This window comes from Thalassospira lucentensis (genome assembly GCF_050516545.1).
Taxonomy (GTDB): domain Bacteria; phylum Pseudomonadota; class Alphaproteobacteria; order Rhodospirillales; family Thalassospiraceae; genus Thalassospira; species Thalassospira lucentensis_C.
In genome coordinates this window covers 1309900-1425242 of record NZ_CP191544.1, presented here as the reverse complement: position 1 = coordinate 1425242, position 115343 = coordinate 1309900, and the positions used below count along the sequence as shown (strand labels likewise).

Here is a 115343-nt window from a genome sequence, read left to right as displayed (position 1 = left end):
TAAAAATCGACAATCGCCGCATCCAGCTGATATTGGCCCTTGTGGTCTTCGATCTCTAAAACCCAAACATCACGATCAAAACCGATCTGTTTGCGCCAATATTCGTCGCAGTCAAGTTCAGTCTCTCGCCCACCCTCGGGACCACCTGCGACCAACATCCATCCAAGTTCGCCATCAAGGGTCGTGACACGTGAATAGACGAAACATCCCGCATTAAAACGGTTTAGTTTAAGCAGTACAGCACCGGCGTCTTCGTTGCCCTTATGGGCGACCATCGCGGTAATCAGTGACGACTGGCAAATTGCAATCTGACCACGCACCCAAAGACCGGCTTTTAATCGCGGCTGCATCTATACACCTTCTCGTGTGGCCGTAACGTTTTCGGGCATCTGCAAAATCATATTCGGGTTTGGACAAATGCTTGCCCACAAATCCCATTCTGATGGTTTGGCCGCCCCGAAATAGTCCCCTTCGCGTCCCAGCATATCGAAGATAATCTGAAAATGCAGATGCGGTATCCAATCACCGTTAATCGGGAAATCGCCAAACCGGCAAAGCATGTCGCCTGCGGCAACTTCCTTGCCCTTATAAAGTCCATCAAGCGATTCGCGGCTTAGATGACCATAAAGGGTATAGAACCGCACACCCGGCGCCGGATCATGCTGCAAAATGATCGTCGGACCGTAATCAAGGTGAATATTGTTATCGGCAAAACTATGAACCACGCCATCTAGCGGTGCAAAAACCGGCGTATAGGCAGGGGCGAACAAATCTATGCCAAGATGCTGGCTGCGGGCTTCACCGTCATTCTTGAACTGTTCGGACTGATAACAAATGCGATCTTCGCGGTATCGCCCGACACCAACGGGTGCACTCACGGCAGCAAGTTGTTGCCACATAATATCGGTTTGACGTGCCGGGTCACTTGCCCCGCCGATTACGACATCACCATTTGCCGAAAAGTTATAAACGATCTTCGGGCAGGATTTCAGATCATATTCCATGACCGAGTGGAATGTATCAGCATGATCAGCGATCCACTGGCAGAGCTTTTCTGCTTCAGGCATAGGCTCTTGGCCATCCGCCAATCGTTTTAAATAGGATTGCAGACGCTTGATCGCATTAAGAGGCATCATGGCGGTCACGGTGGTGGCTCCGAAACAGAAAAAAGGCAGGGACTGAATGCCCTGCCTTTTGCCTACATGATAATCTGCCTCAACGGCAAGCTTTGGCTTACCAGTTGGTTACTTCATATTCACACGATACGTCATCATCATCCGTATCAGTCAGTGCAACCGTCAGGCGGCGCATCTGTGGATTGAAGCGTTTGATGAAGTTCAAAAGCAGCAGCGATTCTTCGGAAAGTTCGCCCGCATCATCGTCGTCTTCATCAAGTTCGCACAACTCAACCAGTTCAAGGAACAAAGCACCAAGGGCACGTTTAACGTCTTCGCCGCCCTTCAGGCCACCGGTCAGCTCACCCAATGGTGAAAGATCGATTTCCAACTTGCGCAGGTTCTTGCTCATCTGATCGATAGCATCTTCATCAAGCACCATTTCAGCGGCAATCATATGCGTGCCAACTTCGTTGATGTTCATGAAGCCGATGAATTCAAACAGGTCGTCCTTGGTTCGACCTTCTTCAAGCAGCTTTTCAGTGTGGGCTTCGAATTCAGCGAAATCGATGTCTTCGCCAAGATCGTTCTCAAGTTCGCTCATGTCGCTCTCCAATGAAAATTTGCGCTGCTGATACTCTGGATTGCGCGAAAACTCAACCCGAACTGGCAATATGACGATCAGCTATGCACGTTCCACATTCCGCCGATATGGGGCTTTGCAAAGAAGATTGCGAAGAATAGCGCAATGTCAGTAGGATATAAACAATTCACAAGCTTTCAAAAGCATCCCCTATTACGCATGGACCAAGCAATGCCCGCATTTACCATCCTTGATATTGTTGCCATCTGTTGGGCATTCAGCTGGTGGGTTGGCTATACGATCTTTGCCGATGCAGGGCCACGACGGCGCAATTCGATTTCAGCCCATATGGCGCGCAATCGCCATCGCTGGATGGAACAGATGCTTAAACGCGATATTCGGATGGTTGATACATCAATTGCCGGCAACCTGATCACCGGCATCAGTTTTTTCTCATCAACCACCATTCTGGTTCTGATCGGTCTGGTCGCTTTGCTTGGTTATACGCAAAAGGCAATTGAAACCGTATCTGCCCTGCCCTTTGCTGCGGTGACCACGCCTGCTGTCTGGGAATGCAAAGTGGTGTTACTTGTCATCATCTTTATCTATGCATTCTTTAAATTCACATGGGCATTTCGGCTGTCGAACTATTGTTCGATTCTGATCGGTGCAGCACCCGACCAACATGAACCCGATGCCCCGCGCGCAGCAGCCCGCGCGTCACGCATGAGCATGATGTCCGCCCATAACTTCAATCGCGGCATTCGGGCCTACTTTTTTGCCCTGTCGGCACTGGCATGGTTCTATCATCCGGTGGCCTTCATCATCTGTGCAGCATGGGTAACGTTGGTTCTTTATAACCGGGAGTTCCGATCACACGCGCTTGATATCCTAAGCGGTCATCATTGATTGGAACACATGCAGCACGCCAAAACAAACAAAGGGTCGCAAAAGTGACCCTTTGTTTTATCCATATCAGTGCTGCATATCAGACAGGCTGCACTTTCCGACGGATGGCATAGCCCGCAACGATCACGAGAACCAAGCCAACTGGCAACGCTGCACTATAAAGCAACGTTCCCCAGCCTGAACCGGCATAGATCGTGCCCGCCGACAAAGAAGCAACTGCAACCGTCCCGAAGACCGTGAATTCATTGATGGCCTGGACGCGTGCTTGTTCGGATGAACGATAATTCTCCGTCAGGAAGGTCGTTGCCCCGACAAACATAAAGTTCCAGGCAATACCCAACAGCACCAATGATACCCAGAAATTGGCCATAAGATCCTGCCCTGAAAGAGCAACGGCCAAACAGACAAAGTTAATCAAGGCACCTAGCTGAATGATCTTAAGCGCCCCGAACCGCTTGATCAGATTTCCTGTGAAGAAACCCGGCGCATACATCCCGACGACATGCCATTGAATGATAAAGGCAGCATCGCCAAACGCGTAGTCACAATCCAAAATCGCCAAAGGCGTTGCTGTCATAACAAAACTCATGACCGCATATCCCAATGCCCCGGCAACAATCGCGACAATAACAGCGGGTTGTCCAAGAACCGTTTTTAAGGGTCGCGCCGGTTCCGCATGTTTGTGGCCGCGCATATCGGGAAGTCTCAACTGCCCGATGGCGATTACAAGCAGGAACTGCAATCCGATCAAAGCCACAAACGTTCCAAGGAATGGCACCGTGTCAAACCAGTCACGGGCAAAGCTTGCCAGATTTGGCCCGATAAAGGCCGAGGCCAGCCCACCGAGCATGGTATAGGAAATGGCGCGCGCCCGAAATTCCGGCGGTGCGGCTTCTGCCGCGGCAAACCGGTATTGCATGGCAATCGCGTTGCCCGCCCCGATACAGGCACAGGCAATACAGAGAAACCAGAAATTGCTGTAGTAAACCGCGCCCATCCCCGACACGGCACCAAACATCGCAATAACAGCCCCCATCCAGAAACCGAACTTGCGACCAAACTTGGCCATGACGACGGCTGAAGGTGCGGTCATTGCCATCATGGCAATCATCATGAAGGCAACAGGAAGCGTAGAAAGCGACTTATCCGTTGCCAATGAATAGCCGATGACGGCCGCTACGGTAAAAATCAAAGACATAGCACTGGCTGACAGTGCAACACATAAGCTCAAGAACATTATGTTCCGGCGAACTTCCGGACTGGACATTTGGGGCTCCCGGTTTTGGCGATGGTGGCGCCTGTTATGAGATACTTTCACACGGGGCAAAGTGCTTCATGCGCGACCATTCATTCAAATGGCTTGTGGCTTGCCCTGTGCGTTTCACCTGTTATATTGGCTCATCAGTAAACGGGATAGTATCAATGCACGGCTTTGCCGATAAAATATTGACCTGCACTTCAATCTCTGTGCGCCAAAATGGCTGTGCGGGGTTTTCTGCAGTCCCGATAATCGCTTTTTTCGAAGAGCGAACTTGACCTCATCCTGAAATTCCTTTTCTTGTGCATTTCCTCCGCGTAAACATGCGGGTCCAAGATGTGCGCTACTGAATTATGTCCGCAGATAAAACAGAGTTGAGCCAAACATGATTGCCCTGACCCTTCCCGATGGCGCCGTACGCGAATTCGACGGCCCTGTTTCGGGTTTTGATGTCGCCAAAAGCATCAGTTCTTCACTGGCGAAGAAATCCTTTGCCATCATCGTCAACGGTGAAGTGCGCGATCTCGCGCGTGAAATAGATACTGACGCGGCCATCGAAATCGTGACCAAAGGGCATGCAGAGGTTCTGCCGCTGATCCGTCACGACTGTGCGCACGTTATGGCCGAAGCCGTGCAGGAACTTTATCCTGACACACAGGTCACCATTGGCCCGTCGATTGAAAACGGCTTCTATTACGATTTCGCACGTAAAACCCCGTTCACGCCCGACGATCTGGTCAAGATCGAAAAGCAGATGCACAAGATCGTCGAACGGAACGAGCCAATTGTCCGTGAAGTTTGGGATCGTAACGAAGCGATCAAATTCTTCCTCGACAAAGGCGAAGGTTACAAAGCCGAAATTATTCGCGACCTGCCGGAAACTGAAACCATTACCTGCTATCGGCAGGGTGATTTCATCGACCTCTGCCGTGGACCGCACGCACCGTCAACCGGCAAGATCGGTAAGGCTTTCAAACTCATGAAGGTCGCGGGTGCCTATTGGCGCGGCAACTCGGATAACGAGATGCTGCAGCGTATCTATGGCACCTGCTGGGAAAGCAAAGAAGAGCTTGATGCATATCTGCACATGCTCGAAGAAGCCGAAAAACGTGACCATCGCCGCCTTGGTCGCGAGATGGACCTGTTCCACATGCAGGAAGAAGCCCAAGGGTCGGTCTTTTGGCATGACAAGGGTCTGAAGCTGTATCGCAAGGTCGAAACCTATATCCGCGATCGTCTTGACGCTGCCGGATATCAGGAAGTGCGTACCCCGCAGCTTGTTGATCGTGTGCTGTGGGAAAAATCCGGTCACTGGGAAAAGTTCCGCGAGAACATGTTCACCACCACCCCGGATGAAGATGATCCTGAGAAGGTTCTTGCGCTTAAGCCGATGAACTGCCCGTGCCACGTGCAGATTTTCCGTCTAGGCAGCAAATCCTACCGCGATTTGCCGTTGCGTATGGCTGAATTTGGTTGCTGTCACCGTAATGAACCGTCCGGCGGCCTGCATGGTATCATGCGTGTTCGTCAGTTCATTCAGGATGATGCCCATATCTTCTGTACCGAAGATCAGATTGTCTCGGAAACCAAGATTTTCTGTGACCTTCTGAAATCGGTTTACAAAGATTTCGGCTTTACCGACATCCTCGTCAAATTCTCTGACCGCCCGGAAGTCCGTGCCGGTGCCGATGAGATTTGGGACAAGGCAGAAACAGCGCTTCGCGAAGCAGCAGAAGAAGCTGGCCTTAAACTTGAAATCAATCCGGGTGAAGGCGCGTTTTACGGTCCAAAGCTTGAATTCGTTCTGCGTGACGCGATTGGTCGCGATTGGCAGTGCGGAACACTTCAGGCTGACTTCGTTCTGCCAGAACGTCTTGATGCAACCTATATGGGCGAAGATGGTGAAAAACATCGTCCAGTCATGTTGCACCGTGCGATCCTTGGATCCCTCGAACGCTTCATCGGCATCTTGATCGAAAACTATGCTGGTCGCCTGCCGCTATGGCTGTCGCCGGTTCATGCGGTGATCTGCACAATTACCAATGAAGCAGATGAGTATGCACATGAAGTCAAGACAGCACTTGCTGCCAGAGGGCTAAATGTCGAAGTCGACACCCGCAATGAAAAGATCAACTACAAGGTCCGTGAACACAGCCACGCAAAGATCCCTATGATCCTTGCCCTTGGCAAACGTGAAGCCGAAGAAAAAACCGCATCGGTTCGCCGGATTGGGTTCAAACACCAGAAAACCTTTGGCATCGAAGAACTCGCTGAAGCAATGGCTGCTGAAATCCGTGATCGCGTGATCGAAGCTGATTTCTGATGTGACCTGACAAGGTTCGCTCAACCGTTAAAAAGCCCGCAAGCCAAATGCTTGCGGGCTTTTACTTTTCTGTTTCAATCATTTTCCCGATTTAGTGCGGTGGCAGTTTCGAGCCACTTTCCGAACTGTTGGGCGGCAACGTTGTCGTGTCGCTTGCCCCCGAAAGGTCGAGCTCCCCAAAACCACCCATATTAGGGCCAGTTTGTTGGGCCTTGGCATACCCATAAGCCGCGGTCGGATGGCGGGCATTGCCAAACACCTGCCCAATGAACCGCCAAATCTTTGGCACCAGCCAGATCAATAACAGCACAAACACGGCGAAAAGAACAAAGAACACGACCGGGTGAAACGCGACCGTGTAAAGCGCACCAAAAACAGCAACGTCTTCCGTAACCGACGCGATTGTATTCCTTACAGGTTCGGGGGATGTATTGATTGCAGCCCGGCTACCGGCCTTGGTGAAGTGGCTGCCCGCGGCGATTGTGCCACCGACCAAGAGACTAATCGCAGTTTGAAGCCCTTCACCCATACCGGCGTCCAAACCGCTCATGGCACCTGCTGCCAAAAGCGCACCTGCGGGAATGCGAATGAATGTGTGGATTGCATCCCACACGCTGTCGACGATCGGGATTTTGTCCGCAACGAATTCAATCAGGTATAAAAATATTGCAAGTGCCAGAACCCACCAACTGGCAAGAATTTGCAAATCGGGCGGCAAATCAATCAGGCCGAAATTATCCATCATGCCCAGAACGACCACCGTCCCGTACAGGTTGACACCACTGGCCCATGCGCCACCCATACTCAGTGCAAGTGTCTCAACTACGCCCAACGAAAATGCCCTTTCAATGACATATTTTTCACCAACAAGTGACTGGGAAAAATGTATAATTGTGATAAATCACAAGTCTGCAGCGTCCCAACGCACGTATTGATCCTATGTGATGATCAACGAAAGGTACGACGATGAACCGTAGTGGCGAAACCCCAAAAATGATCGCGGCGTGTGCGATGCTGATGCTTCTGGCAAGCCCCCTTACCACAACCAACGCATTCGCAATGGGAAGTTCCAACACCTGGAGCGAAGGCGGAACTGATCTTTCTGCTGTTTCCGAACTGGTCGATACCGGCATGTATGACATGGCGATTGATAAGATCGAAACCATGTTGAAAGACGATCCAGACAATGCAGATCTGTTTAACTACCTTGCTTATAGCCAGCGCAAACTAGGTGACTTTGACAGTGCAGCCCAGAATTATGAGCGCGCACTGATGATTAATCCTGAACATGTCGGCGCTCTTGAATATCAGGGTGAGCTGTTCTTGCAGACCGGAAAACCGGAAATGGCACAGGAAAATCTGGCACGCCTTGAACAGGTTTGTGGCATGGACTGCGCTGAATACAAAGAACTTTCGGGGAAAATCACCAACTGATTGCCCGTTTATGATCGCAAAAATATTGCAGCCCATTCGTAAGAATAGGTTTGTATTTCATCTCTGAAATGCCATATGTCGCTACGTGGTGAGAATTGAAGAAAGATCTGGAAGAGCAATGTCAGACGCGATCATGCGAAAAAGCTACACAGTCATCTGTGTCCGCGCGACAGGTCAGAAAATGGAACTTGAAACTGTTTCTGATTACACTGCGGCAATCAACTCTGCCAAAGAAGCCCTGACCAACAAAAAAAATACCGAAGTGCATGTGGTCGAAAACAAATATGATCAGGCCACGCGCAAGGATAAGAAACAAGTCGTCAAAATCCTGACCGCTGAGAACACTGGCGGCAAAAGCGGCGCGACAACAGGATCGCGTGCAAACAAAAACGGCCCCACCGTTACGCGCGAAGTTGCCAAGCAAGCCAGTAAAAGCATCATCAATATCGTAATTGCGGTTACCGTATTGATCCTTCTCGCAGGCTTGATCATCCCCCTGATGTCGCGTTAATCAGGCACATCTGTGCCCTTCCCCATTGACCGACACAGCATGCCCTACATTCTGGGAAATCTGTATATCCACCTGATTTTATTGCCCACTTGATAACGACGGTAACATTTGTAACTGTTGTTTTTACCCGTTGGTATAGATATAACTTTCACTGATATAGTGATCGTCAGGTGAAGCGTGAAAATCAGGTCAGCGACAAGTTCTGAAAAATCCCCTTTCAAATGGGGTTGGCTAACTGCCGTGGCGTTCATGCCGCTCTTGTCTGCTTGTAGTACTGACAGTTTTTCAGGGCTTTGGTTCAGTTCCGATCAAGAACAAACATCTGTTTCTGCGAACACTTCTGCATCTTCCAGCTCCATGGAAGGCACCAAACTCAACAGCGCAGCCTGTGGTTTATTCCTTGGTGCCGCAGATCAAAGTCCCGCAAAGAACAACACCGCCTCACCTACTGAAATCTCACTGAACAGCAGCCCTCAGGAAAACCTCCTTCAGGCCATTGCGTTTGATATCGACGGTGATTACGGGAACGCGCGGAAGCTTTATGTCTGGCTAACGGCATCGCCACCTGACATCAAGGTGGACTTGGACTGCGGTAATGGCATCAGGCTTTCTGGAAGCGTGAATAGTCTAGCCCAGCGCCGACTGGTTGCTTTGGATACCGACGCTCCTGAATATGCACGCTCCACAGAAATTGAATCCGTAGTGGCCTCCGCCACCGTTGCACCCGGACCTGAACTTCCTAATCCGCCACATGTTGAACGCAACACCAATTTTTATGAAACCGGTGGTGTTGTTCTTGCTGCCCCGGAAGACAGCACTACACCTGCTACGCGCATGAATATGGATTTTAGCGAGAACACCTCACAGCTTACCAGAGTTGAACGGCGGGCGCCTCAATCAGCGGCCGTTGCCGTACCGGTCATGAGTGCTGCAGAAACCAGTACCCCTGCCTCAATGACAGCCCCCAAAGCAAAAGCCGTACCGGTAATTGTTGCGAAACCATCCGAAGCGTCGTCTCCAGTGCCTAAGACGTCGACCAATTCCATGACGGCAACTCAGCCGACTACAACAATAACGCCTCCAGCCCTCGAACCCGCCACCATTTCTGGTGCATCGGAAACGACTGAAAACACTGGTGCTGTTGTTGCTTCAAACTCTCGACCGGTTGAGCAAGGCCAACTTGATATTGTTGACCGCGAACCCGCAAGTGCGATGATCGAGTTGCCAATGATGTCAAATCCTCAGCAACCTAAACCGACGACACAGGCAGCAAACAATACGCCGATGGCCGCGCCAAAAGTTGTGCCAGTGGCTAAAACGACCAGCTCTATGTATTACGCGGTCCAGTTGGCAGCATACCGTTCACGTGAACGCGCCGAAGGTGCATGGCCGAAATTCCAATCCACCTCACGCGGGGTTCTTGTATCCGCATCACATGAAGTCATTAGCATTTCAATCGAAGGACAGGGTCTGTTCTTCCGCTTGTTGACCGGACAGTACAAGACCAAAGCGGACGCATCACAGGCCTGTGGCGAATTGAAATCCGTCGGGCTCGATTGCCTTATTCGACAGATCACCCCCTAATCAACGCATGCGATTACAATGCTTTGGTGCTATTAATCTGGCGTTTTCGCTGTGCGCCATTTTTACGAATCCGGACAAGAACATCCGGACGGGTTTTGTGCCCATGTTTTCGTAAAGCCCTTGGTAATCTTGCGAGCAGGAATTCAACCTTTGCGTTGTGACGATAGTACCGCCAGCGTAAATACTGAATAAAACGCCGCGTGCGCTTTGATCCGGCAGCAAGTAGCGGCACACCCATTGCGATAAAAACCATCCCGAAAAAAGGCGGCGGCAAGGGCAAGAAAGCCAGCCCGATCAGCAAACAAATTGCGCCCGCCAACATCAAGGCCATTGATTTTAAATGCTTTGTTTTATGCACCCTGATGCCTTCTGATCATCGACCGACGTCTTGCAATCGCATTATCTTCTGCAAGATTTCTGGCGCCAAAAGAATGTTCAAAGACATTTGATCAACAGGGGAATTGCTATTGTGGTCGTCTGAGTTACATTGCAGTTAGAAGATCAAATATCATCAGGTAAAAAACATGCTTTCCGCCCTAAAAACCGACAAAGCAACCATGCCCACTGCCGAGACCGCCTTGCCCGGTCGCGACGATGCCGTTCCAGTAGCAGATATCAACATTGTTACCGGAAACCCGATGGTTGGGCCGTTCCCCAACAATTTGGAAATTGCTGTATTTGGCATGGGGTGCTTCTGGGGTGCAGAACGCCTGTTCTGGAATGAAAAAGGTGTCTACAGCACTGCTGTTGGATATGCCGGTGGTTATACGCATAACCCGACCTACCGTGAGGTTTGCAGCGGCATGACCGGGCACGCCGAGGTCGTACAAATCGTCTTTGATCCAGCCGTGATTTCCTATCAGGCGCTCTTGAAACTGTTTTGGGAGAATCACAATCCCACCCAAGGCATGCGCCAAGGCAATGATCTCGGCACGCAATACCGGTCTGTCATCTATACAACAGGTGATGATCAGACGACGGCGGCATCTTTGTCCTATGATCAGTATAACACTGCACTGAAACAGGCGGGCCAACCTGACATCACAACCACGATTTCTGATGCGCCAACCTTCTATTATGCCGAAGATTTTCATCAGCAATATCTGCACAAAAATCCGGATGGCTATTGCGGATTAGGTGGCACGGGGGTTTCCTGTCCGGGAATGTGATAAAAAAGGCTCCGCTGCCTTTCGTACATTAAGCGAAACCTTGGCTTGCCATATTCCACCACAGGTATATTCTTAATTTCTCATAGTGAGAAAAGAGTATACTTTGAGCTATGCCTAGTTCGTTTCTGAAGAACCGCTATTTTATTGCCTTGCAGATGCTTTGGTGTCTGCTGGGCCTTTGGTTTTGCGGTGGAGTTGATGTTGTTTTTGGCCTGCCCGGCGCGGCGACAGAAAATGCATCCGCATCAATCGTCTTTTTCGTCCTAACCGCCTTGGCACTTGCCGGTGTGCATTTCTTTGCCCGGCGTTATGTGGGTTCAAGCGAAAAGTTCTTTGCCAACCTACCAGGTCTGGTGTTTCGACTTGACCAGCATGGCAAGATCGAATTTGCATCAGACCATGGGCTTCACTGGATTGGAGCGTCACTTTCAGACAATGTACGTGATCACATTATTGATCATGACACGCTGACCTCCCTACGACTACAAGCTGTAGATGCCAAAGGCAGCATTCAGGTTGTCGAACTTCCGGTTACGACAAATTTGGGAGAAAGCCTTTGGGTACGTATTCAAATGCGCGCACTTCCGCCCTTTAGTAATGATTGTCAGATTGATTGCATTGTGTGGGACATCACCGAACTGGTTATCGAGCGCAACCTGCGTCGCGAAAGCGAAGAGCGGTTACAAGTGCTTGAAAAACTGACCAACGAAGCCTTGTTCCTTCATGATGGCGGCCAGTGCGTCGATACAAACAACGCTGCGGAACGGATGTTTGGGTATAACCGCGAAGAACTTCTGACCCTTAATGCTGCTGATATTATTGCACCAGAGGCCATCTCACTTGTGATGGCCAATATCAGATCAGGCTATGACAAACCCTATGAAGCGATAGCCCGATGCAAGGACGGTCGGGAATTCCCGTGTGAAATCAATGGGCGCAACGTTGTCGTTCAGGATAAGACCCTGCGTCTAACCAGTTTCACCGACATCTCTGACCGCAAGTTTTCCGAAGAACAGATCCGCTTTCAGGCCAATCACGATGCCTTAACATCCTTGCCCAACCGCTATCTGTTCATGGATCGTCTGACACTATGCGATTAAACTGTCAAAACGCCGACGGGAATGTTTCGTTCTGATGTTTATTGATCTCGACGCCTTCAAAACCCTGAACGACACTTTTGGTCATTCCACAGGTGACAAGGTCCTTAGTGAGATTGCCACGCGGTTAACCACAACCCTTCGAAATGTCGACACCGTTGCGCGTATTGGCGGTGATGAATTCACTGTTATCTTGCCGGGTACTGAAACACCCGAAGATGCCGAACTGGTCGCGCGAAAAATTCAAACCGCCCTCTCGAACACCCCTATTTCATTTGGCACGGCTCAGCCGCCATATACTGTGTCAGCATCAATTGGCATTGCGCTGTATCCCGATCACGGTGAGACAACCGACGAACTGATTGCCGCTGCCGATGATGCCATGTATGCCGCAAAAAAAAGCGGAAGGAATACCTTCCGATTTGCGACCAACAACTGCTCTAAAACGCCATAAGGCGAAATGGCTTCACGTATCGACGAGATCAGACAGGCACACCGCCATATTCGCGACTAAGATCAGCACATACGCGTCTGATTTTAAGACCAAGCAGTTCAATCTGTTCGTTTGGAATACGTGCAACCGGTCCTGAGAGCGACAACGCAGCAATCGGGTTCCCGGTTTCATCACGCACAACACCCGCAACACAGCGCAATCCAACAGCATGCTCTTCATCATCAAGAGCATAACCACGTTGACGGGAACGCTCCAGATCCTTCTCCAGAGCCCCTTGGGATACCAATGTACGTTCTGTGATTTTGGGCAACCCGTGTTGCGCTACAACCGACTTCAATTCTTCTTCCGGCAAAAAGGCCAGCAAGGCCTTTCCAACGCCAGAGCAATGCATCAAAGCCCGGCGTCCCGGCGTTACCAGCGCACGCATCATTTTGCGACATTCGACTTGCGATAAGAAAATCACCTCTCCACCGTCAGCAACCGCAAGATTTACCGTTTCACCGCTATCTTCCATAAGTGCACGCATATAAGGCCGCGCGATCTGGCTAAGATTGCGATTTTTTGTGAACGCATTACCGACACTAAAAGCCTGAACACCAACAAACCAAAGTGTGCGTTCCCCATCAAACGCAACATATCGCTCGTGCTGCATGGTTGTTAGCAACCTGTGAGCGGTCGAAGGCGGTAATTTCACCTGTTGGGCTATTTCGGTCAGCGTCATGCCATCGTCGCTTTTCGCAAGCGCATTCAGGATGCTTAACGCCCTGACCAATGATTGAACCTGCTGCATGCAGATGTATCCCCCTGAGAATGATCTTCGTTTCAGACCATTATTGTACCATTAGGTACGGATGTTATGAGATCAGTCAGTCCCTTGCACGGACTTTTGGCGCATCCAGACGAAAGTGGAATAAATGACCAGGTAAACAGTTGCGATAGAAAAGGCTGCCAACGTCCCAAGTTCCAGCCCAAGAACCGGATAGCCAAGCGACACGGTCAGGATATAAACCCACAGCGCCCCCATGCCGCGCGGAAAGTTTCTTATCAGGGTATGAACCGGTCCGGCCCCATACGTGAAATGTAATATTAACATGATCGGATACAGCGTCACAGGGAAGCCTGACAATAACCCGGACCAACGCGGCCCAATCCACGCCGCCAACCCGCTGATAATAAGAACGATCAACGAAGCAAGCCCGGCGCGCAACAGGACGACACCCTTTGTCAGGCGCACACGATTAAGGATGCTTTGATTTTCGATTTTTCGAAACAGCACGAGGGCAACACACATCGCAACCAACAGAATGAATGCTGCTTGCGTAAGTGACATTGCGGTCAATTGGAACAACCATGACACACACAGAAACGCGCCAAAAGCGCACACTGAGCAAAGGAAAATTTGCGGCAACACCGGAAGCGACATGCATCGGCGCGACATCAGAAAATAAGCATACAGAAACGATAAGGTCGCGATGAGACCTGGAAACGCGTAAATCGCACTTTTGCTGGCGAAATCAATGCCCTGTTCAATCCCGATGAAGTAAAGCAGGATCGCTGTTCCCAACGGATATCCTGCCAAAACACCCGCCACACGCGGCCCAGCACGTTCAGCAAGCATCGACAGGCCAAGCACCACACCAATCGAAACTGCAAGCTTTGCCAAAATCAGCGCCAATCGAAGCTCTCCGCTACTCACATCAAAAACAATTTATCGACAATCTGCTTATATCGCTATCGCCTTTGTCTGGATTAAACAAGCATGAACCATTTCCGATGGTTCCGGTTTCGTTATCAAGACAAGAAAAACAGGCATCCGAGGGTGCCTGTTTTAAAACGCCATACATAAAGTATCTTCAATGCTCACTCGGCGGTTTAGGTGCCTTATCAACATCACCCACGCCAGTCATGCTCTTGAAATGATGATACCCGCGAAATGGGTCGTTTTATATGGAACCACTTCCAATGAAATGAGCCACAGCATCCCAAAACAGCTTAACTCCTGTCAGGAAAAGCAGCCCGTAGCAAATTCGATAGAATAAAGTGACATTAACCTTGTCATGCGCCCATAGCCCAAGCCAGGTGCCAAACAGCGCCACTGGAATCAATAAAGCCGCCGTCCCAAGATTTGATGGATTGAACTGCCCGAGAAACCAATACGGGATCAGTTTGACGTAATTGACGACAATGAAGAACATCACCGTCGTGCCGACAAAGACCGATTTATCCATTCTCTGGGGCAGTAAGAACATCGACACAGGTGGCCCGCCTGCGTGGGCAACAAAGCTTGTAAACCCAGCCAAACCACCCAACACGGTTCCTTTTCCCCATGTCGACTGTTTGGGCGTATCACCGGCATTCTTACCGCGCAGCCAATGATCAAGAGTGAAGATGATTGCAATCAATGCAATGATCAGTTTCACCGCAGCAACGCTAAGATAGCTGAACGTCAATGTGCCGATTAAAATACCCGCAAGTGCAGCCGGAACAAGGATCAGCATATTGCGACGATCCCAGCGCTTCCGATACGCCCAGACATTTGCAAGGTCCATAAGACACAGGATCGGCAACATGATTGCAGCGGCAACTTGCGGAGACACCGCCAGCGCCATCAAAGGAACCGCCATAACCCCCAGCCCGCCGCCAAAGCCACTTTTGGAAACGCCTGCAATCAGAACAGCCGGAATGGCAAGAGCGTAAAAGAACGGATCCGTAATAAAATCCATGGGGCTTCCTTATGGTGGTGGCTTCTGGTGGGCAGTGGTGAACGGCCTATCGGATGGCCCTGATGTAGATAAAAGAACCCTCTATCACCGTTCCATAAGGCGCGGCATCAGTTCGACAAAATTGCAAGGTTTGTGGCGGATATCAAGCTGATAGGTCAGAATTTCATCCCATGCATCCTTACAGGCACCTGTCGACCCCGGCAGCGCAAACATATAAGTACCCTGACAGACCCCCGCGGTTGCCCGCGACTGCACAGTAGATGTCCCGATCTTTTGATAGGAAATCCAACGGAACAATTCGCCAAAACCCGGGATTTCTTTTTCATAAAGGGTGCGATGTACTTCCACCGTAACATCCCGCCCCGTAACACCGGTTCCGCCAGTTGATATGATCACGTCGATTTCAGGAGTTGCGCACCACACCGCAAGCTGTTTGCGCAATCCCTTTTGATCATCGGGCAAGATTTTTCGGGCATAGACCTTGTGGCCTTTGGCCTCGATACGCCCGATCAGGGTATCACCAGACGTATCATTCGCAGCTGTACGGGTATCACTTACCGTAAGCACCGCAATATTGATTGAAACAAACGGCTTACTTTCGTCAATCCCGGCCAAGGTCGCCTCCATTGTTTTATATTTCCCAGTCAAACTAGTATGCCCGTCATCAGGCGCAAGAGTTTTCACGAACTGGGAAATTTTTCATGCCAAATCGAATCATCATCGAACAAAATCCCGACGATTTTTGTCACTTTATTAGCTTATCAAGCTGAACAAGCCTTAGCGCACAAACTATTTATCACCTCAAAGTTTCACAATATTTTTAATTATTTTTAATTAGTTAGAAGTCATATCCTTACAAATCACATCATCGAAAAATCTGATATTGGTATTACCAATAACGGACATCCGCGTTACTCTGCTTGCCGCCAAAGATTTTTACCCGTAAAAAAGCGGTACAGAGGTACCAAATTAGCGCAGACAACGAATTGCGCTCGTTTGAAAACACCAAAACGGCACGAGACAGAGGACCCATCATGAGCGACTTGCTTTGGCAGCCGACGAAAGAACGCGTTGAAAATGCAAACGTCACCCGCTTTCAACGCTGGGTGAATGACAAGTATTCCCTCGACCTCCAGAGCTTCACCGCTCTGTATGACTGGTCAGTCTCTGATACTGAACGTTTTTGGCCTGCCATTATTGAGTTTTGCGACCTGAAAGCAAAAACGTGGGGTGACCGCATCTTGGTGGACGGCGACAAGATGCCTGGTGCGCAATTCTTTCCCGATGCACGCCTGAATTTCGCAGAGAACCTTTTGGTGCGCGACGATAACACAGATGCACTCGTCTTCTGGGGCGAAGACAAGGTAAAATCGCGCCTGTCATGGGCGGAACTCAACATTGCCGTTTCCAAATTCTCTCAGGCATTGCGCGCAGAAGGTGTTGGCAAAGGCGACCGTGTTTGCGGCTATATGCCCAATATGGCAGAAACCGTCATCGCCCTACTGGCAACCGCTGCGATCGGCGCCACATGGTCATCTGCTTCCCCTGACTTTGGGGTCCAAGGGGTCGTTGATCGCTTTGGCCAGATTGAACCAACCGTCATGATCACGGTGGATGGCTACCATTATAATGGCAAGCAACATGATATCCGCGAAAAAGTCCGCGATGTTGTTGACCGGATCGGCAGCCTGAAAAAGGTGGTTCTCGTTGCCTATGCTTTTGATGGTACAGACACCACAGGCATCCGCAACGCAGTTTCCTATGACGATTTCCTTGCCCCGTTCGAAGGCACGACGATCATTTTCGAACAGGTCGAATTCAACCATCCCTTGTATGTCATGTTTTCTTCGGGAACGACTGGGAAGCCAAAATGCATTGTTCATGGCACAGGCGGCACGCTGCTTAAGCAGGTGTCTGAACATGTTCTGCATTGTGATGTCTCGCCGGGAGACCGTGTTTTCTACTTCACCACCTGCGGCTGGATGATGTGGAACTGGTTGATGGCCGGCCTCGTTGCGGGTGCAACTTTGCTTCTTTATGATGGTTCTCCGTTCTATCCAAACGGCAATATTCTGTTTGATTACGCCGATGCAGAAGGCATGACCCTGTTGGGCACATCCGCCAAATATATTGATGCGCTTGCAAAAGCCGACCTCAAACCACGCGAAACGCATACCCTGTCAACGGTCAGGGCAATGACATCGACCGGATCACCTTTGGCCCCGGAAAGCTTTGATTACGTCTATCGCGACATCAAGCAAGACATCCATCTTGCATCCATTTCGGGTGGCACAGACATCCTTGGCTGCTTTGTTCTTGCATCCCCGGTCTTACCAGTAAAACGCGGCGTCATCCAAACCCGCGCTCTTGGCGTGGCCGTTGATGTCTTTGATGATGACGGAAAGCCGGTTCGTAATGAAAAAGGCGAACTGGTTTGCACCAAACCATTCCCATCAATGCCCGTCGGTTTCTGGAATGATCCGGATGGTTCTCGCTATCACAGCGCCTATTTCGACCGGTTCGATAACATCTGGTGCCACGGTGATTATGTCGAACTAGATGATGAAGGTGGCATGGTGATCTATGGCAGATCCGATGCAACCCTTAATCCCGGTGGTGTGCGGATCGGCACCGCAGAGATCTATCGTCAGGTCGAAAAACTGCCCGAAATTCAGGAATCGATTGTTATTGGACAAGACTGGGATAATGACGTTCGGGTCATCCTGTTTGTTGTGCTGCGCGAAAATCACGTGTTGGATACCGCACTGATCGACAAAATCAAGAAACAGATCAGAAGCAATTGCACACCACGCCATGTGCCCGCCAAGGTGATTGCAGTCGCCGATATCCCGCGCACGAAATCAGGCAAAATCACCGAACTGGCCGTGCGAGACGTCGTACATGGCAGGCCGGTTAAAAATCAGGAAGCGCTTGCAAATCCAACCGCGCTTGAACTTTTTTCCAACCTTGGCGAACTTAAGTCCTAATTCAGAGCCCCCTGCATTATTGTGCAAGGGGTTTTAGAATCTACGCTGGAAAAAGCGATGAGCATTTGACCATGCGGAGTCAAATCATTCTCCGATTCCGCACCGCAACAGTGTTTGTTTTTTATACACACTTTAAAAATGTTACTTTTTTAATCACAGGCCTGTGTCATATGAAAAAAAGTTCGTGCATTTTTCGGATTGGCGGAGAGCCAAACAGCCTTGTCCGTTAAAACACTGATATATCGAACATTTTCTGCAAAAACATGAACTTAGCAACAGGTACGTAAAGAAGCATAAACCCGTGAAAACCGCTGGTTTTGCAGCAAAATTCTCTGATTAAAGGCCAATTGGAAATTTTTCACACTTGACACAAGGTGGCCTAAAATTTCTTAATTTGACGATCCAATATCTTTTGGATTGATGGATATGCTGTATGGCATGTCCAGGGTGGCACAAAAGCTAAAAAACAATGCTTTGCTAATAAGGGAGCTATCTATGAAAATCAAAACGATCCTAGCCGCGGGCGCAATGACCGTTGCAGCCGTTGCCGCAAACAATGCACAGGCTGGTGCCGTGCTTGACGGCATCAAGGCTAAAGGTTTCGTTCAGTGTGGCGTAAACACCGGTCTTCCGGGTTTCTCGTCTGCCAACGCCGAAGGTAAATGGGAAGGCATTGACGTTGATATTTGCCGTGGTATTGCAGCAGCAGTACTCGGTGACGCGAACAGCGTTCAGTACACCCCCCTGACTGCCGCACAGCGTTTCACGGCACTGCAGTCTGGTGAAATCGACATTCTGTCGCGTAACACCACTGCAACCACCACACGTGACGCGAAGCTTGGTCTGACCTTCGTTGGTATCAACTACTATGACGGTCAGGGCTTCCTGATCCCGAAAGCTCTTGGCGTAACCAGCGCAACCGAGCTTGACGGCGCAACCGTCTGCGTAGAACCGGGTACCACCACCGAACTTAACCTTGCTGATTACTTCCGCGCTAAAGGCATGAGCTTTGAGCCGGTCGTTATCGAAAACATCAACGAAGCAACCGCTGCCTTCTTCTCAGGCCGTTGCGACGTTTACACCACGGATGCTTCGGGTCTTGCTTCGATCCGTACCACCATGGCTGAAAACCCGGATGACTATGTCATTCTTCCGGAAATCATTTCTAAAGAGCCGCTCGGCCCGGTTGTCGCCCAGGGTGACGAACAGTGGTCAGACGTTGCACGCTGGTCGTTCCTTGCTATGGTTGAAGCTGAAGAATTCGGCGTCACCATGGAAAATGTTGACGACATGAAAGCAAACAGCACCAACCCAGGTATCCAGCGTTTGCTGGGCGTATCCCCGGGTATGGGCGAAGCTCTTGGTCTTGACGAAGAGTGGGCATACCGCATCATCAAAACCGTTGGTAACTATGGCGAAAGCTATGAGAAAAACGTTACCGCGAAATTGGGCCTTGAGCGCGGTCTCAACGCTCTGTGGACCGATGGTGGCCTGCAGTACGCATGGCCGGTTCGCTAATTCGTTAGCAGCCGTTCACTAAACCTACGAAGCTCCGCCCCACTGCCTGAACGCATGGGCGGAGCTTTTCGTTAGGTGCCTACTGATTTTGGATACAATCTACACCTGAGGGTCATATGAGTAAGCCTCAACATGCCCAAGGAGATGTTCATTCCAAGCGCTTCGTCGATTACTTGAATGACGAGAACGTTCGTGCAGTCCTGTATCAGGTTGTCGCGATCGGTCTTATTATTCTGGCGGGCTGGTACTTGGTATCTAATACCTTGAACAACCTTGAAAAACAGAACATCTCTACCGGTTACGGTTTCCTTGATCTTGAAGCTTCCTTCGAGATTGGGGAATCAATGATCGACTACAGTGCCAAAAGCGATTATGCGACGGCATTGACAGTCGGACTTCTTAATACCGTGAAAGTGTCGGTGCTTGGCATCATTCTGTGTACGCTGATCGGAACCATTTTTGGTATCGCCCGTCTCTCGTCGAACTGGATCGTTCGCAAACTGGCGACTGCATATGTTGAAACCTTCCGGAACATCCCGGTTTTGCTTCAACTTTTCTTCTGGTATGCCTTGATTCCAAGTGCATTCCCGCACCCGCGCGATGCTCTTGAACCGCTACCAGGAGTTTTGCTGACCTCACGCGGCATGTATTTGCCGGTCCCCGTGGCCGACAACGCTTATACATTGATGGGTATTGCCGCGATAATTGCGTTTGTAATTATCTTTTTCGTCAAGAAATGGGCGAAAAAGCGCCAAGATGCGACGGGTCAACCTTTCCCTATGTTCTTGGCTGGTCTTGGTATCTTTGTCGGGTTGGTTTTCCTCGCCTATCTCATTGGCGGCGCTCCTACTGACATGAGCATCCCGGCGCTTAAAGGCTTTAACATTCGTGGCGGTTATAATATCTCGCCAGAATTCATGGCGGTCCTGATTGGTCTTACGGTTTACACCTCAACCTATGTTGCCGAGGTCGTTCGATCGGGTATTCAGGCTGTTCCAAACGGTCAGTGGGAGGCTGCTGACAGTCTTGGCGTCAAACGCTCTGTCGCACTTCGTAAAGTGATCCTGCCGCAATCTATGCGCGTTGCGATCCCGCCTCTGACCAACCAGTATCTTAATCTGACCAAAAACAGCTCCTTGGCTGTTGCGGTTGGCTATCCTGATCTGGTTTCCGTTTCCAACACGACCATGAACCAGACCGGCCAGGCGATCGAGGCAATCTCGATCTTCATGTCGATCTATCTTGGTTTGTCTTTGTTGACCTCGCTCTTTATGAACTGGTTCAACAAGAAAATGGCTCTGGTGGAGAGGTAACATGTCAGAAAATGCAAAACTACCTCCCCTTCCCGCCGGCACCTTTGCCGAGCGTGCCGTCACATGGTCAAGAAAGAACCTGTTTGACGGGTGGTTCAACACCCTTCTCACTCTTGGTTCGATTGCATTCCTGGTATGGCTCATTCCGCCGCTTATCCAGTGGGGAATTGTCAATGCAACCCTGACACCGACCATTGAAGGCTGTGCTGAAGTCACGGGTGCTTGCTGGGGGTTTGTTAATGCCAATCTCCGCCTGATCCTGTTTGGCACCTATCCGTTCGAAGAACAGTGGCGTCCGCTTCTGGCCATGATCGTTCTGATGGGAATCATTTGCGGCAGTCTTGCTGCGGTCAAGTATCCTAGAATGACCAAGGCCATCATCCCTATGTGGGTGATCGGCGTTCCGGTGATCGCCATATTGATGTGGGGCGGTGTTCTGGGCCTTACCTATGTTCAGAACAGTTATTGGGGCGGCCTTCCTCTAACCCTGATCCTCTCGGCAATCGGCATCATCTTTGCCTTTCCGTTTGGTCTGTTGTTGGCTCTTGGTCGTCAGTCGAACATGCCCGCAATAAGAACGGTCTCGGTGGTTTATATCGAGATCATTCGTGGCGTTCCGTTGATTACGGTTCTGTTCATGGCGTCGGTCATGTTCCCGCTGTTCTTGCCCGATGGGGTCACCATCGACAAGTTGCTGCGCGCACAGATCGGCATCATCCTGTTCACTGCGGCCTACCTTGCCGAGGTATTCCGTGGCGGTTTGCAGGCCGTGCCGCGTGGTCAGTTTGAAGCAGGCGAAAGCCTTGCTCTTTCTTACTGGCAATCGATGCGACTGATCATTCTGCCACAAGCCCTGCGTCTGGTTATTCCGCCAACGGTGAACAGCTTTATCTCCATGCTCAAGGATACCACGCTGGTTGTGATTATCGGCCTGTTTGACTTCCTTGGCACGGTAAAGCTGGCACTCCGTAGTGACCCGGCATGGACCAAGTATTACGTCGAAGGTTATGCCTTCGCCGCAGCAATATTCTTCCTGCTCTGTTTCTCGATGGCGAAATATTCCGCCTATCTTGAAAAAGAGCTTCGCAAAGGCGAACAAAGGTAAGGAGTGAGGAAATACAATGACTGTAGCAACTGAAACTACTACCGGCGCTGTGCCTCCTCCGTCTGAGGAAGAAGTCATCGTCGTAAACAAGATGAACAAATGGTATGGCAATTTCCATGTTCTCAAGGATATTGACCTATCTGTTCGTAAAGGTGAGCGTATCGTTATCTGTGGCCCGTCGGGCTCAGGTAAATCAACGCTGATCCGTACATTGAACCGGCTTGAAACCTATCAAGGTGGCGATATCACCGTAAATGACATCCTGCTGGGTGACGATGTAAAGAACATCGAAGCCGTACGCCGTGATGTCTGCATGGTGTTTCAGCACTTCAACCTGTTCCCGCACATGACAGTTCTTGAAAACCTGACATTGGCACCGATCTGGGTTCGTAAAATGCCCAAGAAAGAAGCCAATGATCTGGCCATGCACTATCTTGAACGCGTTCGGATTGCAGAACAGGCTCATAAGTTCCCGGGCCAGCTTTCCGGTGGTCAGCAGCAGCGTGTGGCAATTGCCCGTTCGCTCTGCATGCAGCCGAAAATAATGTTGTTCGATGAGCCGACTTCAGCCCTTGACCCGGAAATGGTCAAGGAAGTTCTCGACGTTATGGTCGAGCTGGCCAAAGAAGGCATGACCATGCTTTGCGTAACCCACGAAATGGGCTTCGCCAAAGAGGTCGCTGACCGTGTCATCTTTATGGATGCTGGCCAGATTGTCGAAATGGCAGGCCCGAAGGAATTCTTCGACAACCCGAAAAGCGACCGTACCAAGCTGTTCCTCAGCCAGATACTTTCGCACTAATCGGATTTTCGAATTCAAACGCTTTGCAAAACGGCCCCTGTTTGGGGCCGTTTTCATTTTTGTGAAATTGGCACTTGCCCCCTGCCCGTCAATTGCCGAAACTCAGCCGAAATTGAAACCGGACCGGAAGTTATATGACCCAGCCTGTATCAGCCTCCTCTGCGCAACCGGCCTTTATTGCTGTTGATCAACTTACCAAACGCTTTGGCCCGATGGTCGCCGTTGATGGTGTTGACCTCCACCTTGCCAAAGGTGAGACCATGGCGATCATTGGACCATCTGCTGCGGGTAAAAGTGTGCTGATGAAATGTCTGGTCGGCATCTATGGTGCAGACAGTGGGTCAATTTCCCTTAATGGCGATGATGTCAGTCGAACCGCTGCACCGACCCGTCCTGAATGGGCATCGCGCATAGGTATGCTTTTTCAACATAACGCGTTGTTTGACAGCTTGAAGGTTTGGGAAAACATCTGTTTTCGTCAGGTCGAACTTGGCATCATGAACCGCGCGGATGCCAAAGAACATGCCATCCATTTATTGGGGTTGGTTGGGTTAACGACAGAAAGTGCAGACCTAACCCCGAACGATCTTTCCGGTGGCATGCAAAAGCGCGTTGGCATTGCCCGCGCGATATCATCAAATCCTGATATCTTGCTGCTCGACAATCCGACCGCAGGGCTTGATCCGGTCCTGTCGACCCATATCGAACTGATGATTGCCAAAATCGCCCAACAACAGGGTACAACCGTCATTTCAATCACCAATGACATGCAGATTGCCCGTACGCGGTATCAAAACCTGATAATGATGCACGAAGGCAAAGTCTATTGGTCTGGAAAAACTGGCGATATTGATGATGCCCATAACGAACACCTGACCCAGATGCTCAAAGGGTCGTCGCAGGGCCCAATCACCATGCGTACTGGCAAACGCGAAGATGGTGTCTTCGCCTAAAAGTCTCGCGGAAAGACCAGTGTGTTAGTTCGCGGTATAGACCGACACATCTGCTTCACGGATAACATCCGACCAGTTCGGGCCGGGATGACGGTCTGTGAACAAGGCATCAATTTCAGAAAGATGGCCCAAGCGCACCATCGCACGGCGGCCAAACTTTGACGCATCCGTACACAGGAATGTCTGACGGGCATTGGAAATGATCGCGCGCGCTACTCGGACTTCGCGATAATCGAAATCCATCAGGCTTCCATCTTCATCAACACCCGAAATGCCGATAATCGCGTAATCGACCTTGAACTGGTTGATGAAATCTATTGTCGCTTCGCCGATAACGCCAAAGTCACGCTGGCGCACGACGCCACCTGCGATGATGACCTCAAACCCTTGGTTAGCGGCACAAATTTCAGCAACATGAAGATTATTCGTGATAATTTTCAGGCTTTTATGGCCTAAAAGGGCATGTGCGACTTCTTCATTGGTCGTGCCGATATTGATAAATAATGACGCCCCTTCGGGGATGTGATCTGCCACCAATTTGGCAATTTCGCGTTTGCTACCAAGATTAAGGATTTGACGATCGGTGTAGGCCGTGTTTTCCGTGGTCGAAACACTTGCCGCACCACCGTGATACCGCGCAATCAGGCCTTCTTCGGCCATCTCATTGATGTCACGGCGGATGGTTTGCGGTGTCACAGAGAAATGATCAGCTAGGGAATCAATGGTCATAAAGCTGTTTGACGCCACAAGTTCCAATATCTCCCGGCGGCGCCGATCCAGTTTCCCCATGCTTCTCTCTCCTGATTCTTAAGATTTTCGTCTTGGCAGACAAATTTTCATTACTGATCAAAATGCGGCCTGCTCGCATATTTTGCAAGCCCTGTCATACCCACATTTTTAGATCATTGCAAAATCAGATCATGCAACAGAGATGAGTTTCCCAAATAATGGACGTCATTGAAATTATTGAAGTTCAAGACAAGCCATCTTTTTCGGTGTCGTGGAAACTTTCCATCCTTTGATTATGTTTCCGCGACCTCACATCAAAGATAGGAGTGAACCAAGGAATATCCGGAAATGTTAAAAATAACATTCCGGGAGACAACAGCCATGATGAAGGTTGCAGCGGCAGGGTCTGTGCCGTCCTAAAATACGTTGACGGTTTTACTTGAGCCAGCGGATGATCATCCGCTGGCTTTTTGATGCACATTTTCTGGAGTTTGCATTTCCAGAGAGATGTGCGGTCGGATGGTATTGTAAGTATCAACGGCCTCTTTGACCAGTTTACGGAGATCCTCGAAAGTTTTGCACCGGTGTAAGAGGAACTCCTGTTTGAGAATACCGTTCATGCGCTCGGCCAAGGCATTCTGATAACAATCATAGCCATCGGTCATTGACGGTGTAATTTGATGTTTTCTCAACACCTCCTGATAACAGCCTGAACAATATTGGAGCCCCCGATCAGAATGGTGGATCAGCGGCTCTTTGGTGATCCGGTTTTTGATTGCTTGCTTCAAGGCTCCGACAACCTCAGAAGCGGCCATGCTGTGGCTCAGCACATGCCCCATGATCTTGCGCGAGAAGGCGTCTGTCACCAGTGACAGATAATGCACACCTTCATCACTCTCGATATAGGTGATGTCGCTGACAAACACTTGCTCAGGGCGGCTTGGCTTGTGCCCTGCCAACAGGTTCGGATGCTTTCTCATCCAGTGTTTGCTGTGGGTGGTTTTGGTGTAATTCTTTCGTGGCTGTACCAGAAGACGATGCTCTCTGAGCCAGTCAAACAAACGGTCACGCCCCATCTTGATGCCAAGACGACGCAAGTCATCCTGCAGCAAATGATAGAGTTTACGTGCGCCAATCCGGGGCATATGCTGGCGCAAGCGCATGACGCAATCATAAAGTGGTGCGAGCTGTTCCTGTCGTCGGCAACGGCGTTGCAACAACTGGTAAACCGACTGCCTTGAAAGACCAAAACATCGACAGGTCCGGCTCAGACTGACTTGCCCTTGCGCCTGTAATGTTCTCGCAGTTCGGATAAGTACTTTTTTCGCAGACCCGCTCCATATTCCTCATCCATGATGGTGATCATGCCATCCATCACCATGACGCGGATCCGTTCGTCTTCAAGCTCCCTTTCAAGGCGCTTGATCTTCTGTTCAGGCGTTTCTTTCAATGGGGACATGGCTTTGTGCCTCGTTGTCGACCAGTCAAGCTTACCATGTTTGCGCAACCACTTCAGGACAGTACTACGGCCCTGTATGCCATACCGCATCTGTGCCTGCTTGTAGGTCATTTCGCCCTTTTCGACCTGATCTACAACAGCCAGCTTAAAGCCCATATTGTAATCACGTTGTGTGCGCTTACGGCGCTCTATGCCTGACATCGACATTGTCACCTCCTATAGGTGACAACGTATTTCAGGACGAGACAAAGCATTACAAAAGGCCGGAGCGATAAATTTCCAGACCTTTGTTTTGATCATGATCGTCCGCAATCAGCCTTTTAACTTCGCGACAATCCGTTCACGCACAGCAGGTTCACTGCCCGTTGCATGAACATCGCCTTCACCAATCACGACTGCTTCGCGTAGCAACGCAGTTGCTTCATCAAGCTGCGCTTGGTCACGAACATGCGCGATGCAAAGTGGCGTTTCTGCGGAAACCGGCTGTCCGACCTTAATGAAATCGGTGAAGCCAACAGCAAAATCAATCTTCTGATCCGCACGGCTACGACCGCCTTTAAGTGCGACAAGTGCAAGACCAACTTTGCGCGCATCCATCGAAACAACCCGACCGGTCTGGGCCGCACTCACCGGTTTGATCATCGGAGCCGCCTCAAGATAATTGCCATGCTTCTCGATAAAGTCGGTCGGACCACCAAGGCTTGCAACCATCTTGCCAAACACTTCTGCGGCCTTGCCACTTTCAAGCGCGTGCGTCGCCAGTTGCAAACCATCCGATACATCCGTTGCAACACCGCTGACCGTCAACATTTCAGCCGCAAGGGCCAATGTGACGTCATAAACCCGCTGTTCCTGATGCTTGCCGGTCAGGAAATCAATCGCCTCAACCATTTCAAGGGCGTTGCCAATAGTATCGCCGAGAACCTGTTCCATATCGGTCAAAAGGGCGACTGTCGGCACACCATTACGGGTGGCAACTTCGGTGATGCTTTGGGCCAGTTCGCGGGCGCGGTCATATTCATTCATGAATGCGCCAGAACCGAATTTCACATCCATCACCAGTGAATCAAGCCCCGCCGCCAGCTTCTTTGACAGAATGGATGCGGTGATCAGCGGAATGCTTTCCACGGTCGCAGTAACATCGCGAATGCCGTAAAATCGCTTGTCTGCAGGCGCAAGGTCGGCTGTCTGGCCAATAATCGCACACCCAACGTCACGGGTGACTTTGGCAAACTCTTCAAGGGTCGGTGTCGTACGATAACCGGGAATGGAATCAAATTTATCCAATGTCCCGCCGGTATGGCCAAGCCCACGCCCGGAAATCATCGGCACAAATGCACCACATGCCCCAACGATCGGGCCAAGCATCAAGCTGACCTTATCCCCGACACCACCCGTGGAATGCTTATCAACCACCGGGCCATCAAGCCCAAGGGCCTTCCAATCAAGGACTGTACCGCTATCGCGCATATTACGCGTTAAGGCAGCCCGTTCATCCATGGTCATGCCATTGAAAAACACAGCCATCGCAAGAGCTGCAACCTGCCCTTCGCTGATAGTATCGTCGGTGATGCCTTTAACAAAAAAGGCAATTTCGGCATCGGTCAGAACTTCGCCTTCGCGTTTGCGGCGAATGATTTCCTGCGGCAGCATTAGCTGTCTCCTGCACGCTTTTCGTTAATTTTTAAACTCAAGACTGATCAAATTCAGACTCATTCAGAACTTGAGAAATACTGAAGCAATATCTTGATAAGGTTAGAAGAACCTTCTTTCGACATCTCAAGCGTTTGCTCATGGCTAAGCGGTGTTGCGCTCATGCCTGCGGCAAGATTGGTGATGTTTGAAACGGCAGCGATCCGGAAACCAAGACGGCGACCAAGGATGTTTTCGGGCACGGTCGACATACCAACTGCGTCGGCACCAAGAGTTTTAAGCGCACGAATTTCCGCAGGCGTTTCAAAGCTCGGCCCCGTGCACCAGCAATAGGTTCCTTCGAACAACTTGATACCCAACTTTGCCGCCGTATCGTGCAGACCTGATCCAATGTCAGGATCATAGGGTACATCCATGCCAACAAAGCGGTCTTTACCATGATAGCCAATAAGCGGATTAGGCCCAAACAGGCTGATATGATCGGTAATCAACATCAAACTACCCGGTACGGCATCGGGAAGAAGCGATCCTGCTGCATTGGTCAAGATCAAGCGATCTGCCCCCAATGCACGCAAGGTTTCAAGTGGCTCTGCCATGAGATCGGAACGGCCGTGTTCGTAAAAATGTGCCCGTCCCTGCATGACAGCAACGGAAACACCTCCAATACGACCAAGGACAAGCGTCCCGCCATGTCCGACTACGGTTGGTCGCGGGAACCCCGGAAGGTCTTCATAGGAAATGCTGATGGCGTCACTGACAGCATCAACCACACCGCCAAGCCCACTGCCAAGAACCAACGCAACCTGTGCCTTAAACCCGGGGGCCTTTGACGCGATGACGTCCAATGCTGCTTTTACATTGCTCATTTCAGGTTCTCCGGTCCAAAGGAATGCGGAATAAGTTCTTCGCGCGACAAGGTCAAAAGCGTTTCACGCGCTTCGTTGATGATAAAAATTGTTGCATCTGCCCCGGTGAATTCGCGAATTTTCTGACGGCATCCACCACAAGGTGTACAGGCAACATCACCAAGTCCGACCACGACAATTTCATCGAACTTTGTCTCACCCGACAGAACCATCGCCGAAATTGCGCCCGCCTCGGCACAAACCCCTTCGGGATAGGCCGCATTTTCAACGTTACAGCCCGTAATCACCTTACCATCTGCCGTGCGCAAAGCTGCACCAACATGGAACTTTGAATACGGCGCATAGGCTTTGTCGCGCGCAGCAAGGGCTGCATCAACCAAATCGCGCGGAGCCTGCTTTGTATCGCCCATTTTCATAATCCTGTTTCGTAAACCGACACTGCCAAATTCAAGCAAATGCTATCTGACATATCGTCATTGATTGTGATTTTACCGCTGTCATTTTCTGCCTTGTCTCACCGACAGACATTCAACACGGACTTATGGCATTTCTTAGTCAGAACCGCGTGGCAAACTCCGCTTAGAACGGCAATGCCTCAATCTGGGCTCTAACCATGAACAGTCATTACATCCATGACTGAAGGAAATAGTCCGGGCTCACGTCATCACATGAACTCGGACGATTTCACCCTTAACGTTCTTTTACATACGGACGTCCAAGTGCCTTTGGCGGTATGGCCCGGCCAATAAAGCCCGCCAGTAAAATAACCGTCAGAACATATGGTAATGCCTGCACCAGCTGTACGGGAACCTCGCCAATACCGGGCAAAATCACACCCTGCAAACGTGTTGCTGCGGCATCAAGGAAACCAAACAAAAGACACGCTGCCAAGGTCGGGAACGGGCGCCATTTGCCAAACACCATGGCTGCAAGCGCGATATACCCCTTACCGGCCGTCATATCCTGTAGAAATGACGCACCCTGCGCTGTTGAAAGATACGCGCCAGACATCCCGACAAGAATGCCAGAACAAATCACAGCACGATAGCGCATGGCAACGACACCAATACCGGCAGTATCAACCGCACCGGGGTTTTCACCAACGGCCCGCAGGCGTAGGCCAAACCGGGTGCGATACATCACCCACCATGCGGCTGGAACCGCAAGGAATGCGATATAGACCAGAATGTTATGACCACTGAGCAGTTCGGAATAAATCGGGCCAAGAATCGGCACATCCTTGACAGCTTCGGCCCCCGGGAAAGTAATAGGCTGAAAACGCGATGCTTTATCTAGTGCCGGCGTTTTGCCCCCTTGCGCAAATAACGCAATCCCGACAAGTGCGGTCAAACCGGACATCAGGATGTTGATCGCCATGCCTGAAACAACCTGATTGCCTTTGTGGGTGATGCAAGCAAACCCATGTAATAGCGACAACCCGATTGTGGTTGCGATCGCTGCCAAAAGACCGACCCACGGATTTCCAGCATAAAACGCTACAGCAGCTGCAGAAAACGCACCACCCAGCATCATACCCTCAAGGGCCAGGTTAATCGTACCTGACCGTTCGGAAAACATCCCGGCAAGGGCTGCAAGGATCAGCGGTGTGGACGTGCGCAAGGTCGCATCAAGCAACAAAATGATCAGTTCAAAGTTTTCCATCACGCGGCCTCCTGCGCATCACGGCGCAAACGCCACGCGGTATAGATTTTGGTGACACGCGGCCGGAACATATGTTCCATCGCACCGGTAAACAAAATGACCAAACCTTGAATAACCACGACCATATCGTTCGAGATCGTCGGAATTTCAAAGGAAAGCTCTGCCCCGCCCTGATACAGCATGCCAAACAGCAATGCGGCGAGGAAAATACCAAATGGATGGTTCCGCCCCATCAGAGCCACAGCGATCCCGACAAAGCCATATCCTGCCGTGAAATCGATCAGAAGACGGTGCTGGACCCCCATGACTTCGTTAAGCGCCATGAAAGATGACAATGCACCGGAAATCATCATCGCAATGATGATGTAACGACCGGGTTCAAGTCCGGCATAGGTCGCCGCAACCGCATTGGCACCAACAGTTCGGATCGCATAGCCCCACCGTGTGTGCCAAATAAACATCCAGATCAGAATACTTGCGGCAATCGCATAGACAAATGACAGGTTAAGCGGGCTTGATGCCATCTCAATACCAAAGCTTACTGCCATGTCATGAATGAACGGCAAACGCAGATGTTCAGCAATCTGTTCACTTTCCGGGCTCATTGATCCTTGTGGACGAAATACATTCACCAGCAAATACACCATCAAGGATGATGCGATGAAGTTGAACATAATCGTCGTGATCACTACGTGTGACCCGCGACGTGCCTGAAGGTATGCCGGGATATAGGCCCATGCGGCGCCAAAGATCATTGCTGCCATCATACTGACAATCAACATGATCGGAAATGGCAGGAAATCGAGATAAAGGGCCGCTATCGTCACGCCAAGGCCACCGACATATGCCTGCCCTTCGGCACCGATGTTAAACAGGCCGCAATGGAATGCGACGGCAAAGGCAAGGCCGGTAAAAATGAAGTTGGTGGTGTAATAAAGCGTATAACCCCATGCTTCTTCGTATCCAAAAGCCCCATAAAGCAGAATCTCAACAACTTCTGCCGGGTTTTCGCCAATAGCTAGAACCAAAAGTGCCGATACCAACAGAGCGAGAAAAAGATTCAAAAGCGGCAATACGCCAACGTCAATCCAGCGTGGTAATTGGATGGTAGAGCTCATGCCTGTCCCTCCACTGCCTTGGCTTCATTTGGATCGACCCCTGCCATCATGAGACCAAGCACGCGCTCTGTTGCTTCATCAGCAGAAACTTCGCCGATAATAGCGCCATCACACATCACCAAAATTCGGTCGGCAAGCGACATGATCTCGTCGAGCTCCACAGATACCAACAAAACGGCTTTGCCCGCATCACGCATGGCAACTATTCGTCTGTGAATGAATTCAATGGCCCCGATATCGACACCACGGGTCGGCTGACCAACCAAAAGAAGGGCTGGGTCACGCATAATTTCGCGTGCCAGAACAAGCTTTTGCTGATTCCCGCCTGAAAAATTGGCGGCTTTCAGGTCAGGATTATCTGGTCGAACATCAAATTCGGACATCATTTTTGCTGTGGCATCCGAAATCGCATGCCAATCAAGCAACCCGTTTTTTTGATAGGCAGGGTCGTTTTCATATCCAAGAATTGCTGCTTCTTTGGCTGAAAATGCTGTCACCATCGCCATGCGATGCCGGTCTTCAGGAACATGAGCAACACCGCGGCGGCGAAGTTCTGCCGCATCAACACCTTTGCCCGGTGTGACGTCCTGCCCGTTCAGTTCGACCAAACCTTCGCTGGCGGAACGAATACCGCCAAGCGCTTCAAGAAGCTCGCTCTGGCCATTGCCAGAGACACCAGCAATACCGACAATCTCGCCTGCACGCACACTAAAGGTCGCATTTTTGACCTTACGTACACCCTGCTCATTATCAACACACAGATTGTCTACTTGAAGAACGGTCGCATCCGGGTTGGCTTTACCCTTTTCAAGTCGTAGCAATACTTTACGTCCAACCATTAATTCAGAAAGTTCTTCCGGGCTGGTTTCCGCGGTCTTGCGGTGTGCCACCATTGCGCCTTGGCGCATGACGGAAACATTATCCGTTGCAGCCATGATTTCGCGCAATTTATGGGTAATCAGAACAACCGTTTTACCCTGTTGTTTCAGAGTTTCAAGGATGCGAAACAGGTGGTCTGCCTCTTGCGGGGTCAAAACACCGGTTGGCTCATCGAGAATAAGAATTTCGGCGCCGCGATAAAGCGCCTTAAGAATTTCAACGCGCTGCTGAAGACCGACAGACAGATCACCAACAATGGCATCCGGATCAATGTCGAGCGAATATTCACGCTCCAGACGTTCAAGTTCTTCGCGCGCTTTATCAACGCCATCGCGCAGAACCGCACCGCCTTCAACACCAAGGATGACATTTTCAAGAACCGAGAATGTCTCAACCAGCATGAAATGCTGATGAACCATGCCGATGCCAACAGCAATGGCGTCTTCCGATCCTTTGATATCACAAAGGGCGCCGTCGACATGAATGGTCCCTGCGTCGGCTTGGTAAAAGCCATACAGGATACTCATCAGGGTCGACTTCCCCGCGCCATTCTCTCCCACGATCCCGTGAATAGTTCCTTTATCGACCTTAAGATCGATTTCTTTGTTTGCGTGTACCGCTCCGAACCGCTTGTCTATGCCGCGCAGTTCAATAGCGGGCAGCACGGCACCAGTATCACTGGTGCCGTGCATTTGATGCATCGTATCCGACACTACAAATCCCCAGTTTTCTTCAAGGCTGCCTTACATCGGGCAAGCGCTGTCGCTCGTGTAATCATGCACTTCAAGCGAACCTGAAATGATTTCTTCTTTCGCCTTGGCAACAGTTGCTTTCATTTCAGGGGTGATCAGTTTCTCGTTGTTTTCATCAAGAGCCCAATCAACACCACCTTCTGCTAGACCAAGAATGGTAAGGCCCGGCTGCCAGTTGTCACCTGCTGCTGAAGCGAAAGCTTCGTAAACAGCAACATCAACGCGCTTAAGCATCGAGGTCAGAACCGATCCTGGATGCATTCCGTTTTGATTGGAGTCAACACCAATGCCCAGTTTTCCTGCATCTGCAGCCGCCTGCAAAACGCCGACACCGGTCCCACCTGCTGCGTGATAAACAACGTCAGCACCACGGTCGAACTGCGACTTTGCCAATTCACCACCTTTGACAGGGTCATTCCATGCCGATGGGGTCGTACCAGTCATGTTCTGGAAGATTTCAGCATCGCTATTGGCATACTTGACACCTTGTGCATAACCACAGGAGAATTTACTGATTAGCGGAATATCCATACCGCCGATAAAGCCAACTTTACCGGTTTTCGATGCCATAGCAGCAAGGACACCAACCAGGAATGAACCTTCGTGCTCTTTGAAAACTACCGACTGGACGTTTGGCAGGTCGACGACCATGTCAATGATCGTAAACTTGGTCTCAGGAAATTCCTTGGCAACTTTTTCTAGTGCGGAAGCCTGGTTGAAGCCAATCGCAACGATCGGATTCATACCGCGACGTGCAAAGTTACGCATCGCCTGTTCACGCTGGGAGTCATTCTGAATTTCGAAGTCGCGATACTCAGTACCGTTGTCTTCTTTGTATTTTTCTGCGCCGTTATATGCGCCCTGATTAAACGAACGGTCAAAACGGCCACCCATATCGTAGATAACTGCCGGATTGATATCTGCAGCCGAAGCAACACCTGCATAGCAGGCGACAGCCGCGACCACCGAGGTCAGAAGCTTTTTCATTCCGATGCCCTTCATTGCTTGAATTCTGATTATTCTTCCCACTGGTGCCCTTAACCGTGGGACTCCCTCATCGAAAACATGTGATCCACATCATGTCGGACGCTACGGTCCCTCAACCGTGGAAATCCGCTTGATCATGTTGCGAATTCTTATGGTAACTACAAAATATAGTGCCCTGTAAATAGCCGACCATGCAAGGAAAACACAAAACCTGTCCAGTTGGTCAAAAAAGCCTCAGACCAAATTGCACGACATGTTCCGCTTCTGCGGGGTTTCCCTTAGGTTTACGAGTATCGCCTTATTATCATCCATGGCTTTCGGAACAATATATTTTCTTGGTAAACTTAATAATCAACCAAATGAATTTTTTACGAAATCGGCTGAAACGCTTCGTCCCGTCGCATATCGATTCTTAATACCCGGTCCGCTTGGCCCTGATCGCTTCACGCATTTTGGTGCATCTTTCACCTTACAGTCATCAACCGGGCATACCTTCCGTGTAAGTTTGATGTTAGCATCCACTGGGGAAAGTAATTTCCGCCTCAAAAGCTTTGATATGCCGTGGCAACCTCTTCCGTCAGAGACAGGAAAGCTTGCCCATTTGTTGGAGAGTAATGATGAAACAAAAGATTGCAGGGCTGCTATCAGCTTGCACCATGCTGACCCTTGGTGCGGGAAGTGCATTGGCGGATTACGATTTGCGTATCCTTCATACCAACGACGTTCATGATCGCGTTGAATCCGTTACCAAATACAACAACACTTGCAATGCTGAAGACGACGCCGAAGGAAAATGCTTCGGGGGTTATGCCCGCCTTGCAACTGCGATCCGCGATGCCAAGGCCGAAGGCGGCAATGTTCTTGCCCTTGATGGCGGCGACCAGTTTCAGGGATCTCTTTATTACGCGACCTACAAAGGCACCCTTACCGCTGAATTGATGGAAATGGCAGGCTATGATGCCATGACCATCGGCAACCATGAGTTTGATGATGGGCCGGAAGTGCTCGAAGCCTTTATCAAGGCAAGCAAAGTTCCTGTTCTCTCAGCAAACGTTCACCCAACAGCCTCTTCCAGTCTTAAAGGTAAAATCATCCCCGACACCATCATCGAACTTGGCGGTGAGAAAATCGGTTTGATCGGGATTACCACCGAAGAAACCCCGGACATTTCCAGCCCCGGTGATCAGGTCGAAATCACGGATTCTGAAATGGCCCTGCGCTATTCAGTTGCGCGCTTGCGCCTTAAAGGTGTTAACAAAATCATCGTGATGAGCCATTCGGGCTCTTACAAGGATTTCGAACTGGCCAAAACTGTGAGCGGCATCGACGTCATTGTTGGCGGCCATGACAATCAGTTGTTCTCAAACACAAATGAAAAAGCCAATTACCCCTACCCGGTCGTTGAAACCGCACCGGATGGCAAACCGGTTCTGGTTGTACAGGCCTATGCCTATAGCCGCTATCTCGGTGAATTAAATGTCACCTTTGATGATGCCGGTGTCGCAACCGGCTGGTCTGGTGAACCGATCTCGCTCGATGCCAGCGTTAAACCTGCTGAAGACGTTCTTGCCGTAATTGCTGCGGCAAGTGAAAAAGTTGATTCGGTCCGCAACATTGAAGTCGGCAGCTTTACAGCATCCGCAGACGGATCACGCGAAACCTGCCGTCATATGGAATGCTCTATGGGGTCGCTGATTGCCGACGCGATGCTTTGGAAAGCCGGCGAAGGTTATCAGATCGCCATTCAAAACGGTGGTGGTGTTCGTGCCAGTATTGATGAAGGCACGGTCACCATGGGCGAAGTCCTGACGGTGCTTCCGTTCCAGAACGCATTGGCAACCTTCAACCTGTCTGGCAAAGACGTCGTTGCCTCGCTTGAACATGGTGTTTCTAAAGTTGACGAAGACAAAGGCCAGTTCCCGCAGGTTGCAGGCCTGAAATTTGATCTCGACCTTTCGCAGCCAGTCGGATCGCGGGTTTCAAATGTCATGGTTGCCGAAGGCGACACCTATGCCCCGATTGACATGAACAAGATGTATGGCGTCGTTTCAAATGACTTCATGCGCAATGGCGGTGACGGCTATGCCCTGTTCCGCGACAATGCGAAAGATGTCTATGACTTCGGCCCGAACCTTGAACAGGCCGTCGCGGACTACATTGGCATGAACTCGCCAGTGACCCCGATGGCAAGTGATCGGATCATGCTGAAGTAATCAGCACAGCATAGCAATAACGACAAAGGGTGGCTTATCATGGGCCACCCTTTTGTTTTGCTTGCCTTGGCGCGGTTCCGAGGCTTATGAAAGTCGCTTCTTAAGAATTGCGCGTCACGGATGTGGCGTCCCACGACAAAGAGCAACACACTGTGAACACGCCTTCAGCCAACATCCTTTGCTTTGGTGCCGCCCATTTTGACCGAACTTTGCAATGCACTGGACGCTTTGTTCCGGCGGCATCAAATCCGGTAAGAACCCTTCATCGAAAGCCCGGCGGCGTTGCACGCAACATTGCGGTCCATTTGCGTTTGCTGGGCAACAATATCGCGATGCTAAGTGCTGTTGGCGATGATGGTGATGGTGAACATGTCATCGCGGCACTCTCTGAAATCGGCATTGATACCCGCCGCATGATGAAGCTTGAAGGCAAACACACCGCTGGCTACACCGCCGTTCTTGATGAAACGGGCGAACTTGCACTGGGCATGATGGATGCAGAGGTCTATGACCTTTTGACCATTGACCGGCTTGCCCCCCAATTGACCAATCTTAAGGCATGGCCATGGTGGATGGTTGACGCCAACCTGCCTGTTGAAACGATTTCCTGGTTGGCTGACAATAAGGGCAACACCAAACTCTGTGCCGCCACTGTTTCACCGAGCAAGGCTGTACGTTTCAGACCTGTGCTCGATGAACTTGATCTTCTGATCACCAATCAGGCGGAAGCAAGCATTTTGACCGGCATTGAAATCAAAGAGATCGCACAGGCAAAAACCGCAATCCAGTTGCTGCGCGGCAAAGGCATTCCGGACGTTGTGATTACACTTGGTGCAACTGGCGTCGTATCATCGTCATCGCAAAGCGGAACGGCTTTCTGGTCCCCGCTTGCAACTAGGTTACGTGATGTGAACGGGGCTGGCGATGCGTTCTATTCCGGTTTCCTGTCTGCATTTTCCAAACCCCATGCACAAATGGACGATGCCGTTGCCAACGGTCTTGCCATGGCAAGCCTTACGGCAGAAACAAATGGCACAACAGTTTGGAACCTGTCACAGACCACCGTTGCCGAGCGCGCGGCACAGGCTGAGAAGAAGCCACTGGATTAAGGTGCCCGGCTTTGAGACATACCGATCAAAGTGCCAAGCTAGACGATTGCAAGCCCCGTCCAAGCCGGGTAGCTTGTGAGAAACTCAAAATCAAACAGGAGCAGATCCGATGCATCCGTTTTTCATTTTCGTGAAATGTGAACTTGGCAAAGCCTATGATGTGGCTGCCGACCTTGTTGAAGAAGTCGAAGGTGTGTCGGAAGTCTATTCCATTTCCGGCCCGTTTGAGCTTCTGGTCAAGGTCTATGTCGAAGACGAACAGGATATCGGGCGCTATGTGAACGAACAAATCCACAAGCTGCCGAATATCAAAGACACCCAGACCATCATTACGTTCAATGCCTTCACCTAGGTTCATCTGAACAGAAAAACAAAAACGCGGCGAATTTACACGCCGCGTTTTTTTATGCCGATTTTGCACCAGATCAGTTACGCACCACGCCGCGCATAATGTCGAGAATGATATCCGTGCCACGCTCAATCAGAACGACGTCATCGCCGACAATCTGACGAATGGCATTGTCTGTCCGGCCCGGAAGTCGCGCCTGCAAGTCGGATGGCAAATCCCGTTTCGCAATGCCTGGTGGCAAGGAACCCCCACGTTCAAGTTTCATGGCAATCCCGGGCGGCAGACCTTTGTTACTGCCTTTTCCGCCTTTGCCATCCTTACCGCCGTTGTTACCACTATCATCGTTTCCTGTAATGACATCGGCAACATCAAGCACTTCCTTGATGATACGGCGTTCTTCTTCGGAAAAAATGCCGCCGCCCTGTGCGATCTCGACTAAAACGTGATCATGGTTGTGGTCAATGCCATGTGCCATCGCAGGTATCAAGGCAATGCTGCTACTACCAACAGCTAAACCAGCGCCCAGAACGATTTGATAAAATGTCATTTTTTCTGGCATTTATTCCTCAATCCATATTGTTACGCATTACTTAAAGATATGGGTGCATCGCAAAAATGCGAGACCCGCCTGAACAAACAACGTTTTGGGAATGGGTTTTCTGCCATTGGCACAAAAGAAAAAAGCACCCGACTAGGGTGCTTTAATCAATGGCGGGCAAGGAGGGATTCGAACCCTCGATAGGGCTTGTCACCCTATACTCCCTTAGCAGGGGAGCGCCTTCAGCCACTCGGCCACTTGCCCTCTATCTCTTTGGTGTTCCCTGCGGAACGACGCCTTTCTTAAACACCGTCATGGCGCATGTCAATGCCCGAAACTGGCGTTAAGGACGTTTTCTTTTTATCAGGCCCACCAAATAAAACCAGCAGCTTTTTGCCGCCTGCTCTCATGGCGTTTTGTGGTTGAAAGTGAAAAGAGTCTTCAAACCATCACAGACTTGTCATCGGTTGGAAAAAAACACCTGTCATAAAGCCAGTGTCGATTGGTTTTTTACTGTCACCTGATGCAAAATGCTGGTTGGAGAAAGATGCGTACCATCTATCAAAGCACCGATGATCTCGGTCATACCCTCCGCGCCCTGAAAACGATCAGGGAAGGTCACACAGATCCGGTCTATTTGGGCCTGGTCATTCAAGATCGCGAAGTTCTTTTCCAAACCCGTGAAAACAGCTCGCGCGATTTCGTTTTGCAAAAGATCAAAGAATTCGTCGCGGGCAACGCGGCCTCATTAACATCACAACCGGCCTGATAGCCGGTTTTTTTATGCCCGGATGCTCCCGGCCCTCATCGGGTATTCCCGGGCAGCCGATTGAGTTTTTCAGTCGCGCCAGGGCGAAACTCCCCGTTCGCCCTGCAACTTCGCCGCCGGTCCTAATGACCGGCGGTTCCTTTTATCTTTTTGGCCCTGCCCTTAAGCACCTGCGGTGACGCGCTTGGCAATCGAACCACGCCACATAAGCACCAACGCAATTAGCACGACCGGAACAATCCCGTAATTGATGACATTCCATCCCGCACCGGCAATCAGCGCACCGCTTACGGCTGATGCAATCGTTGCCGTGATGCTGTTACCAAGTTCCATCAGGCTTTGTGCATGACCACGTTCTTCGGCATTATGCCCCTCGCCAAGCATGGTTGTGCCCGCAAGCAGCATCAGGTTCCATCCAATCCCCAACAAGAACGAGCTGATCAAAAACGCCGTCACAGATACGCCAGACACAGCAACCAAAGCACTGGCAGCTAAAATAAACCCGCCCAGAGATGCCATCCGACGTGCCCCGAACCGATCGATCATCGGACCGGCAACGAAGGCAGGTAAAAACATACCGATCAGATGCCACCGGATCACATTGGCCGACACGTCAACATCAAACCCGCAATATTTCATGGCAAGCGGGGTCGCTGTCATCACAAGGATCATGATGCCCTGCCCCGCAGCACTGACCGCAATCGCCCCACGGATCACAGGCCGACCCAGAAGTGTTTTCATAACGGTCCTACTTGATCCACTTCTGGTCGGAATGCCGCCATCGGGCAAAAAGGCCATCAGCAAGGCACCCATCGCGGCCAGCCCCGCCAAAGCAACAAATGCCCCCGCAAATGGCACCGCCAACATATCACGGCTTGCCACGGCAATTTCAGGGGCGATAAAGGCTGCGAGAACACCACCCCCAACGACCAAAGCGGCGGCACGGCCATTCTGTGACGTCTCCACGGTTTCAAGTGCGGCGTAACGGTAATACATCGCCGATGCTTGATATGTCCCGATTAGAAGCGGCGCAATCGCGACAAGCCAGAACTCGCCGATATAAATACCACTTGCCAGCAACAGTCCCCCGACGACACCGCATATGGCTCCGAAGAACAGGCCAACACGCCGTCCGCGTCTTTGCATCAGCATCGCCAATGGATGCACAGACAATAAATTACCCAACATCAATATACCCAAAGGCAAGGTTGCCAATTCGGGTATAGGTGCCAGGGAAACACCAACAATGGATGTCAGAGTGATCCCGATAAGCGAACAGGACCAATAAAGTGCCTGTGCAGCGAAAAGTAAACGCAATGGTCCATTGGTCAGTAACAACATGTTCCTAACTCCGAATAATCGAATTGCAATGAAGGATGTCTAAAGGCGTATCAGGTCGCGCCGACCAAAGACTTCCGGGCGAACCGTTCGGCATATTCTTGTGGGCTGACTGAAAGATGTCGCTGAAATGCCCGGCGTAATGTTTCCGGATGCCGGAACCCACACAGATCGGCCACCCGCGAAATGGTCAATGTTTCGTCCTGTAGCAACGCGCGGGCGGCTTCAACCCGGACTCGTTCGACATAGCGTGCCGGACTCATGCCCAGATCACGCGAAAACACCCTTGAGAACGTCCGTGGCGTCATTCCGGCCCGATCTGCAAGAGATTCGAGCGATAAGTCAGACGCAAGGTTTGCCGGCAACCATTCAAGAAGACTGCTTAGTCGGGCGGTTGAACCGCTTTCAGGGGTTAGATATGCGCTGAACTGTGCCTGCCCGCCCGGGCGCTTCAGAAACATCACAAGCCGACGCGCCACTGAAAGGGCCAATGACCGGCCAAAATCGGCTTCAACAATTGCAAGGGCAAGATCAATGCCTGCCGTTACACCGGCTGAGGTGAAAACATGCGGGTCACCGTCAATTCCGGTCGGATCATAACTATGTAGCCGGTCTCCCATCATATGGATGGCGGGAAAGTCGCGTGCCATCTGATCACAGCGTGACCAATGGGTGGTTGCCATCCGCCCATCAAGAACACCGGCCTCGGCCAAAATCAATGCGCCTGAACAGACCGAACCTAATCTTGGAATGATTTTCTCTGCACGCTGAACCCAGTCTAGAATGGGCTGATGTCGCCTCATCTGAACAACGCCGTTCCCACCGGCAACAAGCAACGTATCAACACCCGACAGATCCAGTTCTCGCCACCCCATGTCGGCATATAGCCGCAGACCACAGGACGTCTGAACCGGTCCGGTATTTTCTGCAACGATGATACCTTCATATGCTTTGGGGCGGCCGAGAACTGCAAGTTCGTCATTGGCAGAGCCAAACACTTGAAGCGGCCCGACAATATCAAGGCTCATCACATCATCATATGCGTGACAGACGATCAATTTCGGGCTTTCGACAGTGTCGGACATTGCGGCTTCTCCTTATGACAGGTTCAGCATGCCGCAGATCAACACTGGCAACAACGACAAACACCCCACGAATCTTGCCATGATGGCATCGTGGGGTGTTTTCATGTCAGTTCATCCGAAAGCAGAAGAAAGGTCTCTAGAATCCGCTTCGTTGCAACAACGCATAAAAATCGCGGATGGTGCCTTCTTTCGTCGTCATGTCCTTGATGTCATCGACCAGTTTATCGGTGAAATTGGGTTGCTTGAGATAGCCCACCACCCTTTTCCTGGCCATTGCCGCAGACTTGCCTTCGATCAGAACACCACTCGAACAAAATTGTACAAGCATATAAGCACGTTTGCGCAAATGGAGTGCCGGGTTATCGATACGCTCGATCACCTTTTCGCGGACAAGGTATTCAGCCAGACCATCATCAAGCTTTTCAGCAATTTCTGCTTTTAGATCATCATCCAATTTACACTCAGCCAAGACGTCGCTCATTTGCTTGACGGTCGCCATCTTGTCGCGCGGCTTGGATTCTGGATCGCAGAATGCCCGCAATGCTCGCATGTCTTTGACTGCATCGCGCATCATCTTGATCAGTTCATCGGAAAAATCTTCAACGATACCGCTATTCGCAACTGCAATCAGCCAAGTCAGTTTTCGCCAGTTCGGAAGAAGACGGCTGGTGATTTCAGCAACGCCTTCGATCAAGCCGCGTGGCCCACCAACATTGCGCAGACGTGCACCACGCTCAGCCAACCCTTCAACCATCGGGGCACCATAAATAACCCCGTTTTCTGTAATCAGACGGTCAAGGATACCCTCTAATGGATCAGGATCTGTTTCATGACGGGTCAGGTTGTTTGCGCTGCGCAGTTCCCGAACGATGTAATCAAACATCGCTTCCTGACTGGTCGCAAGTAAGCCAGAGCCAAACAACGGATTAAGCAGTTCAAGAATATCATCCGCTGCCCCGCGATTACCCTTTGCCCGGCCAAGGGCCAGATCAATATGCATGGTAACCGCCTCGCCAAAGCTACGAGAACTGCCCAAAAGGTCCTTAAGCGCGACCGGAGACCCAAGGATGTCTGCAATTACATCATCAAGCAACTTACGCGCAGCTTCGTCCTTCTCATCGCCCTTAACCTTAAGGGCAAGATCAAGCTTACCGACCCAGTTGCGCGTTGATGACATAACGCGTGTTAGCGCTACCATCGTAAGGAAATCAGTATCTTCGGCCAGATTCAGGCGGCGAATTTCATCACGCACTTCTGAAATGGTTGCATCTTCGAATGCAGGAAGATCAACCTTTTCAACTTCACGTGCACGCGCTGAAAGTTGTTCAATCGCGCCATGAAGATTGTTCATCGCCTCGATATGATCGCCGTCGGTCGCCTTGGCATGAAGCCCGGCAACCTTGTCGACCGCAGTCGGCATCAAGGTGTCATGAAACATCAACTTGCGAAGGTTTTGGTAATTGTACATTACCTCGCAAGGAGTCAGAATTTCCTGTTCAAAATATTTGCGCAGCAACCTGTTGATGGTCGCGCGGCTTTCTTTCTGCAACAGGTCGTTGTCAGTTTCGCAAAGCGGTGCCTCGTCGATGTGAGAGACGCGAACGTCTTCTTCCTCATCCTCACCGGCACCTTCTTTTTCAAGAAGTACTTTTTCGATATGACGACCGTCGCCGCGTTCCCAGTTACGGACGACGCGTACGGCAGAAACCTTGGTTTTCAGAAGCTTTTCAGCTTCCGTTACCGCTTCCTTTTCGACATCAAATGTCGAATGGATGATCCAGCGATCCCCCCGCTGGACTGTAACTTCAAATGTCGTATCCGACATGATGCGCTCTGGCTCCCTAACTTCCTGTTTGGGGCGGCATTTATTTGCCAGTTATTAGTCAGGCGCGTGTCCCGTTTTTTATATTTGTATCTTCTTTATAAGGCTATTCGGGTGATGAAAACAATAGGTTGTTATGGCCTTTTCCAATTTCTTGGCAGTTTCACTTGCCTACGCGGCATAAAAAACTTTGTGCCATGCCATAAATCGAGCACCTGTCTCAATCCGAGATTGAAATCCGATCTGCTTATCCAAGCTTATTCAGCCTCTTCGTCACGGCAGGTGACTGGAAATCTCGATCGTCATATCAGAAAGCAATGTACTCATGGCCAATACCGTACTTTCGATCGACGTATCAGAAGGCATACTGACCTTGTTATATGTTGCGGCCCGGACGATCTCACCACTTTCAAACCGGATCAGTTTCCAGCGTGCCGTCAAGATAACATTTCCGTCCGGTTGACGTTCAAACCGGTCAATATCAAGAACAACTTGCCAGTCGACACCATCGCGTGATGTCCACGGGAAAGCTTCAAGTCGTGATGCCTTCCCTGTCCGCCCCATATTATCCATCAGAACCCGGTTGATGTTTTCATCAAGTGGCTCTGCCCAACGATAACCGGAATTGACTTCAACACGATTGGTGCTGCTTCGCGACACAATGGTTGATCGATCCAGATGGCTCGGGATCGTGACCGGACCAATGCCAATAACCGGTGCCTGGATGGATGGCTCTGATACCTGTTGCACGGTCGGCGACAACAGGTAGTAGCGATCAGGAACAGATTGCGCGGCACAGGCCACCAACAATGGCGCAAGAAGTACCAAGACACACTTACCGATATGCATTCGGATCATCTGTCGCATCATTCATCCTCCTTCGGGCCACTTTTCCCAAGGATCAGAGCACTCGGGTTTTGTTCAAGAAATTCCGTGAGATCGCGTAACGAACGTGCAGTTGCACTGAGTTCCTTAAGCGCCTGTTCCAGATTGTAACGCACGGGCGATGATGGTGAAGTTACATCCCGAACACCACCCAGTGCTTCGCGTGCAGCATCAAGTGCCGTTTGCGTTGCAGGAAGAACGCTAGAATCCAGATTATCAACCAGACTGCTAATCCCCGCGGCCGCCTGCTGCAGGCTTGTCATGCCTTCGGTTAAGGCTGGCGACGTCACAATATTCTCCATCCCCTCAACCGTACCCAGCAAACGAATACCAATCTCTTCAAGCGGAAAGGTTTCAACTTTCTCCAACAGACTGGTCAGGGAATTGGCAATTTCATCAAGCTTTTGCGGCAAAGTCGGCAATTCAGGAATGTTGCCATTTCGATCGCCCAGATATCTGGCCGGTGAGACCGGATTCATCGATAGATCGACAAACAATTGTCCGGTGATGAAGCTGCCTGTTTTAAGCCTTGCCCGCAGGCCGTCCTCAACCAAGGTTTTAATCGTGGCCTCAGGATCAAGGTCGCCCACATTTGCGCCAATAAGCTGTACCCGTTCCGGTTCAATTGTCACGACAACCGGAACACGGAATGACCGCTGACTGACCACATATTCCAAATCAACGCTTTCAACCGTTCCGACCCGGATACCATTAAAATCCACCGGCGCACCACGTGACAGGCCACGTACAGAGGAATCAAAATAAAGGATGTATTTCTGGCTATATCCTTGCGCAAGCAACTCGGCCTTTTCCAAACTGCTATGTAAGCGGAAAATTGTTTCGGCCGGTGCCTGATCTTCATTCACACTTACATCTGGCGTATAGAAATTAATCCCCCCCGCCAGAACAGAACGCACCGATTGCGCCCGCACCGAAAGCCCATCTGCATTCAGGTCAAGTGCGATACCGCTTGAATCCCAAAACCGCGTATCGCGTTTTACAAGCGCATCAAAAGGCTTGCGAATAAAGACCGGGATGGAGACACCGTCAGCATTTTCATCAAGTTCTGTTTCAAGAACCTCGCCAACTTCAATCCCCCGCAACAAAACTGGTGTCCCGGATCCCAGTGACCCAAGCTCTTCAGCTTTCAGGACAAACCGGGTGCCGTCTTCATCGTCATGAATGGGTTGCGGCTCTTCTTCGCCGACAAAGTTTTGTTCTTCTGATCCTGTCTTATCTGGAACCACTTCGATATAGGCGCCTGAGACAATCGTATCCAGACCCGTGATACCCCGGACGGTTACGCGGGGCCGCACCACCCAGAACCGGGTGTTTTCAGTAAGATATTCACTAAAGTCCGCATCCATTCTGATGGTTAAGCGGACATGGTCCAGATCTTCGGCAAGATTGATCCCAATCACCTGCCCGACATCAACATCACGATATCGAACGGCCGTTTTACCGGCAGATATTCCGTCAGCCGTTTGAAACGTCACACTAATTTCCGGCCCCTTTGACACGATATCGCGCCAAAGCAACCACCCGCCAATGATCAACGCAACAAGCGGCACCAGCCAAATGATGGAAAACCGGCTCCAGCCTTTTTTGACATCAGGCACGCCCGGCCGCCGGTCAAATGAAGAAGTATTCTCGTCAATCATGACGGCGTCCCCTGTTTTTCAACTTGGTCTTGTGCGTAGACATCCGGCGTACTGGATTGTTGTGATCCGCCCATTCCTGTCCGGTCCCATATGAGACGTGGATCGAATGCCATCGCTGATAACATGGTCGCAATAACCACCCCGCAAAAGGCAACCGCGCCAAAACCCGGCTGAACGGATGCGATATTGCCAAGCTTGACCAATGCAGCGAGGATCGAGACCATGAAAACGTCAACCATCGACCAGCGCCCGACCAATTCGGTAACCCGATAGATCAATGTGCGTTCCTTAAGGGGTCCTGAAAGCCCTAAATAGGTTGTCATATAGACCCAGCTCAACATGACGATCTTGACGATTGGCACCAGAATGCTTGCGGTAAAGACCACAATCGCAATGGGCCATTCCCCTGCTTTTGCCAATACAGCCACGCCCGATAGAATGGTATCGGCCTCTGATCGTCCCAGATAAGTCACGGTCATAATCGGGAAGATATTGGCAGGCACATACAATATCACGGCTGTTGCCAACAACGCCCATGCCCGTGAAAGACTTCTGGCTTTCCGTTGATGGACAACATCTCCGCATCGCGGACAACGCGTATGACCGTCTTTTTGGTCCTTTACCACCATCGCACATGTGTGACAGGTCAGAAGACCGTAATGTCGGGCCTGCGAAACACTGTTTCCGTTCGAAAGATCGGCAAGATCACTTTGATCAAGATATCGCAAACTGGCCGGGGCAATGCGCCGCCAGACATTGCGTGGATCAAGGGTTACATTCATCAGCAAAGCCACCGGAATAAGGCAGCAAATTGCAAAAAATGCCGGACCCGCAATCACTTGGGCAAAATCGGTCAATTTGGTAAGTGCGACCAGCAATCCAATCAGGAAAACATCAAGCATCGACCAAGGCCGCACCATCGCAAGAATACGCCAGACTTTTTGCATTCCGGGCAAACGGATATTCAGCGAGATCGGCAGCAAGACGTAGATATGTGCAAAAATCAGAAATAACGGCGCAACAATCGACGTCAACGCAACCATAAAGGCCAGAAAAGGAAACCCTTCCTGCCAAAATGTCAAAACGCCACTGCCCAGTGTGTTGGTTTCAACCCGCCCTTCCATGGCAAAGGTCAAGATCGGATAACTGTTGGCGATGATGAACAGCAAAAGCGCGGTAATGGCAAACGCCAACGGCTTGTCAAACCGTGATTGTTCCGCAGAATATAACGGTGACCCACACCGCACACAGCACGCCACACTACCTGCCGGGATGTTTTCCTCGACATGAAGATAGTCGCAATGCTCACATGCAATCAGTCGATGCGACATGGTTTCCCTGTTTAAACAAACCGTTATACAAAATGGCTCATCTGGCAAAGTAAGCGACAAATTTTACTTTAAGTCAAATTTGATCCGCGTATCAAAGCCTTCCTCTAATCGAACCACGTCCCTTAAAAATCCAAACCCATCAACTTGTTACGCGGTAATTTTGGGCAAAAAACGGCGGGCTTGTGTTAAGACAATCTCGTTGACCTTATCAAGAAGACGGCTTTGGATGGTTTTGTGATGCCAATAAAGCGGTCGGTCTATCGCATGCTGACAAGGCTGAACCAGACTTCCGTTCCGCAATCCTTCTTCGGCCTGTTGTTGTGCGACAACGGCATAGGCGATGCCCTGCTCGGCCACGGTGACGAACCCTTGCGAACTTGGAACCATATGCGCGGGAAACTCGCCAGGATTTAGTCCGAAATACTGTTTTAGAAACTGATTTTGCAATTCGTCATGTTCTGAAAAATTTACCGCCGGACATGCGCGCAAGGCATCTGGCGTCACGCCATTGGCGAAGTACCGCGCGTTAAATTCAGGCGATACAACCATGACATAGCGCATTACCCCCAACGGGCGCACCCGACATCCCTGGATGGGTGCGGATTGCATACTGATCGCACTCAACACCGTCCCGTCCTGCAAGGCTGTGTGGTTCAAGGATTCATCATCAACCGTCAGATGGACCAGAAGCCCCAACTGTTCGAACAGATGTTTGGGCACATCAACAAACCACGTCGCAAGGCTGTCGGCATTGACCGCCAATGCCACCTGCCCGAACCGGCCATCGGTTTGAATGACGGGAAGTTCTTCATGGAGTTCCTGTTCTAGCAACCGCACACTTTGATAATGCGCAAGGAACCTTTGCCCTGCCACCGTCGCGGCAATCGGCTTGGCCCGAATAATGACAGGTTGCCCCAAGCGTTCTTCCAACAGCTTCACACGTTGCGATACAGCAGACTGGGTAAGGCCCAATTCACGTGCTGCCTTTTCAAAACTGCCATGACGAATGACCTCGGCACTGGCCTGAAGCAATTTGTAATCGAGCATACCCACACCATTATTTTTTCTAATGATACTTTACCATAATTCGATTTTCTTATTTCAAAAAATTGATATCACTGGCGGACCAACAAACACTGGGATGCCGAAATGCTTTTGACTTATGCGACCGGATTTGGCCTTGGCGGCGGATTGATTATTGCCATTGGCGCACAAAATGCCTTTGTCCTTGGACAAGGATTGCGGCGCAATCATCCGATGATGGTTGCGTTTGTTTGCGCACTCTGTGATGCGGTTTTGATTGCGGCAGGCGTTGCCGGACTTGGGACGTTGATTGCCGCCTACCCGCTTTTGACAAAGATCGCGGCATGGGGTGGCGGCGCATTTCTGATCTGGTACGGGTTTGGCGCACTCAAACGGTTATTCGAAACCGAAACACTGTCCGACGAGGCCATAAGCAAAACGGGATGGCAGGCTGTTCTTTCGACCACCTTGGCAGTCACACTGCTCAACCCGCATGTATATCTTGATACAGTGGTAATGCTGGGCGGCATTGGCGGGCAATTTCCCGCAGACCAGCGGCTTTTCTTTGCACTTGGCGCAATGAGTGCGAGTTTCGTCTGGTTTTTCGCCATCGCCTTGGGGGCGTCCTGGCTAGCGCCTTATGTCGCGCGTCCGATCACATGGAAAATCATTGATGGGCTGACCTGTGCTGTCATGTGGCTGGTGGCTTATAGCCTTCTGGCACCGGAAATCTCGGCGATGATGGCGGGCTGAAGCGCCAAATAAATTCCTCATACAATTGAAATGACGGGTGTTATCAACCCAATAATGGCCCTATTGGCCCATCGCATCCTTGAAATGGCGCCGACATACCGGGACATAGCGATCATTGCCGCCGATTTCGACCTGTGCGCCCTCAAGGACCGGGGTACCATTTTCATCAACCCGTAAAACCATCCCGGCCTTACGCCCGCAATGGCAGATGGTTTTAAGCTCATTCAACTTATCTGCCCACGCCAAAAGCCATTTCGATCCTTCGAAAAGCTCCCCCTGGAAATCGGTGCGAATGCCATAGCACAACACGGGAACATTGTGCTTATCTGCAACATCTGAAAGCTGCCAAACCTGATCTTTGGTCAGGAACTGTGCCTCGTCGATCAACACGCAATCGACCTTGCCTTTGGTCATCTGATCCAGGATCAAGGCACACATATCGGTTTTGGCATCGAACAAAAGTGCCGGGGCCTCCAAGCCAATGCGCGATGCGATTTTACCTTCGCCAAAACGGTTATCAAACGCCACCGTCAACAGCAGCGTTTTCATGCCGCGTTCGTGGTAATTGAAACTCGCCTGAAGCAGCGTGGTCGATTTGCCCGCATTCATTGACGAGTAGTAAAAAAACAGATTGGCCATGGGTCCCCCGTAAAGTCGTCAAAGGGAAATAGCCGATCAATCAGAATTGATCAATATGGCTCTCGCCTCCACCCGCATCATTCCGTGAAATATCAACATCACGCAATGCACGGCGCATGAATTCCAAAAGTGACTGCACCTTTGCGCTGCGCGTAACACCCGATGGATAAACGGCATATACTTCAAGATCTTGCAAAGCACATTCAGGCAGAACCCTGATCAAATCTCCATTCCTGATTTCCTGTTCGATATCGCACAGTGGCACAATGGCCAATCCATGCCCGCCCCGCACAAACTGCAAGCGCGCCGTTGCATTATCGACCCGTACATTGCCCGAGACACGCACGCGTTTCTCAACACCATCACAGCTAAGCGAAAGGGTTTCAGGAACGCGGCTATACATCACCCATTCATGCTCCGCCAAGGCGTCTGGTGTTTCAGGCAGGCCAGCCCGATCAATATAGGACTTGCTCGCCGCAATAATCCGCCGCGTTTGATAGAGTTTGAAACTTTTAAGATCTGAACTTTTAAGCGGCCCGGAACGAATTCCGATATCAATCCCCTGTCCGATCAGATCGACGACCTCGTCGGTCAAATGAACGTCTATGGCAACCCCGGGATAGGTCTGCCGGAATTGATCAAGGATCGGCACAATGCGCATTGTGCCAAGATGCACCGAGGATGTGATCGAAACTTTACCGACCGGTTCATCGCGCAATTCTTCCACGCGTTTACGCGCAGCTTCGGCTTCCAACGTTATGGTTCGGCAACTGTCGTAATACCGTGTTCCGGCATCCGTCAGACTGAAGTTACGTGTGCTTCGTCGAAGAAGCGGCACGCCAAGTTTTGCTTCAAGTTGCCTGATCTGATGTGAAATGGCTGCGCGACTTAATCCCATCTTGCGCGCCGCGGCCGAAAAGCCGCCTTCTTCGACCACGCGGGCAAAAATCATCATCGCCCTGACTTCGTCTAATGCTGACATCTTTGATGCTCAAATAATTTGACAATCTGTTCAGTTCTTCGATCTATCGCAAATTTTGTCAGCCAGTTATCGTCATGGCAAATGAATTCCGCGCAAGGAGGACCCAATGCGTATTTTAATGATTGTCACATCCCACGACCAAATGGGCGACACCGGCCACAAGACCGGTATCTGGCTTGAAGAACTGGCAGCGCCCTATTACCGCTTCCTAGATGCCGGCGCTGAAATAACACTGGCATCCCCCAAAGGCGGTCAACCGCCACTTGATCCCAACAGTCAGGTACCTGACGCCCTGACCGATGCGACTGCCCGATTTGAAAAAGACGAAGCAGCGCAAAAGGCATTTGCCAATACAGTGCCCCTTGATGACCTTAAGGCAGATGATTTTGATGCCGTGTTTTATCCGGGCGGTCATGGTCCGCTTTGGGATTTGGCAACCGATGCCAAGTCAATCGCCTTGATCGAGGCTTTTGTCGCCCAGAACAAACCGGTCGCCGCGGTCTGCCACGGGCCTGCCGCACTGGTACATGCCAAGGGTATTGATGGCAAAGCATTGGTCGCAGGCAAAAAAGTCACCGGCTTTACCAATGACGAAGAAAAGGCCGTTGGCCTTGAAAAAGTCGTTCCGCTGTTAATTGAAGATGAATTCAAAAAACAGGGCGGCCTCTATGAACGCGGCGATATGTGGGCATCCTATGCCGTTGTCGATGGCAAATTGGTGACCGGTCAAAACCCGGCATCAAGCGATGCCACAGCCGATGAAGTTATGAAGCTTTTGCAAGCGTGATAAATCTGGCTCTGTGATTGAATAAAAAAGCCGCCCGTCTCTATAGAAACGGGCGGCTTTTTATTAGTCTGATGATTAAAATCAGCCGAGGATTTTGTCGCGAAGCATCTGGTTGACCATCCCTGGGTTGGCTTTACCACCCGTGGATTTCATAACCTGACCCACAAACCAGCCCAGCATACGATCTTTGCCATCGCGGATTTCCTGAACCTTGTCCGGGTTCGCAGCAATCACTTCATCAATCGCCGTTTCAATCGCGCCGGTATCGGTGATCTGCTTAAGACCTTTTTCTTCGACGATCTTTTCAGGATCACCGCCGGTCTCGATCATGATTTCAAAAACATCCTTGGCGATACGGCCAGAAATGGTGTCATCAGAAATAAGATCGATCAGCTTACCAAGATTTTCAGCCGTTACCGGACTATCGGCAATGCCGACTTCCGCCTTGTTCAGCGCACCAAACAGGTTGGTAATCACCCAGTTCGCTGCCAGTTTGCCATCACGGCCCTTGGCAACGATCTCGTAGTAATCAGCCTTTTCCTTTTCGGCGACGAGAACACCGGCATCATATGCCGACAGGCCGTTTTCATTGATGAAGCGGGCTTTTTTCTCGTCCGGAAGTTCCGGCAGGGTTTTCTCGATTTCTGCAACAAACGCATCATCAAACACCAGCGGCAACAAATCCGGATCCGGGAAATAGCGATAATCATGCGCCATTTCCTTGGACCGCATCGCACGGGTTTCCCCAAGACGCTGATCGAACAGACGGGTCTGCTGAATAATTTCGCCGCCTGCTTCAAGAACTTCGACCTGACGTTTTGCTTCGATCTCGATCGCCTGCATCACAAAACGGATGGAGTTGACGTTCTTGATCTCGCAACGTGTGCCGAACGGCTCGCCCGGACGACGGACCGACACGTTGGCATCACACCGCATGGAGCCTTCGTTCATGTTGCCATCACAGGTGCCAAGATAACGCACAATCGCACGCAGCTTGGTCAGATAGGCACCTGCTTCTTCAGGGGTGCGAATATCAGGGTCGGATACGATTTCCATCAGGGCAACGCCCGAACGGTTCAAATCGATATGCGAATATTTCGGATCCTGATCGTGCATCGACTTCCCGGCATCCTGTTCAAGATGCAGGCGTTCAATGCCAACCGATTTGGTCGAACCATCTGGCATATCAAGAATGATCGTACCTTTGCCAACAATCGGCTTATCAAACTGCGAAATCTGATAACCCTGCGGCAGATCGGCATAGAAATAGTTTTTCCGTGAAAAAACGCTTTCCTTATTGATCTGGGCTTTAAGGCCCAAACCGGTTTTAACCGCCTGACGGACACATTCAGCATTGATCACCGGCAACATGCCCGGCATCGCCGCATCAACAAGACTGACATTGGTGTTGGCTTCGTTACCGAACGTGGTCGAAGCACCGGAAAACAGCTTGGACTTGGAAACCACCTGACAGTGGACTTCCAGACCGACTACGATTTCCCACGGGCCGGTTGAACCTTCGATGATATAGGTCATGGATCAGCCCTCCTGCCCGAATGGTTTTGCGGTGAAGTTTGCCGCACTTTCAAGTACGCCCCCGACACGCAGAACGGTTTCTTCGTCAAACGGTTTGCCAATCAACTGCAGACCAAGCGGAAGTCCATCAGAAGACAGCCCCGCAGGCAATGACAGCCCCGGAAGACCGGCAAGGCTTGCCGGAACAGTAAACACATCATTGAGATACATTTTGACCGGATCGCCTTCGTTTTCGCCAATCGCAAAGGCCGCCGACGGTGCGGTTGGTGCCAAAATGGCATCTACCGTTCCAAAGGCGTTTGCGAAATCTTCGTAGATGCGACGACGGACTTTAAGCGCCTTGTTGTAATAGGCATCATAATAGCCAGCCGAGAGCACATAGGTCCCGATCATGATGCGGCGCTGGACTTCCTTACCGAAACCGGAAGCACGCGATTTGGAATACATGTCATCAAGGCTGTCGCCTTCGTCCATGACACGCTGTCCGTAACGCAGGCCGTCATAGCGTGCAAGGTTCGAAGAAGCTTCTGCCGGGGCAACAATATAATAAGTGCCCAGCGCATATTTGGTGTGCGGCAGGGTCACATCGACCACTTCGGCACCCGCATCGCGCAACATGGCAACGCCGTTATCCCAAAGCTTGGTGATTTCTTCGGGCATGCCATCAACACGGTATTCTTTTGGAATACCGATTTTCATGCCGCGAATATCCCCCGTAAGGGCCGCTTCAAAATCAGGAACCGCCATCGGTGCAGACGTGCTGTCCTTGGCATCGTGACCCGCCATCGACCCCAGCATGATGGCAGCATCACGCACGGTTTTGGTCATCGGACCGGCCTGATCAAGCGAACTTGCAAAGGCGACAATACCCCAACGCGAGCAACGACCGTAGGTCGGCTTTAACCCGACAATACCACAATAGGATGCAGGCTGACGGATCGAGCCGCCGGTATCGGTCCCGGTCGCAGCAAGCGCCATTCCACAGGCAACGGCCGCAGCCGAGCCACCAGATGAACCACCCGGCACAAGGTCCTTGCCGTCTTTTCCTTTCCACGGGTTAATAACATTCCCGTAATAGGATGACGTATTGGCAGACCCCATGGCGAACTCATCAAGGTTCGCCTTGCCCAGCATCACAGCACCATTGCCAAACAATTTGTTGGTAACAGTGGATTCATATTCCGGTTTGAACCCTTCGAGGATATGCGAAGCCGCCGTCGTCTGAACACCTTCGGTGCAGAACAGGTCTTTGACCGCAATCGGCAGGCCTTCCATGGCGCCAGCATCACCTTTGGCGCGCTTGGCATCGGAGGCCTTGGCCATCTCGATGGCTTTGTCCGGAGTTTCAGTGATGTAAGCGTTCAGATTGCGATGCGCTTCCATCGATTTCAGGTGTGCTTCGGTCAGTTCGACCGAGGTATATTCACCCTTTGCCAAGCCGTCGCGGGCCTCGGCAAGTGTCAGCTTTGTCAGATCAGTCATTATTCAACCACCTTGGGCACAACAAAACAGCCAGCATCGGTCATCGGTGCATTTGACAGCACTTTTTGCTGGATGTTGCCATCGGTGACTTCGTCCTTGCGCAGCGGCAAGGTCAGATCGGCAACCGACGTCAGCGGTTCGCAACCTTCGACATCAACTTCTTGCAGTTCCTCGACAAAATCGAGGATACGGGTCAAATCACCCGCCAGTTCGGAGAGGCCTTCTTCTGACACGTTGATACGTGAAAGAAGGGCAATACGACGAACTGTTTCCTTATCCAAAGACGACATGGATGAAAGTCTCTCTTAAGGAATGACAAAAAACCCGGCAGATGGATTATCTGCCAGAACTTGAATTACAGCGCGGAAACTAGCACCCCGACGGCCCCGCCGCAAGGGCTGGAAACACCGATAATTAAGTGAGAACCCGCTCTTGAGTTGGTCTTGATAGGTTACACCGCCCTGCCCGTCATGAACAACTTGTCCAACAAGGCGCATTTAACCAGATGCGTTTATGCACAGCAGGGATTTTCAATAGCCATCAAAGAAACAGGCCGACGGTGCAAAGTACCGTCGGCCTGCTTAACCGCATTCTTACATCCATCCACTTTGAACGGATGTCGGTGACTAAGTTCTCTTATCCCGGACTCATGCCACGAAGTCGCTCGGAGCGACGGCGCAACAATTCCACCGTCAGCAGAAGCAAGATCGAAACCGCAACAAGGATGGTTGCCGCTGCCAGAATGGTCGGTGAAATCTGCTCGCGCAGGCCCGTATACATCTGCCATGGCAAAGTCTGTTGCCGGGCGGAGCCGACAAACAGAACAACCACGACTTCATCAAACGAGGTGATGAACGCAAACAACCCGCCCGAAATAACACCCGGCAGAATAAGGGGCATCTGGACCCGGAAGAACGTCGTCACAGGGTTTGCCCCCATATTCGAAGCCGCCCGCGTCAGTGATTTATCAAACCCGACCAATGTCGCGGTTACGGTAATAATCACGAACGGAATACCAAGCACTGCATGGGCCAGGATCACCTTGACATAACCAACGAATGACTGGTTCAGGCCAAGGTTAACTTCCAGCCAGTTGCCAAGCGGTGCATAGAAAAAGAACATCCCCGTCGCTGAAATGATCAGCGGTACAATCATCGGCGAAATCAGAATCGCCATCATTGTCTGACGGCCCGGCACGTGGGATTGGCTCAGACCAATTGCGGCCAGTGTTCCCAACGAAACCGATATGATCGTCGCAATCGGCGCGATGATCAGCGAGTTCTTAAGCGGTACCATCCATTCATCCGTGCCAAGGAAGTCACGGTAATGCTTCAGGCTGTACCCTTCTGCCTTAAAGCTCAGCATTTCGGGCGTGAAGGTAAAGAAGTTTTCCGCATTAAAGCTTAGCCACACGACCGGAATCAGCGGTGCAATCAGGAAGAAGAAAACAAAGGCACATATAAATAAGAAGGCGTTGTGCCAAAGAACCTGACTGGGCGTGTAATAGGTCGGCACACCGGCGCGATATTTTCCGCTTCCAACCCATGTGGCAAACCACCCCATTGATACACCAACGATAAACCCGCCGAACAACCCGCCAAGTCCACCAACGGCAGCTCCGACAAGGCCAAGGAATATTGCCGTTCCCCAGATTTTTATCCGGCGATTGATTTTCGTAATCTGTGCCAATCCGCCAGCCAAGGCAGCACCAGCAACAGCACCACCTATGAGCCCAATCCAGGGATCACCATAGATATTGCCGGTAACAAAACCGAACATCGCGCCCAACACGGCCACCAAAGGCATAGTAAAGGTCAGAAGGTCCGGCCGTTTGATAGTAACAATCACACTACTCATGGCCTTAGCCCCCCAACTTCACGTTATCAATGCCAACGATCCTGTCGTAGCACCAGTACAGACCAAGCACGACAACCAGAAGAATGGTCCCCAATGCTGCTGCAAGGCCCCAGTTGAGAGAACTTGAAATATGGTAGGCAATCCTGTTCGAGATGAAGACACCGCTCGTCCCGCCAACGATTTCAGGCGTGATGTAGTAACCAATCGCCAGAATGAAGACCAAAATTGATCCAGCCCCGATGCCCGGCACCGATTGCGGGAAATAAACCCGCCAGAAGGCTGTCCAGTTGGTCGCACCAAGCGATTTGGCCGCCCGCAGGTAACTTGGCGGAACGGTTTTCATCACTGAATAAAGTGGCAGGATCATAAACGGCAGCAAAATATGCGTCATGGCAATGATTGTGCCCGTTGCATTATTCATCAAGATCAGGCGATCAGCATCATTGACAAAACCCAGCCAAACAAGGATTTCGTTGATCACCCCTTGTTGCTGCAGCAACACTTTCCATGCCGATGTCCGCACCAAAAGCGACGTCCAGAATGGCAACAGGACAAGGATCATCAAAACACTGGATGTCCGCATCGGCAGATTGGCCAAAAGCCAAGCAACCGGATAGCCCAGCACAATGCAACTTGCCGTAATAATCAGCGCCATAACCAGCGTACGTATGAACAGCTGGGTATAGATTTGCTCGTTTTCTGGTTTTTGCTCAATCCCGTCAGGGGTGAGTTCCATGTCAATCGCGTTCAGGAAATAACCCGGTGTCACGCTTGGCGAATAGAGCTTGATTGTCGCCCAGACTTCCGGCGAAACCCAATCTTCGTTTTCTGCTGCAAATGCTTCGCGGAAACCATCCTGCGGCAGCATATCCAAATTCGCAACGGCGGCTTTAAGCGCATCTGCCCCCGGCCCCGTATAACGACCAATCGCGTTAACAGTATCAGGGTTGGTCAAATCCATCCCCAGCGCACCGTAAACGGCTTCCCAAGGATCTTCCTCAGCAACAACATCATTGTCTGCCAAGGCGGTCCAGATTGCGAAATCAGTGTAGGCACGGCTGGTCCATGGCAACATCTCTGCTACTTGTTCAGACGGCACAAAGCCGACATCCCCGGCCATGCTTTCGCCAATCAGTTCAGCCCAAAGATCGCGGCGGTCTTCCAGCAGGCTATCGCCGTCAGAGCCCGACATCATTTCGAACCAGAACGCGGCATCCTTGAAATTCGCATCAATATCTTCAAGCGGATCTTGCCATTCTTCACCAATGTCATCAAGCCCACGCCCTGTGGTGCGGAACAATGATGACAGACCTGTTTGCTCATAATTCAAGCGCGTGCCAAGCCGCGTATGCTGCTTTGCCTCGCTGGCTTTAAACAGGTCAATATACAGATTACGGAAGACGTCTTCGGAAGGAGCCGTACCGGTTGAAGTGTCCCATTGGGCAAGTTCTGTCACGACCCCCGGAAGCGTGACAGGCACAATATCGTTCTCAACCGACCGGAAAAGCATCGAGATAATAGGAACGACGAAGGTCACCACCACGAACAGCAAAAGTGGCGCGATCAGCATCAGCGCACGTACTTTTTGCCGCAACAAGGCCCGTCGCAAGCTTTGTTTCAGTGGCCTGCCGTCAGCGGCAAGCACTAATCCTTCTGTCGTATCACTCATGACACCCCCGTGATCCCGCCGTGTTTGTCGGTCTGTTATGCAAATTGGTCATTATTCATTGGGAAAAGGGGGCCGCAAGCGGCCCCCTTCATTTAGCTGTTATTGAGCCAACCAAGCTTGGAATTTGGCATCAATGTCGTCACGGTAATCAGCCCAGAACTCGTAGTTATAGAGGAACGTGTTCTTGCTGTTTGCCGGATCGGTCGGCATATGTGGAGCCATGTCGATGCCGAGCGAAGCATGTTTGCCAACAAGCGGTGCCGAAGAAGCACGAGCCGGACCATAGGAGATGTATTTCGACTGGTCAGCCAAACGCTGGGTGTCGGTGGCGAACTTAACAAAGTCCTTCACGCGTGCAAGACGGTCTTCAGGCAAACCAGCCGGGATAATCCAGCCGTCAAGATCAAAGACCTGTGCATCCCACAACATCGCAATCGGCTGGTTCTGCTCAACAATGGCAGAGAACAGACGACCGTTATAGGTCGAGCCCATGAAGACTTCACCATCAGCAAGAAGCTGCGGCGTATCTGCACCAGCGCTCCACCAGATTACGCTATCCTTGATGGTGGCTAGTTTCGCAAGAGCCTGTTCCTGGCCTTCTGCGGTTTCAAGAACGTTGTAAACGTCGTCCTTGGCAACACCATCGCAAAGAAGAGCCCATTCCATGTTGTTGATTGGACGTTTTTCAAGCGAACGCATACCCGGATAGGTTTCCGTATCGAACAGAGCACAGATATCGGTCGGTGCTTCTGCACCAGCCGGAACCAAGTCTTTACGATAACCAACCGTGGTCGAATAAACGATCTGCGGAATGAAGCAATCGCTGACAAGCAAATCGCCGAAGTCATCTTCTGCTGATGTGCCATCTGGTGCCGCTGCAAGAACTTCGTTTGCATCGATTTCCATTGCCAGACCTTCATCGCAAAGACGAAGCGCATCAGACGCAACGACATCAACCAGATCCCAGGTGACATTGTTGGCTTCATTCATGGCGCGCAGTTTTGCAACAGCCTCGTTAGAACTTTCGTCCCAAGTAATCGTAACGCCCGAATTCATCGCAGCATAAGGCTCAGCATAAGCAGCTACCTGACTGGCCTGATATGCGCCACCCCAGCTAACCAGCGTCATGTTCGCCGCCATGTGATCGTCGGCAAATGCCGCGCCACTTGTCGCGACAAGTGCGATCATCGTTGTCGCTGAAAGTGTCTTAATGAGTTTCATTGCAGACTCCCTGATTGTTTCCCGGCCTATTGATTGAGGACGTGCACCCGGGTGTACCTGTCCTGTTCTTACCTGATCTGGTGCGTCACGCGTCCAGCGCGCGACAATCTTCTGCCAACCAGCCGATTTCAATCTGCTGGCCCGGCTTCAAACGCACCTGATCAGGCGCGTTTCTTGTCTTGATGACAAAATCTGAATTGCCCGCAACACGCAGTCGTGTGCGGAAAATATCACCCATATAGATGAATTCCAGCACCTCAGCCTTCAGCGTGTGGGCATCTTCGTGCAGACGTTCACGATTATATTCAACGCGTTCCGGGCGGATGGAAACGCGAGTCCGTTCACCAACTTTCGTTACATTGACAGGAACGGCATCAATGACTTCGCCATCATCAAGTTCAATTACGCAGGTATCGCCCTTGATTTCTTTCACAACACCTTCAAGCGTGTTGTTCTCACCAATGAACTGCGCAACGAAACTGTTTTCAGGGCTTTCATAAAGCTGATCCGGTGGCGCCAGTTGCTGAATACGGCCATCGTCAAACACTGCAACCCTGTCTGACATCGTCAGTGCTTCGGTCTGATCATGGGTGACGTAAACGGTCGTAATGCCCAACTGATGTGCCAGATAGGTAATTTCGAACTGCATCTTCTCACGCAGCTGTTTATCCAGCGCGCCAAGCGGCTCATCCATCAGAACGAGTTCCGGTTCAAACACAAGTGCACGCGCCAAGGCGACACGCTGTTGCTGCCCACCCGACAATTGCGCCGGACGGCGACCGCCAAAATCACCCATTTCGACCATGTCGAGGGCTCTTTTCACTTTTTCTTCGCGTTCAGCCTTACCCAGCTTTCGCACTTCAAGTGGAAAAGCAAGGTTTTCAGCAATCGTCATATGCGGGAACAGAGCATAGTTCTGAAACACCATGCCAATCCCCCGCTTATGCGGAGGAATGTTGTTGATGGATACTCCGCCCAAGCGAATATCACCATGCGTTGCGGTTTCGAAACCGGCAAGCATCATCAGGCAGGTGGTTTTTCCAGACCCTGACGGCCCAAGCATCGTCAGGAATTCGCCCTTAGGCATGGATAAATTGAGATCTTTTACGACAAGCGTTTCGCCATCGTAGCTTTTCTGCACGCGTTCAAATTCTACGAACGCGTCATTGGATGCACCGTCGACCAACCCCTATACCCCCTGAGATGTAATCAGTTATTTTGCGATTTCGGTTTCGCTTAACTTTGTATCTCTTCATTAGAACAAACATCCACCAGCACATCAACCCCTAGGGAAATAAAGACCTACACCCCTTGAACCTCAACGGGTGCAGCGCAATATAAGAAATCCCATTCACGGCAAACGCAGGTAAAACAGCTATGCATTGGCTGCTGGGCCTCATGTTTGCTTTGCGCTGGTATTTTGCTGATAACGGACCTATAAGGTCGCCATGATTTGCAATAATACTCAGGAATTGCTGCGGTGTCTGACACCGGCGGCACGCGTTTTGGGCCTGGACCTTGGCACCAAAACCATTGGCGTTGCCCTTTCAGATGTCGGGCTTCAGATCGCTTCACCTCATGAGCTGATCTCGCGGAAGAAATTTACCCGCGATATCGCGCAGCTTTCAGCAATCTGCACCAAACAGAATGTTGGTGGGATTGTGATCGGCTTCCCACGCGAACTTGACGGTTCAATCGGTAAAGCGTGCCATCGCGTTTATGCTTTTCTCGATGAGATGGAAAAATACATCGACCTTCCGGTTCTGATGTGGGACGAACGTCTTTCGACCACTGCGGTTGAACGCATCCTGATCGAAGAAGTAGACATGACACGAAAACGTCGTGCGCAAGTCGTCGATAAAACGGCTGCGGCCTATATCCTGCAAGGTGCGCTAGACAACCTTAACCTTCATACAGACCCGGGCGAAAACGCCGAACCTGATGAAGACGAATTTGACGGCGACGAAGACTAAGTCCCGCGCCGGATCAACATGATCTGATAAAAGCTGTCTGACATTTCAGGCAGCTTTTTTTATTTGGATTTGATCACAACCAGTGTGCCAAAGAATACCGAGGGCGGCAGGATCAAAAAGCCGTTCATTTCGACCGCGCCAAGTGCCATCGCCGCATCAGATATCTTGTCAATATCATCGACAATCAGCTCAAACCCGGCAAAACCATCAGATGGAAACAACCGGTCATCAAAGCCGTATTTCTCAACCAGCTCATCAGTGTGCAAGGTTTCAACCAGCCCGCCAACATTAATGCCCTCATAAAACTCGCTTACCGCATCAGCAGCCCAGTGACTGATAATCACCTTGCCAAGCGCCAATGCGCTGTTGGCGTGGGTTTGATATTCCGGGAAATAAAAGTTTTCTGGCGGATGGCGATGCTGGCAGACGAAGGCAACCGCATTTCGCAATAATGGGTGATTGGCAAATGCCAGTGAAAAGGCGACTTCGACCGTATCACCCTGCGGTGTTTTAGCATCCCGTTCAAAATGAAAAACTGGCGGCACAGCCGCACCAGCAGCCATAAACACTTCTCGGTCCGTCTCGGCATCACTTGATTGCAATGCCAACATCGACATGCCTTCGCGGTGACGCAGATAGTCACGGTTATATACCGGGAATGAGAACGGAACAGCCAGATCGGTTTCGGCAATTTTCGACGGCTCAACCACAGAAAGCAGTTCAATATACATGCCATCAAGCTGAATCAGCGCATTTCCCGTGCCAAAAGGATGGTTTGCACGCGGTGTGACAGTGAAACCGAGTTGGCGATATGCAGCTATTGCGGCATCAAGATCGTTCACGCATAAGACCAGATGATCAATCGACCGCGACATATCGTCCCCTTGACGGATTTCCCAATGGCATAGAATCGCTTTGAATTGAAAACAATCTACCCGCACCGGATTATAATTAATGTGCTGACTATCACATCCCTCTTCTTCGGGCAAAGAACAACTGCCCACAAATGAATTTAAGTCACCTAATCCAGTGACTTACTGTGGTAGTGTTTTATCAGTACATAAAGATGCTACCAAGGGTCCTGTTCCAAAAAGTCGCCAGAACGCCCCGATCCAAAAGGCCTGTAAATGATCGCTATTCTTTCAGCTTTGCTCCCGACATTTGCCCTTATTGTTTTGGGCTATGCCTTGCGTCGACGCAGTTTCCTGCCCGATACATTCTGGCCTGGCGCGGAAAAACTGACTTATTTCGTGACCTTCCCGGCATTGCTGTTTTCCAACACCGCCAAGGCCGATCTTGGCAGCTTGCCATTGCTGGGAATTACCGGTGCCATGCTTGGCACAGTTGCGATTTGTACAGCGCTGATCATTGCAGCCAAACCCGTTTTAAAAGTCAGCCCGGCTGCATTTTCATCCTTGGTTCAGGGTGCCATTCGCCCAAACACCTATATTGGCCTTGCGGTGGCGGCGGCCCTTTTGGGCACAGAGGGCCTGACCGTCACAGCACTTTGTGTTGCCTTGGTCGTCCCGACTGTAAACGTCATTTCGGTTTTGGCGTGCGCACATTGGGGGGATAACGATCGCAAACCGGGTTTGTTATCGCTGCTGCGCGACGTTGGCAAAAACCCGCTTTTAATGGCATGTGTGTTTGGCAGTGTTTTCAATCTGACGGGTATTGGGTTGCCCCCGATCATCGGGCCTTTCTTGGAAGTCCTTGGCCGTGCGGCATTGCCAATTGGCCTTCTTGCCGTTGGCGCAGGACTTGATCTGACAGCAGCACGCCGTGCCGGCATAGCAGTCGGTGTTTCAAGCTTCGGCAAGCTTGTCATCAGCCCGGCAATCGCCGTTGGACTTTGCCTTGCCCTAGGATTGCCAAGCATCGAGACAGCATCAGTTGTTCTATATGCCGCCCTTCCCTGTTCGGCGAGTGCCTATGTCTTGGCGCGTTTAATGGGCGGGGATGCGCCGATGATGGCCAGTGTGATTACCGTACACACCCTTATTGCCATCGTCACAATGCCAATCATCGCCATTCTTATGCATGCGGTTTAATGGCAATCCTTGCATTCAAACAGCATAAAAACCTGACCGTACAGTCAGGAAATGCGTTCGGCTCTTTGGAATATTTACCTTTTCGTGACAGGGGCAATTCGCTATGCTCCGCGCGAAATTCTTCCAGGATCATCCAAGGGAAATGTGCAACGCCATGAGCGTCATGGGACCAGCGGCGGATCATTATCCGCACCCTCACCTCCTCGGCATCGAGGGTCTCACCCCCGGGGAAATCACCCTTATTCTTGATCGGGCACAGCATTACGCGGAAAAGAACCGTTCTGCTGACAAGACCAGTAATATTCTGGCCGGTGCCACGGTCGTTAATCTGTTTTACGAAAACTCCACCCGAACGCTGACATCGTTTGAACTTGCCGCCAAACGGCTGGGGGCTGACGTCATCAATATGACGGTTGGCACAAGTTCGGTCAAAAAGGGCGAAACCCTGATTGATACGGCGATGACGCTCAATGCCATGAACCCGGATGCACTTGTTGTCCGTCATGGGGACAGTGGCGCGGTCAAGCTCCTCAGCGAAAAGGTCAATTGCGCGGTTCTCAATGCAGGCGACGGGCGACACGAGCACCCGACCCAGGCGCTACTTGATGCGCTGACCATCCGCCGCCACAAAGGCCGCCTGCATCGTCTGACGGTTGCGATTTGCGGCGACATTGCCCATTCACGCGTGGCCCGGTCAAATATCTTGCTTCTCAACACAATGGGATCGCGCGTGCGCCTTGTTGCCCCGCCGACCCTGATCCCGTCACAGATTGACCGGATGGGTGTTGAAATTTTCCATGACATGGAAGAAGGCCTGAAAGACTGCGACATCGTCATGATGTTGCGTCTGCAGCTTGAACGCATGGAAGGCAGCTTCATCCCGTCTGTCCGTGAATATTTCCACTTCCATGGACTGGATCGCGCAAAGCTTGCCAATGCCAAGCCCGACGCACTGATCATGCATCCCGGTCCGATGAACCGCGGCGTTGAAATTGACAGTGAAGTTGCCGATGACGTGGAACGTTCTGTGATTCGCGAACAGGTCGAAATGGGGGTTGCTGTACGGATGGCTGCACTTGAGATTCTTGTTCTGAACCACAGAAAACTGGGAGGTCAGGCATGAGCCCCGCCATTCGCGCCAAAGGTGCAGGTAAAAAGGCCTTTATCAATGCCCGCCTGATTGACCCGGCCAAACAGACCGATGCGATTGGTGGGCTCCTGATCGAAGATGCCACCATTCTTAAAAGTGGTGCAGATGTCACCAATGGGACAGTACCAGACGGCTATGAAGTCATCGACTTGAACGGGGCATGCCTGGCCCCGGGGCTTGTCGACATGCGCGCCCAATTGCGCGAACCGGGGTTTGAGCATCAGGAAACCATCGAAACCGCGGGTAAATCCGCGGCAACTGGCGGTATCACAACGATTATCGCCCTGCCCAACACCGATCCGGTGATTGATGATGTTGCTGGCGTTGAATTTATCGCCCGCCGTGCACGCAAAGTCGGTTTGGCAAAAGTCTTTGTCTATGGTGCCCTTTCCAAGGGCATCGAGGGCCATGAAATCACCGAGATGGGTCTTCTGCATCAAGCCGGTGCCGTTGCCTTCTGTGACGGTGTTAAAACCATCGCAAGTGCGCGTCTTCTGCGCCAGGCATTGTCTTATTCCACCTTCTTTGACGGCATGATTGTTCAGCATCCCGAAGAGCCCGAACTGTCCAAGGGTGCGGCAATGAATAGTGGTGAACTTGCCACCCGCCTTGGCCTTACAGGTGTTTCGCCTCTTGCCGAAGTCATCCAGATTGAACGCGATCTGCGATTGGTGGAAATGACGGGCGGACGGCTGCATTTTGCCCATATCTCGACCGGAGAATCGGTCGAGGTCATCCGAAAAGCAAAAAAACTCGGCCTTAAAGTCACGTGCGATACTGCTCCGTTCTATTTCTCGCTTAATGAGAATTCAGTTTCAGATTATCGCACCTTTGCCAAACTGTCCCCGCCATTGCGTTCAGAAGATGACCGACAGGCGATTGTCGCGGGTCTTGCCGATGGCACGATTGATGCGATCGCATCCGACCACAATCCGCAAGATGTCGATTCCAAACGCCTGCCCTTCGCACAGGCGGCTGCGGGCGGTGTCGGGTTTGAAACCCTTCTGCCGATCTCGCTTGAGCTTTATCACAACGGACATATGTCACTTTTGGACGTCATTACAAAGCTGACCTCTATCCCGGCAAGCCTGGTGCGGATTAAGGGTGCAGGCACACTTGCCGAAGGCACCCCGGCTGATCTTGTAATCTTTGATCCGGATCGTCCGTGGAAAATCGATCCATATCAGTTCCAGTCGAAATCGAAAAATTCGCCCTTTGATGGCCGTCTTACCCAAGGTCGCGTGTTGCGCACCCTGATTGATGGCCGCGAAATCTTTACGGAAGGCGCCTGAAATGGAACTTGATGCCACTTACAAGGCCATGCTGATGTCCCTGCAGGTCGCGACTGTTTGCGGGTACTTGCTTGGGTCCATTCCATTCGGTCTGGTTTTAACCCGCATTGCCGGTCTTGGCGACATTCGTAAAATCGGTTCGGGCAATATTGGCGCAACCAATGTGTTGCGCACCGGACGCAAAGATCTGGCGTTTTTGACGCTGCTTGGAGATGTTGGCAAAGGCGCATTTGCCGCCTTGCTCTTCACGCATCTTTCCGGCGTTGAACAGGGCATCTTTGCCGGTGGTGCCGCCGTCATTGGCCATATGTTCCCAATTTGGCTACGGTTTAAAGGCGGTAAGGGTGTAGCCACCACGTTGGGCACCTTGGTTGCGGTAAACTGGATCATGGGACTTTGTGCGGCCCTGACATGGCTGGTGATGGCCCTGTTTTTCCGCATCTCGTCCCTCTCAGCCCTGATCGCGATGATTGCCGCCCCGCTTGCCGCATTCTTTATCGCCAACGATCCGGGTGCTGGATGGCTTGGGGTTTTTCTTGCTGTCATCGTCTGGCTGGCCCATCACGCCAATATTGGCCGCCTGTTGCGCGGTAAAGAACCAAAGATCGGCCAGAAAAAGAAACAGGCAGAAGAAGATAGCAGTTCGACAGAAAGCTAATCTTTCATTTCGAATAGCTTGACGAAGTAACGCCCGGATGACCACAATCCGGGCGTTATGCTTTTTAACGAACCACAACCACAGAGATTATCCCAATCAGAACGCCTTGCCCGCATGCGGCTCGCGCGCAGCACGAATATTGGCCCGGTCACATTTCGAAAAATGTTAGATCGGTTCGGCTCTGCCCGCGAAGCCATCGAAATTCTTCCCGATCTTATTGCCCACTCAAAGACCGCGCGAAAAATTACTCTGGCGGGCCGTGAAGATACGGTTTCCGAGATAGAGCTGGCCAAAACACACCATGCAAAGCCAATCATTTTTGGCGATCCGGAATACCCCGCAATGCTAGCCCGGATCGAAGATTCTCCTGCATATTTTTACGCCATCGGGCGGCTTGATCTTTTAGCCAAAACGTCCGTCGGGATTGTCGGAGCGCGGAATGCATCAGCCAATGGATGTGGCTTTGCCCGTAAAATCAGCCATGAACTGGTCAGCGCAGGATATGTCGTTACATCGGGCATGGCGCGCGGCATTGATGGTGCGGCACACACGGCTGCACTACAGCTGGCTGACACCCATAGTGGCGGCACAATTGCCGTGCTTGGTGGTGGGGTTGATGTTGTTTATCCGCGTGAAAATCAGGAACTTTATGAAAAGCTCTGCGAACAAGGCTGCGTCATTTCGGAAATGCCGCCGGGCCTGAAACCACAGGCTCGACATTTTCCGAGGCGTAATCGCATTATTTCAGGACTGTCATTTGGCACGGTTGTTATTGAGGCAGGCCGTAATTCGGGGTCGCTGATTACGGCACGTTTCGCCGCCGAACAGGGCCGTGATGTTTTTGCAGTTCCCGGCTCCCCAACCGATCCACGCGCAGCCGGTCCAAACAGCCTGATCCGTGATGGCGCAATTTTATGCGACTCTGCGGACGTGATTTTGGATGCTTTGCGCTTGGCCGAACAAAACACACAGCTTTTTGAAGGGTTTCATCAATTCAACACAGATGCCCGTCAAGCTACCAAAAACTCACATCTTCAAGACTATGACGAAATCATCAAATCGCTTGACCGTGACGCAGAAATTCAAGCTCCGAAGGAACCAGTACAAGACATTGAAACAATTAATGATTTACCCAGTCCCCTACCACCTAAAACTGATCATTCGGACAGCCAATCAATCTTTGACTTTCTGTCATCCTCCCCCCTCTTAATTGACGAGCTAATCCGTACGTCTGGCTTGTCGGCGGAACAGGTTTCGACAATTTTGATTGAACTCGAAGTTGCAGGAAGGGTTGAACGTCACCCCGGAAATAGGGTATCGCGTATCGCCAAATGAGAGTCGCGTCGAATCAGGACGTGACAAATATTGTTGTGATTTGCTGCAATTTGCGCAATCTGATCTGGAATACAGGCACACACTATATATATGTGTCGCTCATTCGGATTATTTAACGCACAACATAATGATCGCCTTCGGGCGCAAGAACCGGACACGAAAAACGTAATGAATCTTGTCATCGTCGAATCCCCGGCCAAAGCCAAGACGATCAACAAATATCTCGGTGATGATTATAAGGTGCTGGCATCCTTCGGTCACATCCGAGACCTTCCGTCAAAAGACGGTTCGGTAGATACCGATAACGATTTTTCGATGGTCTGGGAAACAGACGGTCGATCTGAAAAGCAGATCAAGGAAATCGCATCTGCAGCACGTGACTCCGACACAATCTTCCTCGCGACTGACCCGGATCGTGAAGGAGAAGCGATTTCGTGGCATATCCTTGAAGTTCTTGAGCAGAAAAAGCTGCTCCGCGGTCGCGATGTTCACCGCGTCGTGTTCCACGAGATCACCAAGAAAGCCGTCACCGAAGCCATCGCCAATCCACGCGAACTTAACCAAGAGCTGGTCGATGCCTATTTGGCGCGCCGCGCATTGGATTATCTGGTCGGGTTTAACCTGTCGCCGGTTCTGTGGCGCAAATTGCCCGGTTCACGTTCTGCTGGTCGCGTGCAATCGGTCGCATTGCGCCTGATTTGCGAACGTGAAATTGAAATCGAGGCCTTCAAAGCCGATGAATACTGGTCGCTTGAGGCGGGACTGAGCGTTCCAGAAGGCAATTTTTCGGCGCGCCTGACGCATTTGAATGGCGAGAAGCTTGATAAGCTTGCCCTTGGCAATGAAGATGCCGCCAAAATTGCCAAGGAAAAGGTCGAAAGCCGCAGCTACACCGTTTCCAAGGTTGAACGCAAAGACGTCAAACGGCGTCCTCAGCCACCATTCACCACCTCAACCCTGCAACAGGAAGCATCGCGCAAGCTTGGCTTTGGGACAAAACGCACCATGCAGCTTGCCCAGCGCTTGTATGAAGGCGTTGATATCGGTGGTGAAACCGTCGGTCTGATCACGTATATGCGTACCGATGCTGTGGTTCTGTCACAAGAAGCATTGGCAGCCGCTCGCCGACTGATTGGCAAGGATTATGGCGATGCCTACCTTCCATCAAGCCCGCGTAGTTTTGCCAACAAAGCCAAGAACGCACAAGAAGCCCACGAGGCGGTTCGGCCCACCGATTTGTTCCGACGCCCCGATCAGGTATCGCGCCATCTTGATAAGGACCAACTCGCCCTTTACACCCTGATCTGGAAACGGACTGTCGCCTGTCAGATGGAAGACGCCCGTTTTGATCAGGTGGCTGTTGATTTGTCATCGAACGACAATCATGTCGTTTTGCGTGCGAATGGTTCGGTCGTTAAATTTGACGGCTTCCTGAAACTTTATCAGGAAGGCAAAGATGACGATTCCGATGACGAAAACGATCGTCGTCTGCCGCCCCTTACCGAGGGCCAGAAACCTGATCTTGGCAAAGTCACGATTGATCAGCACTTTACCCAGCCCCCGCCCCGCTATACCGAGGCGAGCCTGGTTAAAAAGATGGAAGAACTGGGCATTGGCCGCCCGTCGACCTATGCATCGATCATTTCGGTTCTGCAGGATCGTAACTACGTCCTTCTGGAACGTCGACGTTTTGTCGCACAGGACCGTGGCCGTCTGGTAACGGCCTTCCTGTCGAAATTCTTTGAACGTTATGTGCAGTACAACTTCACAGCTGATCTGGAAAACCAGCTTGATGAAGTCTCGATGGGCAAACTGGCCTGGAAAGACGTTCTCAAGGATTTCTGGAAATCATTTAAAGGTAATGTCGACGAAGCCAAGGAACTGAAAATCACCGAGGTGCTTGATGCGCTTCAGGTGATGTTGGAAAACTATCTCTTCCCAACGCGTGAAGACGGTGTAGATCCGCATAAATGCCCGAAATGCGCTGATGGCACGCTGAGCCTTAAACTTGGTAAATTCGGTGCATTCCTTGGCTGTTCGAACTACCCTGATTGTAGTTTCACCCGGCCATTGGTTGCCAATGAAAATGGCAACGATTCCGAACTTGATACGGGACCAAAGGTTCTTGGTATCGACAAGGAAACTGGTAAGGAAATCACGCTTCGCAAAGGCCCTTATGGCGTTTACGTGCAGCTTGGCGAAGAAGAAGAAGTCGAAGGCAAAAACGGCAAACCCAAAAAGGTTAAACCGAAACGCACTTCTTTGCCCAAAGGGCTGGAGCCATCTGTTGTGGATCTGTCCAAGGCAGAAGAGCTTCTGACATTGCCGCGCTTTGTCGGGATTTACCCGGACACTGGCGATGAAATGAAAGCCAATATTGGCCGTTTCGGTCCCTATATTCAGGCTGGCAGTATCTTCGCCTCGCTTAAGGCAGATGATGATGTTCTCACCATTGGTGAAAACCGCGCCATCACCCTTGTCGCAGACAAACGCGAAAAAGCGGGCAAGGAACTCGGCAAGCACCCCGATGACAACGAACCGATCTTTGTTGCCGTGGGCCGCTGGGGACCGTTTGTGAAGCACAAAAAGACAATCGCCAATATCCGCGATGTAGAGCGCGATGACATCACGCTTGAAATGGCGATAAAGGCGATTAAGGAAAAGGACGCCAAGTCGGGTAAAACATCAAAAGCCCCGGCCAAGAAAACGGCGACCAAAACGACTGCGGCGAAAAAAGCGCCTGCAAAAAAGAAAGCTGCAAAGAAACCTGCAGCGAAAAAGACAACCACTAAAAAGGCGGCGGCGACTTAATCGCCGCCTTCCTTTTAGCTGGCATTTAATTGAAAGGACGCCACAAACTTGGCGAACGACACAGAAGACAAAAAATACTTCCCGACACGGGAAGAAATCATCGAATTCATCAGCATGAGCCCTACCCCCGTGGGCAAGCGAGAGATTGCGCGCGCCTTTAACATCAAGGGTGCGGCGAAGATCCAGCTTAAAAAGGTCCTTAAAGACCTCAACATTGGTGGCGACGTTGTCAAAGGCCGCAAGCGGTTTGACAAGCCGGACCGCCTGCCCCCGGTCGAGGTTCTTGAAATTACCGGCATTGACGATGACGGTGAAGTTCTCGCCAAACCGAATGTTTGGAAACACGATTACGAACCACCACAGATTTTGGTCAAAGCCATCCGCCGTGGCGGCCCAAGTGCGCCGGGCGTCGGTGACAAGATTTTGGCAAAGCTGCGCTATACCGGCAAACAAACCTACGAAGCCAGCATCATGAAGGTTCTGGGCAGTGGCCCACAACGCGTTCTGGGTCTTTATCGCCCCAATGAACGCGAAGGCCGCGTTGTGCCCACAGACCGCAAAGATAGCGGCGAGATCGCGGTTCCAAAGGATGACCACCCTGATCTTGAAACCGGCGCATTGGTTCTGACCGAAATTCTGCCGGGCAAACATTTTGGCTTGCGCAAGGGCCGGATTACAGAAGTTCTTGGCAATATCAACGAACCAAAATCCATCAGCCTTGTATCGATCCATGCACGGGGCATTCCGTTTGAATTCCCGCCGGAAGTCGAACTTCAGGCACGGGAATCCAAGGCAACGCCGCTGAACAAGCGAACCGACCTTCGCGATATTCCGCTGGTCACCATTGATGGTGCCGATGCGCGCGATTTCGATGACGCCGTATGGGCCGAAGCCGACACCGATCCTGAAAACGAAGGCGGTTGGCACATCATGGTCGCGATTGCCGATGTGTCCTGGTATGTCCGCCCCGGTGATGCCTTGGACCGCGAAGCCGTCAAGCGCGGCAATAGCTGCTATTTCCCGGATCGCGTGGTCCCGATGCTGCCGTTTGAGCTGTCAAACGGCTGGTGTTCGTTGGTCCCGCATGAAGATCGCGGCTGTATGGCTGTTGAGATGTGGCTTGATAAGCATGGTCACAAGATCCGCCATAAATTCTGCCGCGGGATGATGAAATCTGCCGCACGCCTGACCTATGATCAGGTTCAACGTGCCATGGATGGCCAACCAGATGACACAACCGGCCCGCTGGTCGATACCATCATCAAACCGCTTTACGGCGCCTTTGGTGCGTTCCTGGAGGCCCGCAAACGTCGTGGCGTGCTTGAGCTTGATGTGCCTGAGCGCAAGATTGAACTTAATGACCAAGGTCAGATTGTTGCAATCGCGCCACGTGCACGGTTCGACAGCCACAAGCTGATCGAAGAATTCATGATTGCGGCCAATGTCTGTGCGGCAGAGGAACTGGAACGCATCAAGCAACCTTGCATGTATCGTATCCACGATGCACCAAGCGAGGAAAAACTCGAAGCGTTGCGTGAATTCCTTGAAGGTGCCGGCTATACCTTGAACAAGGCGGCTGTTCTGCGCCCACGCGACTTCAACCAGATCCTTGAAAAGGCCAAAGACACACCGGAAGCCGAATTGATCAATACAGTCGTTCTGCGCAGTCAGTCACAGGCGATGTATAGCCCGGACAATATTGGCCACTTTGGCTTGGCCCTGAAGAAATATGGCCACTTCACATCCCCGATCCGACGTTATGCCGATCTTTTGGTTCATCGCGCCCTGATTGCTGGATTGAAACTTGGCGAAGGTGGATTACCACCAGAAGACGGTGAACGGTTTGAGCAGATTGGCGAAGACATCTCAGCGACAGAACGCCGTGCAGCCATGGCTGAACGCGATGCTGTTGATCGCTATGTTGCTGCCTATATGTCCGATAAAGTCGGTGCCGAGTTCCCCGGCAAGATTTCCGGGGTCACACATTTCGGTTTGTTCATTTCGTTGAACGAAACCGGTGCGGATGGCCTTGTGCCGATTTCCACCCTGCCCGATGACTATTACGTTCATGACGCGGCCAGTCACGCGTTGGTCGGGCAAAATCGTGGTAAAAAGTTCCAGCTTGGCGATGCTGTTGTCGTGCGTATTGCCGATGCAGATGCCGCAACCGGGTCGCTTGCCCTGCGCTTGGCCGAGCATGCTGAAATCACCGATCGTGATCTGGTTGAACGGCCACGGGGCCGTCGCGGGCAAAATAAACGCCGTGGGAGTCCCGGCGACCGTAGCCACCGACACGGCAGCAAACCAGGATTCCGATCCGGACCACGCGACGCCAATGGTCCAGGTGGAACGTCAGCGACCAAGTCCACGGGTAGGCCTGGTGCCAAAACTGCTGGTAAAAAGAAAACCACGCCCAAAAAGCAACGCAAACTGGTCGCGTCTAACCGGGTTGCACGCAATGCGCCCAAAGACGGCAACAAACCAGAATAGTGTAAAGCGCATACGCAACGACAAAGGGCGGCCAACTACTGACCGCCCTTTGTCGTATCCAACTCGCCGTATTGGCGCTTACATCATCGTCTCGATGAATTTTGCCAAATGTTCTGATGTCTGCTTGCCACGGTTATTAATGATAACAACATTCTCCGGCAGACCTTCAAGATCAGGATGCGAGGCATCAAAACTGGTCAGAAGCCCAAGTTTCTTATTCGCCAATGTTTTCATCGCGGCCAGTGCCCGAACCAACTCGATCCCGCTTAGACCATCAAGGACTGCTGCTGTAATCACTGCATCAGGATGTGATTGCACGACCGTCTCGAACGCCTCAACCGCGTTTCTCGCCGTGATGGTCCGAAATCCTTTTTGACGCAACTCACGCTGAAGAAAACTGGCTTGAACGGCAGTTGCGGTTACAAGCAGCACTTCCTTATCGAGTGCAGCAACAGAATCTGCCTTTCCATCCGCATCATCGGCTTTGACACTACGGGTCGGAAGGGATCGCAAAATACGGGTTTCTTCGTCGGCTGGCGGGTTCGTACCACTCTCGATGACTTCGCGTATCCAGCTGGTGAAATCAACTAAAGATGCGGCTTCACGGTCATCAATCTCGGTAAGGTCCGCGATATAATCTTCCAGACGGTGGGCAATTGCCCCCACCAATGGAAACCCGAAAGATCCTGCCAGCCCTTTAACAGTGTGGGCTTCGCGGCGTAGCTCGGCGATGCCTGCACCTGCCTCATCCATACCGCTGGCGACACGATCAATAGTCGTTTCGATACGATCAATTCGATCAACAGTGTCCTCAATGAAGTCTTGCTTCAGACTGGCTACAATTGCGTCTGCATTTCCCACTGGAGCACTCCTTTGGCAGGTATATATCTTATTCAACAACATCAATCTTGCTCGGCAGGTGATTTAATCCAACCGATTTCTCTTGCCTGTGCTCTTGAACATCATGATGATGACATAACGTTTCAATGCCCCTTTTTCCACCCGGATCAAGAGTAGGCCAGAAAGAAACAGGAGTGAAGCGCCCCATGACCGAACCCTACCAAGTGCCCACCGAGCCCCAGAGCAACAGCATTGATGCTGGCCCAAAAGATAGCAGCAGCCGCCTTTTACTTGGCCTGCGCCGTGGTCTCTGCCGTAAATGCCCCAATTGCGGCAATGGCTTTGCCTTTGGCGGATACCTTAAACTCCGCAGCCAATGCGATGCCTGCAACCATCCCATCGGAGAATACCGGTGTGATGATGCCCCGCCCTATTTTACGATTTTCCTGGTTGGTCACATTGTTGTTTCCGGTGTGCTGATGATGGAACAGTCCATGAAACCGTCATTTGGCTTGCAGCTATCGATCTGGCTGCCCACGACAGTCTTGCTTTGCCTTGGATTTTTACCCTTCATCAAAGGGGCTGTTCTTGGCGCACAATGGGCGATGCGGATCAAAGGATAGTCATTGGCTAAATACCAGATTCTCCTATAGAATACCTGCAGTTTGGTTCTCAGATTTTATCGGATTGGTCGCTTGGTCGATATTGGTCCATCGCAAATGGCACGCCTTGCTTTACAGAACGGCCTGCGCCAGTGGCGACGTATTGGTGTGGCGGTCGGACTTTGTCTTTTGCAAGCCGCCTGCGGGACGCCACAGGTTGCCGGGATCACGGCACCAGATGATCCACAAACCCGCGAACTGATCACGCAAACCATCGAACTTGTTGCTTCGCGCTACATCGATCCGATTAGCCGCGACCAAATTCTGGTGAATACCCTTGATGGGCTTTCAGACATTGATGCCGATATTCGCGTTGGCATCACCCCTGATGACCTAGTGTTACAATATGATCAACGCACCATTCGAACCATTCCATTACCGCAAGAAACATACGATCCCGCCAACCCTGACAGCACGCAAATCTGGTCAGAAATCACGCTAAATGGACTTGTAAGTTATCGTGCCTATTCCCCGCTTTTGCGAAATAGCCCAACCCTTGACGTGCAATCGGCACTTGTAAGCGGTGCCATTCGCAATCTTGACCGTTATAGCCGCTATGAAGGCCCTAAACAGGCCGCAACAGCCCGTAACCGGCGCGATGGCTATATCGGGATTGGCGTACGCCTGATCGGCGGCACCGGTTATCCTGTGGTCAAACTGGTCCACCCCGAAAGCCCGGCAGCCAAAGCCGGACTGCATCCGGGGGATCAGGTTATGTCGGTCAATGGTCAGGACATGTATGGCAAGGCCAGCACATTTGCTACCGCCCTTCTCCATGGCGAAGAAGGCAGCAGTGTTACCATTGAAGTCAATGCCGCGGGCACTGACGCGGTGACACCAATGGAAATCATGCGCGAACGCGTCATTGATCGCACAGTCTTTGCCGAGTTCCGCGACAATATCCTCATTGCACGCGTTAGCAGCTTTAACAGCGCAACGGCAACCGCGCTTGGCGATAACATTCTCAAAGCACAGCTTTATAAGGGCGGCCTGCAGGGCGTGGTTTTAGACCTTCGGGGAAATCGTGGCGGATTGCTGCAACAAGGGGTCGCGGTGGCTGACCTGTTCCTTGAAAATGGAGCAATCGGCAATACGTTTTCCCGTGTGACTGCAGCCCGCCATATTTTTAAGGCCGATGCCAAGGACCTGACAAACGGCGCACCGCTTGTTGTTCTGATTGATGGTCGCACGGCCTCATCGGCCGAATTGGTCGCCGCTGCCTTACAAGACCGTAACCGTGCGGTCCTGATCGGTTCGACAAGCTTTGGCAAAGGATCGGTTCAGGCAATCAATGACTTACCCAACCACGGCACGCTCACCTTTACCTGGTCTCGTATGACGGCGCCGTCTGGCTACACATTTGATAGAATCGGGATTTTTCCATCCATCTGTACGCAGTCCGGAGATGGCACGAATGCCGTTCATCCCGTTGCCGATGCTCTTTCCCAACGCGAGAAAATTGCATCGATGATGGTAAAATGGCGCAATCTTGAATATCAGGATGAAAAAAGCCGTCGGGAGCTCCGGAATGTCTGTCCAGCAAACTCAAGTGGCGATCTATTTGACGTCAAAGTTGCGCTGGAATTGTTGAAAAACAGCCCTGATTACAAGAATCTTGCCTTCATCGGACAACAGGAAATCGCCGACACTTTCCCGACGCACTAAAAATGCATTATTTTTCACCAAAATGGCTTGACACTCTGGCGATAACCTTTATGTTCCGCCGCCTGAGATACACCTGAACACAGGATGCAGAGACATGGCGAAGCCCGCTTCGATCCTCGTAAAGTTGGTAAGCACCGCAGATACCGGTTACTTCTATGTTGTTAAGAAGAACCCGCGGAATACCACCGAGAAATTCCAGTTTCGCAAGTACGACCCCGTCGTGCGTAAGCACGTCGTGTTCAAAGAAGCGAAAATGAAGTAGTCTGGTTCTTCGGAATCTGATTACACTCAGACTTTTAAAAAGACGTGTCCTTCGGGACACGTCTTTTTTCTTGCGCTGATAACAGCCTGTCGTGGCTTGAGAGACGTAAGATCACTCGCCTGCCCCCAAGCAGGCTTCAAGCGAAACGGCGAGAGCCTGCCGCAGCCAACAATAGCCAGCCAATGATAAAGGAAAATCCACCGATTGGCGCGACAGTACCAAAGGCTGTGACACCGCTAAAGGCGATGATATAGAGCGACCCACAAAAGAATAAAATGCCCACAAGCATGGCGTAGGCCGCAAGACGCAAAAACTTCTCATCGGGAACCTGATGAACAAGACCGGCAATCGCAGCCAATGCAACAGCATGGACAAGTTGATAATGCGCACCCTTCTCTACCAAACCGCGTGCATAATCCATTTCAGTCCCGGCCAAGCCATGTGCGGCGAATGCACCAAGACCCACTGCCACCGCACCATTCAATCCCGCCATCATCACAGATATTCGCATGCGTGGATTCCCCTTTGCGCATTCAGATCAAAAACATCGCGCAACAGTAATCATCTGCATCCGGTCCGGCCATGCGAAAACGCAAAAAAAATGGCCGTACAACAAATGTACGGCCAGTAAACTCTCTTGGGGGAGATATGCCGGACAATCGAAATGCCCGTCACACTCATATTAGTACCTGTGCAATATGCATATTTCTGTGACAACCATCACAACACGCAAAAATTTCATGCGATTTCGAATTTTTACGTTTTAGTAGAAAGGCATTCGATTGGTTTCAGGTCTTAGGGTCTGAACCCAATTGGGACGCTTGAAATTTATAGTCGAAATGTGATTCACCCTTTGGGAAAGGGAGTTATCACATGGCACGATTTGATTTGAGCGATAAAGAATGGGCGATCATTGCTCCGCTTCTTCCTGTTGACGGTCGTGGGCCGAAACGGCGCGACGACAGAACAGTTCTCAATGGCATCTTTTACATTCTTCGAACTGGCGCGCCCTGGCGGGATCTTCCGGGAAGGTATGGCCCGCCTACGACAGTCTATAATCGTTATGTCCGCTGGGGAGAACGCGGTATATGGCGCGATATATTCGAGGCCCTGGCATCAGAAGATGAAGATGCCCTTGTCTTTATCGACAGTTCGATTGTGAAGGCTCACCGCGCCGCGGCTGGGTCAAAAAAGGGGAACTGGCAGAAGGTATTGGACGCTCACGCGGTGGCAGGACAAGTAAAGTTCACGCCGCTGTAGATGTACTCGGTCGCCCGTTACGCCTTGCGGTCAGTGGCCGACAACTCCACGACAGCAAGATGATCGACTGCTTCCTGAATTGGTCAAAACCACCATTGGCCATTGTCGCCGACAAGGCCTATGGCAGTGCACGTATCCGTCAAGAGATAGAAGATGAAGGGGCTTTGCCGGTGATCCCCGCCAAGGTAAATGCCAAAAAGCCGATCCCCCATGATGCTGGCCTTTACGCCAAACGCAATCTGGTTGAACGCTTCTTCTGTCGCATGAAGGACATGAGGCGGCTCACTACCCGATACGAAAAGTGTGCAGAAAACTTCCTCAATATGGTCAGGATTTTTGCAATCAGATGTTGGGCCAATTGAGTCCAGACCCTAGTGAATCGACTCACTCAGGAATTCTTCCAATCGACGGACATCGGGAACGTAAAGACCAGTATCAATCTTTGAGACCAATCCTTTGCGACCAAGGCTTCCCATGACCCGCGCAACAGTTTCGCGTGATGTGCTCACACGGCCTGCGACTTCGGAATGAACCGGGACTGGCGATAACGTAGCAGCACCACCGTCAGGGCAAATTTCCTGGGCGCGGCGCAGAATTTCGGCAACCACCCGCTCGTTCGCGCCAAGTGTGCTGACATCGACAATGCGACGGGTTGATGTGCGGACAATTCTTGCCAATTCACTAATCACATTCCATGCAACGGACGGATGGCTTTTGACCACTTTTTCGAAATTCGCCGGGCTGAGAATACCGACATCGGTGTTGCTCACCGCAAACACACATGCTGAGCGTGGCTCACCGTCAATGGCTGAAAGCTGCCCGACGCAGCCGCCTGCACCAATTTCTTCAAGCGTGATTTCGCGCCCGGACAGGGAATAGTTCACAATACGCACCCGCCCCGAAAGGATCAGATAGACGTCCGAACTGTCCGCTTCCGGTTCAATAATCTGCGCCCCGGCAGCAAAAGTTTTGCGATTTATGTGACGTTCGACATCGGCAAGCGCGTCTTCGTCCAAATCCGCGAAAATACCAACGACAGATAATTTGACCATTTACCCAAGCTTTTTGTTGCATTGTTGTTGTTATCTGGATGGCAACTTTGATGCTGCCCTTATTCCCATTCCTCTGTCCCTGATCCAATCATAGGCAAACAACTTGGTACTGACAATCATTGCCAACACAAAACACCGATCATATATCGCAATAGACATATGCATGCTGCATGTGCGAACATCGCATATGATTTTCCACCATGACTTCATCTTGCACTGATCCTGTTTTCTTTAGGAGACCTGCCATGAGTCCAGAATTGGAAATTTTCCGCCGGAGCCCGGTCGCTAAACCCAAAAGCAAACACCCCATCGTTTTCGTTCACGGCGCCTTCACAGGTGCGTGGTGCTGGAACGAGCACTTTCTCGGGTGGTTTGCCGATCAGGGATTTGAAACAGTCTCCTTCTCCTTGCGCGGGCATGGTGGCAGTGGCGGAAGACAATTGCGCAACCTGGCTTCGATCGATGATTATGTCGAAGATTTGGAAGAAGTCGTCGACACCTTGGGCCAAAAACCGATCCTCATCGGCCATTCGATGGGCGGCTATATCATCCAGAAGTATCTCGAACGCCATAGTGCCGAGACCGCAATCTTGATGGCATCGGTCCCTCCCGAAGGACTTCTTGCCAGCAATGCGATGATGGCGCTGGCCCAGCCTGATCTGTTTTTCCAGATGTTCTGGCTTCAAGCCATCGGTCCGCATACCTATTTGCGCGAAAGGCTCGGGCGGGCAATGCTGTCGCCCGATATCGCAGAAGATGAAGGCATGATCTATTTTGGCCGCCTCGAAACTGAAAGCCAACGCGCATTGATGGATATGATGGGGGCAAATCCCGTTTTCCTGTCTGCCGAGGAAACGCCGTCAATGCTGGTGATCGGGGCACGTGATGACGAGATTATTCAAAGTGAACTAACCCATCACACCACCAAACGCTATGGCGCGGATTACGCACTTATTGACGACATTCATCATGCCATGATGCTGGATAAAAACTGGGAAAAGGTCGCTGAGACCATACTGGAATGGCTGCAAGTAAAACTGGTTTCCCAGCAACGTAGCAAGGGCAACAAGACCGCTGCATAATCCAGATAGCGGATCGATTTTTTACTGCACTCCAACACCCGTATCTGTCAGGATACGGGTGTTTGTATTTGCGCATTCCGTTCAGGGTTGTAATCCCCGCATTTCTGACATCGCCCCAGCAAAAAGGTCCGGAACATGCCCCTCATCGCTCCTGCTTCCTTATTCCCCACAAAACCACACATTCAAATTATCTCCGCGCTGGCGACAATTACACTTATCGCCGCAACGCCAGGTTACGCCACAGCCCAACAAACGACTGACTCCATTGCCCCGGAAAGCAGCACGGGAAATAGCACACCGGGATCGCGTGCTGAAGTGCGCGCAAAGGACTGGATGATCACTGCAGCCAACCCGCTTGCGGTTAAGGCCGGTGCAGACATCCTGCGCAATGGTGGAAATGCAATTGATGCCATGGTCACGGTTCAGACCATGCTCGGACTGGTCGAACCCCAGTCTTCGGGCATCGGTGGCGGTGCATTTCTGCTTTACTACGACGCCCGTTCAAAAAAACTGACAACGCTGGATGGGCGCGAAACGGCCCCGATGGATGCGACGCCTACCCTGTTTCAAGACGAAAACGGTGAACCGCTTGATTTCTATGATGCGGTTGTCGGTGGTCGCTCGGTTGGAACGCCGGGCACCCCCGCGTTATTGAAGGCAGCCCATGAAAATTGGGGACAGCTTTCCTGGAATTCGCTGTTCACCCCGGCGATCGAGACCGCCACCAACGGGTTTGAGGTATCAGAACGGCTTGCAGGACTGATTTCCAGTGACAGCGAAAAACTGTCCCGTGATCCGGTTGCGAAAAGCTACTTCTTTGATCAGGATGGAGTGCCCCTCATTACTGGGACACTGCTGAAAAACCCGGAATACACCGCCACCCTGCGTGATCTCGCAACGAACGGCACCGCGAACTTTTATAACGGCACAATTGCCAAGGATATCGTCGCAAAGGTTCGGGATGCACATTGGAACCCCGGTGTTCTGTCCCTGCAGGACATGGCAAATTATCGGGTAAAGGAACGTGCGCCGGTATGCGTGGATTACCGCGAGTATGACGTTTGCGGAATGGGACCACCATCATCAGGTGCCTTGACCGTGGGCCAAATTCTTGGGCTGCTCGAACCTTATGATCTGGCGGCACTGGGGCCACAGTCACCGGACAGCTGGCGGTTGATTGGTGATGCGTCACGCTTGGCATTTGCTGATCGCGGGCGATATATGGCCGATAGCGATTTCCTGCCAGTTCCAGTGGCCGGGCTGCTTGATAAAAGCTATCTGGCAGAACGATCCAAATTGCTTGCCGGTGAAACAGCCCTTGAAGATGTCAGTCCCGGCGCACCTGCCTTTAGCCATGCGATGCGCCTTACTGATGACGAAGCCATTGAACTGCCCAGCACCAGCCATTTTTCCATCGTCGATATTTATGGCAATGCGGTTTCAATGACGACAACCATTGAAAACGGCTTTGGGTCGCGCCTGATGGTCGGTGGCTTCATGTTGAATAACGAAATGACGGATTTCTCGTTCCGCACCCATTCTGACGGTGTTCCGATTGCCAATGCACTGGCACCCGGTAAACGTCCAAGATCATCGATGGCGCCGACGATTGCCATGAAAGACGGCACACCGGCGATTGTCACAGGATCCCCCGGTGGATCGCGGATCATCGGTTATGTTGCGCAGTCCCTGATCGCAATGATTGATTGGGACAAATCCCCGCAAGAAGCCATCGATATGCCGCATCTGGTCAACCGGTTTGGCACATATGACATCGAGGAAGGCACAAGTGCCGAAAGTCTTGAACCGGTCTTGGCCGCGCTGGGTTTCAAAACCAGTTTGCGTGATCTGAATTCTGGCATTCACGCGATCATGATTACTGATGACGGTTTGATTGGTGGTGCAGATTTGCGCCGTGAAGGTATCGTTATCGGACAATAACCACATCAAAATGAAAGACGGGCAGTCCACTATTTCGGACTGCCCATCTTTTTTTTTCGATCAGATGACCAATACCATGTTCAGGACGACGACACCCAGTCGGAGAGAAGCGCATAAAGATCCTTGTGATCCTTTGCGATGAAATCAGCACCCGCCTCACGCAGATAGCTTTCGGGTGTGATATCGACCAACCCGATGGTGGTCGCACCGGATGCAACACCTGCCCTGACACCATTCAGGCTGTCGTCAACGACAACGCAATCGGTTATCGGAACGCCCATCTTCTGCGCCGCCAACAAATAGACATCCGGATGTGGCTTGGCATTTTCAACGTCATGGGCGGAACAGATCCGATCTCCGAAACGCTCCTTGATGCCGACTTTACCCAAAGATACATCCATCTTGTCGTGCGGCCCGTTACTGCCAATCGCCATCGGGATGTTCCGCGCTTCCAATAGATCAAGAATCGGCACCAAATCAGGATATGGGACCAGATCCTTTTCAAAGGCCTCGAAGGTTTTGGCGTAACACTCCGAGATCCATGTATCTGGTAAAGTTACACCAAATCTTTCAGCCATTTTAGGCCCAACGGATGCTAGTGTACCTCCCAAAAAGAAATCGTGAGTTTGCTTAACATCCATCGGGCAACCATAGCTGCACAACAAATCGGTCAAGACCGCATTGGCAAGCGTTTCAGTATCAACAAGAACACCATCGCAATCAAAGATGACGCCCCGTACGACTGGCTTTGACATGTTCGGTATCCTTACAGTCGCGCCAGTTCGATCCAGCGTGCTTCATCATAGGCAACCGTCCGGGTTGCACCGAAATCAACAACCGGTCGTTTGATAACCGTGGGGTTGGCGGCAAGAATGGCTGAGGCTGCTGCACCGCCCTGCTCCAACGTCGCTTTGTCATCATCCGAAAGATTGCGATAGCTTGGACCACGTTTATTGACCAAAACCGCACCGCCAACTTCATCAAGCCAACCTTCAATGGTTTTGGCATCAATGCCATCGGCGCGGAAATCATGAAGTTTGTTTTCAACGCCCTGTGCGTCAAACCATTTAAGGGCCTTGCGTACCGTGTCGCAGTTCTTGATGCCGTAAATCGTAACCATATCAATTCCTGTGTTTTAATTCTTCGGGATGCAGCCATGCATCACGCAATCGGTTTTGACCCTAAATCCCGGAACATATATAAAGACCGCGCTTTGACTACGGCAAGCCCATTCACCCAGTTTGAAGACAATCGGTAGACCCATGACTGTTAATCGACGTATTTCCGTTGCCCCGATGATGGATTGGACGGACCGGCATGATCGCTATTTCTTGCGGCAGATCAGTCGTCATACGTTGCTTTATACCGAAATGGTCACCACCGGCGCGATCATTCATGGCGGCGTGGAACGGCATTTACGTTATCATGATGCAGAACATCCGATTGCCCTTCAACTTGGTGGTAGTGACCCGGATGATTTGGCCCGTGCTTGTGACATTGCCAATGCATATGCCTATGACGAGATTAACTTAAATTGCGGTTGTCCGTCTGATCGTGTGCAGAACGGCGCGTTTGGCGCCTGTCTGATGGGCACACCCGATGTGGTCGCAAACTGCGTCAAATCAATGATTTCGGCCAGTGACGCACCCGTAACGGTCAAGAACCGTATCGGCATTGATGATCAGGAAGATTATCCGTCGCTTAAACGGTTCACAGAAACGGTTGCCAATGCAGGCTGCACGACATTCATCGTGCATGCCCGCAAGGCGTGGCTTAAGGGCCTGTCGCCCAAGGAAAACCGCGAAGTGCCCCCGCTAAGGTACGAGCTTGTCTATCAGCTTAAGCAAGAATTCCCGGAACTTGAAATCCTGATCAATGGCGGCATCAAGACACTGGATGAGGCGCAAGAGCATTTGAAGCATGTTGACGGGGTTATGATCGGGCGTGAAGCGTATCAGAACCCTTCTGTTCTGTTTGATGTGGACCGGCGCTTCTACGGCGACGACAGCATACCGCTCAACCGCCATCAGGTCGTCGAGGCCATGTTGCCATATATCGAGCAGCACCTTACGGAAGAAAACGCAACCATCGGCCACGTTACCCGCCACATGCTTGGCCTGTTCCAGCAAATGCGCGGTGCCAAACAATGGCGCCGATATCTCAGCGAGAACGCCCATCGCAAAGGGGCCGGAACCGAAGTCATCCGCGAAGCTCTTGCCCTGGTCCCGGAGCAGGATGACGAGGCCCTGTCTGCATGACAGCCGACGACATTCCGACCGCGCCAGAAACAAAGTCATATGACGCCAGCGTGACAAATGCTGGCGTCATAACTTGGCGCGATGGCAATGTGCCATTTTCCCCGCATTTTGGTGACGTATATTACAGCCCAAAGAATGGCTTGGCTGAAACACGCTATGTGTTTATTGAAGGCAACAATCTTCCGACCGCTTGGCAAGGCCGCGAAAATTTTACCATTGGCGAAACCGGCTTTGGCACGGGCTTGAACTTTCTTGCCGCATGGCAGGCCTGGTTACAAGCCCCGCATAAATCAAAACGTCTTCATTTCGTTTCGGTCGAAAAATTTCCGCTTTCCCGTAATGACATGATCCGTGCCCATAAAATTTGGCCCGAGCTGTCAGAATTCTCAAAACAACTGGGCGATATTTGGCCAACGGAAACAATGTTGCCAGGCATACATCGGTTCATTCTTGGCAATGGCGCGGTAAGTCTGACACTTCTGATCGGCGATGCCATCACATGCTGGTCCGGATATGAGGGCAGTATTGATTGCTGGTTCCTTGATGGCTTTGCCCCTGCCCGAAATCCTGGTATGTGGCATGCGTCGTTGTTTTCAGCGATTGTCGCGGCATCCAGCACCAATGGCGCAACACTTGCCACTTTTAGCGCAGCACGTATCGTCCGCGACGGGCTTGAAAGTGCCGGATTTACGGTCAGTAAGCGCAAGGGGTTTGAATTTAAGCGTGACATGATCACGGCCACGCTCCCCGCCAAGGAACCCCAATCAGAAGGCTCCAACCGGTTTCATTTTACCGATGATCCATGGTTTAACCTTCCCAAGAACAGCAACGCCAAATCCGTTGCCGTAATCGGTGGCGGCATGGCCGGTGCGGCCTGTGCTGATGCGCTACGCAATCGTGGATGTCATGTCACGATCTTTGAAAAACGCGATCAGTTGGCAGATGCGGCATCGGGCAATCCCATTGGCATGATCGAGCCCTATTTCACGGCTGATGACGCCATTATGGGCCGATTCTTTGAGGCCGGATTTTGTTTCAGCCACCGTAAAATAAAACGTCTTGCCGATGATGGCCTGATAGAGGCCGTTTTTTGCGGTGTGCTTGACTTGGCCACCAGTGCCCGCAAACAAGAACGCCAAGACGGTTTGCTTGCACGGCTTGCTGATCATCCTGATCTTATACAGGCCATGTCACGCGATGAGGCCAGTGCATGCTTTGGCCTGCCCGTTCCGATGGGCGGGGTATTTTACCCGTCTGCCGGCTGGGTCAGCCCGCCTTCCTTCGTAAGGGCGCTCACCAACGGCATCAAATGTCACGTCTCAACCACGATCACCGACATTGGCGACACGCACGCGGGAAAAACGCTGATCAGCAGTGATGGGCGGGAATTTGGCCCGTATGACGCCGTGATCATTGCCGGTGCGACCGAAACAAGCACGCTTTCACAAACAAGGTGGCTGGAGGATCAACTGATCCCCGTTCGCGGTCAAATCAGTTACTGCCCGGAAACGGTCATTTCCGAACTGTATGGTAGCGCTAACATTCAATGTGTTCTGAGCTATAAGGGCCATATAACCCCGGCAAAAAACGGCATGCATGTCTTCGGCGCGACATTCCTGCGCGATGATGAACAAACCGATCTTCGCGATACTGATCATGCCTACAACGTCGCTCAGTTGGGCAAAGTCTTTCCCAAGATTGCAGAAAGCCTGTCATCCAAGTCCCTTGATGGCCGTGCAGCGTTGCGCACAACGACACAGGATCATTTGCCGGTGATTGGCCCTGCCCCGGATTTTGAACAATATCTTTCGGCCTATCCCGATCTGGACAAAGGTAAAAAAGGCGCGCGATATATCAATGCGCCCTACCACAAAGACGTGTATATCTGTACGGGATTTGGGGCGCGCGGACTGATCGGTGCCCCGCTTGCCGCCGAAATTCTTGCCAGTGAGATTTGCGACATGCCCCTGCCATTGGAAAAATCACTAATGGATGCCGTCCACCCTGCCCGCTTTATCGTTCGTGGACTTAAACGGCGGCAAATTACGGCATGAAAAACCCTAATCTGACACCCGACAATCAATCTTCTGACCACGCATCTGATCGCATGCAAACGGCAACGATACTTGCCCTGTTTTTTGTCGGATTATTTCTTATTCAAGGGGTTTTCCTGCCCTATTGGCCTGTATGGTTAAAGGCGCAAGGATTGTCGGCGGGTGAAATCGGTATATTGCTGTCATTGCCAAACTGGGTGCGTGTCTTTGCCGACCCGTTGATTGCCCAACGGGCAGACCGTACCGGCAACCGCAAAACGCCGATGCTGTGGCTGGGTGGCATTTATGTGCTCTCGATACTCGCATTCCCGGTTTCCAGTAACTTCTGGTGGTTGGCGGGATTATCCGTGGTGATCGGCTTTACCTTTTCGCCGCTATTGCCACTTGGCACCACGATCACGGTTCATGAATGCAAGGCCCGTGATCTTGATTACGGTCGCGTGCGCCTATGGGGATCGCTTGCGTTCATTTTTGCATCCTACGGTGCCGGTTGGGTCTTGGATGGCACATCGACATCGTGGATTGTCTGGATGCTGTTCATTGCCGGAATCGTCAATTTTGCGATCCTGACCCGCATGCCCGATCCGCAAACCGACCGCCCGTTGCGGTCTGGGTCCTCGCTGATTTACCTTTTGCGTAAACCGGTTTTCCTGATCTATCTCGGCTGTATCGGCTTTGCCCAAGGTGCACACGGCACCTATTACAGTTTTGCCTCCGTCCATTGGGAATCGGTTGGCTATTCCCATGAAATGATCGGGAGTTTCTGGTCAATCGGCGTGATCGCCGAAATTGCGCTATTTGCCGTTGCAGGCCGGTTCGTGCGTGGACGCCATCCGGGCATGTTGTTTGCGCTGGGCGCGTTCGCCGGTATTGTTCGCTGGCTCATTTTGGGATCAACCGACAATATCTGGCTGATCATTCTGGTTCAACCGCTGCACGCCATGACCTTTGGCATTACACATTTGGCCGCTGTAAGCTTTATTGCCCGTGCAATCCCGCAAGCCTTGGCCACATCTGCGCAAAGCCTGATGGCGACCCTTTCAATGGGGGTGTTTTTAGGCAGCAGCATTTGGGCATCCGGCCCGCTTTATGAGAATTTCGGATCACAAGCCTATTACGCCATGGCCATTCTTTCGGGAATTGCACTGGCATTTTCATTTTGGCTTATGCGAAGCTGGCGTGGTGAAGATCAGACATTTTGTGACTAACGCCACCCCTTAATCAAACACGCCCCTGTTTTACGACGTCAATTCAAAGAGATGCCATTATGACCGCCATGCCGTTCTCACGCAGAATGCGCCGATGGAAATTCGGACTAAAAACCCTGTTTGGCAGTTCTCCTGCGGGCTATTTCATCCCCTATCGTTATGCGAATGAAACGGCAAAAACAGTCGGGCGTCCATCCTATCCGGCAATAGAATCCATGATGGAACAGGCTGCGCCGACCATGAAGGCATGGTTGACCAAGGCTGCGACATATCAGGAAGAATTTGCAAGCTTTGGTAATGCAACGCCGCCTGAACCACGCTGGCAGCAAAGCTGGTTTCCGCGTCTTGATGGCATGATGGCCTATATTATCACCCGTGAATTCCGCCCGGATCGGATCGTTGAAATCGGATCAGGTCATTCCACACGATTTTATTATCGCGCGATCAAGGATGGTAAACTTGATACTGCCTTTCACGCGATTGATCCGGCCCCACGCGCAGATATTGCAAAACTGCCGATCACGATTGAACAGACCATTGTTCAAAAGGCTGATCTCGCGATTTTCTCCACCCTTACAGGCGGTGATATTCTGTCGATTGATTCAAGCCACATCATGATGCCCGGAACAGATGTTGATTTACTGTTCTCGTCAATCATTCCGACATTGCCCAGCGGCACGATCATTCATATCCATGACATCACCCTGCCCGATGACTACCCGGAAATCTGGCTATGGCGCGGCTATAACGAACAGCAAGGTGTTGCATCGCTTTTGGCAGGAAACGGATTTGAAATTCTGTGGTCCAGTGCCTATGCCACAACCCGACTTGATGATCTGATTGAAGGATCGATCGCCAATGGCATTCACATCCCCGAAGGCGCGCATGAGACCAGCCTGTGGTTGCGTAAAAAGTAAAGTACCCACTTAGTCGGGAAAGTGTCGATAGACAAGGTCGTCCGGGTCAGGACGGACTGCATCAGGGTCCAAAGACGCACCAAGGCGTTCAGCCAGGTGAATTGATCGCATATTTCGCGGTGCAATATAGCTGACCAATGTCTTTAGTTCGCGCACCTCAAAAGCCCATTTGCGCAATGCAATTGCAGCCTCTGCAGCAATTCCTCTTCCCTCTGCAGATGGGAAAAGAAACCACCCCAATTCATGCTCGGGGAACAATGGTCCGTAATTAATGCAAACCTGCCCCAAGCATTGCCCAGTCGTTTTTTCATCAACCATCAGTGCACCATGGCCCATCAAACACCATTGAGCAGCATCACTGCAGAACATCCGCCACGCCCCAGCCATATCAAATGGGCCGCCCATATGAACTGCACGTTCTGATAGCATCAGCTCCGCGTAAGCAGGCCAATCCCCCATTGCCATGGGACGTAGAACAAGGCGTTCCGTTTCAAGGTTTGGAAAATCACAGACCATTAAAGGATCAGTTCTTGTAAGGATCAGCCGCATCCCGGAGGCCGTCACCGAGGAAATTGAACGCCAGAACGACGATTACGACCGGAACCACGGGCAGCATTAGCCAAGGATAAACAGCAACGGCATTGATGTTTTGTGCTTCGTTCAAAAGCACCCCCCAACTTGTCACCGGTGCGCGTAAACCAAGTCCAAGGAAACTAAGTGCCGTTTCGCCAAGAATCATATTCGGGATCGACAGCGTGACCGATGCGATCAGGTGGCTGGCAAAGTTCGGTAACAGGTGACGTGCCACAATACGCTTTGGTTTTGCCCCCATTAAGCGGGCAGCAAGGGCATAATCTTCTTCCCGCAATGCCAGAAGTTTGGATCGAACCGCACGCGCAAGCCCGGTCCAGTCGATCAGACCAAGAATGATCGTTATCCCGAAATAGATCAGGATCGGGCTCCAGGTCACCGGCAAGGCCGCAGAAAGCGCCATCCAAAGCGGTATTTCAGGCAAGGATCGAATGACTTCAATCGCGCGCTGTGCCGTTGCATCGACCCAGCCGCCGTAATAGCCAGCCGCTCCACCGATCAGAATACCCAGGAAGAAACTAACCGATATCCCGACAAGCCCGATGGTCAGCGAAACACGCGCGCCATAAAAGATCCGCGAAAGCATGTCGCGGCCCAGCCGATCCGTGCCAAACACAAACATCGTGCCGTCTTCTGGCGGACAGACGAAATGGAAATCCATATCGACCAAACCCCAGAACTTATACTCGTCACCAGAACAGAAGAAACGCAGCCGGTCTACCCGATCAGGGTTTGGGGTATAGGTCGGCTTCAATGTTTCCATATTTACTGAGAAATCAGTGCCATAGGTAAATGGTCCGACAAATTCCCCATCATGGAACAGATGGATCGCCTGTGGCGGGTGATGGATGAATTCGGAATTGCGGGTTTCCTGTGCATAGGGCGCGATGAATTCAACAATCAGGATCGATGCATACATGATCCCTAAAATGATCAGCGAAAAATACGCCAACCGATGGCGTTTCAAACGCCACCACATCAATTGCCATTGCGAGGCCAGAAAATACTTTTCCTGTTCGGGCGTTAGTTCTTCGCGTTCCCAAGGATTAAAGGGTGTTGGGTCGACATAATGTTCATTGCGCCGATCGCTATTGATGCTCATTGCCCGACACCTCCCTGCAGACGAATGCGGGGATCAAGCCAAGCCAGCAGAACATCAGAAACAAACATCCCGACCACGGTCAAAAGGGCAAGGAACATCAGGAACGAGCCTGCCAGATACATATCCTGACTTTGCAGGGCCGTCAGCAGCATCGGCCCCGTTGTCGGCAAGGACATCACCACAGACACCAGAACAGAGCCAGAAACCACCTGCGGCAGGATATTGCCAATATCAGCAATGAACGGGTTCAAGGCCATACGAAGCGGGTACTTAAACAGCACCTTCATCGGCGACAAGCCCTTGGCGTGGGCTGTGACGACATATTGCTTGCTCAGTTCATCAAGAAGATTGGCCCGCAACCGCCTGATCATGGATGCCGTACCAGATGTGCCAATCACCAGAACAGGTGCCCAAAGATGTTCAACAACCGACATGATCTTGGCAAAGGACCATCCTTGGTTGGTGAATTCCGGGTCCATCAACCCACCAATCGACGTCCCAAACACGACATTGGCGTAGTACAGCAAGATGAGGGCAAACAGGAAGTTCGGCATCGCCAGCCCAAGAAAGCCAACGAAAGTGAAACCATAATCACCCCAGCTGTATTGCCGGGTTGCCGAATAAATCCCGATGGGAAAACTAACGATATAAATGAACAGAACCGTGCTGAAATTCAGGACCAAGGATAACCACAGGCGGTCGCCAACGACCTCGGATACCGGCAAATTATATTCAAACGAAAAACCAAGATCGCCATGCAAAAGCCCCCACGCCCATTCAATATACTGAACGTATATCGGCTGATCGAGGCCATATTGCTGCTTTAAAAATTCGATTTTTGCCGGATCAACAGCCTCACCCTGAGCCTGGAGCTCGTTGAGATAGGTGCTTAGAAAATCCCCGGGCGGAAGCTGAATGATCACGAACACCAACAGACTGATCATGATCAGTGTCGGCACCATTACAAAAAGCCGTCTTGCCAAATAAGTCAGCATCGGCGGTATTGCTCCCCCTGTCGTTTCACGGCCTTCCCTCGTTGGCAGTGAAACGTCGTGTTACGTGATCAAAGTGCTTATCGATCCCACCAGAACGTATCGGGACGGTAAATCCCAAAGAACGCACCGGGCTCCCAGCTATGTATGCCTTTTTCGGGCACGTTGCGCATATCTTTATCCACCACAACCGGTTGCGGCACATTCCCGATCAATCCGATTGAGAACATATTTTCTGAATTGATATCCAGAATGTCCTGCCAGGCTTCTTTACGGCCTTTTTCGTTGCTGGTCTGCCATTTACGATACTGGATCATCAATTCCTTGGCAGCAGGCATATCCGGTGCTTCACCGGCTTCGCCGTCGGTCTGATAATATTGGCCCCATTTCGGCCATTGCAGACTGTCCTGCTGAGCCGGAACGAATTCAGACGGCACCGTATTTGGCGTCGCAAGGCCATTATCAACCCCGTTGAAGATCGACATGATGGTTTCGCCGCTATAGGCCCGGTTGCGCAACACTTCACGTTGCAGACCTTTGACGAACATCTTCACCCCAACCTGACGCCAGCTATCCCCGATCAGTTCAAGCATATCGTCATGTTCCGGGTTTTCACCGGTGGTTTCGACAATGATTTCCATCGGGCGGCCATCGGGCAGCAATCGGATGCCATCACTGTCGCGTTCAGCCAATCCCATATCATCAAGCAATGCATTGGCCGCATCGATGTCGAAATTGGTAAAGCTTTCGCGATATTCCGGTTTGAAAAGCGGGCTTTTGCGCAAGACCGTGTTGTTGGTTGGCTGTGCCAGACCAAAATACAAAACGCGGTTGATTTCAGTCCGATTGATCGCCATCGACAAGGCACGCCGGAACCGTACATCCCGCAGGACACCGCGCCAAACCGGGTCAGAACAGGTCAGGTTAGGATATAAGGCGGCATGGGCACCGGCACCAACATCCCATAAACGAACCTGATAATTCTGTTTTGCTTCGGACTGTTTAAGGAAAGTGTAGTCCTTTAGCGACAGAACCCGGCTTTGCAGATCAACCTCACCTGCGCCAACCTTGGCCGGCACCAGTTTTGAATTCGAAATATTGAAGATCATCCGGTCGATATAAGGCAGCTGGTTTCCTTCTGGATCGACACGGTGATAATACGGGTTCCGAACAAAGACAAACCGGTCAGATGGTTCTTCGGTCGTGACCAACCACGGATCAAGTGACGGGCGATTGATATTCGACAAGCGATCCGGTCGGTCCATATCCGTATGCAGAACGGCCCAACTGCGCAAACTGCGTTCCGCGACAATTGCGTCAAGCTCATCGCGATCACGGTATTTCTCGTGAAACTGTTTCAGATAATGCGCAGGTCGATAAATGAACGGCGGGAGTGTTGCTGCAAGCTCCGCCAAAAAGAACGGGTTGGACTGTGACCAGCTATAACGCACGGTATATTCATCAAGAATTTCAAAGGTTGCCGGTTCATCACCGACAAACAGGAAACGTGGTGGTCCGACCGGGTACAATTCATCGTTATTGACGATATCTTCCCAGTAATACCGGAAATCCTCGGCCGTAAAGGGCGCGCCATCTGACCATTTGTGACCTTTGCGGATGTGAAGGGTGAAAACATTCCCCTCTTCATTCACATCCAACGCTTCAAGAATATCCGGTTGCAGGTTCAGGTCCGGGTCATAGCCAACCAAACGCGCATAGCCATAGACAACCGCCATACGGATGTCTTTTGACCGGCCCATAATAGTGACGAACTCTCCACCATATTTGCCAATGGTTTTATCTTCTGCACCAAAATCAATAACGTTTGGATGTTCTGGCAACCGTTCAAGCATCGGCGGCAAAGTCCCTTTCGCCACCGCATCCTCAAAATATGGAACTTCCGCGTGACCTGAAACCGGCATCAATGATGCCGTGATAACACCAGTACCAACGACCATACCGGCAAGCACGCGACGTGCCGAAAGCTTCGAAATGATGGGGAACCGGGTCATATCGCGATCTCCGTAAAATCGGCACGTTCGGCACGCACAAAGTGATCTTCTGCAAATTGCATCATCTTTGGTGCACTGGTGTCATTGATCGTAAAAGGCGCAGGCCAACGCGCCGGATCAGAAGCCTTTCCATCGACAATCTTATCGAAATCCAACAGATGGTCGAGATCGGCAAACGGCACAGCATTTAGCAATGCCTGCGTGTAAGGATGAAGCGGATTTCTAAACAGCTGTTCACGTGGGGCTGATTCGACAATGCGCCCGGCACACATCACAGCAATCCGGTCCGCGATGTAATCCACCACGGCCAAATTGTGAGAAATAAACAGATATGTCAAATTAAGATCGCGCTGCAAGTCTTTCAACAAATTAAGTATTTGCGCCTGAACCGATACATCAAGTGCCGAAGTCGGCTCGTCGAATATCAGAAGGTCCGGCTTTAAGCTTAGTGCACGTGCAATGCCAATACGCTGGCGCTGCCCGCCTGAAAAACTGTGCGGATAGCGGCTTAGAAAACGCGGATCAAGCCCAACCAGATCCATTAATTCCAACACCATTTTCTTACGATAGTTGCTATCACCGACCCCATGAATGACCATTGGTTCGGTCACGATATCCTGCACCGTCATACGCGGATTAAGCGACCCAAACGGATCCTGAAACACGAACTGTATGCGTTTTCGATAGGGATTTAACTGATCTTCATCAAGGCCGGTCAGTTCTGTCATCTGACCACTTTCACCGCGAAACAGAATAGATCCCTCATCCGGGTTCATAGCCCGCATGATCAGTTTGGACAGCGTTGTCTTGCCACACCCGCTTTCCCCAACCAACCCGACACATTCCCCACGGTTCACGGTGAGTGACACATCGGAAACGGCCGGGATCATCCGTTCTTCGGATTTGAACCAGTTGCCTTTACGGGTGCTGAAACTTTTGCTGAGATGGCGGACTGCCAATACAGGCTCACTCGCCATTGATGGGTGCAAAGCCAAGGCAGCCGGAACTTCTATTGCTTCGCGCGGGGTGTCTTGCGCTGTAATCTCGGCAAGCAGACTTCCGGTTTTGGGTTTGATTTCGCGCAACGGGCGCAGGCGTTCATCCGGCCCCATGTCAAAATGTGGAACAGCCGCCAATAACGACTGAGTATAGGCATGCCCCGGATTAATAAACACATCATCGGTTTTGCCTGATTCCACCACCCGGCCATCGTAAATAACAACCATGCGATCCGCCATATTTGCGACCACACCGAGATCATGGGTGATCAGCAAAACGGACATCTGCAATTCGCTTTGCACTTCCTTGATCAGTCGCAAGATTTGCGCCTGTATCGTTACATCGAGTGCCGTGGTCGGCTCATCCGCAACCAGAAGTGCCGGACGACAGACCAACGCCATGGCAATCATGGCACGTTGGCGAAGGCCACCTGACAATTCGAACGGGTATGTCTTAAGCGCCCTTTTAGGCTGTGGAAAGCCGATCAGCGTCAGCATTTCAACGGCCAATTCATTTGCCTCGGCCCGACCAACACGCCGATGCAGGCGCACAGCTTCACAAATCTGATCACCAATGGTGTGTAAGGGTGACAAGGAACTCATGGGTTCCTGAAAAATCATGGAAATCCGGCCGCCGCGGATCGCACGCATTTCTGTACCGCTGCGATCCAGCAAGGCAATATCAACCCGTGTGCCCGGCTTTTTCGGATCCGCAAAGATGATTGATCCATTGGTGATCTGGGCTGCCTTTGGCAGCAATCCCATAATCGCCTGAGAGATCGTGCTTTTACCCGATCCGGATTCCCCGACCAAGGCGACAGTTTCTTGCGCACCAATACGAAAGCTTACATTTTCGACAGCCTTCACCCGCATATGCGGCAAGACAAATTCGACTTTCAAATCCTTGATACGCAGAATATCGATCATGTTCGTTTGGCACCGCTTTGTGCGCGTTCAGATGCAGCTGCCTGAACAAGGGTTTCAGCTTCGTCCATCCGCATCAGATTTGTTCGTGTCACGTCATCTACAAGAAGATTGTTATCTTTGGCCCAATCACGTGAGATATCAAGCAGATCGTCAAAACCGTCCAGTGTTGATTCTGCGACAATTTTGGATTCGCCAGCCTGGATCGTCAGTTCAAACCATCCCTTGTTTCCGTCACGTTTGGTACTGAAATAACGCAACCGGAATTTGGAAAGTTCCGACCACGCAAAAGCCGTCCCACCGCGCATGTTCGAGAGACGAATACCATATTCCGAAACATATAGCTTGGACTGGAAACGCATCAGCGTGCGGGCAAAGTAAAATACGAACAACAATGCCAACCCGGCTGCCGTCCATTTGATGATTGAAAGCATATCCGGGATGAGCGCAATCACGCCGCAGATCAACAACCCGACAACTGATTTCGCCAAATCCGGCGCCATCAGCTTTGGCGGATAGGCCATCATCTGAACGTCACTATCCACGACACCCGCAGGTTTCACCGGGTCAGTCAAGGTGTCGGAACCCAGGGTTTCTTCTGGTTCCGCGCGCTCTTTTGGGCTTATTGCCATGGAAATACTCCAGGTATTTTCAGCCAGTTCAGAGCTGAATGTTCCATTGAAAACAGATTATCGAGGAACTTGGTCGTACCTTTGTCATGCACCATATGATGGGTCAGGATGCCGGTAGGTTCCAGGTCGTCCACCTGCCCTGTTCGACGTGCGACAAGATGCGCAACCATTGCACCAAGAACCACGTCTTCGCCAGCAAAGCCACGTGTGCCGCGCCAATCGATAACATCAACATGTGTGTTAACCTGTAACAGGCCCTGATACGGCTCCGCCGATGCACGTGGGTTAAAGGTGCTGATCCCAAAGAATCCCAAGGATTGCAAAGAGGCGACAACATCTTCAGCAACCCTGTTCCACGGCGGAACAATCACCGGCAAAAACCGGCTGCCAAATCGGGATTTCAGAACCGAGAACCCATGTCGTAAGTCTGACACGACGTCCCCTATATCGCGGACATCATCAAGTTCCTGCTTCTTGCGTCCAACGGGCATATGGTTTTTATGTGACCAGCCATGCTGCAACACACGGGTATCAACCGTTTCCACCAAGCGTTCCACAAGATCGTTTTGAAGATCAGCCGGGATAACCGCCAATGCCAGCGGAACGTTGTAATGCTGCTCAAACGCAAGAATTGCTTCAAGTTCCGGGGTGACAGTCACTGCATCATCATCACGCCACCATGCCGTCGCGATCCGTCCTTCGGATTGCCACAGATCAAGCTCCGTGCGTAAATGATCCCAACTGCTCATGCCGTACCCTTAATCATTCCTGCGATAATCGCCGCAGTTTTTTGCGCGCCATCCAGTGCGATTTTCAAACCGCTTGGCCGTCTGGCACTATCTATTTGTTTTGCTAATGATTGCGCAGACAGGCCATCAAGATCAAGCAGGGAAATAACCCCTTCTTTTGAAAGAATTTCGGCACGCTCTGTTTGTTCGCTTTCTCCGCCTTGTGCAAAGGGCACCATCACGGCAGGTGTTTGAGTCGAAAGCACGTCCATCAACGTGTTATAGCCCGCCTGTGATACCGATACAGAAGCCCGCGCCATACGTTCGCGAAAGTCAGGCAGGAAGCGATGTAGGACCATCCCGTCTGGCATATTTTTCAACAGCGCATCGAAACGATCAGCTGGAAAATGCGGGCCTGCAACGATATCCCACGGCGCATTTGCATACTTTTCAGAATATTGACGGGCAGCAATCGCAAGATCAATCAGCTCCGCACCAACAGCACCACCGCCCGCCGAAACCAAAACACCTTTGCGATCTTGCGCAGGGTCACTTGCCGGGTCAGCAGCAATTTCTGGCGCGACATAGCCAGTGTGCACAATCAGATTCGCAATTTCATCTGCGCATTCAAAGCTATGATCAAACCCAAACAATGCCGAGTCACCATGGACCAGAACCGCATCAAGATATTGGCGCGCAACATCACGCATCCATTGCGTTTTACCAATGTCGGCTTTGCGCACCAGCAAATCACGCACAGAACAAACGATTGGAATACCGGCGGCCTTTGCGGCATCAAACAACGGGATCAGTTCGAACCGAAATGCCCTGCGGCCAAACGGGAACATCTCGATCAATAAAAGCTTGGGCGCGGATTCCGTAAAGGCAGCAAGAAGTTCTGCTTTGCGTTGTTCTTTCCAGTCATCGCCAAGCACATTGCCGTTCGGATCAACAAGCCCGGAAAAATTGCTATCGGCTGTTTTACAGGGCGAAAGCTGCAGGACTTGATCAGCGGCAAAATCCAGTCCGTCATCCGGCACACCACCACTGGCAATCAAAACTGTCAGACCGCGATCTTGAATCGCACGGTTGATCAAAGCCATACGGCGCACATGACCAATGCCCAACAGATGCTGCACATACACCATGACATCGGCCATCAGCTTACCTCTCCTAACGTGCTCAACGGCACATTCAGTTCGGAAATCGATAAGCCTTCATCCGATGACCATTCAAAAACGTGCAAACATTCCCAATCCAGCCGATCTGGCATTTTGCCCATCATGTCCCATGGACGGGCCGCAGCATAAACCGCCCGAATGACGCCTTTATGCGTAACAGCACCAAATGTCGGCAGATCATTGTTACGAAGAAACCCTTCGACGCGCTGCAAGACATCGCTCGGGCTTTCGCCGCCATCCGGTCGGAAATCCCACCCACGATCTTCGTTCACCCGCATGGCATCGCCAAGCTCGTCACGCAGTTCCGGAAGTTTTCTTCCTTCCCACTGCCCCCAATCCATTTCGATTAGCGCAGTCTCAACCGAGATCGGGAAAATCGACAAGGCATTCGCCGTTTCGCGGGTTCGCGACAAAGGCGTACAGAACCACGGCACATTGCACCAATCATCCGGTAGTCGATAATTACGATAGGTCTGAACCGTTTCTGCCCGAAGCGAAATATCTGATCTTCCCTGAATGCGTTTTTGCGCATTCCAGTCGGTCACCCCATGACGCAGCAAGGCAAAGCGAATGATGCTCATGGCCTCCCCTGCCGATCAGAAACAAGATTGCGCAATGTCGCACCAAGGATATTGGCAGCCGCAGCAACCGTGTGGTGTTGCATTGCCTTGGATGCACCAGATTCCCCTATTGGGCGTAACGCTTCAACATCACAGGTTAGACAACGTGTCAGCCTGTCGGTAAAGGCAGCTTCATCACCAATCGGTACAAGCCATCCGGTCATGCCTTCAGATACGATCCCTGAAACACCGCCGGCATCACCTGCCAAAACTGGCAATCCTGCCGCCTGTGCTTCCAACAATGCCATACCAAATGCTTCATTGATTGCCGGCCAGACAAACAGATCCGATTTGCCCAGAATTTCACGCGTTTGTTCGGGCACACACTGACCTGAGAATGAAACGTGGCTTGCTGTGACCATGTGCTGATCAAACAGGGCTTCGACATCTGATCGCACGGGTCCATCACCAATGACGGTTAAATACCAATGATCGACACCGTTTCGCAAAGCCTGCCCTAATGAACGGGCAAGAAGGTCATATGATTTAAGCTTGTCACCCTTACGCATCATGGCGGTCGCCACCAACTGGACGCAGGCAGGATCAATTGCCCTTCGGCGTGCAACCGACCAGTTTTCAACTTGGGTAAAGGGTGGCAAGAAATGAACAGAACCGGAATCACAGATTGGGTAAAGGCATTCCATATCCGCCCGGTTTAAGGAGAAAACCGCATCTGCATGGCGCAATGCGGTTTCAACCGCAGCATGGCTTTGCCCCCATCGGCCACTTGCCCGTTTGGGCGCAAAGGATGCTTCGGCAACGACATAGGGGATATCAAGTGCATTGGCGACAATCGGCCCAATCCAGTCCGGGGCCTTGTAATACAGATGATAGGTAAACCAGATATCCGGGCGTGGACGAAATCCCGATTGATATTGCCGCAACAACCTTGCCGCCAGTTTCGTGCCCATTTCGGCCAGACGTGCTTGTTGCATGACATTGCCATCGGCGACACGGCTGCGAAGGCGGGAGGCGACATGAACCTCCATCCCTGCATGTTTCAACGCGTCACACAGCATGCGCGCCATCAGGCGATCACCTGAGGGTACGGGATGGTCAACGGGCTTTAGCGGGGCGTAAAAGGCAACCTGCAAACGCGTGCCTCCTACTCTGCGGCGGGTTGTTGGATTGTTGCGTCTTTATTTTCTGTGTTCTGATCAGAAACACCGAACCGATGGGCCAGTTCCTTCATCCCGCGATAGAATGAGAAATCACGCCGCACGATTTCATTGCCCTTGCGTCCCATGTCGGCACGCTTGGCTGGATCAGAAATCATGACTTCCAATGCATGTGCCAGCGCATCAGGATCGCGTTGCCCGACCAGCTTGCCGTTTACCCCGTCTTCGATCAGTTCCGGGATTGCCGAAATCGCGGTTGAAACAGCCGCCAATCCGCAAAGCTGTGCTTCCATCAAGACATTTGGCAACCCATCACGGTCGCCATCCTGTTCAATCCGGCTGGCCAGAACAAACAGATCAGATGCCTGGCACGCTGCAATCACTTCCTTTTGGTCGCGCGCACCTTGCCAGTCACAGCGATCCGAGATGCCAAGTTCTACGGCCAGTTGCTTGTACTTATCGCGGCTACCGCCACCGATATGAACGAACCGCCAATGCAGTGTTTTTGGAAGTTTGGCAAAGGCATGCAAAAGGTCGTCATACCCCTTTTTGCCAACCAAACGCCCAACGGAGAGAACAATCACCGGATCAGCGGCATCACTGCCATCGCGCATGGCACGTACCGGTAACTCTTCCGGAAATCGCGAGAAATCCAAGCCATGATACAGCAGATTGACCTTGGCTGGATCTTCCGCCAGCTCACGCAGATAATCAACATTGGCCTTTGTACAGGTCACCAGCCAATCCATATCGCGCAGCTTTTCGCGCATATCCCAATCTTCGCTGGTGTAGATATCCTTGGCATGTGCCGAACAGGACCACGGCAAGCCGCGTATGATCGCGCAATAGCGTGCGACCGATGCTGGCGTATGGAAGAAATGGGCATAGATGCGCGTGATATTGTCGGGAAGTTCCGCGGCCATTACCATGCCTTGGGCAAAACGACGGGCACGGTTGGACGTGCGATCACGGCGGTAATCTTGCCACCAGATATTAAAGGCACGGCGATATCCGGGAAGTTTGCGAACCTTTAACCAACTCCGCAGAACCCGCAGCGGTTCCTGATAGACATATTCAGGAAGATAATCGACATCACCGGCAATGCGGTCATTGATCGGGTGACGCTTCTTATCCGTGGGATGACGGAGTGACACGATCCGATACGGAATGCTTGCCTGCTGAATTCCCAGAATTTCCTGCGCAATAAAGGTTTCCGACAATCGCGGATATCCCTTCACCACGATTGCAAGACTGTCGCGTGTCATCAAATCTGTTCCTGATGGTTTATTCAGCAGCCATTTGCGGCGGAAGCCAACGATCAACAAGATCACCAACCCGATCAAGTCCGCCCATAAGGTTGGGGACTGTCACGTGGGATGGTTTGGGTTGATCAATCAGCCCATGAAGCACATTGGCCATTTCGCGTGGATCACGGCCACCTTCCTCAGTCAGCATTTTGATCAGGCCGAGTTTTTCGGCAGCAGACGCACGCACATACTGTTCAAGACGCGGCACAGTACGCGGCACAATGACCGCTGGCTTATCAAAGGACAGGATTTCACAGAACGTATTATAGCCGCCCATCGCAACGACCCCTGCCGATTTATCCATCAGCATTTCAACATTGGCGTCAAAGGTAATAACGGAAAGCTTTGCAATGCTTTCAGCACGTTCCATAAACATTTTCTGTTCCGCAGGCGCCATGAACGGCCCCAGAACAATCAGCGATGGCACGGCAATCGTCGGGTCGGTTTCATAGGCGCTAACCACCCAGTCAACCAGATTGACCCCATCACCGCCGCCACCCGGCGTCACCAGATAATAAGGTTCTTCCAGGCCAAGTGCGCCATGTTCCGGTGTTGGGCGGCGCGTTGCGGTACGCGGCAGATAGCCGGTATAGGCCATCTTTTCTTCAACCCCTGCTGGAAGATCAATGCCTTCAAGCGGGTTGCAGATTTCCTGCAAACCATAAACCCATATTTCGTCATAAAGATCGGCAAGCGCTGGCACGCATTGTTTGCGATCCCATTCTTCGCGTAAATTAACCGGATCATCCATCACATCACGTAAGCCCATCACAAGGCGGGTGCGACGATGACGCAACATTTGCAATGTCGATTCCACTTCGCCGCGCAAGCCAAGCGGCTCCTTATCAACGATAAAGATATCGGGATTAAAGACGTCTGCTGTGTGCTTAATGATCGATTCACGCATCGCCAGAATCTGATCAACATCGATGTTGAGATTAAGCGAGGTATATTCACCGTTAGACAGCTTGATCACGCCCGGAATGCGGACGAAATCAACTCGTGAACGGAATTCAAAACTGCCGATAATGGGGGACCCGGACAGAATAAGAACTGAAACATCATCCCTGCGCGAAACAAGCGCATGCGCAATGGTGCGGCAACGGCGCAAATGGCCCAGCCCGAAGGTATCGTGGCTATAAATAAGAACCCGATAACCAGAGTTCCCTACGATTGACATATACCCGCCCGTCTGCGTAGTGGTTTCATATACCTGTCACCCTATTAATAGGGTGACAGGTTATCCAATGTTGGCAAGTAAATCCGCGCATTAGCAATTTTTGCCATTATTTCTTTTCCAAGGTAATTGCTCTCACACTGACCCGATATCGCGCAAGACTTTTTCTAGTATATCGCGCCTTTCTGTATCAGTTTTAAGCGACCGGAGCTTTTCAGAAAGTGCTGTGACCGTTCCTGCATAAAGATTGTGCCAGTCATCGCGGGATAATTCTTCACCTGAAATTCTGGGGGTGGGAACAATTGCCTTAACACCACCTTTTTGCAAAGCGACCGTTTCATCAAGCATCGGCAAGGAAATCTGGTTGGCAGGAATACCCTGTGCGATCAATGCCTGTTCAAAAGCAGCCCGTGCCCCCTGCTCGCCGTGCGTTAGGAATATTCTCCGTGAAACAGGCAGTCTGTCTTTCGTCCAGCGCAACAACATCTCCTGATCGGCATGCCCTGAATATACATCAAGCGTTCGAATACGGGCACGGACTTCAATTTCCTCGCCGTGGATACGAACCCGTTTGGCTCCGCGTTGCAAAACGCTTCCAAATGATCCTGCTGCCTGAAAACCAACCAAAAGCACTGTTGAGTTCGGTCGCCACAAATTGTTTTTTAGATGGTACCGAATACGACCAGCGTCACACATGCCACTGGCCGAAATGATGATCGCACCGCTTGTGACATTTGCCAGTTGCTTACTTGCTTCGACATCCGGAACCATGTGAAATTTTGGATGCGATAAAGCATTGGCATCACTGCGATCAAGATGCTTGGCAAACACTTCTGTCGCACGTTGGGCAAGCGGGCTGTCGACAAAGACATTCGCTTCAGGCAATTCACCGCGATTAAACAAATACGCAAAATCAACAAGCAATTCTTGGGTGCGCGCCACTGCAAAACTTGGAACAATAAGGTTTCCACCCGCCTTCAAGGCGTCCCGCACTTCCTTTCCCAACATCGCCCGACGTTCATCATCACTAATTTCCGGGCGATTTCGGTCCCCATAGGTTGTTTCCACAAACAAATAATCCAGCCCCGATGGCGCCTCCGGTACATCGTTGAATACGGCTTCACCGGTGCCAAGATCACCCGAAAACAGCAGGCGGGTTGGCTTACCATCAACCTTGTTTGATGCAATTTCGACTTCGATCGATGCTGATCCCAACAAATGTCCTGCATCCCAGAATCTTGCTCCAACGCCTGGCAAGACTTCCTGCCATTCATGGTAGTCCACAGTTTTCAAGCGTGTAAGGGTATGTTCAGCATCCTTGCGGGTATAAATTGGTTCGACCTCGGGACGACCACGCCGCGCGTTCCGGCGATTTAGTCGCTCGACCTCGCTTTCCTGAATATAACCGGAATCAGGCAGCATATATGTCAAAAGGTCACAGGTCGGATCTGTCGCAAAGATCGATTTATCAAACCCGGCTTTGACAAGCTTTGGCAGCAATCCGGAATGATCGATATGGGCATGGGTAAGAAGAACCGCCGCTACATCCTTGGCTTCAAACGGAAAAGGACCATAATTGAGTTCCCGGACGGTCTTACTTCCCTGAAACATTCCGCAATCAACAAGAATATTGCCGTGATCTGTTTGCAGGAGATAGCATGAGCCTGTCACACCACCAGCTGCTCCGCAAAATGTAACCGATACCGTCATGTTCTTCACCTTCGCGCATTGGAACTGCTCCAAGACTTCAGGAAAACATTTGCCTCTGCAATGATTTGGATCAGTTCAAACCAGTTTATTGAAGACCGCGAAGCGGCAAATACAAAACAGTGTCGCCTTTGGAGACTTGGCCACAGCTCTCAGGAATCTCAATCAAACCTTCGGCCCACACCATCGAAGATAACATACCTGAACTTGTCGAGTTAAAAGCAACAGCTTCAAATTCGCCGTCATCATTTTGCACAAGACGCGCGCGCAACCACTCCCGGCGCCCCGTTCCACGCTTAAAGTCAAACCCCGCACGAACCGGAATTCGAACCGGTTCGGTTTGCGATCGCTGTGCGCCCATAACATGGCGCAGCAACGGCATCACATACAGCAACCCGGACACCAACACTGAAACCGGATTTCCCGGAAGGCCAATCACCAGACAATCGCCAATCTTCCCGCGCATCAACGGTTTTCCCGGCTTAATCGCAAGCTTCCATGCGGTGATTTCACCAAGTTGATCAACAACCGGTTTAAGCAAGTCCGCCTTGCCAACCGAAACCCCGCCAGAGGTCATAATCACATCATGGGTTTTGGCCGCACTGCCAAGCGCGTTGCTCAACACATCAAAATCATCTGCCAACAAACCAAGATCGGTTACTTTGCACCCAATCTCGCGCAACATACCAATCATCGCAAACCGGTTGGAATCATAGATCCCACCGGGCGGCAGCGGATCGCCGGGCTTTGCCAATTCATCACCGGTGGAAAACACGGCAACGGATAAGGGCTTTGACACCGTCAGAGCACCGCGTCCCTGCCCCGCGGCAATTGCAATATCTTGTGGTCGCAGAACCATACCACTTGCAAGAACTACCTCACCGGCTTTGATATCTTCACCGGCCCAACGGATATTCTGGTTCAAGGTTGTCCGGCCGATAACCTCGTCGCTGATTTCAATGATGGTTTCATCATCATTGGCAGCGACATTTTCCTGAATAACCACACAATCAGCGCCATCGGGAATAGCAGCCCCGGTTGCGATGCGAATAGCAGCCCCGATGGGGAGTGACCCGGCATAGGGATGCCCAGCCAACGAAACACCAACGACGTCAATTGGCCCTTTCGCCACCATCAGATCAGCATGACGCAGGGCATAACCATCCATTGCCGAGTTATCGACAGACGGAACCAACACCGTCGCAATCACATCTTCGCGCAGGACCGCGCCATAGCACTCAACAAGCGACCGCTCTTCAACGGATGAGCTCACTGGCACTTCTGCGAATGCAATTTCCAATGCGTCAGAAAGCAATGTCAGTCCGGGTTTGGTGTTTTGCATTTGAATGGTCACATTCCCTGCTTAAGACTGGTCACTGTGCCCCGGTCGCGATTTGGAAATCGCTCGGCTGAGCATGATGACGGGGATCACCCCGACAAGAACGATGGTCAGCGCCCCAAGAGCAGCCTGTTCGATCATCTCGTCCTTGGCAAACTGATAGACATGGGTTGCCAGCGTATCAAAATTAAACGGCCGCAAGATCAAGGTTGCGGGTAATTCTTTCATGCCATCAACAAACACCAAAACGGCTGCTGCCAAAATCCCGCCGCGCACCATTGGGAAATGAATACGCTTAAGCGTTCCCCACGGGCTTTCACCCAGTGTTCTCGCCGCATCGTCCATGCTTGGTCGAACTTTGCCAAGGGCGGCTTCAATCGCGCCATAGGAAACCGCCATGAACCGCACAGCATAGGCAAAGACCAAGGCAAACACAGTCCCGCTTAGCAACAAGCCGGTCGATATCCCAAAGGTCTCGCGCATGACAGCATCAAGTGCATTATCAAAACGTGCAAACGGAATCAAAACACCGATCGCCAAAACAGCACCGGGCACGGCATAGCCGACCGATGACAACCGCACAAAGAACTTTAGCAAAGTTTGCGGGAATAACCGCAACGCATAGGCCATGAAAATCGCGCAGCCAACAGCGACAAGGGTTGCCAAGCCTGACACCAGCAAACTGTTGCCCGCAAATTCAAAGAAATCTGGCGTCCAGCTTTGATCAAAATATCCCACCGAATAATAAATCAGCACCAAGGACGGCACAACAAAGCCAAGCAGGATCGGTAGAATGCATACCGCCAACGCTCCGATCTTAGCAGCCGGCCCAAGATCATATCCCGGCAATTCCTGATAACGGTTGGTGGTATCATGGAACCGCTGACGACGGCGGGAATAACGTTCAATCATCAAAAGTGCGATGACAACGGCCAACATCGTAAGCGCGATCTGTGCAGCACCACCTGCATTGCCCATGCCCAGCCAGACATTGAAAATCCCCGCTGTCAACGTATGCACAGCAAAGAAGTCAATCGTACCAAAATCGTTCAGCGTTTCCATCAACGCAATCACAACACCAACAACAATGGCAGGTCGCGCCAATGGAAGCGCAACGGTAATAAACGAATTCCATGAACTGCGGCCCAGAATACGGGCAGCTTCGATGACACATACTGATTGCGCAAGAAATGCAGCCCGGGCGAGCATATAGACATAGGGGTATAATGTCAGACTAAGGACAATGATCGCCCCACCCTTGGTCCGGATATCGGGGAACCAATAGTCTGCAGCCGATTGCCAGCCAAATATATCACGCAACATCCGTTGAACCGGACCGGCATATTCCAAAAGATCGGTGTAGACATAGGCGACAATGTAGGCCGGAACCGCCATCGGCAGCAGCATCGCCCATTCAAAGAACCGCTTACCCGGCAACTTGCACATGGTCACAACCCATGCGCTCGACACCCCGATCAAAATCACACCAACACCAACACCCAACATCAAAATGCCGGTGTTTTTCAGGTATCTGGGCAACATGGTGGATGCCAGGTGCGGCCAAATGTTTTCGGTGGGAAAGAATGCCAGATAGGCCACGGCAATAATTGGAGCCGCGACCATCATCGCGATAATAAATGCCCCAATGAGCCAAATCGAAGACTGTCCCCGCGGCAACCAGCGCATCGCAGTACGCCCTGTCGGTTTACGCATGGGATCAAGAGTCTCCGCAATCACGGCAGGACGATTATCATCACCTTTTTGTGTATTACAAACGTTGTTCACGGTTGTTCCCGCCTTAATCGTCGAAGGCCACTTCGTCCAAAAGCTGCTTAGCTTGGTCCTGATAGCCTGCTATGACGGTTAAAGGCAAACGTTCAGATGTAAACTCCCCCCAAGAACGCAACATTTCTGGCCAAACAATCCCAACCGGATATTCAAAATTGGCATCGGCATAGATATGCTGAATTTCACTGCTCGACATGAACTCGATCAGTTTCAGCGCGTTTTCCCGGTTCGGTGCCCCTTTTACCAAAACAGCACCGGTAATGTTCATGTGAGTTCCGCCAGAGTCCTGATTAGGGAACACGATATGCACTTTGCTGGCCGCGGGCCGGGCCGTCGGATCATCCAACATCTTGCCGTAATAATACGAGTTTACGATCGCAACACCGCATTCACCGCGCGCAACGGCGGCAATTTGGTCCACATCGCCTCCTTGCGGCTTCCGGGCAAGATTTCTTTTAACAAAACGCAGCCACTCACGCGTAAAATCAACGTCATGACGGGCAATCATCGAACCGATCAAACCAAGATTGTAAACATGATAGCCTGACCGAATGCAGATCTGTCCCTTAAATTCCGGACTGGCGAGTTCTTCGTAACTTGTGACTGCCAGACTTTTGGTCGCATCGCGCGATGTAACGAACACGCGCGCACGCGATGTCAGCCCCACCCAAAGATTATCTTTGTCGCGATAGTCCGACGGAATGTTTTGCGCAATCAACACCTCATTGATCGGTTCTGCGATACCAGCTTCACCTGCCTCAACCAAACGACCAACATTCACAGCCAAGAGAACATCAGCGGGTGTATTCGTGCCCTCACGGACGATACGATCAACCATGTCTGCTTCGGAATACAGAACGTTAACGCGAATACCAGTTGCTTTGGTGAAGCGTTTAAACACCGCCTGCACAAATTCGGGCTGTCGTTCAGTATAAACGTTAACTTCACCATCAGCCTTTGCAATATTGCAAAAAACCGCTGCGAAAAACCCGACACAAAGAAACAATCTGATAGGCCTGAAATCCATCAACTGTAGCCATTCTCAAAATCTTTACGCATCTATACATAGTTACGCGATGAAGGAATGAAAACAATTCTGACAAATTCTGGTGCGAATTTCACGGTGCAAAGTTTGTGATGAATGCCAATGGCCTACAGCTTATTCGTTAAACCCGACTTCATCAATCAGACGGATCGCCTCACCCCGGTTGGTCGCAATCGCATTAAGCGGCAATTCATCATGGCGAAACCTGCCCCAGGACCGCACCATTTCCGACCAGGCAACGCCCTGCTTCACAGGATATTCAAAATTGATGTCCGCATACATATGCTGGGCTTCGTCATTTGACAGAAACTCGACCAGCTTAAGGGCATTTTCCTTATTCGGCGCATTCTTCATCAAGGCCACGCCCGAGATATTCACATGCGTCCCGCGATTTCCCTGATTGGGGAAAACAATGCGCACATCTTTTGCTGCAGGTGCCTTGTTCGGGTCATCAAGCATCTTGCCGTAATAATAGGAATTGCCGATTGCCACATCACAAACGCCTTGTGATACCGCCTCAATCTGGTCGGTATCAGCACCTTGTGGTTTACGGGCAAGATTGTCTTTGAGTGCTGTGAGCCACGCTTTGGTTTCTTCCGGGCCATGATGAGAAATCATCGAAGCAATCAGGGCAATATTGTAAACATGCATCCCCGAACGCACACAGATGCGCCCTTTCCACTGAGGGTCAGCAAGCTCTTCATAACTGCTGATCTCAGCCGGACTTACACGGTCAAGCGATGTATAAATCACACGCGCACGGGTGGTCAGACCAACCCAAAGATGGTTTTCATCGCGAAACTGGGCGGGAATATTGGCATCCAGAATATTGCTTTGGATTGGCTGGGCAATATCGGCATCAACCGCATCCTGAATACGTCCGATATCAACCGTCAAAAGCAAATCGGCAGGGCTATTACGTCCTTCATGCTTGATCCGTTCGACCAAACCATTTTGTGAATACAGGGTATTCACACGGATACCAGTTTCTTCGGTAAACCGTTCAAACATCGGCTTGATCAGGAATGGCTGGCGCAACGAATAGACATTTACTTCTTCTGCTGCATTGGCGGCTTGAACCATTGAAAGCCCCATTGCCACCGCAACAAGACCACAGACCGTTTTGCGCAGAGAATTCATGAATGCCTCATTTTGGATATGCCACAAACAATGCAGCAATTAGGAATGATTTGTATTTGCTTCACCTGAAACTAAAGGGCAGCCCCCGGCTTTTGCAAGTGAGAAAACCACATAAGTGCCTTGTTAAAGCGTTAACCGGCAAACTTATCCACATCTTTCCAAGCTTGGCGCACAAATAAGAAAAAGGGATGGCAAAATGCCACCCCTTTGATCATTCGGCCGGTATTGGGTCTTTTGACTATTCGTTATAGCCAACCTGATCGACCATTTTGACCGCATCCGGGCTTAGGCGAGCGATCTCGGACAACGGCAATTCGTCTGCCTTGAATGTGCCCCATGACTTAACATTGTCAGCCCATTTAACACCGGCTTTGACCGGGTATTCATAATTCACTTCCGCATAGATTTCCTGAGCAACATCACCGGTCAGGAATTCCATCAATTTGACGGCATTGTCCTGGTTCGGTGCATTCTTGATCAGGCTCATGCCGGAAATATTCATCGACATGCCACGGCCATCCTGGTTCGGGAAGACGATATTTACCGCTTCTGCCCAAGGACGTTGTTCTTCGTTATCCATCATTTTGCCAAAGTAATAGGTGTTGCCGATCGCAAGATCACATTCACCTTCCTTGATCGCCTTGACCTGACCACGATCATTGCCCTGTGGTTTGCGTGCAAGGTTGCTTTTCAGGCCTTCAAGCCATTCTTTGGCTTTCTCTTCGCCATGCACAGCAATCATGGATGCAAACAAAGCAACGTTGTAAACGTGCGTACCGGAACGCGTGCAAATGCGACCTTCCCATTTCGGATCAGCAAGGTCTTCATAGGTCGCGATTTCGCCCTCAGCAACCCGATCCTTCGATGCATATATTGCCCGACCACGCTGGGTCAAAGCGAACCAGTGACCTTGCTCATCGCGAAGATGGGCCGGAACATTGGCCGAAATCACGTCATTGGACAGTGACTGAGTAACACCAGCATCAACCGCCTGCTGAATACGACTGATATCAACCGTCATCAGAATATCGGCCGGGCTGTTGTCGCCTTCTTGTTTGATCCGTTCAACCAAACCTTTTTCAGCAAAGATCACATTGACCTTAACACCGGTTTGTTCGGTGAATTTCGCAAAGAGTGGCTCAACCAAGAACTCCTGACGCAGGGAATAAACATTCACTTCCTGTGCAGATACAGCACCCGCGACAAGTGTTGAGGCACCAAGAACAGCACCACCGATTAGTTTTCTGATATCCATTGGAACGATCCCTTTTGAAACTTGTGAGCTTCCAAGCTGCCCTGATCCTGCAACTCATTTGCATCCGCGTTTGCAATTAAGAGAATCCAGTCCCTTTTTCAATAAGGTTTTCCCAAATCATCCCGCAAGTGTGACACACATCACTTATACGCAAAGCCGCATAAACGGCACTGGCACCCATTATAAGACGTTGAAGGACCCGTTGCTGGACGTCCGCCAGGCATCCAGAAATTCCTGATACGCGGGGACATCGCCTGCCCGTTCTTCAAGCCACGCGACGGTCAGGTTGATCGCATGGTTATAGCTATCATGATCAGTCAAACCGGTATGAAGTGCATGGCGCAGATACAGCAAATAGGTATTAAGAACATCCGTCTCGCAATATCGGCGAATGGCATCGACCTCGCCATTGTCAAACATCTCGGAAACCTTGCTGCCATCGACCCCGGTTTTGCCCGGAAGATCAAGGGCGGCACAAACTTCATTCATTTTGGTGCGTGCAGACGCCCCGTAATCGGAAAGAACTTCGGCCAAATCGCAATGCCAGTTCGGCGCATAACGCGACGTATAGTTTTCCCACTTATTGGTTGCCTGATGCAGCCAGCGTGCCGACACGCCGTGTTTCATCGCGCGATATTTCAAAACCGGAATATCAAACCCACGGCCATTGAAACTGACAAGACGCGGGAACAATTTCCCACAATAGGAAAAGAACCCGTTCACAAGGTCCTTTTCCTCAGACGTCAGTTCCCCACCTGATCTAAGTTCATCGATCTCATACATTTCGACATCGCCGTCGCGCTGGATCGTTGCCCGCAGGAAACTGATCGCTACCACCTTGTGAAACGGCTGACGCGGAAATCCGTTTCGGCCATTGGTGATCTCAAGATGATAGTCTTCCAGCATCTTGCGCCCGGTTTCGGGATCAGGCGCGGTTTGCCCGGTCAATTGCGGCAAGACGTCAATATCGGGAACGGTTTCGATATCAAAGACGAACAGACTGGAATGCATCATGACGGGCCCCACAGGTTTGTTTCGCTCAACATAACGATACATGCCGTGAAATTCACGGATTTATCGTCGTGCATTCAAACCAGTCTACCTGACATCTCCTGCCTACCCCTGTCAGGAGCATTCTGCAATGATATCAGCACCAAGACGTCATCACGTCGTCGTTATATCAGACACCGGGGGTTGCGTCCTTTCTAGGGCCATGTCTAGAATTGCCGCACCTGTATCAGGGGCACGGTCACGTTCAAACAGGATCAGCACCGATCCGAACCCTGCGGTCAAAGGCTGCAAAGACCATGCATTTGATGCGTTTCCGGACCGCAACCACGAAGGGACAGAAAGATGAAAACCCTGCCTACCGGAGCCGCAATGCTGATGGCCGCTGGCCTTGCATTTACCCAATTCTCGTCAACCGCACAGGCACAGGATGCGACCTGCGAAATAGATCGACCGGTGATGTTTGCCGGGCTGAACTATGACAGTGCCCTGTTCCACAATGCGGTTGCCCGTTTCATCATTGAAAAAGGCTATGGCTGTAAAACCGATGCCCTGCCCGGCGATGTCATCCCGCTTTTGACCGGTACGGGCAAAGGTGATGTCGATGTCGTCATGGAAATCTGGCGCGACAATGTCGCCGAAGCCTGGACAAAGGCCGAGGCGGCCGGAACTGTCAGCCAGATCGGGGTCAATTTCAATGACGCCGTCGAAGGCTGGTTCGTGCCGCGCTATGTCATCGAAGGCGATGCCAAACGCGGGATCGAACCGATGGCACCCGACCTTAAATCGGTCGACGATCTGCCAAAATATGTCGATCTGTTCGAAGACGCCGAAGAACCCGGAAAAGGCCGTTTTTACAACTGCCCGTCGGGTTGGGTCTGTGAAAAGGTCAATTCATCAAAACTGACGGCCTATAATCTTGATGAAAGCTTCACCAATTTCCGTCCCGGTACGGGGGCTGCTTTGTCAGCTGCCATCGCATCGGCCCATAAACGCGGAAAGCCGGCCCTTTATTATTATTGGGGTCCGACATGGGTGATGGGTCTTTATGACAGCTACCGCCTTGAAGAACCGACCTATGACAAGTCGATCTTTGACGCGCTCAAAACCGATGAAAACCCGACAAAGGCAACCGCCTATCCGCAAAGCACGGTGACGGTGGGTGTGAATTCGGACTTCATGAAATCAGCCCCCAAACTGATCGACTTCCTGACCCACTACGAAACCAGCAACGCGCTTGTTTCTGAAATGCTGGCCTATATGCAGGAAAACAACGAAAAGCCCGACGGGGCAGCGATGTATTTCCTGCAACAAAAGCCGGACGTCTGGAAATCATGGGTATCTGATGAAGTCGCAGCACGGGTTGAAAGCGCGCTTTAACCTCGACACGACAAACCAACTCAAACACCCCGCCGGAGCAATCTTGCGGGGTGTTTTACGTTTGGAAGCGTTTCAACTGAAATAACCAAAAACTGTCAGCAGATGTCAGGCAGTGTTCGATTTACAGTCGCGCGGGCAGAATGATCTTGTTAGGCTGCTACGCTCGTTGATTTATTGGGCAAATCGGGCGTAGCGCCATTATGTTTCCAGAACAATTGAATGTGCCGTTGGGCAAGTGGGTTAATCAGTTTGTTGATTGGCTGGTCATCAATTATGGCGCGGCGTTTGAAGCCTTTGCCGACAGCCTGCTGAGCGTTTTGGTCGCGTTGGAACAGGTGTTGCGCGGCGCGCCTTGGTGGGTGGTGTTGATCGCCATTGCCGCGATCACATGGCATGCCAGTAAGAACTGGAAGCTTGTCCTCGGGCTGGTGGTCGCGATGTTTGTCATTGGCATGTTGGGCCTTTGGGACAAGGCGATGCAGACCTTGGCCCTGATGATTGTTGCCACATCACTTTCGGTCATCATCGGGGTGCCGGTCGGGATTGCCATGGCGCTTTCAAACCGGTTGCGCGCCGTCATGCTACCGATCCTTGATACCATGCAGACCATGCCAAGTTTTGTGTATCTGATCCCTGCCCTGATGCTGTTTGGCTTGGGCAAAGTTCCCGCCATTCTGGCGACGGTGATTTATGCAGCCCCACCCGTCATGCGCCTGACCGATTTGGGTATTCGTCTTGTGGATCAAGAAGTTCTTGAAGCATCTCGGTCCTTTGGGGCCAGCCGTAAGCAAATCCTGTTTGGGGTTCAGTTGCCCCTTGCCCTTCCCAATATTATGGCCGGGATCAATCAAACCACGATGATGTCGATTTCCATGGTGGTGATTGCCTCCATGATTGGCGCACGTGGTCTGGGCGAACAGGTTTTGATGGGCATTCAACGACTGGATGTTGGTGCGGGGATGGAGGCCGGGATTGCGATTGTTCTTTTGGCGGTCGTGTTTGACCGGATCGGACAAGCCTATGGCAAGCGGTCCCAGCGCAATCCGTCGGCGGAGGATGCTTAGATGAGCTATATCGAAATCCGCAATATTTTCAAAATCTTCGGCCCCGATCCCAAAAGCGCACTTGAACTTGCCAAGGCCGGATCGGACAAGGATGAAATCTTGGCTTCGACCGGACATACGGTTGGGCTTCACGACGTGTCGCTTTCCATCGAACAGGGGGAAACCTTTGTCGTGATGGGTCTATCGGGTTCGGGTAAATCCACCCTGATCCGCCATCTTAACCGGCTGATTGACCCGACGGCTGGTGAAGTATCCTTTGGCGGGGAGGATATCCTGTCGATGGATATCCCGACATTAAACGCGTTTCGCCGCAAACGGCTTGGCATGGTGTTTCAGCGGTTTGGCTTGCTTCCCCATCGCAATGTCATGGATAACGTTGCCTATGGGTTGGAAATTCAGGGGAAACCGCGCAAAGCCCGCGAGGCCGCCGCATCGAAATGGATCGAACGGGTTGGTCTGGCGGGGTACGAAGCCAAATTTCCCGATCAGCTTTCAGGTGGTATGCAGCAACGCGTTGGCCTTGCCCGCGCCCTTGCCACCGACCCGGAAGTTCTGTTGATGGACGAGGCCTTTTCCGCCCTTGATCCATTGATCCGAAGCGACATGCAGGATGAGTTAATGAAGCTTCAGACCGAGCTTCATAAAACGATTGTCTTTATCACCCATGATCTTGACGAGGCGCTTAAGATCGGGGACCGCATCGCGATCTTGAAAGACGGGAAACTGATTCAGGTCGGACGCCCCGAAGAAATTGTCCTGCATCCGGCAGATGACTATGTGCAGGCATTTACCCGTGATGTGAACCGTGGGCGGGTTTTACGTGCCCGATCGATTATGCGACCGATATCTGATACGGATTCCTCGCACCACACTTCTGACGTGAAGATAGCTCATGACACACGGCTTGACGAGATTGTGCCATATTTTCTCGATTCCACTTACGCCCTGCCATTTGCCGTAGTTGATAGCGACGGTTGTATAATCGGCACTATAGGAAAGTCTAATGTTTTAGATGTCATTAACAAGTAAGGCATTGCAAATCACCATAAAGTCTTGATTTTCCCGTTATGCGCGTATAGCAAATATGACCGATTATTAGAAAAATAGTCAGGACGAGAGATGGCTTCGAATTTGCGTTCGGTACTTCATGTCTTATCTGAAGGTGATCTCAGCAGTAAATTGCCCGCGACGGTCATGGGCGTTGATATATGCTTTCTTGATACAAACAAGCCGATCCCGGCTGATGTCGAAATATTACTCGCCGATATTGACCTTAAGAATCCGATTTCGGTTTCGAAAGTTCGCGCTTTTCGCAATGTGGCCAAGCCTGACAGTCAGATTTTCATTACCGTCGATAAGGGCGACCGCCAGCATCAACGCCAGGCAAGTGCACTGGGGGCGCGAAAAACGGTTCTGAAACCGTTAAGCGAGATCGGCATTGCAATCGTGATTGAGGAATTAAGAACACCTCATCGATTTGCCACCAATACAACGAAATCCATCATAGCCGCATCTGCACGCGCGATGCGTGAGATTTTTGAACAAGCAACCCAAGAAGAACCGATTGATATAGACCTTATTGGTGCAACGGGGCAGCAACTTGCGGAATCCGTTGCGGACCTCGGCGTTCTCGACTGGCTTGATACTGTCAGAATTTATCACCATTCCACGTTTCAACATGTTCTTCTCGTTACCGGTATTGCCTGTGCATTTGCGCAAGGTGTTGGCATGAGCAGTCAGGATATCGCAAAGCTTACTCAGGCTGGGCTTTTGCATGATATTGGTAAAATCTGGACACCGTCGCCGATCCTAGATAAAACCGGCAAGTTGACGCCTGACGAATTCGACGTCGTAAAGCGCCATCCAAAGGATGGGTATCAGCGCCTTGTAAGCCAGGGTGACATTCACCCCGATATCCTCGACGCAGTTTTGCACCATCATGAGTATCTTGACGGCAGCGGCTACCCTGATGGCCTACAGGCACATGAAATCAAGGACCTTACGCGCGTTCTTACGATCTGCGACATCATGGGTGCACTTCTTGAAAAACGCCCCTACAAGGAACCTTACAGCGTCCAAGAGGCGCTTTCGATCCTGTTTTCCATGGCGAACCAAGGTAAGGTAGAACGCGCACTTGTCGCTGCGCTGACGCAAATGTTTGACTGCGAAATTTCTACATTCAAACCGCCAAAACATGACCTGTTTAACAGCAGGATTGAACTAAGCGACAGCGAAACACATTCTCTCGTCCCATAAACATCGATACGGATACGGTTTTTGCC

General features: G+C 51.3%; 103 protein-coding genes, 1 tRNA gene and 1 pseudogene (1 of these 105 running past the window's edge). 42 read left to right on the top strand and 63 right to left on the bottom strand.

What is annotated here, in order from left to right; genetic code table 11:
- The 3 genes from ACQ0MK_RS06575 to ACQ0MK_RS06565 form a co-directional block, all read right to left on the bottom strand.
- Positions 1 to 350 carry the 5' portion of a DUF1491 family protein gene (locus ACQ0MK_RS06575; protein ID WP_430475344.1) on the bottom strand. It extends 1 nt beyond the left edge of the window, so the window shows 350 of its 351 coding nt (coding positions 1-350); it begins with the start codon at positions 348 to 350; only part of the stop codon is in view: it crosses the left edge, with 2 bases visible at positions 1 to 2.
- Positions 351 to 1136 carry a peptidoglycan DD-metalloendopeptidase family protein gene (locus ACQ0MK_RS06570; RefSeq protein ID WP_430476011.1) on the bottom strand — a complete coding sequence of 262 codons (786 nt, stop codon included), beginning with the start codon at positions 1134 to 1136 and terminating at the stop codon, positions 351 to 353. It lies immediately after the preceding gene.
- A gap of 97 nt (positions 1137 to 1233) precedes the next feature.
- Complete coding sequence (locus ACQ0MK_RS06565; RefSeq protein ID WP_350040599.1) at positions 1234 to 1719, bottom strand: hypothetical protein; 486 nt, start codon at positions 1717 to 1719, stop codon at positions 1234 to 1236.
- A 210-nt stretch (positions 1720 to 1929) separates the two neighbouring features.
- Here ACQ0MK_RS06565 and ACQ0MK_RS06560 point away from each other — a divergent pair, with 210 nt between their 5' ends.
- Positions 1930 to 2607, top strand: coding sequence for a DUF599 domain-containing protein (locus tag ACQ0MK_RS06560; RefSeq protein ID WP_350040598.1), 678 nt, complete (start codon positions 1930 to 1932; stop codon positions 2605 to 2607).
- 79 nt (positions 2608 to 2686) lie between these two features.
- Here ACQ0MK_RS06560 and ACQ0MK_RS06555 read toward each other — a convergent pair whose 3' ends face one another.
- Complete coding sequence (locus ACQ0MK_RS06555) at positions 2687 to 3844, bottom strand: MFS transporter (RefSeq protein ID WP_430476010.1); 1158 nt, start codon at positions 3842 to 3844, stop codon at positions 2687 to 2689.
- 406 nt (positions 3845 to 4250) lie between these two features.
- Here ACQ0MK_RS06555 and thrS point away from each other — a divergent pair, with 406 nt between their 5' ends.
- On the top strand, positions 4251 to 6188 hold the full coding sequence (thrS, locus tag ACQ0MK_RS06550) for a threonine--tRNA ligase (protein WP_430475343.1): 1938 nt from the start codon (positions 4251 to 4253) through the stop codon (positions 6186 to 6188).
- A 91-nt stretch (positions 6189 to 6279) separates the two neighbouring features.
- Here the strand turns inward: thrS and ACQ0MK_RS06545 are convergent, their stop codons facing one another.
- Entirely contained in the window at positions 6280 to 7020 is a 741-nt protein-coding gene (locus tag ACQ0MK_RS06545; RefSeq protein WP_430475342.1) for a DUF4126 domain-containing protein, read from the bottom strand.
- A 134-nt stretch (positions 7021 to 7154) separates the two neighbouring features.
- Between ACQ0MK_RS06545 and ACQ0MK_RS06540 the strand changes: the two genes are divergently transcribed.
- The 3 genes from ACQ0MK_RS06540 (at position 7155) to ACQ0MK_RS06530 (ending at position 9717) form a co-directional block, all read left to right on the top strand.
- The gene (locus tag ACQ0MK_RS06540) at positions 7155 to 7622 is read left to right on the top strand and encodes a tetratricopeptide repeat protein (RefSeq protein ID WP_430475341.1); all 468 of its coding nucleotides are present in this window, start codon (positions 7155 to 7157) and stop codon (positions 7620 to 7622) included.
- A gap of 118 nt (positions 7623 to 7740) precedes the next feature.
- A complete protein-coding gene (locus ACQ0MK_RS06535; RefSeq protein WP_430475340.1) occupies positions 7741 to 8133 on the top strand; it encodes a hypothetical protein in 393 nt (130 codons plus the stop codon).
- A 177-nt stretch (positions 8134 to 8310) separates the two neighbouring features.
- Complete coding sequence (locus ACQ0MK_RS06530) at positions 8311 to 9717, top strand: SPOR domain-containing protein (RefSeq protein ID WP_430475339.1); 1407 nt, start codon at positions 8311 to 8313, stop codon at positions 9715 to 9717.
- Positions 9718 to 9730: 13 nt separating this feature from the next.
- On the opposite strand, the gene ACQ0MK_RS06525 is transcribed toward ACQ0MK_RS06530, so the two are convergent.
- On the bottom strand, positions 9731 to 10075 hold the full coding sequence (locus ACQ0MK_RS06525; protein ID WP_430475338.1) for a PGPGW domain-containing protein: 345 nt from the start codon (positions 10073 to 10075) through the stop codon (positions 9731 to 9733).
- 166 nt (positions 10076 to 10241) lie between these two features.
- On the opposite strand from ACQ0MK_RS06525, the gene msrA reads away from it, so the two are divergent.
- From msrA to ACQ0MK_RS06510, 3 genes are all read left to right on the top strand, one after another.
- Entirely contained in the window at positions 10242 to 10886 is a 645-nt protein-coding gene (gene msrA / locus ACQ0MK_RS06520) for a peptide-methionine (S)-S-oxide reductase MsrA (RefSeq protein ID WP_350040590.1), read from the top strand.
- Between the two features lie 110 nt (positions 10887 to 10996).
- Positions 10997 to 11986: a PAS domain S-box protein gene (locus ACQ0MK_RS06515; RefSeq protein WP_430475337.1), complete on the top strand. Its 990-nt coding sequence runs from the start codon at positions 10997 to 10999 to the stop codon at positions 11984 to 11986.
- Positions 11982 to 12437, top strand: coding sequence for a diguanylate cyclase domain-containing protein (locus ACQ0MK_RS06510; protein ID WP_430476009.1), 456 nt, complete (start codon positions 11982 to 11984; stop codon positions 12435 to 12437). Before ACQ0MK_RS06515 ends, ACQ0MK_RS06510 begins: the two co-directional genes overlap by 5 nt.
- A 28-nt stretch (positions 12438 to 12465) precedes the next feature.
- On the opposite strand, the gene ACQ0MK_RS06505 is transcribed toward ACQ0MK_RS06510, so the two are convergent.
- The 4 genes from ACQ0MK_RS06505 to moaB form a co-directional block, all read right to left on the bottom strand.
- Entirely contained in the window at positions 12466 to 13227 is a 762-nt protein-coding gene (locus ACQ0MK_RS06505) for an IclR family transcriptional regulator (RefSeq protein ID WP_350040588.1), read from the bottom strand.
- A 72-nt stretch (positions 13228 to 13299) separates the two neighbouring features.
- Positions 13300 to 14112: a hypothetical protein gene (locus ACQ0MK_RS06500; protein ID WP_430475336.1), complete on the bottom strand. Its 813-nt coding sequence runs from the start codon at positions 14110 to 14112 to the stop codon at positions 13300 to 13302.
- A 268-nt stretch (positions 14113 to 14380) separates the two neighbouring features.
- On the bottom strand, positions 14381 to 15160 hold the full coding sequence (locus ACQ0MK_RS06495; RefSeq protein WP_430475335.1) for a sulfite exporter TauE/SafE family protein: 780 nt from the start codon (positions 15158 to 15160) through the stop codon (positions 14381 to 14383).
- A gap of 84 nt (positions 15161 to 15244) precedes the next feature.
- Entirely contained in the window at positions 15245 to 15787 is a 543-nt protein-coding gene (gene moaB / locus ACQ0MK_RS06490) for a molybdenum cofactor biosynthesis protein B (protein ID WP_430475334.1), read from the bottom strand.
- 407 nt (positions 15788 to 16194) lie between these two features.
- Between moaB and ACQ0MK_RS06485 the strand changes: the two genes are divergently transcribed.
- From ACQ0MK_RS06485 to ACQ0MK_RS06460, 6 genes are all read left to right on the top strand, one after another.
- Positions 16195 to 18147, top strand: a complete 1953-nt coding sequence (locus tag ACQ0MK_RS06485) for an acetoacetate--CoA ligase (RefSeq protein ID WP_430475333.1) — start codon at positions 16195 to 16197, stop codon at positions 18145 to 18147.
- A 495-nt stretch (positions 18148 to 18642) separates the two neighbouring features.
- Positions 18643 to 19665 carry an amino acid ABC transporter substrate-binding protein gene (locus tag ACQ0MK_RS06480; protein ID WP_350040582.1) on the top strand — a complete coding sequence of 341 codons (1023 nt, stop codon included), beginning with the start codon at positions 18643 to 18645 and terminating at the stop codon, positions 19663 to 19665.
- A 116-nt stretch (positions 19666 to 19781) separates the two neighbouring features.
- On the top strand, positions 19782 to 20978 hold the full coding sequence (locus tag ACQ0MK_RS06475) for an amino acid ABC transporter permease (protein ID WP_430475332.1): 1197 nt from the start codon (positions 19782 to 19784) through the stop codon (positions 20976 to 20978).
- 1 nt (position 20979) lies between these two features.
- Entirely contained in the window at positions 20980 to 22083 is a 1104-nt protein-coding gene (locus ACQ0MK_RS06470) for an amino acid ABC transporter permease (RefSeq protein WP_430475331.1), read from the top strand.
- A 91-nt stretch (positions 22084 to 22174) separates the two neighbouring features.
- Positions 22175 to 22885, top strand: a complete 711-nt coding sequence (locus ACQ0MK_RS06465; RefSeq protein ID WP_350046138.1) for an amino acid ABC transporter ATP-binding protein — start codon at positions 22175 to 22177, stop codon at positions 22883 to 22885.
- A 134-nt stretch (positions 22886 to 23019) separates the two neighbouring features.
- On the top strand, positions 23020 to 23838 hold the full coding sequence (locus ACQ0MK_RS06460) for an ABC transporter ATP-binding protein (RefSeq protein WP_430475330.1): 819 nt from the start codon (positions 23020 to 23022) through the stop codon (positions 23836 to 23838).
- Between the two features lie 24 nt (positions 23839 to 23862).
- Here ACQ0MK_RS06460 and ACQ0MK_RS06455 read toward each other — a convergent pair whose 3' ends face one another.
- The 9 genes from ACQ0MK_RS06455 to ACQ0MK_RS06415 form a co-directional block, all read right to left on the bottom strand.
- On the bottom strand, positions 23863 to 24627 hold the full coding sequence (locus ACQ0MK_RS06455) for a DeoR/GlpR family DNA-binding transcription regulator (RefSeq protein ID WP_350045753.1): 765 nt from the start codon (positions 24625 to 24627) through the stop codon (positions 23863 to 23865).
- Between the two features lie 395 nt (positions 24628 to 25022).
- A protein-coding gene (locus ACQ0MK_RS06450; protein WP_430474919.1) for an IS3 family transposase occupies positions 25023 to 26233 on the bottom strand; the annotation gives its coding sequence in 2 pieces (ribosomal slippage) (positions 25023 to 25894 and positions 25894 to 26233; 1212 coding nt in all).
- A gap of 105 nt (positions 26234 to 26338) precedes the next feature.
- Entirely contained in the window at positions 26339 to 27679 is a 1341-nt protein-coding gene (gene deoA / locus ACQ0MK_RS06445; protein ID WP_430475329.1) for a thymidine phosphorylase, read from the bottom strand.
- A gap of 59 nt (positions 27680 to 27738) precedes the next feature.
- Positions 27739 to 28545 (bottom strand): purine-nucleoside phosphorylase, encoded by an 807-nt coding sequence (locus tag ACQ0MK_RS06440; protein WP_430475328.1) that lies wholly within the window; start codon positions 28543 to 28545, stop codon positions 27739 to 27741.
- Positions 28542 to 28955, bottom strand: a complete 414-nt coding sequence (locus tag ACQ0MK_RS06435; RefSeq protein WP_430475327.1) for a cytidine deaminase — start codon at positions 28953 to 28955, stop codon at positions 28542 to 28544. Before ACQ0MK_RS06435 ends, ACQ0MK_RS06440 begins: the two co-directional genes overlap by 4 nt.
- A gap of 280 nt (positions 28956 to 29235) precedes the next feature.
- Positions 29236 to 30207, bottom strand: coding sequence for an ABC transporter permease (locus ACQ0MK_RS06430; RefSeq protein ID WP_430475326.1), 972 nt, complete (start codon positions 30205 to 30207; stop codon positions 29236 to 29238).
- A complete protein-coding gene (locus ACQ0MK_RS06425) occupies positions 30207 to 31325 on the bottom strand; it encodes an ABC transporter permease (RefSeq protein ID WP_430475325.1) in 1119 nt (372 codons plus the stop codon). The genes ACQ0MK_RS06430 and ACQ0MK_RS06425 overlap by 1 nt, the downstream gene beginning before the upstream one ends.
- Positions 31322 to 32905 carry an ABC transporter ATP-binding protein gene (locus tag ACQ0MK_RS06420; RefSeq protein WP_430476008.1) on the bottom strand — a complete coding sequence of 528 codons (1584 nt, stop codon included), beginning with the start codon at positions 32903 to 32905 and terminating at the stop codon, positions 31322 to 31324. The genes ACQ0MK_RS06425 and ACQ0MK_RS06420 overlap by 4 nt, the downstream gene beginning before the upstream one ends.
- A gap of 42 nt (positions 32906 to 32947) precedes the next feature.
- Positions 32948 to 33943, bottom strand: coding sequence for a BMP family lipoprotein (locus ACQ0MK_RS06415; protein WP_430476007.1), 996 nt, complete (start codon positions 33941 to 33943; stop codon positions 32948 to 32950).
- Between the two features lie 617 nt (positions 33944 to 34560).
- On the opposite strand from ACQ0MK_RS06415, the gene ACQ0MK_RS06410 reads away from it, so the two are divergent.
- The 3 genes from ACQ0MK_RS06410 to ACQ0MK_RS06400 all read left to right on the top strand — a co-directional run bounded on the left by ACQ0MK_RS06410 (position 34561) and on the right by ACQ0MK_RS06400 (position 37617).
- Entirely contained in the window at positions 34561 to 36156 is a 1596-nt protein-coding gene (locus tag ACQ0MK_RS06410) for a bifunctional metallophosphatase/5'-nucleotidase (RefSeq protein WP_430475324.1), read from the top strand.
- Between the two features lie 152 nt (positions 36157 to 36308).
- The gene (locus ACQ0MK_RS06405; protein WP_430475323.1) at positions 36309 to 37265 is read left to right on the top strand and encodes a carbohydrate kinase family protein; all 957 of its coding nucleotides are present in this window, start codon (positions 36309 to 36311) and stop codon (positions 37263 to 37265) included.
- A gap of 109 nt (positions 37266 to 37374) precedes the next feature.
- Complete coding sequence (locus ACQ0MK_RS06400; protein WP_033069566.1) at positions 37375 to 37617, top strand: Lrp/AsnC ligand binding domain-containing protein; 243 nt, start codon at positions 37375 to 37377, stop codon at positions 37615 to 37617.
- A gap of 73 nt (positions 37618 to 37690) precedes the next feature.
- Here ACQ0MK_RS06400 and ACQ0MK_RS06395 read toward each other — a convergent pair whose 3' ends face one another.
- Both ACQ0MK_RS06395 and ACQ0MK_RS06390 read right to left on the bottom strand, forming a co-directional pair.
- Positions 37691 to 38173, bottom strand: coding sequence for a hypothetical protein (locus ACQ0MK_RS06395; RefSeq protein ID WP_430475322.1), 483 nt, complete (start codon positions 38171 to 38173; stop codon positions 37691 to 37693).
- A 150-nt stretch (positions 38174 to 38323) separates the two neighbouring features.
- Positions 38324 to 38416: transfer RNA gene (locus ACQ0MK_RS06390), tRNA-Ser, on the bottom strand.
- 283 nt (positions 38417 to 38699) lie between these two features.
- Here ACQ0MK_RS06390 and ACQ0MK_RS06385 point away from each other — a divergent pair.
- Entirely contained in the window at positions 38700 to 38921 is a 222-nt protein-coding gene (locus tag ACQ0MK_RS06385) for a hypothetical protein (protein ID WP_430475321.1), read from the top strand.
- A 162-nt stretch (positions 38922 to 39083) separates the two neighbouring features.
- On the opposite strand, the gene ACQ0MK_RS06380 is transcribed toward ACQ0MK_RS06385, so the two are convergent.
- From ACQ0MK_RS06380 to ACQ0MK_RS06350, 7 genes are all read right to left on the bottom strand, one after another.
- Complete coding sequence (locus tag ACQ0MK_RS06380; protein ID WP_430475320.1) at positions 39084 to 40262, bottom strand: MFS transporter; 1179 nt, start codon at positions 40260 to 40262, stop codon at positions 39084 to 39086.
- 50 nt (positions 40263 to 40312) lie between these two features.
- Positions 40313 to 41344 (bottom strand): GlxA family transcriptional regulator, encoded by a 1032-nt coding sequence (locus tag ACQ0MK_RS06375; RefSeq protein WP_430475319.1) that lies wholly within the window; start codon positions 41342 to 41344, stop codon positions 40313 to 40315.
- Between the two features lie 136 nt (positions 41345 to 41480).
- The gene (locus ACQ0MK_RS06370; RefSeq protein ID WP_430475318.1) at positions 41481 to 43169 is read right to left on the bottom strand and encodes a hypothetical protein; all 1689 of its coding nucleotides are present in this window, start codon (positions 43167 to 43169) and stop codon (positions 41481 to 41483) included.
- 270 nt (positions 43170 to 43439) lie between these two features.
- Positions 43440 to 44036: a PqiC family protein gene (locus tag ACQ0MK_RS06365; RefSeq protein ID WP_430475317.1), complete on the bottom strand. Its 597-nt coding sequence runs from the start codon at positions 44034 to 44036 to the stop codon at positions 43440 to 43442.
- Positions 44033 to 45712 (bottom strand): intermembrane transport protein PqiB, encoded by a 1680-nt coding sequence (locus tag ACQ0MK_RS06360; protein WP_430475316.1) that lies wholly within the window; start codon positions 45710 to 45712, stop codon positions 44033 to 44035. Before ACQ0MK_RS06360 ends, ACQ0MK_RS06365 begins: the two co-directional genes overlap by 4 nt.
- Positions 45709 to 47043 carry a paraquat-inducible protein A gene (locus ACQ0MK_RS06355; RefSeq protein WP_430475315.1) on the bottom strand — a complete coding sequence of 445 codons (1335 nt, stop codon included), beginning with the start codon at positions 47041 to 47043 and terminating at the stop codon, positions 45709 to 45711. Before ACQ0MK_RS06355 ends, ACQ0MK_RS06360 begins: the two co-directional genes overlap by 4 nt.
- A gap of 147 nt (positions 47044 to 47190) precedes the next feature.
- Positions 47191 to 48090 (bottom strand): LysR family transcriptional regulator ArgP, encoded by a 900-nt coding sequence (locus ACQ0MK_RS06350; protein ID WP_430475314.1) that lies wholly within the window; start codon positions 48088 to 48090, stop codon positions 47191 to 47193.
- Between the two features lie 102 nt (positions 48091 to 48192).
- On the opposite strand from ACQ0MK_RS06350, the gene ACQ0MK_RS06345 reads away from it, so the two are divergent.
- Positions 48193 to 48819, top strand: a complete 627-nt coding sequence (locus tag ACQ0MK_RS06345) for a LysE/ArgO family amino acid transporter (protein ID WP_430475313.1) — start codon at positions 48193 to 48195, stop codon at positions 48817 to 48819.
- A gap of 60 nt (positions 48820 to 48879) precedes the next feature.
- On the opposite strand, the gene ACQ0MK_RS06340 is transcribed toward ACQ0MK_RS06345, so the two are convergent.
- The gene (locus ACQ0MK_RS06340; RefSeq protein WP_430475312.1) at positions 48880 to 49458 is read right to left on the bottom strand and encodes a thymidine kinase; all 579 of its coding nucleotides are present in this window, start codon (positions 49456 to 49458) and stop codon (positions 48880 to 48882) included.
- Between the two features lie 40 nt (positions 49459 to 49498).
- A complete protein-coding gene (locus ACQ0MK_RS06335) occupies positions 49499 to 50440 on the bottom strand; it encodes a LysR family transcriptional regulator (protein ID WP_430475311.1) in 942 nt (313 codons plus the stop codon).
- Between the two features lie 106 nt (positions 50441 to 50546).
- On the opposite strand from ACQ0MK_RS06335, the gene ACQ0MK_RS06330 reads away from it, so the two are divergent.
- The gene (locus ACQ0MK_RS06330) at positions 50547 to 51227 is read left to right on the top strand and encodes a type 1 glutamine amidotransferase domain-containing protein (RefSeq protein ID WP_430475310.1); all 681 of its coding nucleotides are present in this window, start codon (positions 50547 to 50549) and stop codon (positions 51225 to 51227) included.
- 81 nt (positions 51228 to 51308) lie between these two features.
- On the opposite strand, the gene gatB is transcribed toward ACQ0MK_RS06330, so the two are convergent.
- The 7 genes from gatB to ACQ0MK_RS06295 form a co-directional block, all read right to left on the bottom strand.
- A complete protein-coding gene (gene gatB / locus ACQ0MK_RS06325) occupies positions 51309 to 52763 on the bottom strand; it encodes an Asp-tRNA(Asn)/Glu-tRNA(Gln) amidotransferase subunit GatB (protein ID WP_350042685.1) in 1455 nt (484 codons plus the stop codon).
- A 3-nt stretch (positions 52764 to 52766) separates the two neighbouring features.
- On the bottom strand, positions 52767 to 54245 hold the full coding sequence (gatA, locus tag ACQ0MK_RS06320) for an Asp-tRNA(Asn)/Glu-tRNA(Gln) amidotransferase subunit GatA (RefSeq protein WP_430475309.1): 1479 nt from the start codon (positions 54243 to 54245) through the stop codon (positions 52767 to 52769).
- On the bottom strand, positions 54245 to 54535 hold the full coding sequence (gatC, locus tag ACQ0MK_RS06315) for an Asp-tRNA(Asn)/Glu-tRNA(Gln) amidotransferase subunit GatC (protein WP_350160636.1): 291 nt from the start codon (positions 54533 to 54535) through the stop codon (positions 54245 to 54247). Before gatC ends, gatA begins: the two co-directional genes overlap by 1 nt.
- Before the next feature lie 346 nt (positions 54536 to 54881).
- Positions 54882 to 56102, bottom strand: coding sequence for an ABC transporter permease (locus tag ACQ0MK_RS06310; protein WP_430475308.1), 1221 nt, complete (start codon positions 56100 to 56102; stop codon positions 54882 to 54884).
- A 4-nt stretch (positions 56103 to 56106) separates the two neighbouring features.
- Entirely contained in the window at positions 56107 to 57771 is a 1665-nt protein-coding gene (locus ACQ0MK_RS06305; protein ID WP_430475307.1) for an ABC transporter permease, read from the bottom strand.
- Positions 57772 to 57870: 99 nt separating this feature from the next.
- Positions 57871 to 58992 (bottom strand): extracellular solute-binding protein, encoded by a 1122-nt coding sequence (locus ACQ0MK_RS06300; protein WP_430475306.1) that lies wholly within the window; start codon positions 58990 to 58992, stop codon positions 57871 to 57873.
- A gap of 85 nt (positions 58993 to 59077) precedes the next feature.
- Complete coding sequence (locus ACQ0MK_RS06295) at positions 59078 to 60178, bottom strand: ABC transporter ATP-binding protein (RefSeq protein ID WP_430475305.1); 1101 nt, start codon at positions 60176 to 60178, stop codon at positions 59078 to 59080.
- 262 nt (positions 60179 to 60440) lie between these two features.
- Between ACQ0MK_RS06295 and ruvX the strand changes: the two genes are divergently transcribed.
- The gene (gene ruvX / locus ACQ0MK_RS06290; RefSeq protein WP_430475304.1) at positions 60441 to 60965 is read left to right on the top strand and encodes a Holliday junction resolvase RuvX; all 525 of its coding nucleotides are present in this window, start codon (positions 60441 to 60443) and stop codon (positions 60963 to 60965) included.
- Positions 60966 to 61024: 59 nt separating this feature from the next.
- On the opposite strand, the gene ACQ0MK_RS06285 is transcribed toward ruvX, so the two are convergent.
- On the bottom strand, positions 61025 to 61840 hold the full coding sequence (locus ACQ0MK_RS06285) for a VOC family protein (RefSeq protein WP_430475303.1): 816 nt from the start codon (positions 61838 to 61840) through the stop codon (positions 61025 to 61027).
- A gap of 252 nt (positions 61841 to 62092) precedes the next feature.
- Between ACQ0MK_RS06285 and ACQ0MK_RS06280 the strand changes: the two genes are divergently transcribed.
- The 7 genes from ACQ0MK_RS06280 to rnr all read left to right on the top strand — a co-directional run bounded on the left by ACQ0MK_RS06280 (position 62093) and on the right by rnr (position 72752).
- Positions 62093 to 63016, top strand: a complete 924-nt coding sequence (locus ACQ0MK_RS06280; RefSeq protein ID WP_430475302.1) for an AEC family transporter — start codon at positions 62093 to 62095, stop codon at positions 63014 to 63016.
- A 163-nt stretch (positions 63017 to 63179) separates the two neighbouring features.
- Entirely contained in the window at positions 63180 to 64139 is a 960-nt protein-coding gene (locus ACQ0MK_RS06275; protein ID WP_350042774.1) for an aspartate carbamoyltransferase catalytic subunit, read from the top strand.
- Positions 64136 to 65458, top strand: a complete 1323-nt coding sequence (pyrC, locus tag ACQ0MK_RS06270; protein ID WP_430475301.1) for a dihydroorotase — start codon at positions 64136 to 64138, stop codon at positions 65456 to 65458. Before ACQ0MK_RS06275 ends, pyrC begins: the two co-directional genes overlap by 4 nt.
- 1 nt (position 65459) lies before the next feature.
- Positions 65460 to 66116: a glycerol-3-phosphate 1-O-acyltransferase PlsY gene (gene plsY / locus ACQ0MK_RS06265; RefSeq protein ID WP_430475300.1), complete on the top strand. Its 657-nt coding sequence runs from the start codon at positions 65460 to 65462 to the stop codon at positions 66114 to 66116.
- A 57-nt stretch (positions 66117 to 66173) separates the two neighbouring features.
- A complete protein-coding gene (gene dprA / locus ACQ0MK_RS06260; protein ID WP_430475299.1) occupies positions 66174 to 67451 on the top strand; it encodes a DNA-processing protein DprA in 1278 nt (425 codons plus the stop codon).
- Positions 67452 to 67619: 168 nt separating this feature from the next.
- Positions 67620 to 70262, top strand: a complete 2643-nt coding sequence (gene topA, locus ACQ0MK_RS06255) for a type I DNA topoisomerase (protein WP_430475298.1) — start codon at positions 67620 to 67622, stop codon at positions 70260 to 70262.
- Positions 70263 to 70310: 48 nt separating this feature from the next.
- Positions 70311 to 72752: a ribonuclease R gene (rnr, locus tag ACQ0MK_RS06250; protein WP_430475297.1), complete on the top strand. Its 2442-nt coding sequence runs from the start codon at positions 70311 to 70313 to the stop codon at positions 72750 to 72752.
- A gap of 78 nt (positions 72753 to 72830) precedes the next feature.
- On the opposite strand, the gene ACQ0MK_RS06245 is transcribed toward rnr, so the two are convergent.
- Both ACQ0MK_RS06245 and ACQ0MK_RS06240 read right to left on the bottom strand, forming a co-directional pair.
- Positions 72831 to 73613, bottom strand: a complete 783-nt coding sequence (locus ACQ0MK_RS06245) for an Hpt domain-containing protein (RefSeq protein WP_430475296.1) — start codon at positions 73611 to 73613, stop codon at positions 72831 to 72833.
- A 28-nt stretch (positions 73614 to 73641) separates the two neighbouring features.
- The gene (locus ACQ0MK_RS06240; RefSeq protein WP_430475295.1) at positions 73642 to 73800 is read right to left on the bottom strand and encodes a hypothetical protein; all 159 of its coding nucleotides are present in this window, start codon (positions 73798 to 73800) and stop codon (positions 73642 to 73644) included.
- Between ACQ0MK_RS06240 and ACQ0MK_RS06235 the strand changes: the two genes are divergently transcribed.
- The 3 genes from ACQ0MK_RS06235 to rpmG all read left to right on the top strand — a co-directional run bounded on the left by ACQ0MK_RS06235 (position 73799) and on the right by rpmG (position 76181).
- Positions 73799 to 74215 carry a DUF983 domain-containing protein gene (locus ACQ0MK_RS06235; protein ID WP_430475294.1) on the top strand — a complete coding sequence of 139 codons (417 nt, stop codon included), beginning with the start codon at positions 73799 to 73801 and terminating at the stop codon, positions 74213 to 74215. The two genes, ACQ0MK_RS06240 and ACQ0MK_RS06235, sit on opposite strands and share 2 nt — an antisense overlap.
- 96 nt (positions 74216 to 74311) lie before the next feature.
- Entirely contained in the window at positions 74312 to 75919 is a 1608-nt protein-coding gene (locus ACQ0MK_RS06230; protein ID WP_430475293.1) for a S41 family peptidase, read from the top strand.
- 94 nt (positions 75920 to 76013) lie between these two features.
- A complete protein-coding gene (rpmG, locus tag ACQ0MK_RS06225; protein WP_008890790.1) occupies positions 76014 to 76181 on the top strand; it encodes a 50S ribosomal protein L33 in 168 nt (55 codons plus the stop codon).
- A 136-nt stretch (positions 76182 to 76317) separates the two neighbouring features.
- On the opposite strand, the gene ACQ0MK_RS06220 is transcribed toward rpmG, so the two are convergent.
- Positions 76318 to 76692, bottom strand: a complete 375-nt coding sequence (locus ACQ0MK_RS06220; protein WP_430475292.1) for a DUF423 domain-containing protein — start codon at positions 76690 to 76692, stop codon at positions 76318 to 76320.
- Positions 76693 to 77081: 389 nt separating this feature from the next.
- Here ACQ0MK_RS06220 and ACQ0MK_RS06215 point away from each other — a divergent pair.
- A pseudogene (locus ACQ0MK_RS06215) lies at positions 77082 to 77800 on the top strand (IS5 family transposase); the annotation flags it as partial.
- A gap of 12 nt (positions 77801 to 77812) precedes the next feature.
- On the opposite strand, the gene ACQ0MK_RS06210 reads toward ACQ0MK_RS06215, so the two are convergent.
- Positions 77813 to 78493: a Crp/Fnr family transcriptional regulator gene (locus ACQ0MK_RS06210; protein ID WP_430475291.1), complete on the bottom strand. Its 681-nt coding sequence runs from the start codon at positions 78491 to 78493 to the stop codon at positions 77813 to 77815.
- A 245-nt stretch (positions 78494 to 78738) separates the two neighbouring features.
- On the opposite strand from ACQ0MK_RS06210, the gene ACQ0MK_RS06205 reads away from it, so the two are divergent.
- On the top strand, positions 78739 to 79575 hold the full coding sequence (locus ACQ0MK_RS06205) for an alpha/beta hydrolase (RefSeq protein WP_430475290.1): 837 nt from the start codon (positions 78739 to 78741) through the stop codon (positions 79573 to 79575).
- A 135-nt stretch (positions 79576 to 79710) separates the two neighbouring features.
- Entirely contained in the window at positions 79711 to 81516 is a 1806-nt protein-coding gene (gene ggt / locus ACQ0MK_RS06200; RefSeq protein WP_430475289.1) for a gamma-glutamyltransferase, read from the top strand.
- 80 nt (positions 81517 to 81596) lie between these two features.
- Here ggt and ACQ0MK_RS06195 read toward each other — a convergent pair whose 3' ends face one another.
- The gene (locus tag ACQ0MK_RS06195) at positions 81597 to 82271 is read right to left on the bottom strand and encodes an HAD family hydrolase (protein WP_430475288.1); all 675 of its coding nucleotides are present in this window, start codon (positions 82269 to 82271) and stop codon (positions 81597 to 81599) included.
- Between the two features lie 11 nt (positions 82272 to 82282).
- The gene (locus ACQ0MK_RS06190) at positions 82283 to 82636 is read right to left on the bottom strand and encodes an ArsC/Spx/MgsR family protein (RefSeq protein WP_430475287.1); all 354 of its coding nucleotides are present in this window, start codon (positions 82634 to 82636) and stop codon (positions 82283 to 82285) included.
- A gap of 142 nt (positions 82637 to 82778) precedes the next feature.
- On the opposite strand from ACQ0MK_RS06190, the gene dusA reads away from it, so the two are divergent.
- Genes dusA through ACQ0MK_RS06170 form a run of 4 tightly spaced genes read left to right on the top strand, consistent with a single transcriptional unit; the run spans position 82779 to position 87953 of the window.
- Positions 82779 to 83774, top strand: a complete 996-nt coding sequence (gene dusA / locus ACQ0MK_RS06185; protein ID WP_430475286.1) for a tRNA dihydrouridine(20/20a) synthase DusA — start codon at positions 82779 to 82781, stop codon at positions 83772 to 83774.
- A complete protein-coding gene (mnmC, locus tag ACQ0MK_RS06180) occupies positions 83771 to 85828 on the top strand; it encodes a bifunctional tRNA (5-methylaminomethyl-2-thiouridine)(34)-methyltransferase MnmD/FAD-dependent 5-carboxymethylaminomethyl-2-thiouridine(34) oxidoreductase MnmC (RefSeq protein WP_430475285.1) in 2058 nt (685 codons plus the stop codon). The genes dusA and mnmC overlap by 4 nt, the downstream gene beginning before the upstream one ends.
- Positions 85825 to 87036 (top strand): 3-phenylpropionate MFS transporter, encoded by a 1212-nt coding sequence (locus ACQ0MK_RS06175; RefSeq protein ID WP_430475284.1) that lies wholly within the window; start codon positions 85825 to 85827, stop codon positions 87034 to 87036. The genes mnmC and ACQ0MK_RS06175 overlap by 4 nt, the downstream gene beginning before the upstream one ends.
- A 59-nt stretch (positions 87037 to 87095) precedes the next feature.
- Positions 87096 to 87953 (top strand): class I SAM-dependent methyltransferase, encoded by an 858-nt coding sequence (locus tag ACQ0MK_RS06170; RefSeq protein ID WP_430475283.1) that lies wholly within the window; start codon positions 87096 to 87098, stop codon positions 87951 to 87953.
- 9 nt (positions 87954 to 87962) lie between these two features.
- On the opposite strand, the gene ACQ0MK_RS06165 is transcribed toward ACQ0MK_RS06170, so the two are convergent.
- The 19 genes from ACQ0MK_RS06165 to ACQ0MK_RS06075 form a co-directional block, all read right to left on the bottom strand.
- Positions 87963 to 88469 (bottom strand): GNAT family N-acetyltransferase, encoded by a 507-nt coding sequence (locus ACQ0MK_RS06165; RefSeq protein ID WP_430476006.1) that lies wholly within the window; start codon positions 88467 to 88469, stop codon positions 87963 to 87965.
- A 7-nt stretch (positions 88470 to 88476) separates the two neighbouring features.
- Positions 88477 to 89646 carry an ABC transporter permease gene (locus ACQ0MK_RS06160; RefSeq protein WP_430475282.1) on the bottom strand — a complete coding sequence of 390 codons (1170 nt, stop codon included), beginning with the start codon at positions 89644 to 89646 and terminating at the stop codon, positions 88477 to 88479.
- Entirely contained in the window at positions 89643 to 90641 is a 999-nt protein-coding gene (locus tag ACQ0MK_RS06155) for an ABC transporter permease (RefSeq protein ID WP_350042715.1), read from the bottom strand. The genes ACQ0MK_RS06160 and ACQ0MK_RS06155 overlap by 4 nt, the downstream gene beginning before the upstream one ends.
- A 77-nt stretch (positions 90642 to 90718) precedes the next feature.
- Positions 90719 to 92650: an ABC transporter substrate-binding protein gene (locus ACQ0MK_RS06150; RefSeq protein ID WP_430475281.1), complete on the bottom strand. Its 1932-nt coding sequence runs from the start codon at positions 92648 to 92650 to the stop codon at positions 90719 to 90721.
- Positions 92647 to 94575 carry a dipeptide ABC transporter ATP-binding protein gene (locus ACQ0MK_RS06145; protein WP_430475280.1) on the bottom strand — a complete coding sequence of 643 codons (1929 nt, stop codon included), beginning with the start codon at positions 94573 to 94575 and terminating at the stop codon, positions 92647 to 92649. The genes ACQ0MK_RS06150 and ACQ0MK_RS06145 overlap by 4 nt, the downstream gene beginning before the upstream one ends.
- Complete coding sequence (locus ACQ0MK_RS06140) at positions 94572 to 95204, bottom strand: hypothetical protein (protein ID WP_430475279.1); 633 nt, start codon at positions 95202 to 95204, stop codon at positions 94572 to 94574. Before ACQ0MK_RS06140 ends, ACQ0MK_RS06145 begins: the two co-directional genes overlap by 4 nt.
- Positions 95195 to 95953 carry a polysaccharide deacetylase family protein gene (locus ACQ0MK_RS06135; RefSeq protein ID WP_430475278.1) on the bottom strand — a complete coding sequence of 253 codons (759 nt, stop codon included), beginning with the start codon at positions 95951 to 95953 and terminating at the stop codon, positions 95195 to 95197. The genes ACQ0MK_RS06140 and ACQ0MK_RS06135 overlap by 10 nt, the downstream gene beginning before the upstream one ends.
- Positions 95950 to 97092, bottom strand: coding sequence for a glycosyltransferase family protein (locus ACQ0MK_RS06130; RefSeq protein WP_430475277.1), 1143 nt, complete (start codon positions 97090 to 97092; stop codon positions 95950 to 95952). Before ACQ0MK_RS06130 ends, ACQ0MK_RS06135 begins: the two co-directional genes overlap by 4 nt.
- The gene (locus tag ACQ0MK_RS06125) at positions 97092 to 97694 is read right to left on the bottom strand and encodes a histidine phosphatase family protein (protein WP_430475276.1); all 603 of its coding nucleotides are present in this window, start codon (positions 97692 to 97694) and stop codon (positions 97092 to 97094) included. The genes ACQ0MK_RS06130 and ACQ0MK_RS06125 overlap by 1 nt, the downstream gene beginning before the upstream one ends.
- A complete protein-coding gene (locus ACQ0MK_RS06120; RefSeq protein ID WP_430475275.1) occupies positions 97691 to 98827 on the bottom strand; it encodes a glycosyltransferase family 4 protein in 1137 nt (378 codons plus the stop codon). The genes ACQ0MK_RS06125 and ACQ0MK_RS06120 overlap by 4 nt, the downstream gene beginning before the upstream one ends.
- Before the next feature lie 11 nt (positions 98828 to 98838).
- A complete protein-coding gene (locus ACQ0MK_RS06115; protein WP_430475274.1) occupies positions 98839 to 100116 on the bottom strand; it encodes a glycosyltransferase family 4 protein in 1278 nt (425 codons plus the stop codon).
- Between the two features lie 19 nt (positions 100117 to 100135).
- Complete coding sequence (locus ACQ0MK_RS06110) at positions 100136 to 101338, bottom strand: glycosyltransferase family protein (protein WP_430475273.1); 1203 nt, start codon at positions 101336 to 101338, stop codon at positions 100136 to 100138.
- A gap of 132 nt (positions 101339 to 101470) precedes the next feature.
- Complete coding sequence (locus ACQ0MK_RS06105) at positions 101471 to 103045, bottom strand: MBL fold metallo-hydrolase (RefSeq protein ID WP_430475272.1); 1575 nt, start codon at positions 103043 to 103045, stop codon at positions 101471 to 101473.
- An 85-nt stretch (positions 103046 to 103130) separates the two neighbouring features.
- Positions 103131 to 104384, bottom strand: coding sequence for a molybdopterin molybdotransferase MoeA (locus ACQ0MK_RS06100; RefSeq protein ID WP_430475271.1), 1254 nt, complete (start codon positions 104382 to 104384; stop codon positions 103131 to 103133).
- 21 nt (positions 104385 to 104405) lie between these two features.
- Positions 104406 to 106094, bottom strand: coding sequence for an ABC transporter permease (locus ACQ0MK_RS06095; RefSeq protein WP_430475270.1), 1689 nt, complete (start codon positions 106092 to 106094; stop codon positions 104406 to 104408).
- An 85-nt stretch (positions 106095 to 106179) separates the two neighbouring features.
- Complete coding sequence (locus ACQ0MK_RS06090) at positions 106180 to 107196, bottom strand: extracellular solute-binding protein (RefSeq protein WP_430475269.1); 1017 nt, start codon at positions 107194 to 107196, stop codon at positions 106180 to 106182.
- Between the two features lie 132 nt (positions 107197 to 107328).
- Entirely contained in the window at positions 107329 to 108354 is a 1026-nt protein-coding gene (locus ACQ0MK_RS06085) for a Fe(3+) ABC transporter substrate-binding protein (protein WP_430475268.1), read from the bottom strand.
- A 238-nt stretch (positions 108355 to 108592) separates the two neighbouring features.
- Complete coding sequence (locus tag ACQ0MK_RS06080; protein ID WP_430475267.1) at positions 108593 to 109609, bottom strand: Fe(3+) ABC transporter substrate-binding protein; 1017 nt, start codon at positions 109607 to 109609, stop codon at positions 108593 to 108595.
- Between the two features lie 180 nt (positions 109610 to 109789).
- The gene (locus ACQ0MK_RS06075; protein WP_430475266.1) at positions 109790 to 110623 is read right to left on the bottom strand and encodes a 3'-5' exonuclease; all 834 of its coding nucleotides are present in this window, start codon (positions 110621 to 110623) and stop codon (positions 109790 to 109792) included.
- Positions 110624 to 110962: 339 nt separating this feature from the next.
- Here ACQ0MK_RS06075 and ACQ0MK_RS06070 point away from each other — a divergent pair, with 339 nt between their 5' ends.
- The 4 genes from ACQ0MK_RS06070 to ACQ0MK_RS06055 all read left to right on the top strand — a co-directional run bounded on the left by ACQ0MK_RS06070 (position 110963) and on the right by ACQ0MK_RS06055 (position 115317).
- Positions 110963 to 111997 (top strand): ABC transporter substrate-binding protein, encoded by a 1035-nt coding sequence (locus tag ACQ0MK_RS06070; protein ID WP_430475265.1) that lies wholly within the window; start codon positions 110963 to 110965, stop codon positions 111995 to 111997.
- Between the two features lie 200 nt (positions 111998 to 112197).
- Complete coding sequence (locus ACQ0MK_RS06065; RefSeq protein ID WP_430475264.1) at positions 112198 to 113061, top strand: ABC transporter permease; 864 nt, start codon at positions 112198 to 112200, stop codon at positions 113059 to 113061.
- Positions 113062 to 114090: a quaternary amine ABC transporter ATP-binding protein gene (locus ACQ0MK_RS06060; RefSeq protein WP_430475263.1), complete on the top strand. Its 1029-nt coding sequence runs from the start codon at positions 113062 to 113064 to the stop codon at positions 114088 to 114090.
- Between the two features lie 90 nt (positions 114091 to 114180).
- The gene (locus tag ACQ0MK_RS06055; protein WP_430475262.1) at positions 114181 to 115317 is read left to right on the top strand and encodes an HD-GYP domain-containing protein; all 1137 of its coding nucleotides are present in this window, start codon (positions 114181 to 114183) and stop codon (positions 115315 to 115317) included.
- Positions 115318 to 115343 lie beyond the last annotated feature (26 nt).

Coding starts and splice junctions, on each gene's coding strand:
- ACQ0MK_RS06570 (WP_430476011.1), bottom strand. CDS start 1,136: ATGATGCCTCTTAATGCGATCAAGCGTCTGCAATCCTATTTAAAACGA.
- ACQ0MK_RS06565 (WP_350040599.1), bottom strand. CDS start 1,719: ATGAGCGAACTTGAGAACGATCTTGGCGAAGACATCGATTTCGCTGAA.
- ACQ0MK_RS06560 (WP_350040598.1), top strand. CDS start 1,930: ATGCCCGCATTTACCATCCTTGATATTGTTGCCATCTGTTGGGCATTC.
- ACQ0MK_RS06555 (WP_430476010.1), bottom strand. CDS start 3,844: ATGTTCTTGAGCTTATGTGTTGCACTGTCAGCCAGTGCTATGTCTTTG.
- thrS (WP_430475343.1), top strand. CDS start 4,251: ATGATTGCCCTGACCCTTCCCGATGGCGCCGTACGCGAATTCGACGGC.
- ACQ0MK_RS06540 (WP_430475341.1), top strand. CDS start 7,155: ATGAACCGTAGTGGCGAAACCCCAAAAATGATCGCGGCGTGTGCGATG.
- ACQ0MK_RS06535 (WP_430475340.1), top strand. CDS start 7,741: ATGTCAGACGCGATCATGCGAAAAAGCTACACAGTCATCTGTGTCCGC.
- msrA (WP_350040590.1), top strand. CDS start 10,242: ATGCTTTCCGCCCTAAAAACCGACAAAGCAACCATGCCCACTGCCGAG.
- ACQ0MK_RS06515 (WP_430475337.1), top strand. CDS start 10,997: ATGCCTAGTTCGTTTCTGAAGAACCGCTATTTTATTGCCTTGCAGATG.
- ACQ0MK_RS06505 (WP_350040588.1), bottom strand. CDS start 13,227: ATGCAGCAGGTTCAATCATTGGTCAGGGCGTTAAGCATCCTGAATGCG.
- ACQ0MK_RS06495 (WP_430475335.1), bottom strand. CDS start 15,160: ATGGATTTTATTACGGATCCGTTCTTTTACGCTCTTGCCATTCCGGCT.
- moaB (WP_430475334.1), bottom strand. CDS start 15,787: ATGGAGGCGACCTTGGCCGGGATTGACGAAAGTAAGCCGTTTGTTTCA.
- ACQ0MK_RS06485 (WP_430475333.1), top strand. CDS start 16,195: ATGAGCGACTTGCTTTGGCAGCCGACGAAAGAACGCGTTGAAAATGCA.
- ACQ0MK_RS06480 (WP_350040582.1), top strand. CDS start 18,643: ATGAAAATCAAAACGATCCTAGCCGCGGGCGCAATGACCGTTGCAGCC.
- ACQ0MK_RS06475 (WP_430475332.1), top strand. CDS start 19,782: ATGAGTAAGCCTCAACATGCCCAAGGAGATGTTCATTCCAAGCGCTTC.
- ACQ0MK_RS06470 (WP_430475331.1), top strand. CDS start 20,980: ATGTCAGAAAATGCAAAACTACCTCCCCTTCCCGCCGGCACCTTTGCC.
- ACQ0MK_RS06465 (WP_350046138.1), top strand. CDS start 22,175: ATGAACAAATGGTATGGCAATTTCCATGTTCTCAAGGATATTGACCTA.
- ACQ0MK_RS06460 (WP_430475330.1), top strand. CDS start 23,020: ATGACCCAGCCTGTATCAGCCTCCTCTGCGCAACCGGCCTTTATTGCT.
- ACQ0MK_RS06455 (WP_350045753.1), bottom strand. CDS start 24,627: ATGGGGAAACTGGATCGGCGCCGCCGGGAGATATTGGAACTTGTGGCG.
- deoA (WP_430475329.1), bottom strand. CDS start 27,679: ATGCTGCCGCAGGAAATCATTCGCCGCAAACGCGAAGGCGAAGTTCTG.
- ACQ0MK_RS06440 (WP_430475328.1), bottom strand. CDS start 28,545: ATGAGCAATGTAAAAGCAGCATTGGACGTCATCGCGTCAAAGGCCCCC.
- ACQ0MK_RS06435 (WP_430475327.1), bottom strand. CDS start 28,955: ATGGGCGATACAAAGCAGGCTCCGCGCGATTTGGTTGATGCAGCCCTT.
- ACQ0MK_RS06430 (WP_430475326.1), bottom strand. CDS start 30,207: ATGGAAAACTTTGAACTGATCATTTTGTTGCTTGATGCGACCTTGCGC.
- ACQ0MK_RS06425 (WP_430475325.1), bottom strand. CDS start 31,325: ATGAGCTCTACCATCCAATTACCACGCTGGATTGACGTTGGCGTATTG.
- ACQ0MK_RS06420 (WP_430476008.1), bottom strand. CDS start 32,905: ATGCATCAAATGCACGGCACCAGTGATACTGGTGCCGTGCTGCCCGCT.
- ACQ0MK_RS06415 (WP_430476007.1), bottom strand. CDS start 33,943: ATGAAAAAGCTTCTGACCTCGGTGGTCGCGGCTGTCGCCTGCTATGCA.
- ACQ0MK_RS06410 (WP_430475324.1), top strand. CDS start 34,561: ATGAAACAAAAGATTGCAGGGCTGCTATCAGCTTGCACCATGCTGACC.
- ACQ0MK_RS06400 (WP_033069566.1), top strand. CDS start 37,375: ATGCATCCGTTTTTCATTTTCGTGAAATGTGAACTTGGCAAAGCCTAT.
- ACQ0MK_RS06395 (WP_430475322.1), bottom strand. CDS start 38,173: ATGCCAGAAAAAATGACATTTTATCAAATCGTTCTGGGCGCTGGTTTA.
- ACQ0MK_RS06385 (WP_430475321.1), top strand. CDS start 38,700: ATGCGTACCATCTATCAAAGCACCGATGATCTCGGTCATACCCTCCGC.
- ACQ0MK_RS06380 (WP_430475320.1), bottom strand. CDS start 40,262: ATGTTGTTACTGACCAATGGACCATTGCGTTTACTTTTCGCTGCACAG.
- ACQ0MK_RS06375 (WP_430475319.1), bottom strand. CDS start 41,344: ATGTCCGACACTGTCGAAAGCCCGAAATTGATCGTCTGTCACGCATAT.
- ACQ0MK_RS06370 (WP_430475318.1), bottom strand. CDS start 43,169: ATGTCGGATACGACATTTGAAGTTACAGTCCAGCGGGGGGATCGCTGG.
- ACQ0MK_RS06365 (WP_430475317.1), bottom strand. CDS start 44,036: ATGATGCGACAGATGATCCGAATGCATATCGGTAAGTGTGTCTTGGTA.
- ACQ0MK_RS06360 (WP_430475316.1), bottom strand. CDS start 45,712: ATGATTGACGAGAATACTTCTTCATTTGACCGGCGGCCGGGCGTGCCT.
- ACQ0MK_RS06355 (WP_430475315.1), bottom strand. CDS start 47,043: ATGTCGCATCGACTGATTGCATGTGAGCATTGCGACTATCTTCATGTC.
- ACQ0MK_RS06350 (WP_430475314.1), bottom strand. CDS start 48,090: ATGCTCGATTACAAATTGCTTCAGGCCAGTGCCGAGGTCATTCGTCAT.
- ACQ0MK_RS06345 (WP_430475313.1), top strand. CDS start 48,193: ATGCTTTTGACTTATGCGACCGGATTTGGCCTTGGCGGCGGATTGATT.
- ACQ0MK_RS06340 (WP_430475312.1), bottom strand. CDS start 49,458: ATGGCCAATCTGTTTTTTTACTACTCGTCAATGAATGCGGGCAAATCG.
- ACQ0MK_RS06335 (WP_430475311.1), bottom strand. CDS start 50,440: ATGTCAGCATTAGACGAAGTCAGGGCGATGATGATTTTTGCCCGCGTG.
- ACQ0MK_RS06330 (WP_430475310.1), top strand. CDS start 50,547: ATGCGTATTTTAATGATTGTCACATCCCACGACCAAATGGGCGACACC.
- gatB (WP_350042685.1), bottom strand. CDS start 52,763: ATGACCTATATCATCGAAGGTTCAACCGGCCCGTGGGAAATCGTAGTC.
- gatA (WP_430475309.1), bottom strand. CDS start 54,245: ATGACTGATCTGACAAAGCTGACACTTGCCGAGGCCCGCGACGGCTTG.
- gatC (WP_350160636.1), bottom strand. CDS start 54,535: ATGTCGTCTTTGGATAAGGAAACAGTTCGTCGTATTGCCCTTCTTTCA.
- ACQ0MK_RS06310 (WP_430475308.1), bottom strand. CDS start 56,102: ATGAGTAGTGTGATTGTTACTATCAAACGGCCGGACCTTCTGACCTTT.
- ACQ0MK_RS06305 (WP_430475307.1), bottom strand. CDS start 57,771: ATGAGTGATACGACAGAAGGATTAGTGCTTGCCGCTGACGGCAGGCCA.
- ACQ0MK_RS06300 (WP_430475306.1), bottom strand. CDS start 58,992: ATGAAACTCATTAAGACACTTTCAGCGACAACGATGATCGCACTTGTC.
- ruvX (WP_430475304.1), top strand. CDS start 60,441: ATGATTTGCAATAATACTCAGGAATTGCTGCGGTGTCTGACACCGGCG.
- ACQ0MK_RS06285 (WP_430475303.1), bottom strand. CDS start 61,840: ATGTCGCGGTCGATTGATCATCTGGTCTTATGCGTGAACGATCTTGAT.
- ACQ0MK_RS06280 (WP_430475302.1), top strand. CDS start 62,093: ATGATCGCTATTCTTTCAGCTTTGCTCCCGACATTTGCCCTTATTGTT.
- ACQ0MK_RS06275 (WP_350042774.1), top strand. CDS start 63,180: ATGGGACCAGCGGCGGATCATTATCCGCACCCTCACCTCCTCGGCATC.
- pyrC (WP_430475301.1), top strand. CDS start 64,136: ATGAGCCCCGCCATTCGCGCCAAAGGTGCAGGTAAAAAGGCCTTTATC.
- plsY (WP_430475300.1), top strand. CDS start 65,460: ATGGAACTTGATGCCACTTACAAGGCCATGCTGATGTCCCTGCAGGTC.
- dprA (WP_430475299.1), top strand. CDS start 66,174: ATGCTTTTTAACGAACCACAACCACAGAGATTATCCCAATCAGAACGC.
- topA (WP_430475298.1), top strand. CDS start 67,620: ATGAATCTTGTCATCGTCGAATCCCCGGCCAAAGCCAAGACGATCAAC.
- ACQ0MK_RS06235 (WP_430475294.1), top strand. CDS start 73,799: ATGACCGAACCCTACCAAGTGCCCACCGAGCCCCAGAGCAACAGCATT.
- ACQ0MK_RS06240 (WP_430475295.1), bottom strand. CDS start 73,800: ATGGGGCGCTTCACTCCTGTTTCTTTCTGGCCTACTCTTGATCCGGGT.
- ACQ0MK_RS06230 (WP_430475293.1), top strand. CDS start 74,312: ATGGCACGCCTTGCTTTACAGAACGGCCTGCGCCAGTGGCGACGTATT.
- rpmG (WP_008890790.1), top strand. CDS start 76,014: ATGGCGAAGCCCGCTTCGATCCTCGTAAAGTTGGTAAGCACCGCAGAT.
- ACQ0MK_RS06220 (WP_430475292.1), bottom strand. CDS start 76,692: ATGCGAATATCTGTGATGATGGCGGGATTGAATGGTGCGGTGGCAGTG.
- ACQ0MK_RS06210 (WP_430475291.1), bottom strand. CDS start 78,493: ATGGTCAAATTATCTGTCGTTGGTATTTTCGCGGATTTGGACGAAGAC.
- ACQ0MK_RS06205 (WP_430475290.1), top strand. CDS start 78,739: ATGAGTCCAGAATTGGAAATTTTCCGCCGGAGCCCGGTCGCTAAACCC.
- ggt (WP_430475289.1), top strand. CDS start 79,711: ATGCCCCTCATCGCTCCTGCTTCCTTATTCCCCACAAAACCACACATT.
- ACQ0MK_RS06195 (WP_430475288.1), bottom strand. CDS start 82,271: ATGTCAAAGCCAGTCGTACGGGGCGTCATCTTTGATTGCGATGGTGTT.
- ACQ0MK_RS06190 (WP_430475287.1), bottom strand. CDS start 82,636: ATGGTTACGATTTACGGCATCAAGAACTGCGACACGGTACGCAAGGCC.
- dusA (WP_430475286.1), top strand. CDS start 82,779: ATGACTGTTAATCGACGTATTTCCGTTGCCCCGATGATGGATTGGACG.
- mnmC (WP_430475285.1), top strand. CDS start 83,771: ATGACAGCCGACGACATTCCGACCGCGCCAGAAACAAAGTCATATGAC.
- ACQ0MK_RS06175 (WP_430475284.1), top strand. CDS start 85,825: ATGAAAAACCCTAATCTGACACCCGACAATCAATCTTCTGACCACGCA.
- ACQ0MK_RS06170 (WP_430475283.1), top strand. CDS start 87,096: ATGACCGCCATGCCGTTCTCACGCAGAATGCGCCGATGGAAATTCGGA.
- ACQ0MK_RS06165 (WP_430476006.1), bottom strand. CDS start 88,469: ATGGTCTGTGATTTTCCAAACCTTGAAACGGAACGCCTTGTTCTACGT.
- ACQ0MK_RS06160 (WP_430475282.1), bottom strand. CDS start 89,646: ATGAGCATCAATAGCGATCGGCGCAATGAACATTATGTCGACCCAACA.
- ACQ0MK_RS06155 (WP_350042715.1), bottom strand. CDS start 90,641: ATGCTGACTTATTTGGCAAGACGGCTTTTTGTAATGGTGCCGACACTG.
- ACQ0MK_RS06150 (WP_430475281.1), bottom strand. CDS start 92,650: ATGACCCGGTTCCCCATCATTTCGAAGCTTTCGGCACGTCGCGTGCTT.
- ACQ0MK_RS06145 (WP_430475280.1), bottom strand. CDS start 94,575: ATGATCGATATTCTGCGTATCAAGGATTTGAAAGTCGAATTTGTCTTG.
- ACQ0MK_RS06140 (WP_430475279.1), bottom strand. CDS start 95,204: ATGGCAATAAGCCCAAAAGAGCGCGCGGAACCAGAAGAAACCCTGGGT.
- ACQ0MK_RS06135 (WP_430475278.1), bottom strand. CDS start 95,953: ATGAGCAGTTGGGATCATTTACGCACGGAGCTTGATCTGTGGCAATCC.
- ACQ0MK_RS06130 (WP_430475277.1), bottom strand. CDS start 97,092: ATGGCCGATGTCATGGTGTATGTGCAGCATCTGTTGGGCATTGGTCAT.
- ACQ0MK_RS06125 (WP_430475276.1), bottom strand. CDS start 97,694: ATGAGCATCATTCGCTTTGCCTTGCTGCGTCATGGGGTGACCGACTGG.
- ACQ0MK_RS06115 (WP_430475274.1), bottom strand. CDS start 100,116: ATGACACGCGACAGTCTTGCAATCGTGGTGAAGGGATATCCGCGATTG.
- ACQ0MK_RS06110 (WP_430475273.1), bottom strand. CDS start 101,338: ATGTCAATCGTAGGGAACTCTGGTTATCGGGTTCTTATTTATAGCCAC.
- ACQ0MK_RS06105 (WP_430475272.1), bottom strand. CDS start 103,045: ATGACGGTATCGGTTACATTTTGCGGAGCAGCTGGTGGTGTGACAGGC.
- ACQ0MK_RS06100 (WP_430475271.1), bottom strand. CDS start 104,384: ATGCAAAACACCAAACCCGGACTGACATTGCTTTCTGACGCATTGGAA.
- ACQ0MK_RS06095 (WP_430475270.1), bottom strand. CDS start 106,094: ATGCGTAAACCGACAGGGCGTACTGCGATGCGCTGGTTGCCGCGGGGA.
- ACQ0MK_RS06090 (WP_430475269.1), bottom strand. CDS start 107,196: ATGGATTTCAGGCCTATCAGATTGTTTCTTTGTGTCGGGTTTTTCGCA.
- ACQ0MK_RS06085 (WP_430475268.1), bottom strand. CDS start 108,354: ATGAATTCTCTGCGCAAAACGGTCTGTGGTCTTGTTGCGGTGGCAATG.
- ACQ0MK_RS06080 (WP_430475267.1), bottom strand. CDS start 109,609: ATGGATATCAGAAAACTAATCGGTGGTGCTGTTCTTGGTGCCTCAACA.
- ACQ0MK_RS06075 (WP_430475266.1), bottom strand. CDS start 110,623: ATGATGCATTCCAGTCTGTTCGTCTTTGATATCGAAACCGTTCCCGAT.
- ACQ0MK_RS06070 (WP_430475265.1), top strand. CDS start 110,963: ATGAAAACCCTGCCTACCGGAGCCGCAATGCTGATGGCCGCTGGCCTT.
- ACQ0MK_RS06065 (WP_430475264.1), top strand. CDS start 112,198: ATGTTTCCAGAACAATTGAATGTGCCGTTGGGCAAGTGGGTTAATCAG.
- ACQ0MK_RS06060 (WP_430475263.1), top strand. CDS start 113,062: ATGAGCTATATCGAAATCCGCAATATTTTCAAAATCTTCGGCCCCGAT.
- ACQ0MK_RS06055 (WP_430475262.1), top strand. CDS start 114,181: ATGGCTTCGAATTTGCGTTCGGTACTTCATGTCTTATCTGAAGGTGAT.